Annotated in this window: 83 protein-coding genes and 1 riboswitch (1 of these 84 cut by a window edge); of the genes, 59 read left to right on the top strand and 24 right to left on the bottom strand. The window is 67.4% G+C overall.

Features of this window, described 5'->3' with window-relative positions; all coding sequences use genetic code 11:
- Window positions 1–75 precede the first annotated feature (75 nt).
- From BMY35_RS26915 to hppD, 5 genes are all read right to left on the bottom strand, one after another.
- Window positions 76–1,008 (bottom strand): MBL fold metallo-hydrolase, encoded by a 933-nt coding sequence (locus BMY35_RS26915; protein ID WP_093206023.1) that lies wholly within the window; start codon window positions 1,006–1,008, stop codon window positions 76–78.
- Between the two features lie 3 nt (window positions 1,009–1,011).
- A complete protein-coding gene (locus BMY35_RS26910) occupies window positions 1,012–2,709 on the bottom strand; it encodes an AMP-binding protein (RefSeq protein WP_093206021.1) in 1,698 nt (565 codons plus the stop codon).
- A gap of 137 nt (window positions 2,710–2,846) precedes the next feature.
- On the bottom strand, window positions 2,847–3,719 hold the full coding sequence (gene phhA / locus BMY35_RS26905; RefSeq protein ID WP_093206020.1) for a phenylalanine 4-monooxygenase: 873 nt from the start codon (window positions 3,717–3,719) through the stop codon (window positions 2,847–2,849).
- A gap of 28 nt (window positions 3,720–3,747) precedes the next feature.
- A complete protein-coding gene (locus BMY35_RS26900; RefSeq protein WP_093206018.1) occupies window positions 3,748–4,554 on the bottom strand; it encodes a transporter substrate-binding domain-containing protein in 807 nt (268 codons plus the stop codon).
- Window positions 4,555–4,591: 37 nt separating this feature from the next.
- Window positions 4,592–5,719, bottom strand: a complete 1,128-nt coding sequence (gene hppD / locus BMY35_RS26895; RefSeq protein WP_093206016.1) for a 4-hydroxyphenylpyruvate dioxygenase — start codon at window positions 5,717–5,719, stop codon at window positions 4,592–4,594.
- 154 nt (window positions 5,720–5,873) lie between these two features.
- Between hppD and BMY35_RS26890 the strand changes: the two genes are divergently transcribed.
- From BMY35_RS26890 to lnt, 4 genes are all read left to right on the top strand, one after another.
- Window positions 5,874–6,347 carry an Lrp/AsnC family transcriptional regulator gene (locus BMY35_RS26890; RefSeq protein ID WP_093206014.1) on the top strand — a complete coding sequence of 158 codons (474 nt, stop codon included), beginning with the start codon at window positions 5,874–5,876 and terminating at the stop codon, window positions 6,345–6,347.
- Between the two features lie 120 nt (window positions 6,348–6,467).
- Window positions 6,468–7,196 (top strand): GNAT family N-acetyltransferase, encoded by a 729-nt coding sequence (locus BMY35_RS26885; RefSeq protein WP_093206012.1) that lies wholly within the window; start codon window positions 6,468–6,470, stop codon window positions 7,194–7,196.
- Between the two features lie 120 nt (window positions 7,197–7,316).
- Complete coding sequence (locus BMY35_RS26880; protein WP_093206010.1) at window positions 7,317–8,195, top strand: HlyC/CorC family transporter; 879 nt, start codon at window positions 7,317–7,319, stop codon at window positions 8,193–8,195.
- The gene (gene lnt / locus BMY35_RS26875; RefSeq protein WP_093206008.1) at window positions 8,195–9,763 is read left to right on the top strand and encodes an apolipoprotein N-acyltransferase; all 1,569 of its coding nucleotides are present in this window, start codon (window positions 8,195–8,197) and stop codon (window positions 9,761–9,763) included. The genes BMY35_RS26880 and lnt overlap by 1 nt, the downstream gene beginning before the upstream one ends.
- Window positions 9,764–9,766: 3 nt before the next feature.
- Here lnt and BMY35_RS26870 read toward each other — a convergent pair whose 3' ends face one another.
- From BMY35_RS26870 to BMY35_RS26840, 7 genes are all read right to left on the bottom strand, one after another.
- On the bottom strand, window positions 9,767–11,149 hold the full coding sequence (locus BMY35_RS26870) for an FAD-binding oxidoreductase (protein WP_093206006.1): 1,383 nt from the start codon (window positions 11,147–11,149) through the stop codon (window positions 9,767–9,769).
- Window positions 11,150–11,158: 9 nt separating this feature from the next.
- Entirely contained in the window at window positions 11,159–11,968 is an 810-nt protein-coding gene (locus BMY35_RS26865; RefSeq protein WP_093206004.1) for an ABC transporter permease, read from the bottom strand.
- Window positions 11,965–12,801 (bottom strand): ABC transporter ATP-binding protein, encoded by an 837-nt coding sequence (locus BMY35_RS26860; RefSeq protein ID WP_093206002.1) that lies wholly within the window; start codon window positions 12,799–12,801, stop codon window positions 11,965–11,967. The genes BMY35_RS26865 and BMY35_RS26860 overlap by 4 nt, the downstream gene beginning before the upstream one ends.
- A 64-nt stretch (window positions 12,802–12,865) precedes the next feature.
- On the bottom strand, window positions 12,866–13,849 hold the full coding sequence (locus BMY35_RS26855; RefSeq protein WP_093206000.1) for an ABC transporter substrate-binding protein: 984 nt from the start codon (window positions 13,847–13,849) through the stop codon (window positions 12,866–12,868).
- An 82-nt stretch (window positions 13,850–13,931) separates the two neighbouring features.
- Entirely contained in the window at window positions 13,932–14,795 is an 864-nt protein-coding gene (locus tag BMY35_RS26850) for a creatininase family protein (protein WP_093205998.1), read from the bottom strand.
- Between the two features lie 17 nt (window positions 14,796–14,812).
- Window positions 14,813–16,087 carry an amidohydrolase family protein gene (locus tag BMY35_RS26845; RefSeq protein WP_093205996.1) on the bottom strand — a complete coding sequence of 425 codons (1,275 nt, stop codon included), beginning with the start codon at window positions 16,085–16,087 and terminating at the stop codon, window positions 14,813–14,815.
- Window positions 16,084–16,671, bottom strand: coding sequence for an NAD(P)H-dependent oxidoreductase (locus BMY35_RS26840; RefSeq protein WP_093205994.1), 588 nt, complete (start codon window positions 16,669–16,671; stop codon window positions 16,084–16,086). The genes BMY35_RS26845 and BMY35_RS26840 overlap by 4 nt, the downstream gene beginning before the upstream one ends.
- Window positions 16,672–16,990: 319 nt before the next feature.
- On the opposite strand from BMY35_RS26840, the gene BMY35_RS26835 reads away from it, so the two are divergent.
- The 6 genes from BMY35_RS26835 to BMY35_RS26810 all read left to right on the top strand — a co-directional run bounded on the left by BMY35_RS26835 (window position 16,991) and on the right by BMY35_RS26810 (window position 22,708).
- Window positions 16,991–17,491, top strand: a complete 501-nt coding sequence (locus tag BMY35_RS26835) for a Csu type fimbrial protein (protein WP_093205992.1) — start codon at window positions 16,991–16,993, stop codon at window positions 17,489–17,491.
- Between the two features lie 20 nt (window positions 17,492–17,511).
- On the top strand, window positions 17,512–18,243 hold the full coding sequence (locus BMY35_RS26830; RefSeq protein WP_093205990.1) for a fimbrial biogenesis chaperone: 732 nt from the start codon (window positions 17,512–17,514) through the stop codon (window positions 18,241–18,243).
- A gap of 4 nt (window positions 18,244–18,247) precedes the next feature.
- Window positions 18,248–20,605 carry a fimbria/pilus outer membrane usher protein gene (locus BMY35_RS26825; RefSeq protein WP_256229710.1) on the top strand — a complete coding sequence of 786 codons (2,358 nt, stop codon included), beginning with the start codon at window positions 18,248–18,250 and terminating at the stop codon, window positions 20,603–20,605.
- Complete coding sequence (locus tag BMY35_RS26820) at window positions 20,602–21,618, top strand: Csu type fimbrial protein (RefSeq protein WP_093205988.1); 1,017 nt, start codon at window positions 20,602–20,604, stop codon at window positions 21,616–21,618. Before BMY35_RS26825 ends, BMY35_RS26820 begins: the two co-directional genes overlap by 4 nt.
- 251 nt (window positions 21,619–21,869) lie before the next feature.
- Window positions 21,870–22,265: a hypothetical protein gene (locus BMY35_RS26815; RefSeq protein WP_256229708.1), complete on the top strand. Its 396-nt coding sequence runs from the start codon at window positions 21,870–21,872 to the stop codon at window positions 22,263–22,265.
- Between the two features lie 131 nt (window positions 22,266–22,396).
- Window positions 22,397–22,708 carry a hypothetical protein gene (locus BMY35_RS26810; protein WP_093205984.1) on the top strand — a complete coding sequence of 104 codons (312 nt, stop codon included), beginning with the start codon at window positions 22,397–22,399 and terminating at the stop codon, window positions 22,706–22,708.
- A gap of 46 nt (window positions 22,709–22,754) precedes the next feature.
- Here BMY35_RS26810 and BMY35_RS26805 read toward each other — a convergent pair whose 3' ends face one another.
- A complete protein-coding gene (locus BMY35_RS26805; protein WP_143080735.1) occupies window positions 22,755–23,885 on the bottom strand; it encodes a hypothetical protein in 1,131 nt (376 codons plus the stop codon).
- 184 nt (window positions 23,886–24,069) lie between these two features.
- Entirely contained in the window at window positions 24,070–24,747 is a 678-nt protein-coding gene (locus tag BMY35_RS26800; protein WP_176947546.1) for a TetR/AcrR family transcriptional regulator, read from the bottom strand.
- Between the two features lie 173 nt (window positions 24,748–24,920).
- Between BMY35_RS26800 and BMY35_RS26795 the strand changes: the two genes are divergently transcribed.
- Window positions 24,921–25,991: an asparaginase gene (locus BMY35_RS26795; protein WP_093206052.1), complete on the top strand. Its 1,071-nt coding sequence runs from the start codon at window positions 24,921–24,923 to the stop codon at window positions 25,989–25,991.
- Window positions 25,992–26,072: 81 nt separating this feature from the next.
- On the opposite strand, the gene BMY35_RS26790 is transcribed toward BMY35_RS26795, so the two are convergent.
- Window positions 26,073–26,891 carry a phosphatase PAP2 family protein gene (locus BMY35_RS26790; protein WP_093205978.1) on the bottom strand — a complete coding sequence of 273 codons (819 nt, stop codon included), beginning with the start codon at window positions 26,889–26,891 and terminating at the stop codon, window positions 26,073–26,075.
- A gap of 149 nt (window positions 26,892–27,040) precedes the next feature.
- Here BMY35_RS26790 and glyQ point away from each other — a divergent pair, with 149 nt between their 5' ends.
- The 6 genes from glyQ to BMY35_RS26760 all read left to right on the top strand — a co-directional run bounded on the left by glyQ (window position 27,041) and on the right by BMY35_RS26760 (window position 33,162).
- Window positions 27,041–27,949, top strand: a complete 909-nt coding sequence (gene glyQ / locus BMY35_RS26785; RefSeq protein ID WP_093205976.1) for a glycine--tRNA ligase subunit alpha — start codon at window positions 27,041–27,043, stop codon at window positions 27,947–27,949.
- 15 nt (window positions 27,950–27,964) lie between these two features.
- Window positions 27,965–28,516 carry a metal-dependent hydrolase gene (locus BMY35_RS26780; RefSeq protein WP_093205974.1) on the top strand — a complete coding sequence of 184 codons (552 nt, stop codon included), beginning with the start codon at window positions 27,965–27,967 and terminating at the stop codon, window positions 28,514–28,516.
- A gap of 98 nt (window positions 28,517–28,614) precedes the next feature.
- Window positions 28,615–30,780 (top strand): glycine--tRNA ligase subunit beta, encoded by a 2,166-nt coding sequence (gene glyS / locus BMY35_RS26775; RefSeq protein WP_093205972.1) that lies wholly within the window; start codon window positions 28,615–28,617, stop codon window positions 30,778–30,780.
- A 40-nt stretch (window positions 30,781–30,820) separates the two neighbouring features.
- Window positions 30,821–31,399: a D-glycero-beta-D-manno-heptose 1,7-bisphosphate 7-phosphatase gene (gene gmhB / locus BMY35_RS26770; RefSeq protein ID WP_093205970.1), complete on the top strand. Its 579-nt coding sequence runs from the start codon at window positions 30,821–30,823 to the stop codon at window positions 31,397–31,399.
- Window positions 31,399–32,172: a lysophospholipid acyltransferase family protein gene (locus tag BMY35_RS26765; RefSeq protein WP_093205968.1), complete on the top strand. Its 774-nt coding sequence runs from the start codon at window positions 31,399–31,401 to the stop codon at window positions 32,170–32,172. The genes gmhB and BMY35_RS26765 overlap by 1 nt, the downstream gene beginning before the upstream one ends.
- 24 nt (window positions 32,173–32,196) lie before the next feature.
- The gene (locus BMY35_RS26760) at window positions 32,197–33,162 is read left to right on the top strand and encodes a M48 family metallopeptidase (RefSeq protein ID WP_256229701.1); all 966 of its coding nucleotides are present in this window, start codon (window positions 32,197–32,199) and stop codon (window positions 33,160–33,162) included.
- 692 nt (window positions 33,163–33,854) lie between these two features.
- Here the strand turns inward: BMY35_RS26760 and BMY35_RS26750 are convergent.
- The 4 genes from BMY35_RS26750 to BMY35_RS26735 form a co-directional block, all read right to left on the bottom strand.
- Window positions 33,855–34,625, bottom strand: a complete 771-nt coding sequence (locus BMY35_RS26750; RefSeq protein WP_093205966.1) for an SDR family oxidoreductase — start codon at window positions 34,623–34,625, stop codon at window positions 33,855–33,857.
- Window positions 34,626–34,702: 77 nt separating this feature from the next.
- A complete protein-coding gene (locus BMY35_RS26745) occupies window positions 34,703–35,623 on the bottom strand; it encodes a pseudouridine synthase (protein WP_093205964.1) in 921 nt (306 codons plus the stop codon).
- Window positions 35,620–36,930, bottom strand: coding sequence for a leucine-rich repeat-containing protein kinase family protein (locus BMY35_RS26740; protein ID WP_093205962.1), 1,311 nt, complete (start codon window positions 36,928–36,930; stop codon window positions 35,620–35,622). The genes BMY35_RS26745 and BMY35_RS26740 overlap by 4 nt, the downstream gene beginning before the upstream one ends.
- A gap of 9 nt (window positions 36,931–36,939) precedes the next feature.
- Window positions 36,940–38,019, bottom strand: a complete 1,080-nt coding sequence (locus BMY35_RS26735) for an MBL fold metallo-hydrolase (protein WP_093205960.1) — start codon at window positions 38,017–38,019, stop codon at window positions 36,940–36,942.
- Between the two features lie 127 nt (window positions 38,020–38,146).
- Here BMY35_RS26735 and BMY35_RS26730 point away from each other — a divergent pair, with 127 nt between their 5' ends.
- The 10 genes from BMY35_RS26730 to iaaH all read left to right on the top strand — a co-directional run bounded on the left by BMY35_RS26730 (window position 38,147) and on the right by iaaH (window position 49,083).
- Window positions 38,147–38,566 (top strand): MerR family transcriptional regulator, encoded by a 420-nt coding sequence (locus BMY35_RS26730; RefSeq protein WP_093205958.1) that lies wholly within the window; start codon window positions 38,147–38,149, stop codon window positions 38,564–38,566.
- A 27-nt stretch (window positions 38,567–38,593) separates the two neighbouring features.
- A complete protein-coding gene (gene can, locus BMY35_RS26725) occupies window positions 38,594–39,334 on the top strand; it encodes a carbonate dehydratase (protein ID WP_093205956.1) in 741 nt (246 codons plus the stop codon).
- Between the two features lie 48 nt (window positions 39,335–39,382).
- Window positions 39,383–41,203, top strand: a complete 1,821-nt coding sequence (gene aceK, locus BMY35_RS26720) for a bifunctional isocitrate dehydrogenase kinase/phosphatase (RefSeq protein WP_093205954.1) — start codon at window positions 39,383–39,385, stop codon at window positions 41,201–41,203.
- Between the two features lie 78 nt (window positions 41,204–41,281).
- Window positions 41,282–42,466, top strand: coding sequence for an acetyl-CoA C-acyltransferase (locus tag BMY35_RS26715; protein ID WP_093205952.1), 1,185 nt, complete (start codon window positions 41,282–41,284; stop codon window positions 42,464–42,466).
- A gap of 163 nt (window positions 42,467–42,629) precedes the next feature.
- Complete coding sequence (locus tag BMY35_RS37870) at window positions 42,630–43,253, top strand: hypothetical protein (RefSeq protein ID WP_143080734.1); 624 nt, start codon at window positions 42,630–42,632, stop codon at window positions 43,251–43,253.
- The gene (locus BMY35_RS26710; RefSeq protein WP_093205950.1) at window positions 43,254–44,135 is read left to right on the top strand and encodes a hypothetical protein; all 882 of its coding nucleotides are present in this window, start codon (window positions 43,254–43,256) and stop codon (window positions 44,133–44,135) included.
- Window positions 44,136–44,208: 73 nt separating this feature from the next.
- Window positions 44,209–45,456, top strand: a complete 1,248-nt coding sequence (locus BMY35_RS26705) for a glutamate carboxypeptidase (RefSeq protein ID WP_093205948.1) — start codon at window positions 44,209–44,211, stop codon at window positions 45,454–45,456.
- A gap of 47 nt (window positions 45,457–45,503) precedes the next feature.
- On the top strand, window positions 45,504–46,634 hold the full coding sequence (locus BMY35_RS26700; RefSeq protein ID WP_093205946.1) for an acyl-CoA dehydrogenase family protein: 1,131 nt from the start codon (window positions 45,504–45,506) through the stop codon (window positions 46,632–46,634).
- The gene (locus BMY35_RS26695; protein WP_093205944.1) at window positions 46,631–47,464 is read left to right on the top strand and encodes a metallophosphoesterase; all 834 of its coding nucleotides are present in this window, start codon (window positions 46,631–46,633) and stop codon (window positions 47,462–47,464) included. The genes BMY35_RS26700 and BMY35_RS26695 overlap by 4 nt, the downstream gene beginning before the upstream one ends.
- 98 nt (window positions 47,465–47,562) lie before the next feature.
- Complete coding sequence (gene iaaH, locus BMY35_RS26690; protein ID WP_093205942.1) at window positions 47,563–49,083, top strand: indoleacetamide hydrolase; 1,521 nt, start codon at window positions 47,563–47,565, stop codon at window positions 49,081–49,083.
- 30 nt (window positions 49,084–49,113) lie between these two features.
- Here the strand turns inward: iaaH and BMY35_RS26685 are convergent, their stop codons facing one another.
- Window positions 49,114–49,872 (bottom strand): helix-turn-helix transcriptional regulator, encoded by a 759-nt coding sequence (locus BMY35_RS26685; protein WP_093205940.1) that lies wholly within the window; start codon window positions 49,870–49,872, stop codon window positions 49,114–49,116.
- Window positions 49,873–50,000: 128 nt separating this feature from the next.
- Between BMY35_RS26685 and BMY35_RS26680 the strand changes: the two genes are divergently transcribed.
- The 6 genes from BMY35_RS26680 to BMY35_RS26645 all read left to right on the top strand — a co-directional run bounded on the left by BMY35_RS26680 (window position 50,001) and on the right by BMY35_RS26645 (window position 56,713).
- The gene (locus BMY35_RS26680) at window positions 50,001–51,824 is read left to right on the top strand and encodes a hybrid sensor histidine kinase/response regulator (protein WP_093205938.1); all 1,824 of its coding nucleotides are present in this window, start codon (window positions 50,001–50,003) and stop codon (window positions 51,822–51,824) included.
- Window positions 51,825–51,880: 56 nt separating this feature from the next.
- Window positions 51,881–52,300 (top strand): YchJ family protein, encoded by a 420-nt coding sequence (locus tag BMY35_RS26675; protein WP_093205936.1) that lies wholly within the window; start codon window positions 51,881–51,883, stop codon window positions 52,298–52,300.
- A gap of 40 nt (window positions 52,301–52,340) precedes the next feature.
- A riboswitch (TPP riboswitch) is annotated at window positions 52,341–52,446 on the top strand.
- 91 nt (window positions 52,447–52,537) lie between these two features.
- Window positions 52,538–54,421, top strand: a complete 1,884-nt coding sequence (thiC, locus tag BMY35_RS26670; RefSeq protein WP_093205934.1) for a phosphomethylpyrimidine synthase ThiC — start codon at window positions 52,538–52,540, stop codon at window positions 54,419–54,421.
- Between the two features lie 705 nt (window positions 54,422–55,126).
- Entirely contained in the window at window positions 55,127–55,819 is a 693-nt protein-coding gene (locus BMY35_RS26655) for an HAD family hydrolase (RefSeq protein WP_093205932.1), read from the top strand.
- Between the two features lie 61 nt (window positions 55,820–55,880).
- Window positions 55,881–56,207, top strand: coding sequence for a thioredoxin family protein (locus BMY35_RS26650; protein WP_093205930.1), 327 nt, complete (start codon window positions 55,881–55,883; stop codon window positions 56,205–56,207).
- Between the two features lie 44 nt (window positions 56,208–56,251).
- Window positions 56,252–56,713: a hypothetical protein gene (locus tag BMY35_RS26645; protein ID WP_093205928.1), complete on the top strand. Its 462-nt coding sequence runs from the start codon at window positions 56,252–56,254 to the stop codon at window positions 56,711–56,713.
- A 5-nt stretch (window positions 56,714–56,718) separates the two neighbouring features.
- Here BMY35_RS26645 and BMY35_RS26640 read toward each other — a convergent pair whose 3' ends face one another.
- The gene (locus tag BMY35_RS26640) at window positions 56,719–57,747 is read right to left on the bottom strand and encodes an AraC family transcriptional regulator (RefSeq protein WP_093205926.1); all 1,029 of its coding nucleotides are present in this window, start codon (window positions 57,745–57,747) and stop codon (window positions 56,719–56,721) included.
- A gap of 143 nt (window positions 57,748–57,890) precedes the next feature.
- Here BMY35_RS26640 and BMY35_RS26635 point away from each other — a divergent pair, with 143 nt between their 5' ends.
- The 11 genes from BMY35_RS26635 (at window position 57,891) to BMY35_RS26585 (ending at window position 69,723) form a co-directional block, all read left to right on the top strand.
- Window positions 57,891–59,063, top strand: coding sequence for an isovaleryl-CoA dehydrogenase (locus tag BMY35_RS26635; RefSeq protein ID WP_093205924.1), 1,173 nt, complete (start codon window positions 57,891–57,893; stop codon window positions 59,061–59,063).
- A 75-nt stretch (window positions 59,064–59,138) separates the two neighbouring features.
- A complete protein-coding gene (locus BMY35_RS26630; RefSeq protein WP_093205922.1) occupies window positions 59,139–60,821 on the top strand; it encodes an AMP-binding protein in 1,683 nt (560 codons plus the stop codon).
- Complete coding sequence (locus BMY35_RS26625; protein ID WP_093205920.1) at window positions 60,818–62,440, top strand: carboxyl transferase domain-containing protein; 1,623 nt, start codon at window positions 60,818–60,820, stop codon at window positions 62,438–62,440. The genes BMY35_RS26630 and BMY35_RS26625 overlap by 4 nt, the downstream gene beginning before the upstream one ends.
- Window positions 62,441–62,462: 22 nt before the next feature.
- Window positions 62,463–63,326 carry an alpha/beta hydrolase family protein gene (locus BMY35_RS26620; RefSeq protein ID WP_177213704.1) on the top strand — a complete coding sequence of 288 codons (864 nt, stop codon included), beginning with the start codon at window positions 62,463–62,465 and terminating at the stop codon, window positions 63,324–63,326.
- Between the two features lie 16 nt (window positions 63,327–63,342).
- Window positions 63,343–64,143: an enoyl-CoA hydratase/isomerase family protein gene (locus BMY35_RS26615; RefSeq protein ID WP_093205916.1), complete on the top strand. Its 801-nt coding sequence runs from the start codon at window positions 63,343–63,345 to the stop codon at window positions 64,141–64,143.
- 5 nt (window positions 64,144–64,148) lie between these two features.
- Complete coding sequence (locus BMY35_RS26610) at window positions 64,149–64,655, top strand: SMI1/KNR4 family protein (protein WP_093205914.1); 507 nt, start codon at window positions 64,149–64,151, stop codon at window positions 64,653–64,655.
- Window positions 64,656–64,673: 18 nt separating this feature from the next.
- A complete protein-coding gene (locus BMY35_RS26605; RefSeq protein WP_093205912.1) occupies window positions 64,674–65,348 on the top strand; it encodes a DUF4126 domain-containing protein in 675 nt (224 codons plus the stop codon).
- A complete protein-coding gene (locus BMY35_RS26600) occupies window positions 65,341–67,347 on the top strand; it encodes an acetyl-CoA carboxylase biotin carboxylase subunit (protein WP_093205910.1) in 2,007 nt (668 codons plus the stop codon). The genes BMY35_RS26605 and BMY35_RS26600 overlap by 8 nt, the downstream gene beginning before the upstream one ends.
- Window positions 67,348–67,421: 74 nt before the next feature.
- On the top strand, window positions 67,422–68,393 hold the full coding sequence (locus BMY35_RS26595; RefSeq protein WP_093205908.1) for a DUF4349 domain-containing protein: 972 nt from the start codon (window positions 67,422–67,424) through the stop codon (window positions 68,391–68,393).
- Between the two features lie 71 nt (window positions 68,394–68,464).
- On the top strand, window positions 68,465–69,097 hold the full coding sequence (gene yfcF / locus BMY35_RS26590; RefSeq protein WP_093205906.1) for a glutathione transferase: 633 nt from the start codon (window positions 68,465–68,467) through the stop codon (window positions 69,095–69,097).
- Between the two features lie 5 nt (window positions 69,098–69,102).
- Window positions 69,103–69,723 carry a hypothetical protein gene (locus BMY35_RS26585; RefSeq protein ID WP_093205904.1) on the top strand — a complete coding sequence of 207 codons (621 nt, stop codon included), beginning with the start codon at window positions 69,103–69,105 and terminating at the stop codon, window positions 69,721–69,723.
- A 6-nt stretch (window positions 69,724–69,729) separates the two neighbouring features.
- Here BMY35_RS26585 and BMY35_RS26580 read toward each other — a convergent pair whose 3' ends face one another.
- A complete protein-coding gene (locus BMY35_RS26580) occupies window positions 69,730–70,044 on the bottom strand; it encodes an EthD family reductase (RefSeq protein ID WP_093205902.1) in 315 nt (104 codons plus the stop codon).
- A 118-nt stretch (window positions 70,045–70,162) separates the two neighbouring features.
- Here BMY35_RS26580 and BMY35_RS26575 point away from each other — a divergent pair, with 118 nt between their 5' ends.
- The 14 genes from BMY35_RS26575 (at window position 70,163) to BMY35_RS38370 (ending at window position 81,557) form a co-directional block, all read left to right on the top strand.
- Window positions 70,163–71,083 (top strand): 2-hydroxyacid dehydrogenase, encoded by a 921-nt coding sequence (locus BMY35_RS26575; RefSeq protein ID WP_093205900.1) that lies wholly within the window; start codon window positions 70,163–70,165, stop codon window positions 71,081–71,083.
- Between the two features lie 93 nt (window positions 71,084–71,176).
- Entirely contained in the window at window positions 71,177–71,926 is a 750-nt protein-coding gene (locus tag BMY35_RS26570; protein ID WP_093205898.1) for an IclR family transcriptional regulator, read from the top strand.
- Window positions 71,923–72,321 (top strand): cupin domain-containing protein, encoded by a 399-nt coding sequence (locus BMY35_RS26565; protein WP_093205896.1) that lies wholly within the window; start codon window positions 71,923–71,925, stop codon window positions 72,319–72,321. Before BMY35_RS26570 ends, BMY35_RS26565 begins: the two co-directional genes overlap by 4 nt.
- Window positions 72,322–72,352: 31 nt before the next feature.
- Complete coding sequence (locus BMY35_RS26560) at window positions 72,353–73,369, top strand: Bug family tripartite tricarboxylate transporter substrate binding protein (RefSeq protein ID WP_093205894.1); 1,017 nt, start codon at window positions 72,353–72,355, stop codon at window positions 73,367–73,369.
- 130 nt (window positions 73,370–73,499) lie between these two features.
- Window positions 73,500–74,717: a CaiB/BaiF CoA transferase family protein gene (locus BMY35_RS26555; RefSeq protein ID WP_093205892.1), complete on the top strand. Its 1,218-nt coding sequence runs from the start codon at window positions 73,500–73,502 to the stop codon at window positions 74,715–74,717.
- Window position 74,718: 1 nt separating this feature from the next.
- Window positions 74,719–75,888, top strand: coding sequence for an acyl-CoA dehydrogenase family protein (locus BMY35_RS26550; protein ID WP_093205890.1), 1,170 nt, complete (start codon window positions 74,719–74,721; stop codon window positions 75,886–75,888).
- 17 nt (window positions 75,889–75,905) lie between these two features.
- Complete coding sequence (locus BMY35_RS26545; protein WP_093205888.1) at window positions 75,906–76,202, top strand: acylphosphatase; 297 nt, start codon at window positions 75,906–75,908, stop codon at window positions 76,200–76,202.
- Between the two features lie 158 nt (window positions 76,203–76,360).
- Window positions 76,361–77,281 (top strand): hydroxymethylglutaryl-CoA lyase, encoded by a 921-nt coding sequence (locus BMY35_RS26540; protein WP_093205886.1) that lies wholly within the window; start codon window positions 76,361–76,363, stop codon window positions 77,279–77,281.
- 40 nt (window positions 77,282–77,321) lie between these two features.
- Window positions 77,322–77,960: a homoserine/homoserine lactone efflux protein gene (rhtB, locus tag BMY35_RS26535; RefSeq protein ID WP_093205884.1), complete on the top strand. Its 639-nt coding sequence runs from the start codon at window positions 77,322–77,324 to the stop codon at window positions 77,958–77,960.
- Between the two features lie 57 nt (window positions 77,961–78,017).
- Window positions 78,018–78,506 carry a YbaK/EbsC family protein gene (locus BMY35_RS26530; protein WP_093205882.1) on the top strand — a complete coding sequence of 163 codons (489 nt, stop codon included), beginning with the start codon at window positions 78,018–78,020 and terminating at the stop codon, window positions 78,504–78,506.
- A complete protein-coding gene (locus BMY35_RS26525; RefSeq protein ID WP_093205880.1) occupies window positions 78,503–78,778 on the top strand; it encodes a DUF1289 domain-containing protein in 276 nt (91 codons plus the stop codon). Before BMY35_RS26530 ends, BMY35_RS26525 begins: the two co-directional genes overlap by 4 nt.
- Window positions 78,775–79,422 carry a 2-hydroxychromene-2-carboxylate isomerase gene (locus BMY35_RS26520; RefSeq protein ID WP_093205878.1) on the top strand — a complete coding sequence of 216 codons (648 nt, stop codon included), beginning with the start codon at window positions 78,775–78,777 and terminating at the stop codon, window positions 79,420–79,422. Before BMY35_RS26525 ends, BMY35_RS26520 begins: the two co-directional genes overlap by 4 nt.
- Before the next feature lie 176 nt (window positions 79,423–79,598).
- Window positions 79,599–81,293, top strand: a complete 1,695-nt coding sequence (locus BMY35_RS26515; RefSeq protein WP_093205876.1) for an MFS transporter — start codon at window positions 79,599–79,601, stop codon at window positions 81,291–81,293.
- A gap of 114 nt (window positions 81,294–81,407) precedes the next feature.
- Window positions 81,408–81,557 (top strand): hypothetical protein, encoded by a 150-nt coding sequence (locus tag BMY35_RS38370; protein WP_019656389.1) that lies wholly within the window; start codon window positions 81,408–81,410, stop codon window positions 81,555–81,557.
- A gap of 111 nt (window positions 81,558–81,668) precedes the next feature.
- On the opposite strand, the gene BMY35_RS26510 is transcribed toward BMY35_RS38370, so the two are convergent.
- Together BMY35_RS26510 and BMY35_RS26505 are read right to left on the bottom strand one after the other, a co-directional pair.
- Window positions 81,669–82,781 (bottom strand): ABC transporter substrate-binding protein, encoded by a 1,113-nt coding sequence (locus BMY35_RS26510; protein ID WP_093205874.1) that lies wholly within the window; start codon window positions 82,779–82,781, stop codon window positions 81,669–81,671.
- Between the two features lie 175 nt (window positions 82,782–82,956).
- A complete protein-coding gene (locus BMY35_RS26505; protein ID WP_093205873.1) occupies window positions 82,957–84,069 on the bottom strand; it encodes an ABC transporter substrate-binding protein in 1,113 nt (370 codons plus the stop codon).
- Between the two features lie 187 nt (window positions 84,070–84,256).
- Between BMY35_RS26505 and uvrA the strand changes: the two genes are divergently transcribed.
- Window positions 84,257–85,634: the 5' end (the start) of an excinuclease ABC subunit UvrA gene (gene uvrA / locus BMY35_RS26500; protein ID WP_093205871.1), read on the top strand. It continues 4,373 nt past the right edge of the window; 1,378 of the gene's 5,751 nt are visible here — the first part of the coding sequence; its start codon is at window positions 84,257–84,259; the stop codon falls past the right edge of the window.

Raw genomic sequence — 85,634 nt, 5'->3', positions numbered from 1 at the left:
CCAGAAACCCCCAGTCGAATATCGGCTGGGGGTTTTTGCTTTGCAGTCGCGGAAACGGAAAATACCGAGAAGCAGCTAGAGATTGTGCAAGCCTGAGCTATTCATCTCGGCTCCGCCTGCGGCTATCAATTCCGCCAAGATGTCTCCGGTCAGCCGATCCAATTCGATCTCGCCGAAAAAACGCGACCGAATTGCATCCAGATAGGCCGTGCCTCGCAGCCAGGCCTCCCAATCCGCAACAGAGATCGACTGCACCTCCAGCAGCTTGAACTTCATCAGTACCTTGATGGCGTGCCGCGCATGTTTGATCGGATCGCGCCGCAGGCCGTCAAGCCGCCGACGCGCAACAGACAGCGCCGCATCGACGTTATCGAACACGGCGCCGTGCCCCGGAATCACCCGCCGCGGTGCAAGCTCCGCGATCAGATCCAAAGTGGCCCCCACGTCGTCGAACGAAGGCTCTCCGGCCAGCTCGGGAAACGCAATGCCGAAGCCGTTTTCCCACAGAGCGTCCGCAGAAATCAGCGTCCGCGTCTCAGGCTCGAACAGAATGACCGAGTGAGGATCGTGCCCCGGTGCGGCATGCACCTGCCACGGCCTGTCCCCAAGCCTGCACTCGGTCCCCGGCGACAGTAGCCCGGTGAAGCCGAATCGCGGACATGTCTGCCCCGTCGCCAGGAAACTCAAGCCTTGCTGATCCCAGCTTTCGACGAACGCAGCTTCGCCTGGCGGGATATCCGTACGAACTGACGGGTAGCGTGCCTGCAATGCCGCGTTCCCACCGCAGTGGTCGCTGTGCAGATGCGTATTCAGGATGCGATCGAGCGGCCTGTCGTCAAGCACCGACTCGACGAGGGCGACCGTCTGCTCCGCATGCGTCGCATACCCCGTATCGACAACGGCCGTCTCTTCGCCGCCCACGAACAGCACATTGTTCGACGAGAGCCAGCCTCGCTCGAAAACGACGACATTCGCCGGCAGCCCGGCGCTCGCCGACGAATGGCTCATCGTTCAGGCGCTCGCGCTGACGCGAAGTTCGCGGCGCAGGATCTTCCCGACATTGGTCTTCGGCAATGATTCCCTGAATTCGATGTGCTTGGGCCGCTTGTACCCGGTGAGCTGAGAGTGGCAGTACTGCAGCACCGCATCCTCGGTCAGCGTCGGATCCCTGCGGACCACGAAAACCTTGATGGCTTCGCCCTGCTTCTCGTCGGGCACGCCCACCGCAGCGCATTCCACGACACCCGGGCACAGCGAGATCACGTTCTCGAGCTCGTTCGGGAACACGTTGAAGCCACTGACCAGGATCATGTCCTTCTTGCGGTCGACGATGCGGCTGTAGCCGTCTTCCTGCATCACCGCGATGTCGCCGGTACGCATGAAGCCGTCGGGCGTGAACGCAGCGGCGGTTTCCACCGGCTGGTTGTAGTAGCCCGTCATCACGTTCGGCCCCTTGATGCAGAGTTCCCCGGGCTGGCCGTCCGGCAGCGAATTCCCCTCGTCGTCCTTGATCGCGATCTCAATGCTGGGCAGCGGCAGGCCGATCGTCCCGGTGAACTTCGTGTTCGACACGGGGTTGTTCGTGCCGATCGCACAGGTCTCGCTCATGCCCCAGCCTTCGATCATCGGACAGCCGGTGGCCTCGAACCACTTGCGCGCCGTGCCTTCGGAGGCCGCCATGCCGCCTGCCTGCGAGACGAACAGCGTCGAGAAGTCGATCGACTTGAAGTCCGGATGCATCAGCAATGCATTGAACAAGGTGTTCACCGCGGGCAGCATGTGGAAGGGCCGCTTCTTCAGCACCGCGATGAACTTGTTGAAGTCGCGCGGGTTCGGAATCAGCGTCATGTGCGAGCCCTGGCGGATCACCAGCAGGCACAGCGTCAGCGCGAAGATGTGATACAGCGGCAGCGCCGCGATGCTGTTGACCTTCGCCAGATCGCCGGCACGCGACAGCGCCGGCGTGAACCATGCCTCAGCCTGCAGGGTGGCCGCGACGATGTTGCGGTGGGTCAGCACCGCGCCCTTCGACAAGCCGGTCGTACCGCCCGTGTACTGCAGGAAGGCAATGGAGTCGAGGGTGCTTTGATCCGGGCCCAGCGTGCGGCCGCGTCCCTCCGAAATGGCCTGATTGAAGGGTGTCACGCTGCGCCCGTCGCTCAGCGGCAGCTTGTAGGCAGGCACCAGCTTCGCGAGGTGCCGCACGGCCACCGTGATCCATGCGCCGTACAAGCCGCCGAGCAGATCGCCCATCGAGGTCATGACCACGTGCTTCACCGGCGTGCGCTCGATCACCTTCTCGAGCGTGGCCGCGAAGTTCTCGAGGATGACGATGGCCGTCGCGCCGGAGTCCTTCAGCTGGTGCTCGAGTTCGCGCGCCGTGTACAGGGGGTTGACGTTGACGCAGGTGTACCCCGCGCGCAGCACGCCGCACATGGTGACCGCGAACTGCGGAATGTTGGGCAGCATGATCGCCACTCGTGCACCGGGTTCGAGTCCGCGCGACTGCAGCCAGGCGCCCAGCGCCTTCGACAGGGTGTCGAGCTCGCCGTAGGACATCCAGCGCTCCATGCAGACCGAGAAAGGCCGGTCGGCATAACGGGCGAAAGCCTCGTCGAACATCTGGGGCAACGAACGGTACTGCTCCGGATGAATCTCGTGCGGCACGCCGGCCGGATAGTTCTGTCGCGCGGAAGATGTGGTCTGCATGCAAGCTCCTTTGGCGCGGATTGTGGAAGGCACTTTGCCTCCGCGACCAGCGGGCTTGTCCTAGGGCAAGGGCGCGTGCTGTCGCGCGCGCGATAGCTGCGCGCAGCGAAGAGGGCGCAGAGCAACCCTTCGGAAATTCAGGCCTTGCCCGATTCGCCCGACAGCAGCACCCCGGCCTCGATGTCGGTCGCGACCTCCAGCGACTCGTACAGCGGCGTGAAGTCGGGCTCCGTGAGGTCGAACAGCTGCTTGAAACTGTCGATCACGAAGTAGTTAGCCTGGTAGGTGTCGATCTTGTAGCGCGTGCGCATGGTGCGCAGCAGATCGAGCGGCAGCCGCCGCGGCTCGTTGCTGAGCACCGCGTGCTTCAGCTCGCCCACCGAGCTAAGGATGCCGGCGCCATAGGCGCGCAGGCCGTCCGGCTGGCGGATCAGCCCGAACTCCACCGTGTACCAGTAGAGCCGCGCCAGCTTCTCGCCGGCACCAAGATCGTGCGCCTTGATGCCACCTTGTCCATAGCGCTGCACGTAGTCGGCGAAGGTCGGGTCGAACAGCATCGGCACGTGACCGAACAGGTCGTGGAACACGTCGGGCTCGACGATGTAGTCGAACTCCTCGGGCTTGCGGATCCAGTCCGTCACCGGAAACTTGCGGTTCGCGAGCAGCGTGAAGAACGGCAGCTCCGGAATCAGCCCGGGCACCGCCACGATCTCCCAGCCCGTCGCGCGGTGCAGTCGCTCGTTGAGCTCGTCGAAGCGCGGGATGCGGTCCTTCACGCCCAGCGAGGGCAGCGCCTTGATGAAGGCGTCGCAGGCCAGCCCCGGCAGTTGTGCCACCTGGCGCTCGTAGAGCCGGCGGTAGGTGTCGTGATCGGCCGGCGTGTAGCTGGCCCAATCCTGCGGGCAGGTGTAGTCGGCCAGCACCGCGCCGCCGCGCGAATAGTCGCCGCGGGGCGGGCGGTCCGAGGCACCGTAGACGGCGGGAGTGACGACAGCTGCAGGGGTTTCCATCGAGATCGGTCTTGAGTTGCTTCGTTGCTTACTTGAGCCAGCGGTCCATCGTCCGCTGGAAGTCGCCGCCGGCCTGCTGCAGGTGCAGCCACTGGTCGACGTAAGACTTGAAGGCCACGTCGTCGCGCGGCAGCATCCAGGCCATTTCGCCGTACTGCAGCGGCTTGTCGGGGTTGACCGCGCACAGGCCCGGCTTGAGCTTCTGCTGCGTGATGGCCTCGGCCGCCTCGGTGACGAACACGTCGGCGCGGTTGGCGAGGATCTCGTCGAAGATCGTCACGTTCTCGCCGTGCAGCGTGAGCTTGGCCTGCTTGAAGTTGGCGCGGGCGAAGCGCTCGTTGCTGCCGCCCGGGTTGAAGATGACGCGCACCGACGGCTTGTCGATGGCCGCCACGCTCTGGTACCTGGCCACGTCGGCGCAGCGCGCGATGGGCGTCTTGCCGTTGACCATGTAGGGCGCGCTGAAGAAGGCGCGCTTCTGCCGATCGGTGGTGACCGACACGCCGCCCACGGCGATGTCGCACTTGCCGGCGGTCAGGTCGGGCAGCAGGTTGGCCCAGGTGGTCTTGACCCACTCGGGCTTCGCGCCGAGGCTGGCGCTGAAGCCCGCCATCAGGTCGACGTCGATGCCCTCGAAGCTGCCGTCGGTCTTCTGGAAGCTGAAGGGCTTGTAGTCGCCCGGCGTGCAGATGCGCAGCACCGCCGCCTTCTGCACCGTGTCCAGGTGCGAGGCGCCGGCCGCCGGCGCGGCCGCGGGCGCCATCGCGCAACCCGAAAGAACGGCGGCAGCCGCCGCAATGAAGGTCAGACCGATCGAAGGCGTACAGCTGCGCATGCGTGCTCCAGAAGCAGGTAAATAAGGGAAGGGGCCCTTATTTTGCGGCGCTCAGCACGCCGCGGCGCATCTGGTCGAGCTCGATGCTCTCGAACAGCGCCTTGAAGTTGCCGTTGCCGAAGCCGTCGTCGCCCTTGCGCTGGATGAACTCGAAGAAGATCGGGCCGAGCTGGTTCTCGCTGAAGATCTGCAGCAGCAGGGCGTCCTTCTTGCCGTCGATCAGGATCTTGCGCTTGTGCAGCGCTTCAACGCTTTCGCCGTGGCCCGGGATGCGCTTGTCGACCAGTTCGTAGTAGGTGTCGATGGTGTCCAGCAGCGTCACGCCGTTGGCGCGCAGCGCATCGACGGTCGCGTACAGGTCGTCAGAGCCCATGGCGATGTGCTGGATGCCTTCGCCCTTGTACATGTCCAGATATTCCTGGATCTGGCCGGCCTGCTCCTTGCCTTCCTCGTTGATCGGGATGCGGATCTTGCCGCAGGGGCTGGTCATGGCCTTGCTCTTCACGCCCGTAACCTGGCCTTCGATGTCGAAGTACTTGATCTCGCGGAAGTTGAAGAGCTTCTCGTAGAAGCCGGCCCAGACGTTCATCCGGCCGCGGTACACGTTGTGCGTCAGGTGGTCGATGTAGGTCAGGCCGTTGCCGAACGGCGAAAGCGCCTGTTCCGGGGGCACGCCGGGCAGAGCCTCGAAGTCGACGTCGTAGAAGCCGATGTTGCCGATGTCACCGGGCTTCGCTCCGTTCTTGCCAGGCCAGCGGTCCACCAGGTAGATCAGGCTGTCGCCGATGCCCTTGATGGCGGGAATGTTCAGCTCGCCGGGGCCGGCCTTGTCGGCGAAGCCCCATGCGCCCAGCGCCGTGGCGCGTTCATAGGCCTGCTTGGCATCCTGCACGCGGAAGGCAATGGCGCACACGCTCGGGCCATGCTCGCGGGCGAATTTCTGCGCGAACGAGTCGGGCTCCGCATTCAGGATGAAATTGATCGTGCCCTGGCGATAAAGCAGCACGTTCTTGTGGCGGTGCTTGGCCACGGCCTTGAAGCCCATGCGCTCGAATACCTTGCCCATGGCAACCGGATCGGGTGCCGCGTATTCGATGAATTCGAAGCCGTCGGTGCCCATGGGGTTCTCCCAGGGCGTGAAGGCGGGTGCGTCGGCTTGGCTCATGTGCGGTCTCCGGTAGAGGTGGGGATTGATTGGATTGAATGAACAAGGCGCGAAATCGGCCGGTCATGCAATGTAGGGTGGATGCCTCTCAGGTTTTCTGCGTTTCCACGCGCCCATGGTGGTCATCACGCAGTAAAACTGCAAGAATGACGAAATGGAAGCACTGGACAAGATTGATAGGCTGATTTTGCGCACGCTGCAAGCAGACGGCCGCGCAACCTACGACCAGATCGCCGAGCAGGTGAGCCTGTCGCCCAGCGCCGTGCTGCGGCGCGTCAAGCGGCTCGAGGAACACCGCGTGATCGACCGCTACGTGGCGCTGGTCCAGCCCGAAGCCATCGGCCTGGGCCTGACCGCCTACCTCAACGTGCGGCTCGAAAAGCACACCGAGACCCACAAGCGCAACCCCATGGACCTGTTCCGGGCCAGCGTGCAGACCTGGCCCGAGGTCGTCGAGTGCGCCGCCCTGACCGGCGACATGGACTACCTGCTGCGCGTGGTGGTGGCCGACATGGCTCACTACAGCCGCTTCATCATGGACACCCTGCTCAAGCACCCCAGCGTGGAAGACTGCAAGACCAGCTTCGTGCTCGACCGTGTCAAAGCCACAACAGCTGTGCCCGTTTAGCTACATTTCGGTTGCGCGAGAGCCACAGGGTCTGGTCGCGGTCTGGCACTGGGTCACAAATGTGTCCCGTGATTGACCTTGCGAACTTGTTGTTTAAGGGGAAACCCTTATATTTGAGCCATGCTTACCGCCAAGACCCTTCTCAAAGCGTCTCTCGGCATTGGCTCTTTCCTGAAAGCGCCGATGGTTGAGGCGCAACCACGCGCCGTCAGCGCGCCTCAACCGGTGATGGTGCCGATCCGCTCGATCGGCCCGCGCGAACGCGAGCGCATCGCCCGCCACCTGCTCGACCTCACCCCGCACGATCGCTACCTGCGCTTCGGCTACGCGGCGGCCGACGAGCAGATCCAGCGCTACGTCGACAGCCTCGACTTCGAACGCGACGAGCTCTTCGGCATCTACAACCGCCGCCTCGACCTGATCGCGATGGCGCACCTGGCCTTCGCTCCCGGCGACCAGCACAGCGACTGCGCCGAGTTCGGCGTGTCGGTCTCGGCCCATGCCCGCGGCCGCGGCTACGGCGCCCGCCTGTTCGAGCGCGCAGTGGTCGTGGCGCGCAACGAAGGCGTGGGCATGCTCTTCATCCATGCGCTGAGCGAGAACGCCGCCATGCTGAAGATCGCCCGCAACGCAGGCGCCACCGTGGTGCGCAGCGGCGCCGAAGCCGAAGCCCACCTCGAACTGCCCAGCGCCACCTTCGACAGCCGCATGAGCGAGATCGCACTGGAGCACTACGCCGCCGTCGACTACGCGCTCAAGACCCGCGCCAAGCAGTTCTGGGCCTTCCTGGCCAGCCTGCAGGAAGTGCGCAGCGGCATGCGCGACGCGCGCAAGAAGTCGGCCCAGTAAGCCGCCGGCACGCGGGGCGCCCGGGCGGCGCCTGCGTGCTTACCCTCGCCGGAATTGCCCGGTAGAGCGTGTCACACGCAATCCGGTATCCTTGTTCCTCCTCAACTCCGCCCTCCCGCAGTGGCCGACCCTCACCCTGAACGCGCTCCCGTCGAACGGGAAGACAAGCGCAGCTTTCTCCAGAAACTCGCCGAATTCATCCACCCCGGCCCTGACTCGCGCGACGAACTGATCGAAACCCTGGCTGACGCCGAGGACAACGAGGTGATCGGCGCGGAGTCGCGCGTGATGCTCGAGGGCGTGCTGCGCATGGCCGACATGACCGCCGGCGACGTGATGGTCGCCGCGCCGCGCATGGACCTGGTGAACATCGACGCGCCCTTCGACGCGCTGCTGCACCTCGTCATCGACACCGCGCACTCGCGCTTCCCGGTGTACGAGGGCGAGAAGGAAAACATCATCGGCATCCTGCTCGCGAAGGACCTGCTCAAGCTGCAGCGCGCGCCGGGCCTGAACATCCGCGCGCTGCTGCGCCCGGCCACCTTCGTTCCCGAGAGCAAGGGCCTGAACGACCTGCTGCGCGAGTTCCGCGGCAACCGCAACCACCTGGCCATCGTCATCGACGAGTTCGGCCGCGTCGCGGGCCTCATCACCATCGAGGACGTGCTCGAGCAGATCGTGGGCGAGATCGAGGACGAGTTCGACATCGCGGAGGACGAGGGCGACATCTTCGGCCTCGCCGACCACACCTACCGCGTCTCGGGCGACACGCCCATCGAGCGCGTCGCCGAGGCCTTCGGCATCGTGTTCGACGAAGAGCAGCTCAGCGAAGACTTCGACACCATCGGCGGCCTGATCGCGCACGAGATGGGCCATGTGCCCAAGCGCGGCGAGCACCACGCGATCGGCGGTTTCGACTTCGTCGTGCTGCACACCAAGGGCGGCGCCGTGCGCTGGTTCAAGGTGTCCCCGGCACGCGGCGGCGACGCGGCCGACTGATGGCTCGCGCGCCGGCTTTCTCCCTCGCTTCCCTGTTTCGCCCGCTCGGCTTCGTCGCCGCCGGGCTCGCCCAGGCGCTGTCGATGGCTTCGCCCGCGGGCGGCAAGCCGCTGTGGTGGCTGCAGCTGCTGTCGCTCGGCGCCTTCGTCTGGCTGCTCGACGGCCTGCGCGCGCAGGGTGCCGGCTGGCGTCGCGCCGGCCTGCATGGCTGGCTGTTCTCCACCGCCTGGCTCACCGGCAGCTTCTGGTGGCTCTTCATCTCGATGCACACCTATGGCGGCCTGCCTGCGCCGCTTGCGGCCATCGCCGTGCTCGCGCTGGCGGCCGCGCTGGGGCTCTACTACGCCGTCGCAGCGGCATGGTTCGTCGTGCGCGGACCCGAGGGACGCGTGACAGGCGCAGTGGTCTTCGCCGCGCTCTGGACGCTCGCGGAGCTGGTGCGCGGCAGCTGGTTCACGGGCTTCCCATGGGGCGCGGGCGGCTATGCGCATGTCGAAGGACCACTCGCGGCGCTCGCGCCATGGGTGGGCGTGTACGGCATCGGCGCGGCTGCTGCGCTGGTCGTCGCGCTGATCGTGCTGCACCATCGCCCGCTTCGCATTGCCGAAGCCGTGCAGGTCGTGGTGCTGGTCGCGCTGGTGTTCGCAGTGCCGAATCTCGTGCCCGCGCTTCGCGAAGACGTGCAGGGTGCGAAGGGCACCACCGGCAGCCTGAACGTCGCTCTCCTGCAGGGCAACATCCCGCAGGACGAGAAGTTCATTCCCGGCGGCGGCATCGAGACCGCGCTTCGCTGGTACGGCGAACAGCTGCGCGATGCCAAGGCCTCGCTCGTCGTCACGCCCGAGACCGCATTGCCGCTGCTGCCCGTGCAACTGCCGGCCGGCTATCTCGACGCGATCCGGGCGCGCTACAGCCAGGGCTCGCAGGCGGCCATCGTCGGCCTGCCCCTTGGCGGACAGGGCACCTACAGCAACTCCGTGCTCGGCTTCCGCCCCGGCGACGCGCAGCCCTACGTCTACAGCAAGCACCACCTGGTGCCTTTCGGCGAATTCATCCCGCCGGGCTTCCGCTGGTTCATCCAGATGATGAACATCCCGCTGGGCGACTTCGCGCGCGGCGGCCTCGCGCAGGCGCCCTTCGTGTGGCAGGGCCAGCGCATCGCGCCGAACATCTGCTATGAGGATTTGTTCGGCGACGAGATCGGCGCGAACTTCCGCGACGAGGCCACGGCGCCCACCATCCTGCTCAATGTGAGCAACATCGCGTGGTTCGGCGACACCGTCGCCATCGACGAACACCTGTCGATCTCGCGCATGCGCGCGCTCGAATTCGCGCGGCCGATGGTGCGCTCCACCAACACCGGCGCAACTGTGGTGATCGACGCCCAGGGCCGCGTGACGCACGAGTTGCCGCGCCTCACGCGCGGCGTGCTCGAAGCGAGCGTGGAAGGCCGGCGCGGCCTCACGCCCTTCGCGCGCTGGGTGGCGCCCTTCGGCCTCTGGCCTTTGTGGCTGCTGGCCATGGCCATCGTGGCGGTGGCCTGGGTGCAGGGCCGCCGCCGTCAATGAGCCTCAAGCCGCTGCGAGCAGAGCCTTCACCGGCCAGTCGCGCAGCTTGCCCGGGTTCAGCAGGCCCAGCGGGTCGAAGCGCTTCTTCACCTCGATGACTTCCGGCGGCAGCGGCCCGCCGGCCTTGCCGTCTTCGACGATGTTCACGTGCGGGTTGTTGATGTGCACGTTGTGCTCGCGATGGATGCGCATGATCTCCTGCAGCCGCTCCTCGGTGCTGAAGCGCACCAGCTGCAACCCGCTGCAGGTCATGAGGCCGGCCACGTTGCGCAGGAACTCGATGTGCATCATCACCTCGCCGTTCTCTCCGCCCAGCAGCTTCTCCATCTCGATGACCTGTTCGACGTGCCTGCCGGGAATGAAGCCGCTCTGCAGGTAGGTCAGGTTCGGGTCGATCTTCAGCGCGTGCAGCGTCGTGTGGTTCCAGGTGAACTCCATCAGCGTGCGGTTGCTCTTCTGCACTTCGGCGGCGGTCTTGCGATAGCTCACGGTGCCGCCGTGCGCTTCCACCAGCTGCAGCATCGCTGGCTCGCACGATTCGGCCACCAGCGACAGCACCGTGTGGCAGCCCTTCGGCAGGTGCGCGGCCAGTTGCGCCAGATGGTCGGAGATTGGCGCCGCGAAGAAGGTGACGCCGCGCTTCACGATGCCTGGCGCGTGCGCGAGCTTGTCGGCGAAGTTCAGCGCGCTCTCGAAGTCGCCGAAGGTCACCAGCGTCTCGAGCCACGGATGCGCGGGCGCCAGCGCGATCTCCAGCTCCAGCACGAGGCCGTTGGTGCCCCACAGGTGGTGCATGCGCATTGCCTCCGCGCCGCGCAACTCGACCACCTGCGGCTCGGCCTCGATGGTCATCGCGCGGATGCCGATCACGTTGCCCGGTGCGCCCAGCGGCCCGTAGTTGATGGAGCCCACGCCGCCGAAGCCGCCGCCGAACAGGCCGCCCAGCGTCGCGCTGCGGTAGGTGGAGGGCACGCAGCGCAGTTCCTGCCCCGTGGGCTTCGTCTGCTTCTCGAGCTCGCCGAGCCGGATGCCGGCCTGCGCGCGCGCCGCGCCCGGGCGCACCCATAGGCAGGTGTTGTAGCCCGTCATGTCGAGCACCACGCCGCCGGCCAGCGGCGTGGTCTGGCCGTAGTTGCCGGTGCCGCTGCCGCGGATGGTGATCGGCACGCAGCGGCGCGCGCAGGCGCCGACCACCGCGCGGATCTCTTCCTCGGTGCGTGGGCGCACGACGACGTCGGCGCGCTTGTCCTTCAGCTGGCGCACGAGCACCGGGCTGAACCACGAGAAGTCGGAGGACAGCCGCGTGACGCGGCTTTCGTCGGTGATCCAGTCGAGGTCTGGCAGTTCGAGCAACAGCTGCTCGATGGCGGAAACAGGAGCATTCATGGTCAAGGTTCAATCCTGGGAAAGTTCGCTCGCATGCCATGAGCCCAGCGCCAGCTTCGTGAGCCAGGCCATCAGCACGAAGAGCGCGACACCGGTGAGGGAGATGAGCAGCAGGGCCGCGAACATGCGCGGAATGTTCAGCTGGAAGCCCGCCTGCAGGATCTGGTAGGCCAGCCCCGCGCCGGAGCCACCCGTGCCCGCGACGAACTCCGCCACCACCGCGCCGATGAGCGCGAGGCCGCTGGAGATGCGCAGCCCGCCGAAGAAGTAAGGCAGCGCGCTCGGAATGCGCAGCCGCACCAGCTGCTGCCAGCGCGTGGCACGGTTGAGCTTGAAGTAGCTCTGCAGGTCGGGGTCGATGCTGCGCAGGCCCAGCGTGGTGTTGCTGATGATCGGGAACAGCGCCACCAGCGCCGCGCACACCGTCATCGCCGCCACCGGGTTCTTCACCCAGATGATGATGAGCGGCGCCACCGCCACGATCGGCGTCACCTGCAGCAGCACCGCGTACGGGAAGAGCGCGGTCTCGATGCGCTTGCTCTGTACGAACAGGAAGGAGATCAGCACGCCCGCCACCGTGGCCAGCAGGAACGACAGCACCGTGATCTTCAGCGTGACCAGCAGCGCATTGCCCAGCGGCGCCCAGTCGGTCACCAGCGTCTGCACCATCAGGTACGGAGAGGGCACGAGGTAGGGCGGCAGCTCCATGGCCACCACCATCCATTGCCACAGCGCGACCAGCACCACGCCGATCAGCACGGGGTAGAGCGCGCGCTGCACGCGCGGCTGGCCCAGCAGGGGAACGGCCTTGGCGGTCATCGTGCGGCCTCCTCGTCGGTGCTGCTGGCGCGCAGCAGGCTGTCCTGCAGCCGCTTGGCGTGGCGCGCGAACTCTGGCGTGACCATGAAGTCCGCGCTGCGCGGATAGGGCTCGTCGATGCGGAATTCCTCCACCACGCGGCCCGGTCGCGCAGCCATCATCACCACGCGGCTCGACAGGAACACCGCCTCGTGGATCGAGTGCGTCACGAAGATCACCGTGAGCTTCTTCTTGCGCCACAGCTCCAGCAGGTCGGCGTCGAGCTTGTGGCGCGTGATCTCGTCGAGCGCGCCGAAGGGCTCGTCCATCAGCAGCAGGTCGGGCTGCGTGACGAGGCCGCGCGCGATCGACACGCGCATCTGCATGCCGCCCGAGAGTGCGCGCGGCAGCGCGTCGGCGAACTTCTCGAGCCCCACGAGCGCGAGCGATTCCATCACCCGCGCATCGGCCTCCTTGCGCGGCACGCCGGCCAGGTCCAGCGGCAGCCGCACGTTGGTGCGAACGCTGGCCCAGGGCATCAGCGTGGGGGACTGGAACACGAAGGACATCTTGTGCGGGCAGTCGTGCAGCTGCGCCACCGGCCTGCGCCACACCAGCAGGCGGCCGTCGCTGGGCTCGAGCATGCCCGCCACCATCTTCAGCAGCGTGCTCTTGCCGCAGCCCGAGGGGCCGAGCAGGGTGACGAACTCGCCCTCGGCGATGGACAGGTCCACCGGCAGCAGCGCCTGCGTGCCGTTGGGGTACGTCTTCTCGGCCGAGAGCACTTCCACTGCCGGCACGGCGGGCGCGAGTTCAGGCGGGGGCGCCAGCGTGTGGGGGTCGATGCGATTCATTCGTGAGGCCTTTCGAGAACGGCCGCATTGCGCGGCCGCCTGGTTTCAGGGCAATGCCGGTGCGTCAGGGCAGGACCTTCGCGTCCTTGACGAACTCGGTGCTGTAGGTCTTCGCCAGCTCAACCTTCGACGGGTCGAGCAGCTTCGCGCTCACCAGGAAGTCGTAGCTCGCCTTGGCACGCGCATCCGTCATCACGCCGATGCCGAGCTTGGCCGCGTCGCCGCCGGTGATCATTCCCATCTCCTTGAGCTTGGCCACGCTGTAGGCCAGCTGGTCGTCGGTCATGTTGGGGTTGTCCTTCTTGATGAGGGCATTGGCGGGCGCCGGGTCGGCGAGGTAGCTCTTCCAGCCCTCGGCCGAGGCCTTCACGAAGGCGGCGACCTGCTTGCTGCGGTCCTTCACGGTCTTCTCCATGCACGACACCGTGGTCGCGTAGGCCGGGAAGCCGTGGTCGCTGAACATCAGCACGGTGCTCTTCACGCCGGCTTTCTGGATGGCGTAGGGCTCGGAGGTCAGGTAGCCCTGCTGCGCGGTGTTCTTGTCGGCAACGAAGGGCTGGATGTTGAAGGTGTAGGGCCGCGTCTGCTCGTCGGTGAAGCCGAACTTCGCCTTAAGCCAGGGCCAGTAGCCGCGCTGCGCCTGGGCGCCGATCAGCAGCGTCTTGCCCTTGAGGTCCTCGAACTTCTTCACGTCCTCGTGCGCGATCAGCACCTGCGGGTCCTTCTGGAAGAAGGCCGCCACGTTGACCACCGGCACGCCGCCTTCGCGTACCTGCATCATCTGGATGTCGCTCGAACCCATGATGCAGTCGGCCTGGCCGGCGGCCATCATCTGCGTGATGTTGACCTGCGGGCCGCCCATCTTGATGGTGACGTCGAGGCCGTACTTCTTGTAGATGCCCTGTGCCACGGCTTGGTAGAAGCCGCCGTGCTCGGCCTGCGCGTACCAGTTGGTCATGTAGGTGAACTTGTCCTCGGCCTGCGCGGGCGCGGCGACGAGGAATGCGATGGCGGCGGCGCCGGCGATGGACAGTGCGAAGGAGCGCATGGAGTGGACCTCTCGTGGCAGGGGAGTTGAAGAAGAAGGAAAAGGAGAAGCGGCCGTTGCAAGAAGCGGGCTCGGGCCGGGCTCAGGCCGGCTGGAAGCTCTGCTGCACGAAGCCCTGCTGGTGCCCGCGCTCCCAGGTGGCTTCTTCGCGCACCACCCAGCGCAGCGCGTGCAGCTCGGTCAGTGCCTGCACCCAGCTGTCGGAGAGCGTGTCGAGGATGGCTTCGCCCTGTTCGCGCGTGGCGGTGGTCGGGTCGCCGATCACGCCGCTCGGGCCGAAGTCGCGCGAGGTCCAGGCGCAGGCCGGACGGCCGTCGGCCGACAGCAGCTTGATCGGGAATGGCGGCGGAAAGTTGGCGACCGCGTGCTCCATGTGCACCGTCTCGGGCGCCAGCGCGAGCATCAGCGCCGTCTCGGAATGGCCTGCGTGCATCGCGAGCTTCTTTTCCTGCTCGCTCACCTGCTTGCTCGCCGCGCTCGGCAGGCGCGACACGCCGTGCGGCACCACCACGAAGTCGCCGTGGCGCAGGCGCAGTTCGCGCGCCGCCATCTCGAGCACCTGCGGCTGGCCGCCGTGGCCGTTGGCGAAGAGCAGCTTGCGAAAGCCCGAGCGGTAGACCGACTCGCCGATTTCGATCACGGTCGACAGCAGCGTGGTGCCCGTCAGCGTCATGGTGCCGGGGAAGTGCAGGTGCTCTTCCGACTTGCCGTAGGTGATGGTCGGCAGTGCGAAGGCGCGCACCTCTGCGGGCAGCTTCTCGAGCGCCTTGCCCATCACGCCCGAGCAGATCACGCTGTCGACCGAGCACGGCAGGTGCGGGCCGTGCTGCTCGATGGCGCCGCAGGGCAGCACGATGACTGTGTTCTCGCGATCGGGCAGCGCGGCGATCTCGGTCCAGCTCAGGTAGGGCAGGAAGCGGTGGGGCGGGATGTAGCCGTGGAGCATGGGAAGTCCTTGTTCTCTTACTTGGGGAAGAAAGGCGTTGCGTCGCCGTGCGTGACGCGGCCGTCGCGCAGCACCACGCGGGTGGCGGTGCGAGAAGGCCAGCCGTGGCGGTCGGCCTGCGTGAACAGCACCAGGTCGGCGGAACGGCCGACCAGCGAAGGCGCGGCCGACGCAGGTGCGCGCTGCAGCCAGTCGCTGCGACACAGCGCCTGCGACCAGGTGTCGAAGGGCTCGTCGAGCTGGGCCACCAGCGCGGCGGTGCCAAGCGCTTCCACGGGGTCGAAGCTGCCCAGGCGGCAGAAGGGGTCCTGCACGTTGTCACTCGCGAAGAGCAGCGGAATGCCGCGGTCGCGCGCCTCCTTCACCAGGGTGATGCCGCGCAGGCGCGGCGTGCGGCCGGTGACTGCGTCCTGCAGCAGCAGGTTGGTGGCGGGCAGCGAAACGACAGTGATCGGCGCGCGCGCCACCGCGTCGAGCGTGGCGAAGGCCTGCGCCTCGGGCTGGGCCGCGAGCGCGCAGATGTGGCCGCAGACCACGCGGCCTTCGTAGCCGATCTCGCGCAGGATGCGGGCGGTGGTCTGCAGGCCGACGGCCGAGGCGTTGAGTTCCTCGTCGACGTGCAGGTCGATGTCGAGGTCGCAGGCCTGTGCCGACAGCAGCAGGTTGCGCAGCGCGTTCTCGCTCCAGTTGGTCGAATGCACGAAGCCGCCGAGCAGCGCATGCGGCCCGGTCGCCTTCACCTGCCTGGCAAGGCGCATGGCCTGCGCGGCGTCTTCGAAGAGCGGCAGCTTGATGAGGCTCACCTGCTCCAGCCGCACCCTGCCGGCCCATTCCTGTGCGAGCTCGGCCATCACCGGCCATGCCATGGGCACCGCATCGGGTTCCCACCAGTCGACGTGCGTGCGCAGGTGCACGGTGCCGCATTCCCAGGCCCATTGCAGGCCGCGCGAGGCGCGCTCGCGCACGTCGGCGGGCGTCCAGTGCACGCGGTCGGCCAGCATCGCGTCGATGGCGCCGAGCAGGCCGGGCTCCACCTGCTTCATGCGCGGCAGGGTGAAGGCCTTGTCGAGATGCGTGTGGACGTCGACGAACCCAGGCAGGGCCAGCGTCCCGGCGAGGTCCCAGGCGGAAGGCGGCGGCTCGGACGCGGCGGGCTGCACCGACTGCACGCGGCCCGCATCGATCGCGATGCGCGCGAGCGCCGGCACGCCGTCGTGCCGCGGCCAGCCGCCGGGCAGCAGCCAGCGCGGCAGCCGCACGTTGTCGAGCAGGGCGGGGGCGGGCGCGTTCATGCGAAGCGCGCCATCGCCTGGCCCACGCGTGCCATGAAGCGCTTGAGCTGGGGCTCGGTCGCGACGTTCATGTGGTAGTGGGCGTGGTAGTCCACCTTCGCGCGCTGGCCGGTCAGCCGCTTCATGTAGCGCGTGACGATCTTGCGCGGCGGATCGCCCATGTAGATGGCCATCCAGCGCGGCCGGCCGTAGGTGACGACGGCGCTGATGCGCTTGATGTGCGTGAGCATCGGCTTCACGTTGGCCGGGTCGCTGATGTCGAAGGCCACGCCCGGCATGAAGAGCCGGTCGAAGTAGCCCTTGAGCATCGCCGGCAGGCCGAAGCACCACGTCGGAAAGCAGAACACGATGCCCTCGGCCCACTGCAGCCGCTCCACATAAGGCTTCAGCGGCAGCTGGTTGGAGGGCACGTCGTGGTAGCCCAGCCGCTCCTCGCGCGAGAGCACCGGGTTGAAGCCCTCGGCGTAGAGATCGCAGTCGTCCACCTCGTGCCCGGCGGCGCGCAGGTTCTTCAGCACCTCCTGGTGCAGGGCGGCGTGGAAGCTGGTTTCGACCGGATGGCAGTAGACGACGAGCACGCGCATGGTGTGTTTGACCGCTTAATCAGAGCAAGCGGTCAGGTTATGCAAGCGACGTGCCAGTGGTGGTGCACTGGTTTGGGGCGGCGTGGTAGCCGTGCGACGGAATCGTCGGGAGGCTGACTGACGAGTGGCCTAATTTCGTAACAAAAGTCACGCTGGCCTGGAAAAACGCGGCTGTCGGGAAAGAGTTTTGGTTGTTTCTGTAACAGTAACTCACCCTTTCTGCCAATTGTTAACTAAAATTCACAGTCCCAAATTTGTGAACTTTGGGCCTCATTTCTCTCTTCATCAACGCGTTCGATAACCGAGAGTCCTGCTTCTCATGAAAAAACCTACCCTCATCGTTGCCGCCGTCCTGGCCGCTCTGGCCACCAGCGCGGCGATCGCCGACACGGCCAGCTCCACGTTCAAGGTCCTCATCACCGTGACCAAGGCCTGCTCGGTCACGGCGGGTACGGCCTCGAACATCGACTTCGGCTCGGTCACCTCCACCGCGACCGCCCTGTCGGCCAGCAGCAACATCAGCGTGACCTGCTCCAAGTCGACGCCCTACAACATCGGCCTGCTGCCCTCGAACAACAGCACCACCGGCGCCGGCGTGATGAGCAATACTGGCCCTGACACCATCGCCTACCAGTTGCGCTCGGCGAGCGCCGCCGGTCCGATCTGGGGCAACACCGCCACGCCCACCGACGTCGGCAACGGCGTGGCCGGCACCGGCACCGGCGCGGCCCAGTCGATCCCCGTGTGGGCCACGGTCGCGAGCGTCAATGTGACGCCTGGGGCCTACCTCGACACCGTGACCGTCCAGGTCAACTACTGATCGACCAGCCGGGACCCGCCGTGCACCGCCTGCTGCGCCACACCCTTGCCCTCGCGTTCGCCTTGCTGGCGCACGCGGCCGCCTCGGCGAGCGGGCTGCAGGTCTCTCCGGTCACGCTGACGCTGCAGGCCACGCAGAACGCGGATGGCCTCTGGCTCAGCAACACCGGCGACGACGTGGTGCATGCCCAGGTGCGGGTCTATCAGTGGGCGCAGGAGAACGGAGCCGAAAAGCTGACGCCCTCGCGCGAACTCCTCGTGAGCCCGCCGATGGTTCAGCTGGCCCCGTCCGAGCGGCAGCTGATCCGCGTCATCCGCACCGGCATTCCCGCCGGCGCGGTCGAGAACTCGTACCGGGTCATCATCGATGAGCTGCCGGTCGAGATGAAGGAAAAGAAGGGCCTGCAGCTCGTGCTGCGCTATTCGGTGCCCATCTTCATCGCAGCCGCTGGGGCACAGCCGACCACGCCCCAGCTCACGTGGTCGCTGCGCCGCGAAGGCGGCCAGGCGTTGCTCGAAGTCGCCAACGGCGGCGGCATGCACGCCCAGCTTGCCGATCTGGATTTTGTCGATGCAGCCGGCCGCCGCACCGCGGTGCACGGCGGCCTGATGGGCTACGTCCTGCCGGGCGCGAGCATGCGTTGGCCCTTGAAGACTCCCGTGGAAGCCTTTGCTTCCGGCGGCGTCCTGGAAACGAAGATCAATGGCAACGCGACGCAGGAAAAGATTCCGCCACTTCCACGCGTCCGCTGAGCGCTTGCTCCCACTGCTGCTTCTGTCGGGTCTGGCGCCATTCAACGCCCAGGCCGAGAAGACTGCAGCCGGACCGGGTTCATGGCTGGTCGCATCCGCCGCGGAAGGCGACCTCACCGGCCCGACCGGCAACGACCTCTATCTCGAGCTGAGCCTCAACGGCAATCCCCAGGGGCTGGTGCATTTCGGCTTGCGCGACCGGGAACTCTGGGCGAGCGCCGCGACGCTGCGGCAACTGGGTTTTATCCTGCCGGCGGGCGTGTCCGATCCCGTGAGGCTCAAGAGCCTTCCCGGCGTCAAGGTCGCGTACGACGCAGCAACGCAGAGCGTTGCAATCAACGCCTCCGCCGACGTGTTGCGGCTGCCCACGACCGTGGTGAACACATCGACGGTCCTCACGCCGAAGGCCAGCGCATCGCCCGGCCTGCTGCTCAACTACGACCTCTATGGCACGCAGGGCCGGGGCAACAGCTCCAGCCTCAACGCGCTTGCCGAAGTGCGCGCCTTCAGCGGAAGCAGCGTGTTCACCAGCACGATGATGTCGCGCGCCTACCGCTCCGGCAACGAGGACTGGACGCACGACTCGGTGCGACTCGACACCACCTGGAGCCAGTCGTTTCCCGATGACATGCTCACGCTTCGCGTGGGCGACACCACCACCGCGTCGCTGCCGTGGTCGCGTTCGACCCGGATCGGCGGCATCCAGCTCTCGCGCAACTTTTCGCTGCAACCCTATCGCACCACCACCCCGCTGCCGGCCTTCCTTGGGTCGGCCACGCTGCCCTCGCAGGTGGAGCTCTACATCAACGGCCTGCGCCAGTACACGGGCCAGGTCCCTGCGGGGCCCTTCCAGCTGAACACGGTTCCGAGCATCAACGGCGCGGGCAACGCCCAGGTGGTTCTCACCGACGCCTTCGGCCGTGCCACGACGCTCGACTTCTCGCTGTACGACACCCAGCGGCTATTGCAGGAAGGCCTGTCCGACTGGTCCGTCGATCTCGGCGTGGTGCGCAAGAACTACGGCCTGCGCTCGAACGACTACGGTAATGACCCCGCCGCCACCGGTACCTGGCGCTACGGCGTGAGCAACGGCTTCACGCTGGAGGCGCACGGCGAGGCCACCAAGGGGCTGGTCAAGGGGGGCGTCGGCGGTGCATGGCTGCTCGGGCAGAGCGGCGTGTTCACGGGCGCCGTGGCGCACAGCAGCTATCGCGGCGAGCAGGGCTCGTTGCTCAACCTGGGCTACAGCTGGCGCGACAACCAGTTCAATTTCGCGGTCGAGGGCACGCGCACGCGCGGCGAATACCGCGACGTCGCCTCCCTGTACGGCAGCGCGCCGCCGCGCGGCTCGGGCCGGGCGTCGATCGGCTACACCACCAAGGACTTCGGCAGCTTCGGCCTCAGCTACCTCTACCTGCGCTACCCGGCGCAGGAGGCGACGCGCATGGCGAGCGTCTACTGGTTCAGGGCGATCGGAAGCCGCGCCTCGATGAACGTGAGCCTCAACCAGAACCTGGACAACCGCCGGGAGCGCAGCCTCTTCGTCGGCTTCACCTGGGCGCTGGACGGCAACATCACGGCCAGCGCCGGCGTCCAGCGCGACAACGGCCAGACCGTCTACACCGCCGATGCGCAGAGCTCCATGCCGGGCGACGGCGGCATCGGCTGGCGCGCCGGCCTGCGCCAGGGCGGGGGCCAGAACGGCGGACAGGCCGAGATCGACTACCTGGGCCGTTACGGACGCGCCATGGCCGGCATCAGCGTGCTCGGCGACAGCCGCTTCGCCTATGCCGGCGCCACCGGCTCGATCGCGGTCATGGGCGGGCAGCCCTTCGCGGCCCGGCGCATCGACGACGCCTTCGCGGTGGTCTCCACCGATGGCATCGCCGGCGTGCCCGTGAGACTGGAGAACCGGGACATCGGCACTACGGACGACAAGGGCATGCTGCTGGTGGCCCCGCTGCGCTCCTACCAGAACAACCAGCTGTCCATCGACCCGATGCAGCTGCCCGCCGACGTGAAGATCGAACGCGTGAAGACGGTCGCCACGCCGAGCGACCGCGCCGGCACGATGGTGCGCTTCGGCATCACGCCGGTCAGCGCGGCCGCGCTGCTGCTGGTGGACGAGGCGGGCAAGCCCCTGCCGCTGGGCAGCCGTGTGCGCGTCAACGGGCAGGGCGGCGAGCCGGCCCTGGTCGGCTTCGACGGCGCGGTGTATCTCGAATCGCTCCAGGCCCACAACACGCTCGACGTGCAGACGCCCGGTGGCGCCTGCCGGACCAGCTTCGACTATCGCAAGGACGGCGCCGCAATCCCGCAGATCGGGCCGCTGCGCTGCGCCAGGGAGGCCAAGACCCCATGAGTCTTCTGATCCGCACGCTGCAGGCCCTGCGCCTGCCCCTGTTCTGCGCGCTGCTGTGGCTGCTGTCGGTGGGCAGCGCCCAGGCATCGATCAATTGCACCGCGTCGATGACGGCCGTGGCTTTCGGGCCGGTCGACCTGGTCGCCGGCACGGCTACGCCCGTCAACGCCACGTTGAGCTACACCTGCACCAAGACCGGCAATAACAACACCACCGAGTACGCCAGGGTCTGCTTCAACATCGGCGACGGCAACGAAGGTCTCACGAACTTCAATCCTCGCGTCATGAAGAGCAGCGCAGGCAACTCCTTGAAGTTCCAGCTCTACCAGGGGACGAGCAGCACGATCTGGGGCTCGAACGGCAACGCCGCGGTCCCGAATCCGTTCACCATCAACATCAGCATTCCCGCGCGGTCCACCACGTCCTCGGGGACCGCCACGATGCGCGGGGAGCTGCTCTCGGGCCAGAGCACGGTGCCTCCGGGCTCGTACCAGGACAACTTCGCCGGAATCCATACCTCGATCACGCTGACCTCGAGCACGAGCGCTCCGCCGACCACTTGCGGCACGACGCTGGCGGACCAGTTCGCCTTCATCGTCAGCGCGACCGTTTCCAAGAGCTGCCTGGTCACGGCCGACCCGCTGAACTTCGGGTCCGTCGCAGGTCTCCCGGGCGGGGCCAACATCGACCAGATCAGCACGATCAACGTCACCTGCACGACGCCGACTTCCTACACGGTCGCGCTGACGCCTTCCAACAACGTGACCTCCGGTGCAGGGGTGATGACGCCGACGGGAGGCGTGCCCGGCAACACGGACACGGTGGCCTACCAGCTCTATCGCAACGCCGGCCGCACAAATGCCTGGGGCAGTGTCACGGGAACCAACACCGTCGCGGGCACCGGCAGCGGCCAGGTTCAGGCGCTGCCGCTGTACGGCCGCGTTCTGGGGGCCAGCGCCAACGTGCGGCCCGACAGCTACATGGACGTCGTGACGGTCACCGTGACCTACTAGCCTGGGCCGCAGCGGCGCCTGCGGCCGCCCCGGTACGGAATGCCCGCTGGCAAATTCCAGGCAATGCGCCAAGAATAGCGCCCGGACAGCCTTCATTTTTCCGCGACTCTGCCGATAAGCCTGACTGGGCATCGATCCGATGCCTCCCCCAGGTTGCGACGAGAGGAGTTCCCATGCCCGGAAACAGGCGCGCTGCAAGGACGACCGCGCTGCGGTCGCCGCAAACGGTACCCCCGCTGGCTGCCGTCGGCATGCTGTTGCTCCTGCTGCCGCTGCCTCTGCAGCTCAGCTCCGCGGAGCCGATGCGCGGCACGAGCAGCGCCATGGGCCGCTTCAACCTGACGATCAACGTTCTGCCGACCTTCAAGGTGCTCGAGGTCACGCCCGTGAAAGGTGGGCATGAATACCGCGTCTGGACCAACATGGCGTTGGTAGTCATCAAGGGGCGGGAGTACAGGTTCGACAAGGTTGGCGAAACGACCTTCACGGTGCCCGGAACCGATGCCGACGGCCGCGACAGCCTCGGCTTCGCCTGGCACGGCGCGATCGGTGCGATGGCCGCGACCACGGGCGGCGCGTCGCCGCAGGCCGCAACCGCCCCGGTCGGCGATGGCAGCAACGCAACCCGGGTGACCGTGACCTACTAGGCCGCAGGCGGGGCGCCGATCCCGCCCGGGCGGGCCCTGCATTTCTTCTCGTTCCTGCCGATATCCGGAGATCGGGCGCATGTGTCGCGCCCGCACCTCATGTTCTTGCCATGGACAACGGATCGGGCCTTATGACGGGAAGTCGGCTGCAATCGGCGCGCGCCACCCTGGGTGCGCTGATGCTTGCGCCGATGCTGTGCGCGGCGGAGAGCAGCCTGGGCGCCGGTTCAGCAACGGCGAGGGTGCGCCTCGTGGTGGTCGTGCCGCCGGTGTTCCAGGTGCTGCAGTCCACGCAGACCGCCGAGGGACATGACTATCTGGTCTGGACCAACATGAAGTCGATCATGATCGGCGGCCGTGAGTACCGCTTTGCCCGGCCCGGCGAGAACACCGTGCACGTACCCGCGCCGCCTGCCGGTGCCTGGGTCGTGCACGGCCTGTAGGCCGCCTGCGCAACCCAGAAGAGCCCGCTCGCTGCGGGCTTGCCGCTCAGTTCCGGTCGCTGGTCTCGGTCCGGTCCGGCGACAGGCACAGCGGTCCCGTGCAGGCCGACGACCGGAAGAAGATCGGCGAGTCGGGTACGCCGAAGTAGCGGAGGCCGTTGGCCGTCTGCGCGTTCGCCTGTGCTGCATTGGCCTCCTGCAGGCCGAACACGGGGTCCGGGTTGTCGAGGAACTCGTATTCGAAGCTGCTCGACTGCGTCGTGTCCTTCACGTAGTAGATGTAGTCCTTCGATTCGCCGTTCGCGTCTTTCAGGAAGCGGTCCTTCAGCAGCCGGTAGCCTTGCGCACCCTGTTCCCGGATCTGTGCCTTGACGTCCTTCACTTCGCCGCCCACCACGCTCAGCGGGCTGATCACGGCCTTGAAGTGGTAGCGCGATGCGCTGCTCAGGTCTTTCAGGAAGAACTGGTAGCCGCCCTGGTTGACCAGGAAGGGCGTGGCCCACGGCCGGTAGCCGTTCGCGCCCTGCGCGTTCGCACGGCTCACGTAGTCGGCGACTTTCTCGGCATACAACTCGGCCGTCACGTCGTAGGTGGCCGACGAGCCGAGATCCTTGCGGTAGAGCACGGCGAATTCGGGGTCGAGGTTGCTGTTGAGATCGATGGGCGCCAGGATCTTGAGCAGCACCATGCCCTTGGCTCCCTGTTCCTTCGCCTGCTGCAGCAGCGCCTGCAGCGCGGTGGTCTGCAGGATGTCGTAGGTCAGCCGCTTGTACTCGTAGCTGTAGGTGCTCTCCGTGTCCTTGACCAGCATGAAGCTGTCCTGCAGGCGCACGATGGTGCCCCCGGCCTCTCCCTCGAGGTAGCGGTAGCCGGCGGCGCCCTCCCGGTTGAGCAGCGCGATGTAGTCGTTGAAGCGCTTCTCGGCCGATTCGGTGTCCGGATCGCGGTTCTGCTCGAATTTCAGGAACTTGTAGCTCGCGGCAATGGGCGTGGGCGTCGGGGTCGGGTTGGGGTTCGGCTCCGGGTTGGGTTCGGGGCTCGGGCCCGCGCCCGGCCCCGGTGACGGAGGCACCCAGCCGACTGGCAGGCTCCCGAAGTTGCCGCCGCCTCCTCCACCACCGCCGCAGGCTACCAGTGCCGCCGTCGCGAGCGCCGCAAAGAACAATCTCGTTTTCATGATCCTCTACTCCTGTTTGTTCGTGATTCGCCGCCGCAAGAAAAAAGAGGGCGGGCGGCGAAGCGAGCGAAGGTAGGCGCGCGGGCACGCCCAACACAGTGCAGAAAGTCACTGCGTTGCAGGAAGCGCGAGGAATACGGGAGGGAGTTAAGACGAAAGGATTGGCCCCGGGGCAGGCCCGCGCTCAGGCCTTGATGCCGCAGCCGTTGAGCACGAAGGCCACGAGCTCGCGCGCGATGGGCTCGCGGTCGATGGGCGCGTCGGGCGGCAAGCCGAGCATCACGCGCGTCTGGATCGCGTAGTCGGCATAGCTCTGGGTCATGGCCCAGATGTGCATCAGCAGGATGCGCGCGTCGAGCGGACGCATCTGGCCGCGCGCGATCCAGCCGTTGATCACGTCGATCTTGTTCTGCGTCCAGGCCCGCGCGTTGGGCCAGTAGCGGTCGAGGTTGCGCCCGCCGTCGAGGATCTCGCGCGTGAAGAGGCGCGACATCTCGGGGCTGTCGATGGCGTGGTCGAGCTTCTTGCGGATGTAGTTGCCCAGCACCGTGGCAGGGTCGCTCGCGTCCTCGAAGGAGAACACCACCTTCCATGCGTGCAGCACCTGCATCAGAAGCTCTTCGTAGAGCTCTTCCTTGCCGGCGATGTAGTAGTGCAGCTGTGGCTTGGTGAGGCCCGCGCGCGCTGCGATGGCCTGCGTGGAGGTGCCCTTCAGGCCGTGCAGGCTGAACTCCGTGACGGCCGCGGTGCGGATCGCCGCCATGATGCGCTCGCGCCCCGGCCGTGCGCGCGACAGGGGCCCGTCTGGCGCGGGCATTTCCCGGGCGGGTGAAACGGGGAGGGCGGCGGGATCGGCGTTCATGGTGGCGGATGGGCGGTGCGGCGGTGCGCCCGGTCGATGGTAATACCACCGGCTCCACCGGCATCCCGCGCATGACCGCATGCCATGCCGGCATGGGCGCGAAGGGCATGCAGGCATGGTTCATGTATCGTCCTCGCCGCCTCGAAAGAATCCACTCAACACAGGAGTTCTACATGTACCTCTCTCCCCGTTTCCGTGCCTTCGCGGCCGGCGCCGCGCTGCTGGCCGCCAGCGCGCTCGCGCAGGCGCAACAGGCGCTGCCCAACGTGGTGATCCTCGCCACCGGCGGCACCATCGCCGGTGCCGGCGCCTCGGCCGTCAACAGCGCCACCTACGCGGCCGCCAAGGTCGGCGTCGAGAAGCTCATCGCCGGCCTGCCGGAGCTCTCGAAGGTTGCCAACGTGCGCGGCGAGCAGGTGTTCCAGGTCGCATCGGAAAGCCTGACCAACGACAACCTGCTGACGCTGGCCAAGCGCGTGTCGGCGCTGTCGAAGCAGTCGGACGTGGATGGCATCGTCATCACCCACGGCACCGATACGCTGGAAGAAACCGCCTACTTCCTCACGCTGACCGTGCACACGAACAAGCCGATCGTGGTGGTCGGCTCGATGCGCCCGGGCACCGCGCTGTCGGCCGACGGCGCACTGAACCTGTACAACGCCGTGAACGTGGCGGGCAGCAAGGACGCAATGGGCAAGGGCGTGCTCGTGACGATGAACGACAACATCGACACCGGCCGCGACGTGAGCAAGAACGTCAACATCAAGACCAGCGCCTTCTCCAGCCAGTGGGGCCCGCTGGGCATGATCGTCGAGGGCCGCAACTACTGGTTCCGCGCGCCGGTCAAGCGCCACACCATGAACTCGGAATTCGACATCGACAGCATCACCACGCTGCCGCCGGTGGAGATCGCCATGGGCTACGAGGGCGTGAGCTCGGTGGCCATCGACGCCATCGCCAAGAGCGGCGCCAAGGCGCTTATCCATGGCGGCACCGGCAACGGCTCGGTGGCCGATCGCATCGTGCCGAACCTGCAGAAGGCCCGCTCCGACGGCGTGATCGTGATCCGCAGCGCGCGCGTGCCCGACGGCTTCGTGATCCGCAACGCCGAGCAGCCCGACGACAAGTACGACTGGGTGGTGGCGCACGACCTGCGCCCGCAGAAGGCGCGCATCCTGGCGATGGTCGCCCTGACCAAGACCAACAACACCAAGGAACTGCAGCGCATCTTCTGGGAGTACTGATCTCCCTTGGGGCGTCTTCGGCGCCCCGTGCGTGCCAGGCCGCAGCGGTGAAAGCCGCCGCGGCCTTTTCTTTTTTCCTGCCTATCGGCGGCCCGTTCCGCGATGGTGCCGGGCGTACTCGATGCTCGCGATGCAGATCGCCAGCCATGCGGTGCCCGAGCACAGCCCCGCGAGCACGTCGCTCGGGAAATGGGCCCGCACGAAGATGCGGCTGCAGGCCACGGTGACGATCACGGCGGTCGCGGCCATCACCGAAGGCACCCGCCAGCGCGCCGGCAGCATGCGCAGCCCCAGGTAGCCCAGCATGCCGTAGAGCACCATCGAACCCGAGCTGTGGCCGCTCGGAAAGGAATAGCCCGACACCTGCGCGAAGCCGAAGTCGTGCACCGGCCGCGCGCGCTCGAAGATGTGCTTGAGCATGTGGTTCAGCACCGCATTGCCGACCGTGGCCGCGACCCAGCCGGCCGCGAAGCCGCGATGCCCGCGCAGCCACAGCGCCACCGCCACGCCTGTGCACAGCAGCACCACGGTGATCGGGTCGGCCAGGTGGGTGAGCCAAGAGAACACCTCGCGCACGGCCGGCGGGGTATGGACGCCGACCGAATGGCTGATCGTCTCGTCCAGCAGGCCCATCGGCCGGCCGTCGCCCAGGCCTTCGGCCACTTCGGCGAACCCCCAGGCCAGCGCCAGCACGGCCGCGGCGCCGATGGCCAGCCCGCCGAACAGCAGCCCGGTGCCCGGCTCGGGCTGCGCCGCGCGGCGGCGCCGCAGGTGCTCGAAGCTCCAGGCGGCGATGCCGGCGACCAGGGTCAGCAGGGCGAGAAGAACCAGGAATCCGGGCCAAGCCTGGGCGCCGACGCGTTCTCCCAGGGCGATCAAAGCGGCATGGTCAACGGGCATGGAAGACAGAGGGGGTTTCGGGGCGAGGGCGGGTGGGCAAAGGGCGAGAGCATAGCGGCCCGCTCCTGACTGCCCGCTGCCTCGTAAAATAGCCGGCTCGTTGCGCCGCGGGTTCTTCTCCCGCCGGGCGGCCGCCTTCACGCAGATCCATGCTGACCTTCCAACAAATCATTCTCAAACTGCAGTCGTACTGGGCCGACAAGGGCTGCGCGCTGCTGCAACCGTACGACATGGAAGTGGGCGCGGGCACCTCGCACACCGCCACCTTCCTGCGAGCCCTGGGCCCGGAACCCTGGAAAGCCGCCTACGTGCAGCCCAGCCGCCGACCCAAGGACGGCCGCTACGGCGAGAACCCCAACCGCCTGCAGCACTATTACCAGTACCAGGTCGTGCTGAAGCCGGCGCCCTCGAACATCCTCGAGCTCTACCTCGGCAGCCTCGAAGCCCTGGGCTTCGACCTGAAGAAGAACGACATCCGCTTCGTGGAAGACGACTGGGAGAACCCCACGCTCGGCGCCTGGGGCCTGGGCTGGGAGGTCTGGCTCAACGGCATGGAAGTGACGCAGTTCACCTACTTCCAGCAGGTCGGCGGCATCGACTGCAAGCCCATCACCGGCGAGATCACCTACGGCCTGGAGCGCCTGGCCATGTACCTGCAGGGCGTGGACAACGTCTACAACCTGACCTGGACCGACGGCCTGAGCTACGGCGACGTCTACAAGCAGAACGAGGTCGAGCAGTCGACCTACAACTTCGAGCACAGCGACGCCGAGTTCCTGTTCACCGCCTTCAATGCGCACGAGAAGCAGGCCAAGCACCTCATGGAAGCCCAGCTCGCGCTGCCCGCCTACGAGCAGGTGCTGAAGGCCGCGCACAGCTTCAACCTGCTCGACGCGCGCGGCGCGATCAGCGTGACCGAGCGCGCGGCCTACATCGGCCGCATCCGCAACCTCGCGCGCAGCGTGGCGCAGAGCTACTACGACAGCCGCGAGCGCCTGGGCTTCCCGATGGCGCCGCGCGAATGGGTCGCGCAGATCCCTCCGAAGAAGGCTGCCTGAAGCAGCTGTCGTCCCATGCCCACCGTCTTCACCCACGTCGCCGTCCCGGTCTGCGCAACCATTGCGCTGGGCACGCGGCGCGTGCCGGTCGCGGCGCTGCTGGCGGGCATGCTCGCTTCCATCGTGCCCGACTTCGACGGCCTGGCCTTCAAGCTCGGCATCGCCTACGGCGGCATGTCGGGGCACCGCGGCTTCACGCACACGCTGGTGTTCGCGCTGCTGCTGGGGCTCGCCGGCTGGTGGCTCGCTCCCCGCTGGGGCATGCGCCGGGCGGCGGGATGGGCGTGGATCTCGCTGTGCACCGTGTCGCATCCGCTGCTGGACATGCTGACCAACGGCGGCATCGGCATCGCCTTCTTCTGGCCGTTCAGCGACGCGCGCTACTTCAGCCCGTGGCGGCCCATCGAGGTGTCGCCGATCGCGCTGAAGAAGTTCTTCTCGCCGCGCGGCGCGCAGGTGCTGTTCAACGAGATGCTCACCGTGTGGGCGCCGTTGCTGGTGGCTTCGGTGGCCGTGCTCGTCGCACGCCGCAATGTGGAGCGGCGCACCGGCGCCGTCGCCGCATGAATCCGGTTCTTCCTCTTTCTTTCCCTTCCACGGCGCTGCCCAGTCGCGTGCCCGTGGCCGGTGCCGCTCGCGGCCCATTTCCTCCTACTCTCTGAGCCATGTCGTCTGCCAGCCTTCTTGTCGAACTGTTTGTCGAGGAATTGCCGCCCAAGGCGCTGAAGAAGCTCGGTGACGCCTTTGGCAGTGCCATTGAGGTGTCCCTCGTAGCGCAGGACCTGATTGATCAGAAGGCGCGCGGCTTCGTCCCGCACGACCCGACAATCCGCGCATTGCAATACTTTGCTTCGCCTCGCCGTCTTGCGGTGCTACTCAGGGGGGTGCTGAGCCAGGCTGCCGACAAACCTGTGTCGCAAAAGCTCATGCCGGTGTCGGTCGGCCTCGATGCCTCGGGCCAGCCCACGCCCGCGCTGCTCAAGCGCCTGGGCGCGCTCGGCGCCGATGCCTCCGCCGTGCCCGGCCTCAAGCGCGCCATGGACGGCAAGGCCGAAGCGCTGTTCTACGAAAGCACCGCCAAAGGCGCCACGCTGGCCGAAGGCCTGCAGAAGGCGCTGGCCGAAGCCATCGCCAAGCTGCCGATTCCCAAGGTCATGAGCTACCAGCTCGAAAGCGGCTGCGAGCTGCCGGGCTGGAGCAGCGTGAGCTTCGTGCGCCCCGCGCACGGCCTCGTGGCGCTGTACGGCGACGCCGTGGTGCCGGTCGAGGCGCTGGGCCTGAAGGCCGGCCGCGAAACGCACGGCCACCGCTTCGAGGCGGCGGTCGACCCGGTCGTGCTGCGCGATGCCAACAGCTACGCGCTGCAGCTGCAGGAAGAAGGCGCGGTCATCGCGAGCTTCGAGGCACGCCGCGCCGAGATCGCGCGCCAGCTCGCGGCGGCCGCGGTGAAGGTCGGCGGCGGCTCGGTGCCCATCGAGGACGAAGCCCTGCTCGATGAAGTCACCGCCCTGGTCGAGCGCCCGAACGTGCTGGTCTGCAGCTTCGAGCGCGAGTTCCTCGAAGTGCCGCAGGAATGCCTCATCCTCACGATGAAGGCCAACCAGAAGTACTTTCCGCTGCTCGACGCGTCGGGCAAGCTCACCAACAGGTTCCTCGTCGTCAGCAACATCAGCCCCGACGACGCGAGCGCGGTCATCGGCGGCAACGAGCGCGTGGTGCGCCCGCGCCTGGCCGACGCCAAGTTCTTCTTCGACCAGGACCGCAAGAAGTCGCTGGCCTCGCGCGTCGAGTCGCTGGGCAAGGTGGTCTATCACAACAAGCTGGGCACGCAGGGCGAGCGCGTGGAGCGCGTGATGCGCATCGCGCGCGGCATTGCGGAGAAGCTCGGCGACGCGACGCTCGCCGCGCACGCCACGCAGGCCGCCCAGCTGGCCAAGGCCGACCTCGTGACCGACATGGTCGGCGAGTTCCCCGAGCTGCAGGGCATCATGGGCCGCTACTACGCGCAGCACGACGGTCTCGACGCCTCGGTGGCCGACGCCATCGAGGATCACTACAAGCCGCGCTTCGCCGGCGACGAGCTGCCGCGCAACACCGTGGGCCTCGTGGTGGCGCTGGCCGACAAGCTCGAGACGCTGGTCGGCATGTTCGGCATCGGCAACCTGCCCACCGGCGACCGTGACCCGTTCGCCCTGCGCCGCCACGCGCTGGGCGTGATCCGCATGCTGATCGAGAAGGACCTGCCGCTGGGGCTCGACGCATTGCTGCAAGACACCGCCGCGCAGTTCAGCGGCATCGCCGGTTTCGAGAGCAGCCGCGCCACCGGCGAACTGCAGGACTTCATCCTCGACCGCCTCGCCGGCTCCCTGCGCGAGCAGGGCGCCAGCGCCCAGGAGGTCGAAGCCGTGCTGGCTCCGCGCCCGCAGCGCCTGGGCGAAGTGCCCAAGCTGCTGGCCGCCGTGCGCGCCTTCGCGGCCCTGCCCGCCGCTGCCGCGCTGGCCGCTGCGAACAAGCGCATCGGCAACATCCTCAAGAAGGCCCCCGAGGCCGACGCGCACGTCAGCGAACTGCTGCTGCAGGAGCCCGCCGAGAAGGCGCTGCACGCAGCCATGGCGCAGGTCGTGCCCGCCGCCAACGCGCAGTTCGAGGCTGGCGACTACACCGCCTCGCTGCAGACGCTGGCCGCGCTGCGCGAGCCGGTCGACGCCTTCTTCGACGGCGTGATGGTCAATGCCGAGCAGGCCGACCTGCGCCTGAACCGCCTGGGCCTGCTGATGTCGCTGCACGCCGCGATGAACCGCGTGGCGCAGCTCGAACGGCTGGCCGTCTGACCCCGACCACGACGCCTCCACTACCAGGAGCGGCACCGCCATGAAACTCGTCATCCTCGACCGCAACGGCACGATCAACGTGCACCGCGAAGACTTCGTGAAGAGCGACATCGAGTGGACGCCGCTGCCCGGTGCGCTGGAGGCGGTTGCGCGCCTCAACCATGCGGGCTGGCACGTGGTGATTGCGTCCAACCAGTCGGGCCTGGGCCGCGGCCTGTTCGACATGGCCTCGCTCAACGCCATGCACGCCAAGATGCACAAGATGCTCGCGGCCGTGGGTGGCAAGGTCGACGCGGTGTTCTACTGCCCGCACAGCCCCGATGAGGACTGCGACTGCCGCAAGCCCAAGCCGGGTTTGTTCCTGCAGATCGGCGACCGCTACGGCATTGACCTCGAAGGCGTGCCGACCTGCGGCGACAGCCTGCGCGACCTGCAGGCCGGCGCGGCCGCCGGCTGCGAGCCGCACCTGCTGCTCACGGGCATGGGCGCGGCCTGCCGTGGCGTCGATCCGCTTCCTTCCGAATACCCGGCGAACACGATGGTCCACGACGATCTCGCCGCCTTTGTCGATTTTCTGCTCGCGCGCGAAGCGCGGGACGCACTGCAGGTAGCTCTCTGATGGCGTTGTTCCGTTCCGTTCTCCACGCACTGTGGATGCTCGTCACCGTGGTGCCCTGGGGCATCATCATGTGCGTCAGCTCGCTCTGGAAGCGCGGCGTGCCGCTCTACTGGATGGCCGTGCGCTGGCTCGGCTGGGCCATCGGCGGCGCGCGCGTGCTGCTGGGTATCAAGACCCGCGTGAGCGGCATGGAGAACCTGCCGACCGACAAGCTCGCCGGCGCGATCCTGCTGGTGAAGCACCAGTCCACGCTCGAGACCTTCCTGATGCCCACGCTGATGCCGCACCCGCTGGCCTATGTGTTCAAGAAGGAGCTGATCTACATCCCCTTCTTCGGCTGGGCGATGGCGCGGCTGGACATGATCCACATCGATCGCAGCCAGCGCGCGCAGGCCTTCAACAAGGTCGTGAACCAGGGCCGCAAGCTGCTCGCGCAGGGCATCTGGATCATCATGTTCCCCGAGGGCACGCGCATTCCGCGCGGGCAGAAGGGCACCTACAAGAGCGGCGGCACGCGCCTGGCCTGCGAGACCGGCGTGCCTGTGATCCCCATCGCCGTGACCTCGGCCAAGGTGTGGCCGCGCAAGGCCTTCATCAAGCGTCCGGGCGTGGTCGACGTGTCCATCGGCCCGGCCATTCCCAGCGTGGGCCGCAAGCCCGACGAGCTGATGCGCGAGGTCGAGGAATGGATCGAGGCCGAAATGCGCCGCCTCGACCCCGAAGCCTACGTCGACAGCTCCCCGCAGCCCGCGCAGCAGGAAGCGGTGAGCTGAGGAAGAAGAGAGAGAAAGCCCGCCATGGGGGGACTGCTCCGGTTCACGATGGACCTCTTCGAGGGGCTGGGCAGCGAATTCGCGCCACCGGCTCCCGCGCCGGCACGGCCGCGCCGGACCAGGAAGAAACCGGAGCCTCCGGTTGCTCCGCCGGCCGTCGTGGCGCCGGTCGAAGAACCGCCCGACCCGCACGCGCCGCCGGCGGTGCCGCTGGCCGACACGCTGACGCTCGCGAACTTCGTGCATCCCCAGGCCACGCGCGAGGTGGTGCTCGGCTCAGCGCGCGTGGCTTACGAATTCAAGCGCGGCAAGCGCAAGACGATCGGCTTCCTGGTCGGGGCCGAAGGGCTGTCGGTGCGGGCTCCGCGATGGGTGGCGCTGCGCGACGTCGACGCGGCCATTCGCGAGAAGTCCGACTGGATCCTGCGCAAGCTGACGGAGACGCAGCAGCGCCATGCACGCGTAGAGGCTACGCGCATCGAATGGAAGGACGGCGCGGGGTTTCCCTTCCTGGGCGAGCAGATCGTGATGCGGCTCGATCCGAAGCACGGCTTTGCCGGCGTTGGGGGCACGCTCGATCCGGCCGAGGGCGACGGGCCCCGGGTCCTGAGGCTGGCCGTGTCGCAGAACGCCGAGCCTTCGCAGATCCGCGATGCCGCGCAGGCCTGGCTCATGCGGCAGGCGCGCAAGCTGTTCATCGAGCGGCTGGATCACTTCGCGCCGCTGCTTGGAGTGCGGTGGGAGAAGCTGTCGCTTTCCAATGCCGCCACGCGGTGGGGGAGTGCGAGTGCGGATGGGTCGATTCGGCTCAACTGGCGGTTGATTCACTTTCGGTTGGAGGTGATTGACTATGTCGTTGCGCATGAGCTTGCCCATTTGAGGGTCATGGATCACTCGCATCGGTTCTGGGAGACTGTGGAGAGTGTTTTGCCGGACTATGGGGTGTTGAGGCAGCAGCTTAAGGATGAGGCTGTTCCTCGTTGGAACTGATTGCTCTTAGGTGGTTGTTTCCCGGGGCCGGGACTCGCCCCGGCGGGCGACCTACTTTCTTTTGCTTCGCCAAAAGAAAGTAGGCAAAGAAAAGGCGACCCCGCTGTCTGCGTCCCTCCGCTTCGCTGCGGGCAACCTGCGGTGCTCGCGTTTCGCGGGGTCTCGCAGAACTCGCTTCGCTCAAACAGCTGCGATCCCTGATCCGCGAAACGCTGCGCTCCTCGGCGCAGCCAGAGGGGAGGGGAGATGTGCGGGCCATCGCGTTGCTCGGCCACCAAGGCACAGCAGGCGCTTCGCGCCTGCTGTGCTTGGAATGAGTCGTTGGTCTTGTTGGGGGCGCTGGAACCAAATATGTGGCCAAGCGAAGCGAAGGCCAGTCCAGGCTGTTCAGAAGGCCGAGCGCAGCGATGGCCTGTTTGGCCTCCAACTCCCTTCTGGCTGCGCCGAGGAGCGCAGACGTAGGAGGGACAAGGGCCGCAGCTGTCTGAGCGAAGCGAGTTCTGCGGACCCCCTCCTACGTCGAGCACCGCAGGTTGCCCGCAGCGAAGCGAAGGGACGCAGACAGTAGGGTCGCCTTTCTTTTGCCTACTTTTCTTTGGCGAAGCAAAGAAAAGTAGGTCGGCCGCCGGGCCGAGACCCGGCCCCGAAAAGCAACCCCCCAGGCAAACATCAGCACAGTGAACTGCAGCAGCTCACCGAGCATGCGTAACCCCCCCATCCACCACCAACGTAGACCCCATCACATAGTCCCCAGCCCGCGACGCAAGGTAGATGGCCGCCCCCGCCATATCCTCCGGCACCCCGATCCGCCCAGCCGGAATCCTCCCCTTGATCTCATCCCCATGATCCCGGGCCACCTTGTTCATGTCCGAAGCAAACGCCCCAGGCGCAATCGCACTCACCACGATGCGATCCTGCGCCAGCCGCAACGCCATGCGGCGCGTGAGCTGGATCAGCCCGGCCTTGCTCGCCGCATACGAATACGTCTCCTGCGGATTGATCGAGATCCCGTCGATCGAAGCGATGTTGATCACCTTCGCCAGGTGATCCGTCGCGGCCTTCTTCAGCATCGGCGTCAGCGCCTTGGTCAGGAAGAAGGGCGTCTTCAGGTTCAGGTCCACCACCTTGTCCCAGCCGCTCTCTGGAAACTCTTCATAAGGCGCACCCCAGGCCGCGCCTGCGTTGTTCACCAGGATGTCCAGCGAGCCTTCGTGCTTCGCATAGGCATCGACCAGCGCCTGTGCGCCCTCGACGGTCGACACGTCCGCCGGCAGCGACACGCAGTGCCCGAAGGCCGACAGCTCCTTCGCCGTCTCGTCGCAGGCCGCGGCCTTGCGCGCAGAGATGTACACGCGCGCGCCCTGGGCCAGGAAGCCCTCGGCGATCATGCGGCCGATGCCGCGCGAGCCGCCGGTGATCAGCGCGGTGCGGCCCTTCAGCGAGAAGAGTTGGGTGGTGTCCATGGTGCGGGTGTCTCCTGAATGAGTGATCGTGATCGGATTCAGGAAACGAGCTTAGTGCGCGCCGCGCCGCGCGCGCGTCACCTCGGTGTCAGCAGCAGGCTGCGGGGGCTGGTGAAGCTGCGGGGAGCGCCGGTCAGCGGATCGGAGAAGTCGAGCGACCGGGCCAGCAGCTGCATGGGTTTTTCGAAGTCGTCGGCACCCTCGGGCAGCAGCACGGGGTAGATCGGGTCGTTCACGATCGGCATGCCCAGCGCCATGCAGTGCACGCGCAGCTGGTGCTTGCGGCCCGTGATCGGCGACAGCCGCAGCAGCGCCTGGCCTTCGTGCACCCGCAGCACCTCGATGCGGGTCTCGGAGTTGGGCTCGCCGGGCTCCTCGCGCACGCGCATGAAGTGATCGTCGTCGACCAGCCGGCTGCGATAGACCTCGGGCACCGACGACACGCCCTCGCGCCAAGGCACCACGGCCTCGTAGTGCTTGGTGATGCGCCGCTCGGGAAACAGCGACTGGTAGGCGCCGCGCGTGGCGGGCCGCACGGAGAACAGCACCAGCCCCGAGGTGCTGCGGTCGATGCGGTGCAGCGGCACGAGGTCGTCGAGCTTCAGCTTGCGCTTGAGGCGCACCAGCAGGCTTTCCTTCAGGTACTTGCCCTTGGGCGTGACGGGCACGAAAGGGGGCTTGTCGACCACCAGCAGCTCGTCGTCCTGGAGCACGACCTGCTCCTCGAAGGGAATGGCCGTCTCGCCGTCGAGCGTGCGGTAGTAGTACACGCGCAGAGGCGACTGGTAGCGGCGCGTCAGGGTCACGGGCACGCCGTGCTCATCGACCACGTCTCCCGCCTCGATGCGCTCCAGCCAGGCTTCGCGCGTGATGACGGGAAAGCGCTCGATCAGGAACTCGGCGATCGTCGGCCAGGGGCCGTACGGCAGGCCGATGCAGCTCGGGCCGACGCCGTCGCGCGTGGGCAGCGGCAGCTGGGGTGGCCGGCGCCGGGTCATGGCGCGGAAGATGCCTGCTGCAGCAGCGACAGGGCCTCGGCGAACGTCGGGCGCGTGGCGGGGGCGGGATGCAGGCAGCGGTCTTTCAGCACGGCCACCGATGCGGGTGCTGCATCGGTGCAGCGCTCGAGCAGTTCCTCGAGCAGGCAGCCGAAGGCGCGCACCTCCAGCGCCTGGAAGGCTCGCACCTGTGCCGCGTCGAGCGAACCCGTGAGCCAGGCGGCGCCGAAGTCGCCCAGCCGTCCGCCGCCCTGGGCGTGCCAGAGGATGTTGTGTGCGTAGAGGTCGCCGTGAAGAATCCCGTGCGCGTGAAGGTGTCGCATGGCCGATGCGATGTCGCGGGCGATGCGCAGTGCCGCGCCCGATGTCCAGCGCGCCTCGTCGGCATAGACGTCGCGCGTGCACGATGCGAGGCTCGGCGGCCCTGCGAGCGTGGCGAACGCGGGATCGACCAGCGCCATCACCAGGCCTTCAGTGCCTTCGGGGTGGCCGTCGATGCGGCTCTGCGCGGCGATCAGCGTGGGGTGTGCGCCGGCCGCGATGCTGGCCGCCATTTCGCTGTGCGGCCAGCCGTCGCTTGTCACCGCGCCCTTGAAGAGCTTGACCGCCACGGGCTGAGCGGCAGCGCCGAGCGTGGCCCCGTGGATCACGCCCGAGGCGCCTTCGCCGAGCTTCTCGCCCAGTGTCAGTTCGCTCCAGTCGACATGCGGTACCGACTGGGCGACGATGGCCGCATCCTCGGCTTGCGTGTCGAAGGGATTGCCCGCGCAGGCGAGCCACGACAGGCGCGGCAGCGAGGGCAGCCATTCGGGCAGGGCCTCGAAGCGATTGGCGGAGATGCGCAGCAGCTCCAGCTGCCTGAGCGCGGCCATCGACGCGGGCAGCGCACGCAGGCGGTTGCCTGCCAGCATCAGCTTCTGCATCCGCGTGCATGCGCCAAGCGAGTCGGGCAGTTCCTCGATTTCGTTGTCGGTGAGGATCAGCCAGCGCAGCGAGGGCGGCAGCGCCGCGGCCGGAACGCTGCTGATGCGGTTGGCCTTGAAGCCGACGATGTCGAGGCCATGGCAGCGGCCTATCGATTCGGGCAGCGTGGTGAAGCGGTTGTCCGAGCAGAAGAGCACGCGCAGCCTGCGCAGGCGATGCAGGTCGTCGGGCAGGGCGTCGAGCGCATTGCCCGACAGGTTCAGCACCTCGAGCGAATCGGCAAGGTCGAAGACCTCGCGCGGGAACTCGGTGAGTCCGCACGAGAGGTCGATGCGTGTTGCGCCTGCCAGCCGGCCCGCGCGCAGCTGAGCCAGCGTGTCCATCCGCCGAGTCTAAGCCGTCGCGGCTGTCGTGGCCTTGGGGCCGAAGCGATAGATGCCGTCCTTGCCCAGCTCGCGCCGCACCTGGCCCGCGAACCACAGCAGGTGAAGGTGCGCCACGGTTTCGCCCATCGCGAAGGTCATCTGGTGCAGGTCGAGTTCGCGCTTGAACAGGATCGGCAGGCCCTCGGCGGCCGTCAGTGCGCGCGCGGTGCAGGCCTCGAGCAGTTCGGCGAGCCGGTCGCGGTGGTGCTCCTGCAGCTGCTCGACGCGGCGATGGATGCCCCGGAAGGGCTTGCCGTGCGAGGGCAGGCCCAGCGTGTCGGCCGGCAGCGACTTGAACCTCTCGATGCTGTCGAGGAAGAGGCGCAGCGAGTTCGCCTCGGGCTCGCCCGCGTGAACGCTCACGTTGGTGGAGATGCGCGGCAGCATCATGTCGCCGCCCAGCAGCAGCTTGAGCTCGTCGCAGTACAGCGAGATGTGCTCGGGCGCATGGCCATAGCCGCTGATGCAGCGCCAGGCGTGGCCGCCGATGTTCACTATGTCGCCGTCGAGCATGCGCACGAAGCTGTCGGGCACCGAGGGCACCATGTTCGCGTAGTAGTTGGTGCGCGCACGGATCTTCGCGACGGACTCGGGATCGGTCAGGCCGTGAGAGGCGAAGAAGCGAGCGGCCTGCTCGCCGCCCGCCAGGGTGTCGCCGGCGGTGCTGAGCACGCGGGCCACGTGGTAGTCGGTCGAGCTGATCCACAGGGGGGCGTTCCAGCGCTTGCACAGCCAGTCGGCCAGGCCGATGTGGTCGGGGTGCATGTGCGTGACGATGACGCGCAGGATCGGCATGCCCTGCAGCTGCGTCTCGAACACCTGTTCCCACTGGGCGCGTGCCTCGTCGCGGGCGATGCAGCAGTCGACCACCGTCCAGCCCTCGACGCCGTCGATGCTGTCGCGCAGCAGCCAGAGGTTGATGTGGTCGAGCGCGAAGGGCAGTCGCATGCGGATCCAGCGCACGCCGGGTGCCACTTCCAGAGTCTGGCCGGGCTCGGGGAGCGTGTCGCCGAGGGGGTAGTGGAGTTCGCGTTCGAGGAGGTTCATGTAAGATTGACGTTTACGTAAACGTCATGAGTCAAGGGCACCATTGTAGGGATCGCGGCGCAAACCTGCTGTCGCGCCCGTAACGCCCCCAGCCAAGGCCCTTTTCCCGCCAGCCGCCATCGTCGTCATGCCCGCGCAGACCTTCACCATCAGCCAGCTCGCGAAGGAGTTCGACCTCACGACGCGGGCCATCCGCTTCTACGAGGACATGGGCCTGCTGGCCCCCGAGCGCGCCGGCCTGCAGCGCATCTACAGCACGCGCGACCGCGCCCGGCTCACGCTCACGCTGCGCGCCAAGCGCCTCGGCCTGAGCCTGACGGAGGCAAAAGATATCCTCGACATGTACGACAGCCCGCGCGACACCGTCGCGCAGCTGGAGAAGTTTCTCGGCGTGCTGGGTACCCACAGGGCCCAGCTCGAGGCGCAGCTGGCCGAATTGCAGGCCAACCTCGCGGAAGTGAAGGAGCACGAGAAGAAGGGGCGGGCGACGCTCGCCAAGGCGCAGAAGGCCGGCAAGGCCCCCAGACCGGCCGAAGCCAAGGCCTGATACACGACTCATCGACAATAGCCGACTATGTCCGACAAATCCGATACCCTCGACGACCTCTTCGCCCACAACCGCGCCTGGTCCGCCCAGATGGAGCGCGACCGGCCCGGCTTCTTCACCAGCCTGGTGAAGCAGCAGACGCCGCGCTACATGTGGATCGGCTGTTCCGACAGCCGAGTGCCCGCCAACCAGATCACCGGCCTGGAGCCGGGCGAAGTGTTCGTGCACCGCAACGTCGCCAACATCGTGGTGCACTCCGACCTCAACGCGCTCTCGGCGATCCAGTTCGCGGTCGAGCACCTGAAGGTCGAGCACATCATGGTGGTGGGCCACTACGGCTGCGCGGGCGTGAAGGCCGCGCTCAGCGGCAAGCGCATCGGCCTGGCCGACAACTGGATCCGCCACATCCAGGACGTGCGCGACCGCCACCACGTGATGCTCGAGAGCCTGCCCGACGAGGACGCGCGCGTCGACGCACTGTGCGAGCTCAACGTCGCAGAGCAGGTGGTGAACGTGGCCGTCAGCACCGTGATGGTCGATGCCTGGGCGCGCGGCCAGAAGGTCAAGATCCACGGCTGGACCTTCGGCGTGCACGACGGCCTGCTGCAGGACCTGGGCCTGAGCGTGGACGGCACCCAGCCGCTCGACGCCGCCTACAAGGCCACGGTGCAGCGCATCCGCCACAAGTGGAGCAAGCCGGGCGAGGTGGTGCGGTCGGTCGGGGCGCAGGGCACGCAGCCCAAGGCCGAAGGCACCGACCAGGCCTGACACCGAGCGGCCCGCCGCCTTCCCGTCCAGCCGCGCCTTCGCCCCGTCATGTTCCCGCAGCGCCTCGATTCGCCGCTGGCCTACGACATCGCGAAGGCGATGATGGACGGCTTCAACCGGCACTACCGGTTGTTCAGGGCCGAGTCGGCGCGCGCCAAGCACCGCTTCGAAACCGCCGACTGGCACGGCCAGCAGCGCGCGCAGCGCGAGCGCATCGAGTTCTACGACCTGCGCGTGAGCGAGGCCGTGGCCCGGCTCGAGAAGGAGTTCAAGGCCGGCGAGCAGCCCATGGACGTGTGGCACCAGATCAAGCTGCACTACATCGGCCTGCTGGTGGACCACCACCAGCCCGAGCTGGCCGAGAGCTTCTTCAACTCGGTCACCACGAAGATCCTGCACCGCGCGTACTTCCAGAACGACTTCATCTTCGTGCGCCCGGCCATCAGCACCGAGTACATCGAGCCGCGCGGCGCACCCACCTACCGCCCCTACTACCCCGCGCCCGACACGCTGGCCGACACCATCGAGCAGATGCTCGACGACTTCGCCCTGCTCGGCAGCTTCGCCAACAAGCGCCGCGACGCGGAGCGCGTGGCTCACGTCATCCTGAACCGCTTCCACCAGGTCAAGCTGCGCGCCAACTTCCAGCTGCAGGTGCTGTCGGGCCTGTTCTTCCGCAACAAGGGCGCGTACGTGGTCGGCAAGATCATGAACGGCTTCACCGAGCTGCCGTTCTCGCTGCCCATACTGCACGACAGCCACGGCCGGTTCTACATCGACGCGGCGCTCTTCGGCGAAGACGACCTGCAGATGCTCTTCAGCTTCGCGCGCGCGTACTTCATGGTCGACATGGAAGTGCCCTCGGCCTGGGTGCAGTTCCTGCGCTCGCTCATGCCGCGCAAGCCGCGCGCCGAGATCTACAACGCGCTGGGCCTGGCCAAGCAGGGCAAGACGCTCTTCTACCGCGACTTCCTCTCGCACCTGAACTACTCGAGCGACCGCTTCCGCATCGCGCCCGGCATCAAGGGCATGGTCATGCTGGTGTTCGACCTGCCGTCGTTCCCGTTCGTGTTCAAGGTCATCAAGGACTTCTATCCGCCGCAGAAGGACACCACGCGCGAGCAGATCAAGGGCAAGTACATGCTCGTGAAGCAGCACGACCGCGTGGGCCGCATGGCCGATACGCTGGAGTACAGCGACGTGGGCTTCCCGCTCGACCGCTTCGAGCCCGAGCTGATCGAGGAGATCCGCAAGTTCGCGCCCAGCCAGCTCGAGATCGGCGACCGCGACGGCAACGGGGAAATGGAAGTCGTGGTCAAGCACGTCTACATCGAGCGGCGCATGATCCCGCTCAACATCTACCTGCAGGAAGCCTTCGACGCACTGGCCAACCCCGAGAGCCCGGCGCACGCCAAGCGCGCGAAGGAGCAGTTGGAGCGCGCGGTCATCGAGTACGGCAATGCCATCAAGGACATGGTGGCCGCCAACATCTTCCCCGGCGACATGCTGTGGAAGAACTTCGGCGTCACGCGCGGCGGCAAGGTCGTGTTCTACGACTACGACGAGATCGAATACGTCACTGACTGCAAGTTCCGCAAGGTGCCCGCGCCGCGCAACGAGGAAGACGAGATGAGCGGTGAGGTCTGGTACTCGGTGGGCCCGAAGGACGTGTTTCCCGAGACCTTCGAACCCTTCCTGCTCGGCAACAAGGACGTGCGCGAGGCCTTCATGGCGCACCACGCCGACCTGCTCGACGCCGCCTTCTGGCAGCACCACAAGGAGCGCATCCAGGCCGGCCAGATGCTGGATGTGTTCCCTTACGAAGAGTCGCAGCGCTTCCAGCACGAGGGGCACGCGACGCACTTCTGACCGATCGTTCCCTATTCCGCTTTCGTGATCTCGCTTTCGTGATTCCGCTTTCGCATTACTGAACTGAAGGAGACCTCCATGTCCGAATCCATCGTCATCGTCGGCGCCGCACGCACCCCCATGGGCGGCTTCCAGGGCGACTTCGCCTCCCTCTCCGCGCACGACCTCGGCGGCGCGGCCATCAAGGCCGCCGTCGAGCGCTCCGGCATCGCGCCCGACAGCGTGGGCGAGGTGCTCTTCGGCAACTGCCTGATGGCCGGCCAGGGCCAGGCGCCGGCACGCCAGGCCGCCTACAAGGGCGGCCTGCCCGACAGCGCGGGTGCGGTCACGCTCAGCAAGATGTGCGGCTCGGCAATGAAGGCCGCGATGCTCGCGCACGACCTGCTGCTGGCCGGCACGCACGAGGTGATGGTGGCCGGCGGCATGGAGAGCATGACCAACGCGCCCTACCTCATGCTCAAGGGCCGCGGCGGCTACCGCATGGGCCACGACCGCATCTTCGACCACATGATGCTCGACGGCCTGGAAGACGCCTACCAGCCCGGCCGCTCGATGGGCACCTTCGGCGAGGACTGCGCCGCCAAGTACAAGTTCACCCGCGAGCAGCAGGACGCCTTCGCCATCGCCAGCGTCGAGCGCGCCAAGAAGGCCACCGACACTGGCCTCTTCAAGGACGAGATCGTGCCCGTCACGGTCAAGGGCCGCGGCGGCGACACCGTGATCTCGGTCGACGAAGGCCCGGGCAAGGTCAAGCTCGACAAGATCCCCACGCTCAAGCCCGCATTCAAGAAGGAGAACGGCACCATCACCGCCGCATCGAGCTCGTCGATCAACGACGGCGCCGCCGCGCTGGTGATGATGACCGAGTCGCACGCGAAGAAGATCGGCGCGAAGCCCATCGCCCGCATCGTCGGCCATGCCACGCACGCGCAGCAGCCCGAGTGGTTCTCCACCGCACCGGTCGGTGCGGTGCAGAAGCTCTTCGCCAAGACCGGCTGGAAGGCGCGCGACGTCGACCTGTGGGAAGTGAACGAAGCCTTCGCCGTGGTGCCGATGGCGCTGATGCACGAGCTCGACGTGTCGCACGACATCGTCAACGTGCATGGCGGCGCCTGCGCGCTGGGCCACCCGATCGGCGCCAGCGGCGCGCGCATCATGGTCACGCTGATCCACGCGCTGAAGGCGCGCGGCAAGACGCGCGGCGTGGCCACGCTGTGCATCGGTGGGGGTGAAGGTACGGCCGTGGCACTCGAACTGATTTAATTTATTTGTCGTTAACGATTTATATATTTCGTCATTTTTGGTCATTAATGACGTCATTGAAAAAATAATGTAAATCGGCATTTAATTTTCTGCTTCTCTGATACCATCCGCGCGCCAAAGATCGCCAAGGCGTGGCGACAAGGCGCGTGGAATGGAATTCATAATGAACGAGAAGAGAGGGATGGGGCTCGTATTGGCTGCAGGCCATCCGGCGATTTGTGGGCAATTTCCGCGGTCATTGCTCGATGCCCTGAAATTGCCAGCATTGGTATCAATCGGGGCGATTTTTCTAGCACTCCTTGCCTTGCGGGAGCCGTCTGCCAGTCTCGTTTTTGCCGAAGCCGATGAAATACTTTTGAGGCTGACGGCATTGGGTCGGGAAGGCGCCGCCGTATTGTGCGATCCTCAAAGCATCGAGCGGCGACTCTCCGTTCGAATTGACGGAAATTACCTGAATAAAGGCTCTGCCAGCAATTTTTCGAATTTCACGGAAATGCCGGGGCAGGCTGTTTTGGGCAGCTATTCGAAATTCCAGTCAGATGGCAGCACCATCTGCAGGCTCCAGCTGCGGGTTTCGGGCCATCGTTTTTGCGACACCGATTCTGCGCGCGCGCAGCGCCTAATCGGCCGTCGTCTCCAGCCTCGGCTGGCCACGCTGGACGAGTCGGGCATCTACGATCATGGCTATGAGCTTGTGCGCGACGCACGCACAAGAACAGTCATCGGATGGCGGGAGCCAGGTCGCTCGTGTCCCGCCGATGTGGAAATCGTTGCGGCCAGCCGTTGAATGGCCGCGCAGAATCGTCGACCGCTGCCTTGGCTGGCGGCATCCGCGGGGGTGCTCTTTTTCGCCGCCTGCGCCATGCTGCTGTTCGAGTCGACTCGCGAGCATTTCCCTCGCAGGGACCTGCCCGCTTTCGACTTGCGACACGCCGCCCGGCTGAGCTTCGAGCAGCGGACCATTCACGAGCGGGAGCTCTTCAGCGAGTTGTCCCAATGGAATCGACCCAGCCGCCGCTACGCGACAAAGGAGGGCCTCATTCAGCGCGAGAGGCGTTGGAGGCAACTGGCGGCCGAAGGCTTCGAGCTGGCGCACCTCGCGCTGCAGGTGCTGCAGCCGGATGGAGGCTTCGTGTATCCGCTCGAACGGCCAATGAGTCGATTGGAGGAAATGGCGAAGGGCGGTGACGCTGCAGCGATGTGCCTGATGACGGGCCTTGTGAGCCAGGTCAAGCGCGGACGGCTGTCCTCCGGGCATGCCGACATCGCCAGGCATTGGCTGCTCCGGGGCGCTGAACGCGGACATCCGGAGTGCCGTCTGCAGCTGGGGCGCCGCCTGCTTCTGGGCATCGATGGCATGACCAAGGATGCGGCGCGTGGCCTGGAGCTGGAGTTCGCAGCGCGCCGGGCCGGATACGCGCACGATACGGATGGGCTGGTCGCGTATTTCCAGCAGCGATGGTCGACCGACCCCATAGATCTCACGAGACTTTATTGCTGGCTCTCGATCGATGCGCAGTCGCGGCTCACAGACGCACAGCTGCACATGCTGAAGCTTCTGCGTGCCGATGCGCATCGCCTCGGATCGGAGCGGCTGCAGGGCCTTGCGAATCAGCTCGGGGGAACCGCCTTTTCACTGCAGCAGTGCGTCGAACTCGGGGCTCGCTGAGAGCGTTTTCTCCCTAGAGCGGTGCCTAGAATGGCAGCTTCGCCTATCTATTTGTCACCAGGAGACTTCGCTCATGTATTCGGCCATTCCCCGTCACACCGTCGCCGCATTGGCCGCCCTGATTTTCCTGGCGCCGGCTGCCTGGGCCCAGAAGCGCGACAACGTGCTGTTCCAGGCCGCCACCGACGAGCAGCCGGCCGTGATCAAGACGCTGGAAAAGCTGGTCAACATCGAAACCGGCACCGGAGACGCCGAGGGCATCGCCGCCGCCGGCAACTACCTCGAGGGCGAACTCAAGAACCTGGGCTTCACCGTCACGCGCAGCAAGTCGGCCGGCCTCGTGGTGGGCGACAACATCGTGGGCAAGATCAAGGGCCGCGGCGGCAAGAACCTGCTGCTGATGTCGCACATGGACACGGTCTACCTGAAGGGCATCCTCGCGAAGGCGCCGTTCCGCGTGGAAGGCGACAAGGCCTACGGCCCCGGCATCGCCGACGACAAGGGCGGCAACGCGGTCATCCTGCACACGCTCAAGCTGCTGAAGGACTACGGCGTACGCGACTACGGCACCATCACCGTGCTGTTCAACACCGACGAAGAGAAAGGCTCCTTCGGCTCGCGCGACCTGATCCAGGAAGAAGCCAAGCTGGCCGACTACGTGCTCTCCTTCGAGCCCACCAGCGCCGGCGACGAGAAGCTCTCGCTGGGCACCTCGGGCATCGCCTACGTGCAGGTCAACATCACCGGCAAGGCCTCGCACGCAGGCGCGGCGCCCGAGCTGGGCGTGAATGCGCTGGTCGAGGCCTCCGACCTGGTGCTGCGCACGATGAACATCGACGACAAGTCGAAGAACCTGCGCTTCAACTGGACCATCGCCAAGGCCGGCAACGTCTCGAACATCATCCCCGCGAGCGCCACGCTGAACGCCGACGTTCGCTACGCGCGCAACGAGGACTTCGACGCCGCCATGAAGACGCTGGAAGAGCGCGCACAGCAGAAGAAGCTGCCCGAGGCCGACGTGAAGGTGATCGTCACGCGCGGCCGTCCGGCCTTCAATGCCGGCGAAGGCGGCAAGAAGCTGGTTGACAAGGCCGTGGCCTACTACAAGGAAGCCGGCGGCACGCTGGGCGTGGAAGAACGCACCGGCGGCGGCACCGACGCGGCCTATGCAGCTCTCTCGGGCAAGCCCGTGATCGAGAGCCTGGGCCTGCCGGGCTTCGGCTATCACAGCGACAAGGCCGAGTACGTGGACATCAGCTCCATTCCGCGTCGCCTGTACATGGCCGCCCGCCTGATCATGGACCTGGGCGCCGGCAAGTAAGCAGAAGCAAGAAGCACGAACGAGAAAGAAAGACAGGAGACAACGCCATGCTGCTCAGCGCCGACCAGGAAGCCATCCGCGACGCGGTACGCGATTTCTCGCAAGCCGAACTCTGGCCCAACGCGCCGAAGTGGGACCGCGAGCACAGCTTTCCGAAGGAAGCCCACCAGGGCCTCGCGGCGCTGGGCGCCTACGGCATCTGCGTGCCCGAGGAGCATGGCGGCGCCGGCCTCGACTACCTCACGCTCGCGCTGGTGCTGGAGGAAATCGCGGCCGGCGACGGCGGCACCAGCACCGCCATCAGCGTGACCAACTGCCCGGTCAACGCCATCCTCATGCGCTACGGCAACGCGCAGCAGAAGAAGCAATGGCTGGAGCCGCTGGCGCAGGGGCAGATGCTCGGCGCCTTCTGCCTCACCGAGCCGCAGGCCGGCAGCGATGCATCGAGCCTGCGCACCACGGCGCGCAAGGACGGCGACGGCTACGTGATCGACGGCGTGAAGCAGTTCATCACCAGCGGCAAGAACGGACAGGTGGCCATCGTGATCGCCGTGACCGACAAGGGCGCAGGCAAGCGCGGCATGAGCGCGTTCATCGTGCCCACCGACACGCCCGGCTACGCCGTGGCGCGCCTGGAAGACAAGCTGGGCCAGCACAGCAGCGACACCGCGCAGATCAACTTCGACGGCTGCCGCATCCCGCGCGAGAACCTGATCGGTGCTGAGGGCGAGGGCTACAAGATCGCGCTCGGCGCGCTGGAAGGCGGGCGCATCGGCATCGCCGCGCAGAGCGTGGGCATGGCGCGCAGCGCCTTCGACGTGGCGCTGGCCTATGCCAAGGAGCGCCAGGCCTTCGGCGGCTCGATCTTCGACCAGCAGGCCGTGGGCTTCCGCCTTGCCGAATGCGCGACGCAGCTCGAGGCTGCGCGCCAGCTCATCTGGCATGCGGCCAGCCTGCGCGATGCCGGCCTGCCCTGCCTGAAGGAGGCCGCCATGGCCAAGCTGTTCGCCAGCGAGATGGCCGAGCGCGTGTGCAGCGCGGCCATCCAGACGCTGGGCGGCTACGGCTACGTCAACGACTTCCCGCTCGAGCGCATCTACCGCGACGTGCGCGTGTGCCAGATCTACGAAGGCACTTCGGACATCCAGAAGCTGCTGATCCAACGCGCGCTGGCGTGAAAGAACGCCGCGGTCGCCGCTGGAGCCGCATCGCCGCGGCGCTCCTGCTGGCGGCGCCGGCAATCTGGGGCTTCGTCATCGAGCCGCGCTGGGTGGCGGCGCGTGTCGAGCCCTTGAGCTCGACGGAGTGGACCGCGCCGGCAGGCCTCAAGGTGGCGGTGGCGGGCGACTGGCACCTCACCACGCGTTCCGCGTGGCGCATCACGAGCGTGGAGCGGGCCGCGCGCCTCGTCGACGAGATCAATGCCGCGCAGCCCGACGTGGTGCTGCTGCCCGGCGACTTCCTCGCCGGCTCGGGCGACGACGAGGCGCTCTCCATCGAGGAGATGGCCGCCGTGCTGGGCCGGCTCGCGGCGCCGCAGGGTGTGTACGCGGTGCTCGGCAATCACGACTGGTGGCATGACGGGCCGCGCACCGCCCAGGCACTGGCCGCGCATGGCATCCGCGTGCTGGAGAACGCCTCGGTGCGGCTGCCCGGCCACGACGTCTGGGTGGTTGGCATCGGTGACCACTCGACCGGCCATTCGGAGCCCATGCGGGCGCTGGCCGGCGTGCCGCCCGGCGCGGCGACGCTGGTCATGATGCACGACCCCTTCAGCTTCGCGACCATGCCGCGCACGCGGGGGCTGGTGGTGGCTTCGCACACGCATGGCGGACAGGTCAGCCTGCCGGGGCTCGGGGCGCTGATCGTGCCGGGAGCGGCCCCGCGCGAGTGGGCCTACGGCTGGATCGCCCACAAGGGCCGGCGCATGTACGTGACCAGCGGGCTCGGCGTGAGCATCCTGCCGGTGCGCTTCAACATGCGGCCCGAGTGGGTGATGTTCAGGTAGGGCGGCGGCGACCCGTTCCTGCCTGTCATCGGTTTGGATGACAGACAGGCGCCGCGCGCCGGCGCACCATGGCCGCCTCTTTCCCGGAGGCCCTTGCCATGACCGTTCAGAAACCCATTCCCCTTGCCGCGCGGCTGGCGATCCTGCCGTTCGCCGTCGCGCTCGCCTTTTCCGCCCGGGCCCAGCCGGCGGCACCCGACATCGCAACGCTGACAGCGACGGAGGCCATGCGGCAGCTGTGCGCGGGCACGGTCACCAGCGAGCAGCTGACTGAGGCCTACATCGCGCAGGCCAAGGCGAAGGCGAACCTCAACGCATTCATCACCCTCGACGAGGCCGGCGCGCTGAAGCAGGCGCGCGCGGCCGACGCACTGCGCAAGCGCGGCGGCGCATGCAAGCCGCTGGCGGGGCTGCCGGTGGCCATCAAGGACAACATCCAGGTGCAGGGCCTGCCCGCGACGGCTGGCTCGCCCGCGCTCAAGGGCTTCGTGCCCGCGGCCGACGCGCCGGTGGTGGCGAAGCTGCGCGCCGCCGGCGCCGTCATCCTCGGCAAGACGAACATGCACGAGCTGGCCTTCGGCGTCACCGGCTACAACCCCGGCTTCCACAGCGGGCCCGACGTGGGCGTGCGCAATGCCTACGACGCGACCCGCATCGCCGGCGGCTCGTCCTCGGGCAACGGCACGGCGCTAGGCGCGCGCATGGTGCCGGCCGCGCTGGGCACCGACACGGGCGGCTCGGTGCGCATTCCCTGCGCGTTCAACGGCTGCGCGTCGCTGCGTCCGACGGTGGGGCGCTACCCGCAGCAGGGCATCGCGCCGATCTCGCACACGCGCGACACCGCCGGGCCGATGGCCCAGTCGATGGCCGACGTCGCGCTGCTCGACAGCGTCATCGCCGGCGGCAAGCCCTCCAGGCCTGCCGACCTGAAGCGCGTGCGCCTCGGCGTGGTGCCGGCCTTTCTCGCCAACCTCGATGCCGACACGCGCGCCGCCACCGACGCCGCGCTCGCCAAGCTGCGCGCGGCCGGCGTCACGCTGGTGGATGTGGAGATGCCGAAGCTGATGGAGCTCAACGGGGCGGTCGGCTTTCCGCTGGCGCTCTACGAGGCGAACGACGACATGGTGGCCTATCTCGCGAAGTACCGCACCGGCATCGACATCGCGCAGCTCACGGCCGGCATCGCCAGCCCCGACGTCAAGGGCACCTTCGAGGCCTTCGTCATCCCGCGCAAGCTGCCGGCGCCGAACGGCGTGGTCGATGCGAAGCCGGTCTACGACAACGCGATGCGCGTCGCGCGCCCCGCGCTGCAGAAGCTCTACCGCGACACCTTCACGAAGAACAGGCTCGACGCGCTGGTGTTCCCGACTGTGCCGCGCGTGGCGCTGGCAGCCGCGCCCGAGGCCAGCAGTCCCGAGAACTTCGGCGCGCTGATCCAGAACACCGACCCCGGCAGCAACGCCGGCATTCCGGGCGTGCAGCTGCCCTCGGGCCTCGGCGCGACGACGGGCCTGCCGGTGGGGCTGGAGCTCGACGGACCGACCGGCAGCGACCGCAGGCTGCTGGCCCTGGGGCTCGCGGTGGAGCAGGTGCTGGGCCGCCTGCCGGCGCCGAAGTGATGACGGCCGGCCGATAGGCGGGCGCCGTCGTCAGCGCGCGGTCGGCATGGTCCGGCCCGCCAGCGCCGAGCGGCGCTCGATGCCCAGCTTGTCGAAGATGCGACGCAGGTAGGTGCGCACCGTGGGCACGCTCACCGCCATGCGCCGCGCGATCTCCTTGTCGGTGAGCCCTTCGCGCACGCAGCGCGCCACTTCCTGCTCGCGTGCGCTCAGCAAGGCCCAGGCGGCGTCCTGCGCGCCGGACGGCGAGGGCGATGCAGTCGCCGCCACGCGCTGCGCCCGCTGCAGGGCCCCGATGAATGCCGGCTCGATCAGGTCCAGCAGCGCCTTCTCGTGATCGCCGAAATCGCCGCGCCCCTTGCGGCGCCAGATTCGCAGATCGCCCAGCGCACGATTGCCCTCGAAGGCATGAAGGTTCATGCCCCAGTGCAGCCCGTCGCGCGCGAGGAAGTCGTTGAAGAAGGGCGTGCGCATAAGCTCGCGCTGCGGCATCACCTCGGTCACGCGCGTGGCGCGGCGGCGCGACTGCAGCACGAAGGTGATCGGGTCGTGGTGCTGGTGCCACCGCGCGTAGCTGTCGAGGTTGGCAGGGTCCATGTGCAGCGCCACGCGCGAGCCGAAGCTGCCGCTTGCGGCGTCCCACACGAACGAGGCGAACTGGTCCGCATGCAGCAGGTCGAGCAGCGCCCGGCCCAGGCGCTCGCGGATCTCGCGTTCGTCGCGGTCGTCTTCGGCCAGCAGCGCGAAAACGCCGCGCAGGGCCTGCTGTTCAGGAGCTGTGAGGTACATCGCGTGCTTTCTCGAAGGCGTTGTAACGCTAACGTTTAGCAAGCGCCGCGCCAAGAGTGGATGCCCGCGGGGCCCGCGCGAACGCCCTGCAAAGCGCGCAAAATCGGGCGCCGGTTACCTGTCCCTCCATGCAGCCGTCCTCCCCCAGCTCCCCCCGCGCGCCCTTTCCGGCGCCGCTGCTGCGGCGCCTGCGCGACTACTGGGTCGAGGCGCCAAACCCCAATCCGCTGGTCGACCAGAGCCTCGCACGGGCCTACCTGGACGACACCTACGACACGCCGCTCATGGCGGCCAGCGTCGCCGCCATCTTCTGGATCACCTTTCTCGTGCTCACGCACAACCTGGGCGCGCTGGCGTGGGGGCTGCTGGTGCACACCTCGCAGTGGCAACGGCATCGCTACCTGCGCCGCTTCGATCCCGCCGGCATCGACGCGGGCAACGCGGTAAGCATGCGCCGCCGGCTCGAAGTGCGCATGCTGGTGCCGGGGCTGATCTGGGGGCTGGCGCCGTGGCTCTTCTTTCCGCACGACAACCTCACGCTGATCCTGCTGATGTATTTCTTCATCAGCGGCGTCTCCGGCGTCGTCATCGCGGCGCTCGCGCAATGGTGGCTGGCCGCGCTGTGCTTCAGCGTGCCGATGTTCCTCGGCATGGCGCTGCGGCTGGTGGTGGAGCCGGGCAGCGTGACCATCCTCATGGGCTGCCTGGTGGTGTCGCAGATGTTCGCGGCGCTCTACTACGCGCGCAAGCAGAACCGGCTGATCGTGCGCTCCATCGAGCACGGCTTCGAGAACGCGCGGCTGGCCGATGCGCTCGCGCGCCAGCTCGACCACGTGGCCCAGCTCGCGGCGCAGCGCGCGCGTATCTTCGCGGCCGCCAACCACGACCTGCGCCAGCCGATGCATGCGCTGGCGATCTTCGTCGATGCGCTCAACACCCGCGACGCGCCGAACGCCGACAACCTGCGCTTCATGCGCGACAGCGTCGATGCGCTGCGCGGTTCGGTCGATGCCCTGCTCGACATCGCGCAGCTCGACGGCGGCGTGGCCCCGGTGCGGCTGGAGGCCGTGCAGCTCGATCCCGTCTTCGAGGCGCTGAACGGCCGCTTCGCCGCGCTGGCAGATGCCAAGGGCCTCGCGCTGCGCATCCGCCCGACCGAGTCCGTGGTGCGCGCCGACGCGCGCATGCTGGCGCGGCTTTTGGGCAACCTCGTGGACAACGCCATCAAGTACACGCCCGGGGGCACGGTCTTCGTCTTCGCGCGCCGGCTGCATCGTTCTGCCGATGGCCTGCCCGCATGGCGCATCGAGGTGCGCGACTCCGGCGTGGGCATCGAGGCGCGGCACCAGGCGCATGTGTTCGAGGAGTTCTTCCAGGTCGACAACCCGGGGCGCGACCGCAGCCGGGGCCTCGGGTTGGGCCTGTCGCTGGTGGCGAGCATGGCCCAGGCCATGGGCTCGCGCATCCAGGTACGTACCGCGCCGGGGCGCGGCAGCACCTTCTCGCTGGTGCTGGAGGAAGCGGCCGCGTCCGCCGGCGCGGCGGCGCAGCAGGACGGCGAAGCGGCGGCCGTACCCGTTGCGGGAGCGGCCCTGGCGCCGATCCGCATCCTCGTGCTCGATGACGAGGAGCCTGTGCGCGAAGCCATGCGCTCGCTGCTGACCGACTGGGGCCACGAGGTCGCGCTGGCCTCGAATCCGCGCGAGGCGCTGCAGCACGGCGGCGTGTTCGACCTGATGCTGAGCGACCTGCGGCTGGGCAGCGGCCTCTCGGGCCTGGCGGCGGCGCAGGCCCTGCAGGCCGTCGGCAAGGCGCGCAACGTGGTCATCCTCACCGGCGAGACCGCGCATGCGACGCGGACCGAGGTCGAGCGCGCGGGCTATGCGCTGATCTACAAGCCGGCCGACGCGCAGGCGCTGCAGGAGGCCATCTCCGCGAGCCGGTCTTCATAGCCTCGGGGCTTGCCCTGTCGGCAGCAGGTCCGCAAGGTGTTCCAATAGCGGTCTTCATGAGTTCCATCGATCCCCCTACCGGGCCTTGCCCCTGCGGCCGAACCGACCGCCGCGACAAGCCCGTGGCCTACGCCATGTGCTGCGGCCGCTATCTCGACGATTTCTCGAACACGCCCGCGCCGGATGCCGAATCGCTGATGCGTTCGCGCTATTCGGCCTTCGTGCTGGAGCGAGGCGAGTACCTGCTCGCCACCTGGCACGCGTCGAAACGTCCGGCTTCCATCGAGTTCGAGCCGGGCGTCAAGTGGCTGGGGCTCGACGTCCGCTCGCGCTCCGTGCTCGACGCGGACCATGCCGAAGTCGAGTTCGTCGCGCGCCAGCGCGGCCCTTCCGGCGCCGCCACGCGTCTGCACGAGCGCAGCCGCTTCGTGCGCGAGGACGGGCGCTGGTTCTACGTCGACGGCGACCTGCAGTAACAACCCCGGGTTGACGCGCCGGGCCGGGGCTCGCACAATCGGCCCCGCTCCGGGGTGCACGCATGTGGCGTGCTGAGATGGCAAAGCTGCCGACCCGCGAACTTGATCCGGGTCATACCGGCGTAAGAAGAGCTGCACTCCCTGACTCCGGTCCGTCACCCCCCCTTCCGTGACGGGCATCCCGAAGTCCACCGAGCGATTGCGGAGCACCCTTTCCCTCAACAAGGAGTGCCTCCGATGAATGCCCCCGACAAGTTCACCTCGCTGCTTTCGCTGACGCGCGAGCCCTTTCCCGCGTCGCACAAGTGCGTGATTCCGGGCAGCCGGCCCGATCTGTTCGTGCCCGTGCGAGACGTGCAGCTGACCAACGGCGAGACCGTGTCGCTCTATGACACCTCGGGCCCGTACACCGATCCGAAGGTCGAGATCGACGTGCGCCGCGGCCTGCCGGACGTGCGCGGCGCGTGGATCGCGGAGCGCAACGACACCGAGAGCTACGAGGGCCGCATGCACCATGCGCTGGACGACGGCGCGAAGAACGAAGACCGCGACGCCCAGCGCCTGGCCGAACTGCGCGCCGGTGCCTCGGCGCTGCAGCGCACGCCGCGCCGCGCGAAGTCGGGTGCCAACGTCACGCAGATGCACTACGCGCGCCGCGGCATCGTCACGCCCGAGATGGAATACGTGGCCCTGCGCGAGAACGGCAAGCGCGAGTGGATGGCCGAATACCTCGCCAACGAAGAGCGCGCGAAGCGCGTGGCGGGCAACCCGATGGGCGCGAGCATTCCGCGCATCATCACGCCCGAGTTCGTGCGCGACGAAGTGGCGCGCGGCCGCGCGATCATTCCGGCCAACATCAACCACCCCGAAGTCGAGCCGATGGCCATCGGTCGCAACTTCAAGGTGAAGATCAACGCCAACATCGGCAACTCGGCAGTCACCTCGAGCATCGAGGAAGAGGTCGAGAAGCTGGTGTGGGCCATCCGCTGGGGCGCGGACAACGTGATGGATCTTTCCACCGGCAAGAACATCCACACCACGCGCGACTGGATCGTGCGCAACAGCCCCGTGCCGATCGGCACCGTGCCCATCTATCAGGCGCTCGAGAAGGTGGGGGGCGTGGCCGAGGACCTCACCTGGGAGATCTACCGCGACACGCTCATCGAGCAGGCTGAGCAGGGCGTCGACTACTTCACCATCCACGCCGGCCTGCGCCTGCCGTTCATCCACCTCACGGCCGACCGCATGACGGGCATCGTGTCGCGCGGCGGCTCGATCATGGCCAAGTGGTGCATCGCGCACCACAAGGAGAGCTTCCTCTACACGCACTTCGAGGACATCTGCGACATCATGAAGGCCTACGACGTGAGCTTCTCGCTCGGCGACGGCCTGCGCCCCGGCTCGGGCGCCGATGCCAACGACGAAGCCCAGTTCGCCGAACTGCGCACGCTGGGCGAACTCACGCAGATCGCATGGAAGCACGACGTGCAGACCATGATCGAAGGGCCGGGCCATGTGCCGATGCACATGATCCAGTCGAACATGGACGAGCAGCTCAAGCACTGCCACGAGGCGCCGTTCTACACGCTCGGGCCGCTGACCATCGACATCGCGCCGGGCTACGACCACATCGCCAGTGCGATCGGCGCGGCGATGATCGGTTGGGCGGGGACTGCGATGCTCTGCTACGTGACGCCGAAGGAGCACCTGGGGCTGCCTGATCGGGACGATGTGAAGCAGGGGATCATTGCGTACAAGATCGCGGCGCATGCTGCGGATGTGGCGAAGGGGCATCCGGGGGCTCGGTCGCGGGATGATGCGCTGAGCAAGGCGCGGTTCGAGTTTCGTTGGCAGGACCAGTTCAACCTGGGGCTTGACCCCGACACTGCGCGGGAATTCCACGATGAGACCTTGCCAAAGGATTCGAGCAAGGTGGCGCACTTCTGTTCGATGTGCGGGCCCAAGTTCTGCTCGATGAAGATTACTCAGGAAGTGCGGGAGTACGCGGCGAAGAAGGGCGTGGCCGAGACTGCCGCCGTGGCGGAGGGCATGGAAGAGAAATCGAAGGAGTTCATGGCGGGCGGGGGCGAGATGTATATCCCCATCCGGGCCGTGTCTTGAGATTGCTTTTCGGGGCCGGGACTCGCCCCGGCGGGCGACCTACTTTTCTTTGCTTCGCCAAAGAAAAGTAGGCAAAAGAAAGGCGACCCCACTGTCTGCGACCCCTTCGCTGTGCGAAGGGGCAACCTGCGGTGCTCGCGTTTCGCGGGGTCTCGCAGAACTCGCTTCGCTCAAACAGCTGCGATCCCTGATCCGCGAAACGCTGCGCTCCTCGGCGCAGCCAGAGGGGAGGGGAGATGTGCGGGCCTTTGCTTCGCTCGGCCCCCAAGGCACAGCAAACGCTTCGCGCTTGCTGTGCTTGGAACGAGGCATTGGGGTGAGTGAAGTTGTCGCGATTGGCTTGAGATTCCGGGCCAAGCGAAGCGAAGGCCAATCCAGGCTGTTCAGAAGGCCGAGCGCAGCGATGGCCTGCTCGGTCTCCAACTCCCTTCTGGCTGCGCCGAGGAGCGCAGACGTAGGAGGGACAAGGGCCGCAGCTGTTTGAGCGAAGCGAGTTCTGCGGACCCCCTCCTACGTCGAGCACCGCAGGTTGCCCGTAGCGAAGCGAAGGGACGCAGACAGTAGGGTCGCCTTTCTTTTGCCTACTTTTCTTTGGCGAAGCAAAGAAAAGTAGGTCGGCCGCCGGGCCGAGACCCGGCCCCGGACCAGCAATTCCAAAGCCGGTTGCTACCATCAAGGCAATCCGAAAGTCAGGCCCCAATCCCAATGACCCCCTTCCCCTTCTCCGCAGTCCTCTTCGACTGCGACGGCGTCCTGGTCGACTCCGAACCCATCACCAACCGAGTCCTCGCCGAAATGCTCGGCGAACTAGGCTGGCAAATCACCACGGAAGAATCCATGAACACCTTCACAGGCAAAGCCGTGAAGGACGAAGCCGCCCTGATCGAATCGAAGACAGGCTTCAAGATCACCGACGACTGGCTCAAGACCTTCCGTGCCCGCCGCAACGAGGCACTGGAGCGCGACCTCACGGCCATCCCCCATGCCCCTGCCGCGATCCGCGAGATCCACTCCAGGCTCAAGGGCCGCATCGCCTGCGCATCGGGTGCCGATCGCCACAAGGTCGAGCTGCAGCTCGCCAAGGTCGGCCTGCTCGACTGTTTCCGGGGCCGCATCTTCAGCGGCCACGAGATGCCGCGCTCCAAGCCGCATCCCGACGTGTACCTCGCCGCAGCCGAAGCGCTGGGCGTCGACCCCAGGCGCTGCGCCATCGTGGAAGACACGGTCACCGGCGCGATGGCCGGCGTGGCCGCGGGCGCGACGGTGTTCGGCTACAGCACGGGCGAGTCGGGCCACAGCGGCACCGGCCCGTTGCTGAGCGTGGGCGCGGTGAAGGTGTTCAGCGACATGGCCGAACTCCCGGCGCTGCTTTCGGGCTACGGGCTGCAGGCGGCCTGAGTTTCTGTTGGAATGCGAGGGAGCACAGCCCACTCCCCAGCCGCAGGAAGCAAGCACCCCCATGACCTCCGAATACAAAACCGAGCAACCCGAGCGCAGCGAGATCGACGCGCTCTCCGGTCCCGCCGTCGTCGAGTTCGGCACCAACTGGTGCGGCATCTGCAAGGCCGCGCAGCCGAACATCACCGAGGCCTTCGCGAAGTATCCGAACGTGCGCCGAATCAAGGTGGAAGACGGCAGCGGCCGTCCACTGGGTCGCTCGTTCAACGTGCGGCTCTGGCCCACATTGGTGTTCATGCGCGACGGCAAGCAGGTCGCGAAGCTGGTGCGGCCCGAAGACAGTCAGTCGATCGCCGACGCGTTGGCACTGATCGACGCACCTGCCTGAGGCACAGCAGGCGATGCTCTATCCACCGAGAAAGGGCGCCTGACATGAATACGGAACTCCAGCGGCTCGCCAGGACCGCAGATCTCGATGCGGAGGCCCATGCCCCGTTGCGGTTTCGCTTCGGCTTCATGTGCGCACAGCGCGTGAGGCACCTGCTGGAGTCACCCGAAGCGGTGAGCGGCCTCGACACGCTCGGAGCCTTTGTCGATGGCCATGCCGATGCTGCCACGCTGGCATCGGCGCAACAGCGCATGGCGGTGGTGGCGGGCAGCCATCCGGGCTCGCGCTCCATCGACGGAACGGCCCATGCAGCGGTGTCCGCGACCTATGCCGTCTACCAGGCGGTGGCCGGCCGCGCGCTGCAGGCGGCGGAGTACGCGGCCTACGCCATGGTCTACGCCTATGGCGCCTACGCGATCACCGATCCCGACGCCTTCGCAGAAGAGTTCACGTGGCAGGTCTCCGCATTCGAGGGCCTGCTGCGGGATCGCGAACAGACCGCCTGATCTGTTCACTTGCCCTGCTGCCGGAAGTCGCGCGGCGCCTGCCCCGTCCATTGCAGGAAGGCGCGCGAAAAGCTCTTCTCGTTGCGAAAGCCCACCGCCAGCGCCACCTGCTTGATCGGCCGCGTGGTGCGGCGCAGCTGGTCGACGGCCATCTCGTGACGCACCTCGTTCTTCAGCATCTGCAGCGAAGTGCCTTCCTCGTGCAGCTGCCGGTGCAGCGTGCGGCCCGACACGTTGAGCAGGGCGGCCAGCGCCTCGGCGGTGGTGGCCTCGCTGGCGCGCGAGCGCAGCAGTTCGCGTACGCGCTGGCCCAGCAGGCGGTCGCGCCGGTACTGCAGGATGGTGAGCGGCAGCGCGCGCTTGAGCATGGTGCGCAGCGCGCGCTCGTCGCGCTGCAGCGGCAGGGCGAGATAGCGCTCGTCGAAGGCGATGCCGGCCTGCGGCGCGCCGAAGCGCACGTCGGGCGTGAACATCAGCGGGTAGGCGTCGCTGTGCGGCGGCGCGGCGAACGGAAAGCTCGCATGGCGCAGCGAGATGCGCGAGTCGATGGCCCAGCACATGTAGCCGTGCACGAAGCGCAGCGTGGTCACCAGGCAGAACTCGCGGAAGGTGTCGTCGAGCGGGCGGTTCTCGGCGATGCGCAGCGTGGCCACGCCGCCGGCCACGTCGAGCGAGAGGCCGATGTCTTCGGTCAGCAGCCGGTGGTGGCGGCACCATCGCTTGAGGGCCACGCCCAGGTCGGGCGATGTCAGCGAGGCGCGGCACAGCATGCCGTAGCTGCCCCAGGGCAGGCGCCGCGTGAACCAGCCCAGGGTTTCGTCGTCGAGTTCCTGCATGGCGTGGCCGGACAGAGCCTCGAACTGCGCGGCCGTCACGCGCGCGCCCGGCCGGGCCAGTTCGCGCGGCGTGATCTGTGCCGCCTTCAGGGCCTCGGCGGGGTCCATGCCGTAGCGTTCGTAGGCCTGCACGATGGCTCTCACGAAGGCCATGGGCGTGACGGCGCGGGCGGGTCGGAGGAACGAGGGAGGCGACATGGTTCGGCGATTCGGTCGTGGCGCGATTTGCAACCATTGTGGCGCCAATTGAGGCACCGTGAAGCGTAAGCTGCGGTCTTTCAAGCAAGCGCCATCCCGCGCGGGTAGCCCTGCGCGCCGACCCCTCAGAGGAGACAAACCCCATGCACGATCCCGGCCTGAACTTCGACCTGGGCGAGACCATCGACTCGCTGCGCAGCGCGATCCAGGACTTCGCCGCGAACGAGATCGCTCCCCGAGCCGCCGACATCGACCGCGAGAACCTGTTCCCGCACGACCTCTGGAAGAAGCTCGGCGACCTCGGACTGCACGGCATGACGGTGAAGGAAGAGTACGGCGGCACCGAGCTGGGCTACCTGGCCCACATCGTGGCCATGGAGGAGGTTTCGCGCGCATCGGCCTCGGTGGGCCTGTCGTACGGCGCGCACTCCAACCTGTGCGTGAACCAGATCCACCGCAACGGCAGCGAGGCGCAGAAGAAGAAATACCTGCCCAAGCTGGTGAGCGGCGAGCACGTGGGCGCGCTGGCCATGAGCGAGCCCAACGCCGGCTCCGACGTGGTGAGCATGAAGCTCAAGGCCCAGAAGAAGGACGGCTACTACGTGCTCAACGGCGGCAAGATGTGGATCACCAACGGCGGCGACGCCGACACGCTGGTGATCTACGCCAAGACCGAGCCCGAGATGGGCGCGCGCGGCATGACGGCCTTCATCGTGGAAAAGAATTTCAAAGGCTTTTCGGCCGGCACCAAGCTCGACAAGCTCGGCATGCGCGGCTCCAACACCTTCCCGCTGTTCTTCGACAACTGCGAAGTGCCCGAAGAGAACGTGCTCGGCGGTGAAGGCATGGGCGCCAAGGTGCTGATGAGCGGCCTCGACTACGAGCGCGCCGTGCTCTCGGGCGGCCCGCTGGGCATCATGGCCGCGTGCATGGACGCGGTGCTGCCCTTCATCCACGAGCGCAAGCAGTTCGGCCAGAGCATCGGCGAGTTCCAGCTCATGCAGGGCAAGCTGGCCGACATGTATTCCACCTGGCAGGCCACGCGCGCCTACGTGTACGCCGTGGGCAAGGCCTGCGACCGCAACGACCATGCGCGCACCTTCCGCAAGGACGCGGCCGGCGCCATTCTTTACTCGGCCGAGAAGGCGACGTGGATGGCCGGCGAGGCGATCCAGACGCTGGGCGGCGTGGGCTACACCAAGGAGTTTCCGGTCGAGCGCCTGTGGCGCGACGCGAAGCTGTACGAGATCGGCGCGGGCACCAGCGAGATCCGCCGCATGCTGATCGGCCGCGAGCTTTTCGCAGAGACGGCATAGGATGTTCTCTCCCTGCCCCGGCACGAACCGGGCAGGGAAGAAAAGCGAAGAGAGCGAACGGAGACAAGGAAGGAAATGAGCATGACTGCTTCGTTGACCGAGAGCTACGGCAAGGGCGCCACCGACGTCCCCCTCATCGAACAACCCATCGGCGACTTCTTCGACGACATGGTCGCGAAGCAGCCGGACCGCGAGGCGCTCGTCAGCCGCCATGAAGGCAGGCGCTACACCTACCGCGAGCTGCAGGCCGAATCGAACCGCCTCGCCAGCGCGCTGCTGAAGCTGGGCCTCGTGCCCGGCGACCGCGTGGGCATCTGGTCGCACAACAACGTGCCGTGGGTGCTGATGCAGATCGCCACCGCGAAGGTCGGCCTGATCCTCGTCAACATCAACCCGGCGTATCGCACCTCCGAGCTCGAATACGCGCTCAACAAGGTCGGCTGCAAGGCGCTGGTGACGATGGCGCAGTTCAAGACCAGCGACTACCTCGGCATGCTGCGCGAGCTGGGCCCGAAGCGCCTGCCGCAGCTGGCCCACACCTTCTGGATCGATGCGAAGCCGGGCGAGGGCGCCGAGCAGCCCGGCATACAGCGCTTCTCGCAGCTTCTTGCGAGCGGCGATGCCAACGACCCGCGCGTCGCGCAGGTGCAGAAGACGCTGAAGGCCACCGACCCGATCAACATCCAGTTCACCAGCGGCACCACGGGTTTTCCCAAGGGCGCGACGCTCACGCACCGCAACATCCTGAACAACGGCTTCTTCATCGGCGAGTGCATGAAGCTCTCGCCGGTCGACAGGCTGTGCATTCCGGTGCCTCTGTACCACTGCTTCGGCATGGTGCTGGGCAACCTGGCCTGCCTCACGCACGGCTCGGCCATCGTGTACCCGAACGACGGCTTCGATCCGCTCACCGTGCTGGAGACGGTGCAGGCCGAGAAGTGCACCGGGCTGCACGGCGTGCCGACGATGTTCATCGCCGAGCTCGACCATCCGCGCTTCAGGGAGTTCGACCTGTCGACGCTGCGCACCGGCATCATGGCCGGCTCGCCGTGCCCCATCGAGGTGATGAAGCGCGTGGTCAGCGAGATGCACCTGAGCGAGATCACCATCGCCTACGGCATGACCGAGACCAGCCCCGTGAGCTGCCAGAGCAGCACCGACACGCCGCTCGACCGCCGCGTGTCGACCGTGGGCACGGTGCAGCCGCACCTGGAGGTGAAGATCGTCGACCCCGAGACCGGCGCCGTGATGCCGCCGGGCAAGTCGGGCGAGCTGTGCACGCGCGGCTACTCGGTGATGCACGGCTACTGGGACGACGAAGCCAAGACCCGCGAGGCCATCGACGCCGAGCACTGGATGCACACCGGCGACCTCGCCACCATGGACGCCGAGGGCTACGTCAACATCGTCGGGCGCATCAAGGACATGGTGATCCGCGGCGGCGAGAACATCTACCCGCGCGAGATCGAGGAGTTCCTGTACCGCCATCCGAAGGTGCAGGACGTGCAGGTCGTCGGCCTGCCCGACCGCAAGTACGGCGAGGAACTGTGCGCCTGGATCATCGTCAAGCCGGGACAGAGCGCCACCGAGGAAGACATCCGCGAGTTCTGCAAGGGCCAGATCGCGCACTACAAGGTGCCGAAGTACATCCGCTTCGTGAGCGAGTTTCCGATGACGGTGACCGGCAAGATCCAGAAATTCAAGATCCGCGACGCGATGACCGAGCAGCTCGGCCTGAGCCAGGAAAAGACAGCATGAGCCAACTCGAGACCAAACTGAACGCCCGCTCGGCGGACTTCCAGGCCAACGCCGCAGCCATGCGTGCGCTGGTCGACGACCTTCGCACGCAGTTCGCGAAAGTGGAGCAGGGCGGCGGCGAGGCCGCGCGCGCCAAGCACACGGCGCGCGGCAAGCTGCTGCCGCGCGACCGCGTGGCCGAGCTGCTCGACCCGGGCACGCCATTCCTCGAGATCGCGCCGCTGGCCGCGCATGCGATGTACCTCGACGGCAAGGGCGCCGAGTCGGCGCCGGGCGCCGGCATCATCGCGGGCATCGGCCGCGTCAACGGCGTGGACTGCATGATCGTGTGCAACGACGCCACGGTGAAGGGCGGCACCTACTACCCGATGACGGTGAAGAAGCACCTGCGCGCGCAGGAGATCGCCGAGCAGAACCGCCTGCCGTGCATCTACCTCGTCGACTCGGGCGGCGCGAACCTGCCGAACCAGGACGAGGTATTTCCCGATCGCGAGCACTTCGGCCGCATCTTCTACAACCAGGCCAACATGAGCGCCCAGGGCATCCCGCAGATCGCGGTGGTGATGGGCTCTTGCACGGCCGGCGGCGCATACGTGCCTGCGATGAGCGACGAATCGATCATCGTGAAGAACCAGGGCACCATCTTCCTGGGCGGCCCGCCGCTGGTGAAGGCGGCCACCGGCGAGGTGGTGACGGCCGAGGATCTGGGCGGCGGCGACGTGCACACGCGCCTGTCGGGCGTGGTCGACCACCTCGCGCAGAACGACCTGCACGCGCTGGCGCTCGCGCGCTCGGCGGTGGCGAACCTCAACGCCAAGGCGGCCGAGGCCCCGGCGAAAGCCGCGGTGCGCGAGCCAGCATTCCCGCGCGAAGAGCTCTACGGCGTGATTCCCACCGACACGCGCAAGCCATTCGACGTGCGCGAGATCATCGCGCGCATCGTCGACGGCAGCGAGTTCCACGAGTTCAAGGCGCGCTTCGGCGCCACGCTGGTGTGCGGCTTCGCCGAGATCGAGGGCATGCCGGTGGGCATCGTGGCCAACAACGGCATCCTGTTTTCCGAATCGGCGCAGAAGGGCGCGCACTTCATCGAGCTGTGCTGCCAGCGCAAGATCCCGCTGGTGTTTTTGCAGAACATCACCGGCTTCATGGTGGGCCGCAAGTACGAGAACGAAGGCATCGCGCGTCACGGCGCCAAGATGGTGACGGCGGTGGCCACCGCCAACGTGCCCAAGTTCACGATCATCATCGGTGGCAGCTTCGGTGCCGGCAACTACGGCATGTGCGGTCGCGCGTACAGCCCGCGCTTCCTCTGGATGTGGCCCAACGCGCGCATCAGCGTGATGGGCGGCGAGCAGGCCGCGAGCGTGCTGGCCACCGTGAAGCGCGACGGCATCGAGCTCAAGGGCGGCAGCTGGAGCAAGGAAGAGGAAGAGGCTTTCAAGGCGCCGATCCGCCAGCAGTACGAAGACCAGGGCCACCCCTACTACGCCACCGCGCGGCTGTGGGACGACGGCATCATCGATCCGGCCGACACGCGCCGCGTGCTGGCGCTGGGGCTTGCGGCTGCGCGCAATGCGCCGGTGCCGGAGCCGAAGTTCGGCATCTTCCGGATGTAGGGCGAGGGACGGAGTCGCTCTCATGACGCTGCGCCGGCTCACGCTCATCGCCGCCTTGCTCTGCGCGGCGCTGGGCGCGCACGCGCAGAGTGTGGCGCGCCGCGACATAGAAATTCCGATGACGGTCAGGGGCTTCTTCGGCGAGTCGCACATCAAGCTGGCCGCCACCGAATACAGGCCCGAGGGCGACGGGCCGTTCCCGGTGCTGGTGATCAACCACGGCACGCCGCGTTCGTCCGCCGACATTCCGAAGATGCAGGACCGCTACGCGCGGCAGGCCGAGATGTTCGCGAAGCACGGCTTCCTGGTCCTCAACCCGCTGCGGCGCGGCTACGGCAAGTCCGACGGGCCGTGGGCCGAGAACTACTTCAGCTGTGCCAACCCCGACTACGTGCAGGCCGGCCTCGAAAGCGCGAAGGACATCAGCGCCGCGCTCGATTACGCGCGCACGCTGCCGTATGCGGACGCGCAGCACATGGTGCTGCTCGGCAAGTCTGCAGGTGGCTTCGGTGTGCTGGCGTTGTCGAGCCTGAACCCCGAGGGCGTGGTCGGCACCATCAACTTTGCGGGCGGCCGCGGCTCGCGCGGGCCGGACGACGTGTGCAACGAAGCGAAGCTGGTCGATGCCTTCGGCCGCTACGCATCGACCACCAGGGTGCCGATGCTGTGGGTCTATTCGGAGAACGACCATTTCTTCGGCCCCGCACTGGCGAGCCGGCTGCTGGAGGCCTACAAGGCCAAGGGCGTGGACGTGCGTTTCGAGCGCGTGCCGCCCTACGGCAACGACGGTCACGCCTTCTTCGAGGGCCGCGACAACGCCGCGATCTGGGTACCCATGGTGGACCAGTTCCTCGCGAAGCTGGGCTTGCCCCGGCACCCGCAATGACGACAAGACAACCGACATGAGCGAATACACCAAACTCCAGCTGAGCTTCGACGGCGCGATCGCCCGCATCTGGCTCGACCAGCCCGACGCGCGCAATGCCTTCGACGACATCGTCATCGCCGAACTGACGCGGGCCTTCACCGAAGCCGGCGCCGCGCCGCAGGTCAAGGCCATCGTGCTCGGCGCGAACGGCCCGGCCTTCTGCGCGGGCGCAAACCTCAACTGGATGCGCCGCATGGCCGACTACACGCGCGACGAGAACATCGCCGACGCGGGCAAGCTGGCCGCCATGCTGCGCACCATCGCCGAGTGCCCCAGGCCCACCATCGCGCGCGTGCAGGGCGACGTGTACGCAGGCGGCATGGGGCTGGTGGCGGCCTGCGACATGGCCGTGAGCGTGGACAGTGCCTGGTACTGCCTGAGCGAAGTGAAGATCGGCCTCGTGCCCGCGACCATCAGCCCCTACGTGCTGCGCGCGATGGGCACGCGCGCCTCGCAGCGCTACTTCCTGACGGCCGAGCGCTTCACGGCGGCCGAGGCGCACCGCATCGGCTTCGTGCACGAGGTGGTGGCCGCCGATGCGCTCGATGCCAAGGTCGACGAGCTGGTGAAGGCGCTGACCGGCGCGAGCCCAGCCGCGGTGCGCGCCTGCAAGCAGTTGATCGCCGACGTGGCCGGCCGCGAGATCGACGATGCGCTGATCGCGAAGACGGTCGAGGGCATTGCCGACATCCGCGCGAGCGACGAAGGCCGCGAGGGCGTGCAGGCCTTCCTGCAGAAGCGCAAGCCCTCGTGGCTGGAAGCGAACAAGGCCTGAGCGACATGGCGCAGCATCGCGAACTCATCGGGCGCATGGACGCGTGGCTGGCCGTCCGTCGACCGGACTACCACGCGTTGCTGCAGCCCGGCGTGGACGACGGTGCGCTCGACGCCTTCGAGGCGAAGTTCTCGCTGAAGCTGCCCGAGGCCTTCCGCGCGCTCTACCGCTGGCGCAATGGCCAGCCGAACAGCAGCTTCGACAGCCTGCAGGGCAACCGCATGTTCAGCGCGCTCGAGGACATCGCCGACACCAAGGAGATGCTCGACGACATGATCGGCTTCGACTTCGAAGACCCGGCCACGTGGCGTCGCGGCTGGGTGCCATTCCTGTCGAATGGCGGCGGCAGCCATCTGTGCTTGGACATCGATGCGCAAGGCGGCGGCCGGCCGGGGCAGCTCCTCGGCTTCTGGAAGGCCGATGAAGACCGTCCCGTCGAGCATGCGTCGGTCGAGGCATGGCTCGCCGAACTCGTGGCTTCCATGGAAGCCGGCACCGTCGAATTCGACTGAAGAGAGAAGGGGCCCGCCATGAACACCAGCCTCGACATGCCGCAGCTGCTCGCGCTGGCCGCCGCCATCGGCTGGGCCAGCGGCGTGCGGCTCTACCTGGTCGTGCTGCTGACGGGCCTGGCTGGCTACTTCGGATGGGTGCCGCTGCCGGGCGGGCTGCAGATGCTGGCGCATCCGGTGGTGATCGCGGCCAGCGGCTTCATGGTGTTCATCGAGTTCTTCGCCGACAAGATTCCCGGCCTCGATTCGCTGTGGGACGTGGTGCACACCGCCATCCGCATTCCGGCCGGCGCGGCGCTCGCGGCCAGCGTTTTCGGCGTCGACCATGGCGTGATGGCGATCGTCGCGGCGCTGCTCGGCGGCAGCTTCGCGGCCACAGCGCACGCGGCCAAGGCCACGACGCGCGCGGCCATCAACACATCGCCCGAGCCGTTCTCGAACGTCGGCGCCTCGCTGGCGGAAGACGCCATGGTGCCCACGGGGCTATGGCTCGCGGTGGCGCATCCGTTCGTCTTCCTCGTGCTGTTCGTGCTGGTGCTTGTGGCGAGCGTGTGGCTCATCCGCAAGAGCTGGCGTTTCCTCAAGGCGCTGTTCGCCCGCGTGGCCCGCATCTTCAGCGGCCGGCCCGATCCGGGCGTGGTGCCCGCGTTTCAACTGAAAAAGAATCCTCCGGGAGACACTCCGAATGTTTAAGAAGATCCTCATTGCGAACCGTGGCGAGATTGCTTGCCGAGTTGCCGCGACTGCCCGCCGCATGGCGATCCGCACCGTCGCCGTGTATTCCGATGCCGATGCGCACGCCAATCACGTGCGCGCCTGCGACGAGTCGGTACACCTCGGCGGCAGCGCGCCGAAGGACAGCTACCTGCGCTGGGAAAAGATCCTCGAAGCCGCCAAGGCCACGGGCGCAGAGGCGGTTCATCCGGGCTACGGCTTCCTGAGCGAGAACGAGGAGTTCGCGCAGGCCTGCGCCGACGCGGGCCTGGTCTTCATCGGCCCGCCGCCCTCGGCCATCAAGGCGATGGGCCTGAAGGCCGAGTCGAAGCAGCTGATGGAAAAGGCCGGCGTGCCGCTGGTGCCCGGCTACCACGGCCACGACCAGAACCCGCAGCTGCTGCAGCGCGAGGCCGACCGCATCGGCTACCCGGTGCTCATCAAGGCCAGCGCCGGCGGCGGCGGCAAAGGCATGCGCGCGGTGGACAAGGCGGAAGACTTCGCCGCCGCGCTCGCCTCGTGCCAGCGCGAGGCCATCAACAGCTTCGGCGACGATGCGGTGCTGATCGAGAAGTACGTGCAGCGCCCGCGCCACATCGAGATCCAGGTGTTCGGCGATACGCACGGCAACTACGTCTACCTGTTCGAGCGCGATTGCTCGGTGCAGCGGCGCCACCAGAAGGTTCTTGAAGAAGCCCCCGCGCCCGGCATGACCGAGGCCATGCGCAAGCAGATGGGCGAGGCCGCCGTGGCCGCCGCGCGCGCGGTGAACTACGTGGGCGCGGGCACGGTCGAGTTCATCGTCGAGCAGCGCGAGGGCGGCGAGATGAACTTCTTCTTCATGGAGATGAACACGCGGCTGCAGGTGGAACACCCCGTGACCGAGGCCATCACGGGGCAGGACCTCGTCGAATGGCAGCTGCGCGTGGCTTCGGGCGAGACGCTGCCCGCGAAGCAGTCGGAGCTGCAGATCCACGGCCATGCCATCGAGGCGCGCATCTGCGCCGAGAACCCCGACAACAACTTCCTGCCCGCCACCGGCACGCTGCGCGTATACCGCAAGCCGCAGGCCACCGCCTTCCAGCGCAGCCGCGTGCGCATCGACGACGGTGTGCGCGAGGGCGGCGAGATCTCGCCGTTCTACGACTCGATGATCGCCAAGCTGATCGTGCACGGCTCCACGCGCGAAGAGGCGCTGGCCCGGCTCGATGCGGCGCTGGCGCAGGTACAGATCGTGGGCGTGGCCACCAACGTGCAGTTCCTGCGCGGCATCCTGGCGACGCAGTCGTTCTCGAAGGCCAACCTCGACACCGCGCTGATCGAGCGCGAGCGAGCCGTGCTGTTCGACCGCGAGCCGCTGGGCCTGCCGCTGGCGGCTGCCGCGGCCATCACGCGCACGCTGATCACCGAATGGCCCGCGAAGATGCCCGATCCGTTCGCGCGCCGCGACGGCTGGCGCTCGCTGGGCGAGTACCGGCGCCACTTCGACTTCGAGTTCCGCGGCGCGGAGCAGACTGCCGTGCTGACCTACAAGCGCGACGGCAGCCTGTGGCTCGAGGCCGGCGGCGCAGCAGGGCCGCTGGTGATCGGCCAGTTCCCGACCGGCGAGTTCGAGGTGGAGTTCGCCGGCACGCGCCAGACGCTCGACGTGCACCTCGACGGAGCCACCGAGCACGTCTTCGCATCGAAGGGCGCCACGAAGATCACCGCCATCGATCGCCTGGCCCACGCCGGCGACACCCATGCCGAAGGCGGCCGGCTCACCGCGCCGATGCCGGGCAAGGTCGTGTCCTTCGCGGTCAAGGCCGGCGACAAGGTCAGCCGCGGCCAGCCGCTGGCGGTGATGGAGGCCATGAAGATGGAGCACACCATCGCCGCGCCGGCCGACGGCACGGTGGAGGAGCTGATGTTCGCGCCGGGCGAGCAGGTGGCAGAGGGCGACGAACTGCTTCGGATGAGCGCGGCGGTGGCGGCTTGACCAAAAAAAGTTAACCCCGTTGCGGGCGCTCGCCCGTATGAGCTGCGGTAGTCATCACTCGAGGGAATCGTTCCATGACCTATCGCCTGCCCCGTTTGCCCCTTTTGTCCCGTCTCTCTGCCCGTCGCCATGCGGGCATCGCCCTGCTGGCCCTGGCGGCCGCGCTGTCGCTGGCCGGCTGCAACCGCAACAGCGGCGAAGCCGACGTGCTCGCCGAATCGGCTCCGCCGCCCGCGCCGGTGCAGGCAGCGGCCGGCTACGGCGGCGGCATGGCCATGAAGGAGCAGCGCATGCGCTCGGCGGAGCCGGCCTCCGCGCCTTCCGCCACCGACTCGCAGCAGGACGGCACGCCCCTGCAGCGCTTCCTGGCCGTGCGGCAGGACCTGAACGTCGAGGTGCCGGCCGAGCAGCTGGCCGATGCCTGGGGCAAGGTGCGCGACCTGTGCGGCACGCTGAAGTGCGAGCTGTTGTCGTCCTCCCTGCTGCGCGAGACGCCGCAGCAGCCCGGCAACGCCATGCTCGAGATGCGCGTGGAGCCCGCCGACGTCGACAAGCTGCTCGGCGGCCTGGCTGGCGTGGCGAACGTGGTCTCGCACACCACCACCAGCGAGGACAAGACCGCCGAGGTGATCGACGTCGAGGCCCGCATCAAGAACCGCACCGAGTTCCGCGACAGCCTGCGCACGATGCTGCGCGACACTGTCACCAAGCGCACCATGACCGACCTGCTGGCCATCCAGCGCACGCTGTCGGACACGCAGGCCGAGCTCGACGCCATCACCACGCAGCGCAAGGTGCTGGCCCAGCAGACCAGCAAGCAGCACATCCAGATCCAGTTCTCGGCCAAGCGCGCGCTGGTGAGCAGCGGCGACGGCTACAGCCCGATGCGGCATGCGCTGCGCAACGCCGGCTCGGTGCTGGCGGAAAGCGTGGGCTCGCTCATCACCTTCATCGCGGCGGTGCTGCCGTGGCTGGTGCTGGTGGTGCTGCCGGTGGGCTGGCTGGTGCGCGTGCTGTGGCGCCGCCGCCGCGCCGCAACCAAATGACGCGGCCGAGTAAGTAAGATCGGGGAGGGCTCTGTTCTAGGCCCTTTTTCTTACCCCAGGAGCCTTTTCCGATGCCGGATCCGCTGCGTCTCTACGTGGATGCCCAGTACGCCAGTCCCTATGCCATGTCGGTGTTCGTGGCGCTGCACGAGAAGCAGCTCGGCTTCGACATGTCGCCCGTCGACCTGGGCGCGCTGGAGCACCGGGCGGCCGGCTTCTCGCAGTTGTCGCTCACGCAGCGCGTGCCGACGCTGGTGCACGGCGACTTCGCCCTGTCGGAGTCTTCCGCCATCACCGAGTACATCGACGAGACCTTCACGGAAGGGCCGGCGCTGTATCCCGCCGAGCCGCGCAACCGGGCCCGGGCGCGCCAGCTGCAGGCCTGGCTGCGCAGCGATCTGATGCCGATCAGGCAGGAGCGCCCCACCGAGGTGATCTTCTACGGCCCGGCCGGCGTGCCGCTCTCGGCCGTTGCCCACCGGGCGGCGAAGACGCTCTTCCAGGTGGCGCAGGCGCTGCTCGCGGACGACGCCGAGAACCTGTTCGGCGAATGGTCCATCGCCGACGTCGACCTGGCACTGATGCTCAACCGCCTGGTCATGAACGGCGATGCCGTGCCGCAGCGGCTGGCCTCCTACGCCGACCGCCAGTGGCAGCGGCCCTCGGTGCAGCGCTGGGTGGCGCTGGAGCGGCCGCCGCGCTGAGACTCATGTTGTCTGCGCATGTGCTGAACCGGCGTGCCGCATTGGCGGCACTGGCGGGTGCGCTTGTGCCGACATTGGCGTTCAGCGGCGAGCCGATGCGGCCGGTCGAACGCGAAGCCATTGCCGCCTATCTGAACACGCTTGACCCGGGCGTGATGTCGCCGAAGAAATTGATCATCGAGGAAGTCACGGCGGACACCGGCTTCGCGTTCGTCGGAGTGGACGGGGCTGAGCGTGAAACTCTCAGGAAAGAGATGCCGCAAGCGACAGAACGAGTGATAGACGATTTTCTTCGCGTGCTTGCCAAAGCATCTCCGCTGCAGATTCCCTCGCACTTGGTGCGCCGGAATGTCCGTTTCCAGATGGTCCAGGTGGAAGATATCGACCGTCTTTTCGACGCGACAAAAAACCTCGGCCTGTCTTGGGAGAGCTTCTACAAGGCGTACCCCGACGCTGCGGGTCTTGTTCGTATCTCGCGCGCAGGCATCGACGAGGCCGCTTCGCAGGCACTCTTCTTCATGTCGCTCAGCTATGGTGGCCTGCGCGGCACGGGCTATTTTGTGCTGCTGCATCGGCCTCTCGGCGTGTGGCGTGTACTTGCCACCGAGCAAGCCTGGATCAGCTGAAGCCCGTCAGCCCACCACCACTTCGCTGATCTGCGTCGCCGGCACGATGTCGGTGTAGTTCTTCACGTCGTCCCTGATCTCCTTCGCGTGCGGGCCGAAGGCCTTCTGGAAGGATTCGACGGATTCGGCGAACACGTGGCACATGGCTACGTAGGTGGGCGCGGAGCCCGGCGCGCCGCCGCCCAGGCCCTTGTCGATGGTGTAGGAGAGGCATGCGTCGCCCATGCGGGCCGCGAGCAGGGGCATGTGCTTGTCGCGGTAGTAGTCGTGATCGAACCGTGCGCCGGGGGTGTGGGGGTACATCACGCTGAACTTGATCATTGAAGGTGGCTCCTGAGGTGAGCGTTCGAGGATAGGAGATGGCCAGTGCCCGCACAAGCCGAGGGCGAGCCGGGCGCGACTCTGCGTGTCGCGCGGGCGGCCCCTAAGATGCGTGCCCATGCGAATCACCGTCTACCTCACCGACAACCGCCCGGAACCCTGGATCGAAGGCCTGAAGGCCGAACTCCCCGATGCCGTCATCGAAGCCTGGAAGCCCGGCGCTCCCCAGGCCGACCATGCCGTGGTCTGGGCACCGCCGCAGGAGTTCCTCGACGAGCAGCCCAAGCTGCGCGGCATCTTCAACATCGGCGCGGGCGTCGATGCACTGCTCAAGCTGAAGGTGCCGGCGCACACGCGCATCGTGCGGCTCGACGACGCGGGCATGTCGGTGCAGATGGCCGAGTACGTCTGCCACACGCTCATCCGCCACTTCCGCGAGTTCGACGCCTACGAGGCCGATGCGCGCGAGGGCAAGTGGAGCTATCGCAAGCCGAAGCTGCGGCGCGACTTCCCCGTCGGCATCATGGGCCTGGGCGTGCTCGGCGAGCGCGTGGCGAAGGCCGTGGCGCAGTTCGAGTTCCCGGTGCTGGGCTGGAGCCGCTCGCCGAAGGAGATCGAAGGCGTGCGCGTGTTCAGCGGCGAGGCGCAGTTCGACGAGTTCCTGTCGTCCACGCGCGTGCTGGTCAACCTGCTGCCGTTGACCGAGGCGACGCGCGGCATCCTCAACCGCGACACGCTCGGCAAGCTGAAGCCCGAGGGCTATCTCATCAGCATCGCGCGCGGCGGCCACTTGGTTGAAGACGACCTGATCCCGCTGCTCGACGCCGGCCGACTCGCGGGCGCGACGCTCGACGTGTTCCAGGTCGAGCCGCTGCCTTCCGACCACGCCTTCTGGCGCCATCCGAAGATCACCGTGACGCCGCACGGCTCGGCGCGCACGCTGCGCGAGGAGTCCATCGCCCAGATCGCCGGGAAGATCCGCGCGATGGAGAAGGGGCTGCCGATCGCCGGCGTGGTCGATCCGGCACGCGGCTACTGACGGGAGCGCGTCCTCCTTCCGGTCCCGCCGGAATGCATCGCGGGCAGGGGAAACCCTGAAACACATGTTTTTCACAAGTATGAAAATCTTTTCATGACTGTGAAAACTGCGTTTCGGGTGATCGAGATCGTCGAGCTCTTCGCCCGGGAGAAGCAGCCGCTGGCTCTTTCCGAGATGGCGCGGCTGCTTGACATGCCGGTGTCGAGCTGCCTGGGCCTGATCCGCACGCTCGAAGAGCAGGGCTACATGTACGAGACCGGCCGCCGCCAGGGCTACTACCCGACGGGCAGGCTGCTTGCGATGGCACAGGTCATCGCCGCCCACGACCCGGTGCTCGACCGGGTGAAGGCCACGCTCGAAGAATTGCGCGACGCGGCGCGCGAGACGGTGGTCTTCGGCAAGTTCCGCGACGCGGGGCAGGTGGTGTACCTGGAGGTGCTGAGCGCGCCGCAGAGCATCCGCTACACCGCCGAGTCGGGCGAGACGCGCCCGGCCTACGCCAACTCCATCGGCCGCGCGCTGCTGTCCACGCTGGCCCCCGACGAGCGCCGCAAGCTGCTCGAAGGCGCCACGCTCGCGCCGCTGACCGACGCCACGCTCACCACCGCCGACGCCATCGAGGCCGAGCTGCAGCGCTCCGCCACGCGTGGCTGGTACGGCAACCTCGGCGAGAGCATTCCCGACCTGATCGGCCTGGCCTGGCCGCTGCGCATCGGCGGCGAGGCCTATGCCATCTCCGTCGCCGGCCCGCGCTACCGCATGGAGGCGCGCATCGAGGAGATCGCCGCGATGCTGCGCTCCGCCTGCCTCGCCATCGAACCCAAGAACGAAAGCCCCAGATGACAACGACGACCGCCGCAGCCCCCCGCTATTTCGTCCGCGAGGCCGAGATCGCCGGCTACCACCCCGCGAACCACACCGGCACGCTGAACAAGCGCCTGATCGGCCCCGAGACCGTGGGCGCGAAGCAGCTCGAGGTGCTGGTCGGCCACATCCAGAAGGGCAAGGGCGCGCTGCCTCACGCCCACCCGGGCATCGAGCAGGTCTGCTACATGCTCGAGGGCCGCGCGGTCGCCGAGGTGGGCGGCCAGCGGCAGGAGCTGCACCCGGGCGACAGCTGCTTCTTTCCCGTCGACGCGATGCACACCTTCACCGTGGTGAGCGACGAGCCGGTGCGCGTGCTGGTGATCTACAGCCCGCCGTACGAGGAATCGCCGGAGCGCGTGATCCGGCCCTGAGAACCGACAGCACAACAACCGGAGACAAACCATGCAGACAACGAAGAACGCGACCGGGCAACCGGCCGCGATGGCGAACCGTCGCCGTTTCATTTCCATCGGCGCGGCCGCGGGCCTCGCGGGCGCCATGCCCTGGGCCTTCGCGCAGGACGGCTACCCGAAGCAGCCGATACGCATCGTCGTGCCCTTCGCCGCCGGCAGCGGCACCGACGCGGTGGCGCGCATCACCGGGCAGATGCTGGGCGAGGCGCTCAAGGCCTCGGTGATCATCGACAACCGGGCGGGCGCCAACGGCGTGATCGCGGCCGAGTACGTCGCCAAGGCGGCGCCGGACGGCTACACGCTGTTCATGACGACCAACACCACGCATTCGGCCAATCCGAGCCTGATGAAGTCGCTGCCCTACGACCCCGTGAAAGACTTCGCGCCGGTGAGCCGCATGGGCAACCTGCCCTTCATGCTGGTGGTGAACAACGACCTGCCGGTGAAGAGCGTGGCCGAGCTGCTCGCCTGGGGCCGCGCCCACCCGGGCAAGCTCACCTATGCGAGCGGCAACAGCACCGGCATCGTGAGCGGCGCCACGCTCTCGCGCATGAGCGGCGTGCCGATGCTGCACGTGCCCTACAAGAGCACGCCGCCGGCCATTGCCGACCTGATCGGCGGGCAGGTGTCGATGATGGTGGTCGACCTCGCGGCGGGCCTCGCCACGGTGAAGGCCGGCAAGATGCGCGCGATCGCCGTCACCACGCAGGAGCGCACCAAGCTCTTTCCCGAATTGCCGCCACTGGCCGACACGCCGGAGCTCAAGGGCTTCGACATCACCTCGTGGAACGGCGTGTTCGCGCCGGCCGGCACGCCGCGCGACATCGTGCTGAAGCTCAACAAGGCGCTCGCCGAGATGGCGAACGGCCCGGTCTTCCGCGAGCGCGTGGCGAAGCTGGGCTTCGACGCCTTCGGCAGCACGCCGGAAGAGCTGGGCGCATTCACCGTGTCGGAACTGGCGAAGTGGAAGAAGCTGATCCAGGCCGCGGGGATCCAGCCCGAATGAGCGCTGCCTTGAATCTGCATTTCTCCCTCCCCCGTTGGGGGAGGGCAGGGGTGGGGGCATGCGGCGTCTCCATCGGGCGCCCTGCCTGCCCCCATCCCAGCCTTCCCCCAGAGGGGGAAGGAGCGAAGACATGAATACTCCTGGACCTCTCGAAGGCATCCGCATCCTCGACCTCACGGCCGTGGTGATGGGGCCGTATGCGACGCAGACGCTGGGCGACCTCGGCGCCGACGTCATCAAGGTCGAGCCGCCCGGCGGCGACAACCTGCGTGCCGTCGGCCCGATGCGCAACCCGGGCATGGGCGCGATGGCGATGCACCTCAACCGCAACAAGCGCTCGATCGTGCTCGACCTCAAGCAGCCCGAGGGCCGCGAAGCCTGCCTGCGGCTGGCGGCGGGCAGCGATGCGCTCATCTACAACACGCGGCCGCAGGCGATGGCGCGGCTCGGGCTCGGCTACGAGGCGGTGTCGGCGGCGAACCCGAAGATCGTCTACCTCGGCGCCTTCGGCTACGGCGAGCAAGGGCCCTATGCGGGCAAGCCGGCGTACGACGACCTGATTCAGGGCGCGGCCGGCGTCGCCTCGCTGTTCGCGCAGCAAAGCGGCGGCGCGCCGCGCTACGCGCCCGTCACGCTGGCCGACCGCGCGGTGGGGCTGCAGGCCGCCATCGCGCTGCTGGCCGCCGTGCTGCATGCCCAGCGCACCGGCAAGGGGCAGGCCGTCGAGGTGCCGATGTTCGAGGCGCTGTCGCAGTTCGTCATGGGCGACCATCTCGGCGGGCACAGCTTCGAGCCGCCGCTCGGCCCCACCGGCTATGCGCGCCTGCTCGCGCCGCATCGCAAGCCGTACGCCACGGCCGACGGCTACCTCAGCGTGCTCATCTACAACGACAAGCACTGGCAGGCCTTCTTCGACGTGATCGGCCGGCCGGAGCTGCGCAGCTCGCCGATGTTCGGCACGCACACGGCGCGCGCCGCGAACATCGGCGCGGTCTACGCGTTCGTGGCCGAGGTGATGGCCACGCGCGGCAGCGACGAGTGGTTCGCCGCGCTGTCTGCCGCCGACATCCCGGTCGCGCGCCTGCACAGCACCGAATCCCTGCTCGACGACCCGCACCTGCGCGCCGTCGGTTTCTATCCCGAGCTCGACCACCCGAGCGAGGGCCGCATCCGCACCCTCGCGCCGGTCGGCCGCTACAGCGCCACGCCGGCCGCCATTCGCCGCCCGGCGCCGCGCATCGGCGAGCAGAGCGTGGAGCTGCTGCGCGAGGCGGGCTACAGCGACGAGGCCATCGAGCGCATGCTCGAACGCGGCGTGACGCTGCAACCCGACACAGCCAAGGACTGAAATGGACTTTTCCCTGAACGAAGACCAGCGCTCGCTGGTCGCCGCCATCGAACGCCTCTGCGAGGACTTTCCCATCGACTACTGGCGCGACCACGACGACCGCGCCGTGTTCCCGCACGAGTTCCACCGCGCCGTGGCCGAGAGCGGCTGGCTCGGCATCGCAATGCCCGAGGCGCAGGGCGGCGCGGGGCTGGGCATCACCGAGGCGGCGCTGATGATGCGCGCCATCAGCGCGTCGGGCGCGGGCATGTCGGGCGCGTCGTCGGTGCACATGAACATCTTCGGGCTCAACCCGGTGGTGGTGTTCGGCAGCGAAGAGCAGCGCCAGCGCTTCCTGCCGCCGTTGATCGCCGGCACCGAGAAGGCCTGCTTCGCCGTGACCGAGCCCGATGCGGGGCTCGACACCACCAGCCTGAAGACGCAGGCCGTGCGCCAGCCCGATGGCGGTTATCGGCTGCACGGCCGCAAGATCTGGATCTCGACCGCGCAGGTGGCCGACCGCATGCTGATCCTCACGCGCACCACGCCGCTCGACCAGGTGAAGAAGCCCACGCAGGGCCTCACGCTGTTCTACACGCCGCTGGACCGCAGCAAGGTCGAGGTGCGCGAGATCCACAAGCTCGGCCGCGCGGCGGTGGACTCCAACATGCTCTTCATCGACGGGCTCCACGTGCCGGAGGAAGACCGCATCGGCGAGGAAGGGCGCGGCTTCGAGTACATCCTGCACGGGCTCAACCCCGAGCGCATATTGATCGCGGCGGAAGCCATCGGCATCGGCCGTGCGGCGCTGCGCATCGCCTCGCAGTACGCGCAGGAGCGCGTCGTGTTCGGCCGGCCCATCGGCCAGAACCAGGGCGTGGCGCATCCGCTGGCGCGTGCCTGGGCCAATCTGGAAGCGGCGGACCTGATGATGCTCAAGGCCGCCACGCTCTACGACGCGGGCGAGCCTTGCGGCATCGAGGCCAACGCCGCCAAGTACCTCGCGGCCGAGGCGGCGCACGATGCCTGCCAGAACGCGGTGCTCACGCTCGGCGGCATGGGCTATGCGAAGGAATACCATGTGGAGCGGCTGCTGCGCGAGAGCTACATCCCGCGCATCGCGCCGGTAAGCCCGCAGATGATCCTGAACTTCATCGCCGAGAAGGCGCTGGGGCTGCCCAAGTCGTACTGATCTCTTCCTCTCGAGCCATGAACACCGTCACCCGCCATCTCGTGATCCGCGGCCTCGTGCAGGGCGTGGGCTACCGCTGGTCGATGGTGCAGGCCGCGCGGCGGCTCGGCGTGCGCGGCTGGGTGCGCAACCGGCGCGACGGCAGCGTGGAGGCGCTTGCCGCAGGCGAGGCCGGCGCAGTGGAGGCTTTGGTGCGCTGGGCGCATCAGGGGCCGGACGGTGCGCGCGTCGATGCCGTGGACCTGGGCGACATGGTCGGCGCCAGGCCGGCGGACGACCTGCCCGAAGGCTTCGAGCAGCGCGAAACCGTTTAGCCGGCTCTTCCAGCCGCCGGTGCCGCGCGGCTGGCACCATTTGCAACGCCACAGGCACGCATTGCTACCTTCCGCCGCTTGTGTACCAGGCAGGGTATTTCCATGTGGCCGACAATCGGAGGCGGTCTTCCATCCTCCTGCGATACAAGAGACATCCCATGAAACTCCCCACCAAAGTCAGCCTCGTCGACGTCGGCCCGCGCGACGGCCTGCAGAACGAAAAGCAGCCCGTCTCCGCCGAAGTGAAGATCGGCCTCGTGCACCGCCTGCAGGACGCGGGCCTCAAGGAGATCGAGGTCACCAGCTTCGTGAGTCCCAAGTGGGTGCCGCAGATGGCCGACAACGCCGAGGTGATGCACGGCATCCGGCGCAAGCCCGGCGTGCGCTACTCGGTGCTCACGCCCAACATGAAGGGCTTCGAGGCGGCCATCGCCGCACCGCGCGAGGAATGGCCCGACGAGATCGTGGTGTTCGGCGCCGCGAGCGAGGCCTTCAGCCAGAAGAACATCAACTGCTCCATCGCCGAGAGCATCGAGCGCTTCGCGCCCGTGGTGGCCGCGGCGCTCGAGAAGGGCATCCAGGTGCGCGGCGCCATGTCGTGCACGGTCGGCTGCCCTTATGAGGGCGAGATCGCGCCGGCCAAGGTCGGCTACCTCGCGCAGCTGATGAAGGGCATCGGCGTGCAGCGCGTGGACGTGGCCGACACCATCGGCGTGGGCACGCCGCGCAAGGTGCAGGCGGCCATGGAGGCCACGCTGGCGCACTTCGATGTCGACGCCATCTCCGGCCACTTCCACGACACCTACGGGCAGGCGCTGGCCAACACGCTGGCGGCGCTCGAGCTGGGCGTGTGGAACTTCCAGTCGTCCTCGGCCGGCCTGGGCGGCTGCCCCTACGCCAAGGGCGCGACGGGCAACGTGGCGACGGAAGACGTGGTCTACATGCTGCACGGCATGGGCATCGAGACCGGCATCGACCTCGACAGGCTGATCGACGCGGGCGTCTACATCAGCGAGGCACTGGGCCGCGAGCCGAACTCGCGCGCCTCGAAGGCCATCCGCACCAAGCGCGCCGGCTGAAGCGCATCGCAAACCAAAGGAAGAAAGAAGAGGAACAAGCGTGGACCTGCATGTCTGGCTCGCATTCCTGGTGGCGAGCTGCGTCATCGCCGTGTCGCCCGGCTCGGGCGCCGTGCTCAGCATGAGCCATGGCCTCAGCTACGGTGTGCGCCGCACCACGGCGACCATCGTCGGGCTCCAGCTGGGGCTCGCCGTGATCCTGCTGGTGGCCGGCCTCGGCGTGGGCGCGGTGCTCACCGCCTCGGCCACGGCCTTCACGGTCATCAAGGTGGTCGGCGCGTGCTACCTGCTGTGGCTGGGCTGGCGCCAGTGGCGCGCGCCCGTCGCGAAGGCTGAAGGCAATGCGCAGGAGGCGTCGGCCGAGCCCGACCTCACGGCCTCGCAGCGCGTGCTGCGCGGCTTCCTGACCAACGTGACCAACCCCAAGGGCATCGTCTTCATGGCGGCCGTGCTGCCGCAGTTCATCCAGCCGACGCGGCCCCTGTGGCTGCAACTGCTGGTGCTGCTGGCCACGACGGTGATGGTCGACGTGACCGTGATGCACGGCTATGCCTGGCTGGCGGCGCGGCTGCAGGGCATGCTTCGCAGCGTGCGCGCACGGCGCGCGCAGAACCGCGTCTTCGGCGGCGTGCTGATGGCGATGGGCGCGTTCCTGTTCATGTTCAAGCGCAGCGCCTGAGCGGCGCTCGACGACGCTCTACCGCCAGTCTGGCGACAGCCTGATAGATTCGAATCCATGTGCGGTTCTGAACTCCAATCCCTCCCCGAAGGCGTCCGGCGCGTTTCCCGCGCGCTGCAGGATGCCGGCCATCCCCATTCCCCACGCATGCTCGACGACGCCTGCCGCACCGCGCAGCAGGCGGCCGACGCGCTCGGCATCTCGGTCGGCCAGATCGCCAAGAGCATCATCTTCCGGCGCAAGAGCGATGAAGTGGCGGTGCTCGTCATCACCTCGGGCGACAAGCGCGTGGACGAGAAGAAGGTCGACGCGCTGGTCGGCAAGACCGGCCGCGCCGACGCCGACTTCGTGAAGGCGCGCACCGGCTTCACCATCGGCGGCGTGTCGCCCGTGGGTCATGTGACGCCGCCCGTGGTGCTGATCGACCGCGAGCTGTTCCGCTTCGAGGAAATCTGGGCCGCGGCCGGCCATCCGCATGCGGTGTTCCAGCTTCGCCCGCACGACCTCGAGAAGCTCACCGGCGCGCCGGTGGCCGACGTGGTGTGAATTTCGCGGAAGCCGAGACGCTTGCCGAACGCGCCGTGGCCGTGCAGGCCATGGTGGAAGACGTGCCCTCGCCGTGCTCGTCGGTCTGTCGCATGGACCGCCTGAGCGGCTTCTGCGAAGGCTGCCTGCGCACCATTCCCGAGATCGTGGGCTGGAGCAGGATGGAAGACGAAACCCGGCGCCACGTGTGGCGCGCGATAGAGTTGCGGGCCAAGGCCGGCATCTGGCGGGCTCCAGACGGCACAAGCGACACAGGAGACAGGCACGCATGAAGCACATCGACTTCCATCTGGACTTCATCTCGCCCTACGCGCACCTCGCCTTCGAGCACCTGCCCGAGGCGCTGGAAGGCCTGAGCTACAGCGTGGCCTACAAGCCGGTGCTGCTGGGCGCGCTGCTCAAGCAGCACGGCCAGCTCGGCCCGGCCGAGATCCCGTCGAAGCGCAGCTGGACCTACCGCCACGTGCTCTGGCTGGGCCACACGCACGGCATCGAGATCCAGATGCCGGCCTCGCATCCCTACAACCCGCTGCCGCACCTGCGGCTCGCGGTGTCCACGGGCGACGACGGCAGCATCAGCCGCCTCGCGGCCGAGACCATCTTCCGCCACGTGTGGCGCGGCGGCGAGGATGCGGGCGATGCCGCGCGCCTTGCCGCGCTCGCCGCACAGCTCAAGCCGAAGCGCGACGCGAACAGCGACGAGAGCAAGGCCCTGCTCAAGCGCAACACCGACGAAGCGCTGCAGCAGGGCGTGTTCGGCACGCCTTCCTACGTGGTCGACGGCCGCCTGTTCTGGGGCTTCGACGGCCTGCAGATGCTGCGCGCATACCTGAAGGGCGATGCCTGGTTCGACGGTCCGCAATGGGCCTCGGCGGACCAGCGCCCGGCCTTGCTGCGCGGCAGCAAACCGGCCTGAGTACAAACCCGCGCAAGGGTCCGATTTCTTACAAGCTGAAACGCGCCCCGCGGGTTTCACCCTAATCCGTAAGCACCGGTTCAGTTTCGCGAAAGGCTCGGGTCAGTCGCGCCTCCAAGAATGCCTCACGGTCCCGAATGCCGGGAACGAATGTACGCATACACAGGAGACGACCAATGGCAGCCACACTAGATTCGAGGGGAGTGCCGCATCCGGCCCCCCGGCCCATGTCCTCGGAGGAGAAGAAAGTCATCTTCGCCTCCTCGCTCGGCACCGTGTTCGAGTGGTACGACTTCTATCTCTACGGCTCGCTGGCCGCGATCATCGCGAAGCAGTTCTTCAGCGGCCTGGATGCCGGCGCCGCCTTCATCTTCGCGCTGCTGGCCTTCGCCGCCGGCTTCCTGGTGCGTCCGTTCGGCGCCATCGTGTTCGGCCGCCTGGGCGACATGATCGGGCGCAAGTACACCTTCCTGGTGACGATCCTGATCATGGGCCTGTCGACCTTCATCGTCGGCCTGCTGCCGAGCTACGCGACCATCGGCGTCGCGGCACCGGTGATCCTGATCGCGCTGCGCATGCTGCAGGGCCTCGCGCTCGGCGGCGAGTACGGCGGTGCCGCCACCTACGTGGCCGAGCACTCGCCGCACGGCAAGCGCGGCGCCTACACCTCGTGGATCCAGACCACCGCCACGCTCGGCCTGTTCCTGAGCCTGCTGGTGATCCTGGGCGTGCGCGAGTTCATGGGTGAAGCGGCATTCAACGACTGGGGCTGGCGCATTCCGTTCCTGGTGTCGATCCTGCTGCTGGGCATCTCGGTGTGGATCCGCCTGACGCTGTCGGAGTCGCCCGCCTTCCAGAAGATGAAGGCAGAGGGCAAGACCTCGAAGGCGCCGCTGTCCGAGTCCTTCGGCCAGTGGAAGAACCTGAAGATCGTGATCCTGGCGCTGGTGGGCCTGACGGCCGGCCAGGCGGTGGTCTGGTATTCGGGCCAGTTCTACGCGCTGTTCTTCCTGACGGCACAGCTGAAGGTCGACGCGACCACGGCCAACCTGATGATCGCCGCGGCACTGCTGCTGGGCACGCCCTTCTTCGTGGTGTTCGGCACGCTGTCGGACAAGATCGGCCGCAAGCCCATCATCATGGCCGGCTGCCTGCTGGCCGTGGTCACCTACTTCCCGGTCTTCAAGATGCTGACCGAAGCCGCCAACCCCGACCTCGCCCGCGCACAGGCCACGGCCGGCGTGACGGTGACGGCCGACCCGGCGACCTGCTCGTTCCAGGGCAACCCGGTGGCCCGCGAGATCGACTTCCGCAGCTCGTGCGACATCGCCAAGCGCTACCTCGTGCAGAACTCGGTGAGCTATGAGAACGTGGCCGGTGCGCCGGGCTCGAAGGCCGTCGTGAAGATCGGCGACAAGACGGTCGAGGCGCCCGTGGGTACTGTCGTGAACTCCAAGTTCGACGAGAACTCCGTCAAGGAGATCGCCGCGTTCAAGAAGGGCGTTGCCGAAGACCTGAAGGTCGCGGGCTATCCGGCCAAGGCCGACCCCGCCAAGATCAACAAGGTGCTGACCATCGTGCTGCTGTTCTGGCTGGTGCTGCTGGTGACCATGGTCTACGGCCCGATCGCCGCAATGCTGGTCGAGCTGTTCCCCACGCGCATCCGCTACACCTCGATGAGCCTGCCGTACCACATCGGCAACGGCTGGTTCGGCGGCCTGCTGCCGACCACCGCCTTCGCCATCGTTGCCTCCACCGGCAACATGTTCAACGGCCTGTGGTATCCGATCATCATCGCCGGCATCACGCTGGTGGTGGGCACGCTCTTCATCCGCGAAACCAAGGACGTGGACATCTACGCGAACGACTGATCGTCGCGAACAAGAGCAGAGAAAAGAGGAGGGCGCCGCGCCCTCCGTTCAACAAAGAGGCTTCATGCCGACCGCATGAGGCCTTTTTCTTGAACCATCCAGGAGACAAAACCCATGTGGAAACTCGTCGTCGGCTTCGTCATCTTCGCCGCCATTGCCCTGTACGTGATCTCGAAGGCCGGTGACAAGGTCGACATGTCGGGCGAGAAGCACGGTGGCGACACCACCACGCACGAGCCGGCGCCCGCCGCCGCGCCGAAGTAATCCCGAAGATTCATGCGGAACACCGCGGAACCGGCTTTGCCGGGCCGCAGGTGTTGCCCCCGGCAGAGGGTCGGCGAAGCGCACGAGGTGCGCGCAGCCTGAGGGCGAGCCCTACCTCTTGAAGCGGCCGTCGCTCACGATCGACAGGTCGACGTAGTCGATGCCTGTGTGGTCGGTCGGCGAGTAGCTGATGTCGAGTCCGCCTCCCACGTCGTACTGGAAGGCGTTCAGCGTGGCGATGAGCTTCGCGCGCGTGGGCTTCGGGCCGGTGCGGCGCAGCGCCTCCACCATCACCTTGGTGGCGACGAAGCCTTCGAGCAGCGCGGGCGACAGCTCGTTCTGGCCCTTGGCCTTGGCCAGCGCCAGCGCTTCCTTGATGAGCGGATGGCCGAACGAGCGCTCGTAGGGCAGCACCTGCGTGACGATCACGCCCGCGCTCGCCGAGCCCAGCTCCTTGATGAAGCCCGAGGCCGCGTTGTTCGACAGCGTGATGATCTGCGCCGCCGAGCCCGCGGCGCGCAGCGCCTTCACGCCGTCGGTGACGGCCGTGCCCGAGCCGATCCACAGCACCGCCTGCGCGTTCGCCTTGGTGAGCTGCGGCACGATGGTCGCGTAGTCGGGCTTGTTGCGGTCGGCCAGCGCCACCACGGCCGGCTTCAGGTTGGCCTTCTCGAAGCCCTTGTTCGCGCCTTCCATCGCGTCCTTGCCGAAGGAGTCGTCGGCCTGCACGACGGCGATGCGCTGGATGCCCGTGGTCTGCAGGTGCTGCACCGCCTTCTCGGCCTCGCGCTGGTAGGTCGAGCGCACGTTGAAGATGTTCTTCTGCAGCGGCTTGTGCAGCGCCATCGCGCCCGTCGAGGGGCCGACCAGCGCCACGCCGTACTTGTCGAGCAGCGGGATCACCGCGAGCGTGTTGGGCGTGCCGCGGTTGAGCAGCAGCGCGAGCACCTTCTTGTCCTCGATGAGCACGCGCGTGTTCTCCAGCGAGCGCTTGGCGTCGAGGCCGTCGTCCATGCGGATCATCTCGATCTGCTCGCCGTTGATGCCGCCCTGGGCGTTGACCTGGTCGATGACCAGCTGCGAGCCCATGATGGTTTCCTTGACGCTGGCCGCCACCGGGCCCGAGAGGTCGGCGGACTGGCCGATCAGGATCTGGGCCGAAGCCCCCGGCGCCGCCATGGCCAGGAGCAGCGCAACGGCGCAGGACGTGAACGTCTTCTTCATCGAGCAAAGCCTTTCCACGAAGCGGGGTGCTTCTGTCAACAGGTGTGTAATGTGTTGCTGAACGTCACAGATCGCTAGCTCGCGCAAACCCTGTCAGACCAAGGTTTTCAGGCGAAAAAAAAGCCCGCCGGTTCGCACCGGCGGGCCTGTGGAAACGCCCTCTGGGGGCGGGGACTCAACGCTTGAAGCGCCCGTCGCTGATGATCGACAGGTCCGCGAAATCGATGCCGCTGTGGTCGGTCGGCGAATAGCTCACCTCCAGCCCGCCGCCCAGGTCGTAGCCGCGCAGGCTTTCGAGCGCCGCCACCATCCTTGCGCGCGTGGGCTTGGGGCCGGCGCGGCGCAGGGCCTCCACCAGCACCTTGGCCGAGGCGAAGCCCTCGAGCGCGGCCGGCGACAGCTCGGCCTGGCCCTTGGCCTGCGCGAGAGCCAGGGCTTCCTTCACCATCGGCTGGCCGAGCGAACGCTCGTTGGGAAACACCTGCGTCACGATCACGCCCTTGCTCGCGTCGCCCAGCTGCTTGATGAAGCCCGACGAGGCGTTGTTCGACAGCGTGACCACCTGCGCTGCCGAACCCGCCGCACGCAGCGCCTTGATGCCGTCGACCACCGCCACGCCGGAGCCGATCCACACCACGGCTTGCGCATTGGCATCCTTGATGGCCGGCACGATGGCCTTGTAGTCGGGCTTGTCGCGGTCGGCCGGGATGGTCACGGTCGGCTTCGCGTTGCCCTTGGCGAAGCCGGTCATCGCGCCTTCGAGGGCGTCGGAGCCGAAGGAGTCGGTCACGTACACCACCGCGATGCGCGTGAGGCCGATGGTCAGCAGGTGCTGCACCGCCTTCTCGGCCTCGCGCTGGTAGGTGGCGCGAACGTTGAACACGTGCTTCTGCAGCGGCTTGTGCAGCGCCATCGCGCCGGTGGAGGGGCCGATGAGCGCCACGTCGTACTTGTCGAGCCAGGGGATGATCGCCTGCGAGTGCGGCGTGCCGCGGCTCATGAAGAGCGCCAGCACCTTCTTGTCCTCGATCAGCACGCGTGCGTTCTCGCTGGCGCGCTTCACGTCGAAGCCGTCGTCCATGCGCAGCACCTCGATCTTCTCGCCGTGGATGCCGCCCTGGGCGTTGGCCGCGTCGATCACCAGCTGCGCGCCGCCGATGGTCTCGTTCACGCTCGCCGCCACCGAGCCGGTCATGCCGGCGGTCTGCCCGATCAGGATCTGGGCCGACGCGCCGAGCGCGCTGAAGGCCAGCAGTGCGGTGGCGCAGAGCATGCGCGTTTTCGTCATGGAAACCTTTCGAGGCAATGCGGGTGCCCGGTTCGGGCTGCCATGAAAACAAATGTGGTATTTGTTTCTGAAAGTGTCGTGAATTCCATCAGGACAAACCCCTGCGCAACCCCCGACCTTGTGACCTAGTGCGCAAACCCGTCACGGAGCACTCCCTAGAATGTTTGCCCCACCCCCCAAGGCACTCATGACACAGGGCTCCATCCGGATTCGCGGCGCGCGCCAGCACAACCTCCAGAACCTCGATCTCGACATCCGCACCGGCGAAATGACGGTGGTCACCGGGCCCAGCGGCTCGGGCAAGTCGAGCCTCGTTTTCGACACCCTCTATGCCGAAGGCCAGCGGCGCTACGTGGAGACCTTCTCCGCCTATGCGCGCCAGTTCCTGGACCGCATGGACAAGCCGGCCGTCGACAAGGTGGAAGGAGTGCCGCCCGCCATCGCCATCGACCAGACCAACCCGGTGCGCTCATCGCGCTCCACGGTCGGCACGATGACCGAGCTGAACGACCACCTGAAGCTGCTCTTCGCGCGCGCGGCCAACCTGTTCGACCGCGAGACCGCGCTGCCGGTGCGCCACGACTCGCCCGACAGCATCTACGCGCAGATCGTCGAGCGCGCGGCCGCGGCGGGCGATCCGCGCCTCGTGGTCACCTTCCCGGTCGAGCTGCCGGCGAGCACCACGGCCGAGGAGGTCACGCAATGGCTGTCGGCCAGCGGCTTCACGCGCGTGCAGGCCGAGCGCGAGGTGGCCACGCCCACCGGGCCGCGCAAGGTGCTCGACGTGGTGGCCGACCGCTTCCGCGCATCGAGCGCCGAGCGCTCGCGCGTGGTGGAAGCCATCGAGGTTGCGCTCAAGCGGGGCAGCGGGCGCGTCACGGTGCATGCCACGGGTTCCGAGGAAAACGCGTCCACCGACGTGTGGAAGTTCTCGACCGGCCTGCACTGCCCCGAGAGCGACATCCGCTACGCCGACCCCATTCCGTCGATGTTCTCGTTCAACTCCGCCGTCGGCGCCTGCGAGACCTGCCGCGGCTTCGGCCGCGTGATCGGCGTCGACCTGGGGCTGGTGATCCCGAACGACAAGCTCACGCTGCGCGCCGGCGCCATCAAGACCATCCAGACGCCCGCCTGGAAGGAAGCGCAGGACGACCTCATGCGTCACGCCGAGGCGGCCGGCATTCCGCGCGACACGCCCTGGAACAAGCTCACCGAGGAGCAGAAGCACTGGGTGATCGAGGGCACGCCCAACTACAAGGAAGGCAACTGGAACAAGCAGTGGTACGGCGTGCGCCGCTTCTTCGGCTACCTGGAGAGCAAGGCGTACAAGATGCACATCCGCGTGCTCTTGTCCAAGTACCGCAGCTACACGCCGTGCCCCACCTGCAGCGGCGCGCGCCTGAAGCTCGACAGCCTGCTGTGGCGCATCGGCAGCAAGGAAGACGCCGACGCGGTGCTGCCGCCCGAAAAGCGCTTCATGCCCACCGGCGCCAGGTGGACGCGCGCGCAGCTCGAGGCGCTGCCCGGCCTGTGCCTGCACGACCTGATGCTGCTGCCCATCGAGC

Origin of the sequence: Variovorax sp. YR750 (genome assembly GCF_900109805.1) — a bacterium.
In the GTDB taxonomy this organism is placed as follows: Bacteria; Pseudomonadota; Gammaproteobacteria; order Burkholderiales; family Burkholderiaceae_C; genus Variovorax; species Variovorax gossypii.
This window is presented reverse-complemented; position numbering and strand designations above follow the sequence as displayed.

Excerpts from the sequence above, each read along its gene's own strand:
- BMY35_RS37870 (WP_143080734.1), top strand. The coding sequence starts at position 42,630 with ATGAACGAGAAGAGAGGGATGGGGCTCGTATTGGCTGCAGGCCATCCG.
- BMY35_RS26575 (WP_093205900.1), top strand. The coding sequence starts at position 70,163 with ATGCGAATCACCGTCTACCTCACCGACAACCGCCCGGAACCCTGGATC.
- BMY35_RS26640 (WP_093205926.1), bottom strand. The coding sequence starts at position 57,747 with ATGTCGCCTCCCTCGTTCCTCCGACCCGCCCGCGCCGTCACGCCCATG.
- BMY35_RS26600 (WP_093205910.1), top strand. The coding sequence starts at position 65,341 with ATGTTTAAGAAGATCCTCATTGCGAACCGTGGCGAGATTGCTTGCCGA.
- BMY35_RS26750 (WP_093205966.1), bottom strand. The coding sequence starts at position 34,625 with ATGGACACCACCCAACTCTTCTCGCTGAAGGGCCGCACCGCGCTGATC.
- BMY35_RS26630 (WP_093205922.1), top strand. The coding sequence starts at position 59,139 with ATGAGCATGACTGCTTCGTTGACCGAGAGCTACGGCAAGGGCGCCACC.
- BMY35_RS26795 (WP_093206052.1), top strand. The coding sequence starts at position 24,921 with ATGTACCTCTCTCCCCGTTTCCGTGCCTTCGCGGCCGGCGCCGCGCTG.
- BMY35_RS26810 (WP_093205984.1), top strand. The coding sequence starts at position 22,397 with ATGACGGGAAGTCGGCTGCAATCGGCGCGCGCCACCCTGGGTGCGCTG.
- thiC (WP_093205934.1), top strand. The coding sequence starts at position 52,538 with ATGAATGCCCCCGACAAGTTCACCTCGCTGCTTTCGCTGACGCGCGAG.
- BMY35_RS26505 (WP_093205873.1), bottom strand. The coding sequence starts at position 84,069 with ATGACGAAAACGCGCATGCTCTGCGCCACCGCACTGCTGGCCTTCAGC.
- lnt (WP_093206008.1), top strand. The coding sequence starts at position 8,195 with ATGGCTCGCGCGCCGGCTTTCTCCCTCGCTTCCCTGTTTCGCCCGCTC.
- BMY35_RS26870 (WP_093206006.1), bottom strand. The coding sequence starts at position 11,149 with ATGAATGCTCCTGTTTCCGCCATCGAGCAGCTGTTGCTCGAACTGCCA.
- BMY35_RS26555 (WP_093205892.1), top strand. The coding sequence starts at position 73,500 with ATGAATACTCCTGGACCTCTCGAAGGCATCCGCATCCTCGACCTCACG.
- hppD (WP_093206016.1), bottom strand. The coding sequence starts at position 5,719 with ATGAGCCAAGCCGACGCACCCGCCTTCACGCCCTGGGAGAACCCCATG.
- BMY35_RS26845 (WP_093205996.1), bottom strand. The coding sequence starts at position 16,087 with ATGAACGCGCCCGCCCCCGCCCTGCTCGACAACGTGCGGCTGCCGCGC.
- BMY35_RS26780 (WP_093205974.1), top strand. The coding sequence starts at position 27,965 with ATGCCCACCGTCTTCACCCACGTCGCCGTCCCGGTCTGCGCAACCATT.
- BMY35_RS26650 (WP_093205930.1), top strand. The coding sequence starts at position 55,881 with ATGACCTCCGAATACAAAACCGAGCAACCCGAGCGCAGCGAGATCGAC.
- phhA (WP_093206020.1), bottom strand. The coding sequence starts at position 3,719 with ATGGAAACCCCTGCAGCTGTCGTCACTCCCGCCGTCTACGGTGCCTCG.
- BMY35_RS26800 (WP_176947546.1), bottom strand. The coding sequence starts at position 24,747 with ATGAACGCCGATCCCGCCGCCCTCCCCGTTTCACCCGCCCGGGAAATG.
- BMY35_RS26635 (WP_093205924.1), top strand. The coding sequence starts at position 57,891 with ATGCACGATCCCGGCCTGAACTTCGACCTGGGCGAGACCATCGACTCG.
- aceK (WP_093205954.1), top strand. The coding sequence starts at position 39,383 with ATGTTCCCGCAGCGCCTCGATTCGCCGCTGGCCTACGACATCGCGAAG.
- BMY35_RS26565 (WP_093205896.1), top strand. The coding sequence starts at position 71,923 with ATGACAACGACGACCGCCGCAGCCCCCCGCTATTTCGTCCGCGAGGCC.
- iaaH (WP_093205942.1), top strand. The coding sequence starts at position 47,563 with ATGACCGTTCAGAAACCCATTCCCCTTGCCGCGCGGCTGGCGATCCTG.
- BMY35_RS26595 (WP_093205908.1), top strand. The coding sequence starts at position 67,422 with ATGACCTATCGCCTGCCCCGTTTGCCCCTTTTGTCCCGTCTCTCTGCC.
- BMY35_RS26620 (WP_177213704.1), top strand. The coding sequence starts at position 62,463 with ATGACGCTGCGCCGGCTCACGCTCATCGCCGCCTTGCTCTGCGCGGCG.
- yfcF (WP_093205906.1), top strand. The coding sequence starts at position 68,465 with ATGCCGGATCCGCTGCGTCTCTACGTGGATGCCCAGTACGCCAGTCCC.
- BMY35_RS26700 (WP_093205946.1), top strand. The coding sequence starts at position 45,504 with ATGCTGCTCAGCGCCGACCAGGAAGCCATCCGCGACGCGGTACGCGAT.
- BMY35_RS26860 (WP_093206002.1), bottom strand. The coding sequence starts at position 12,801 with ATGAATCGCATCGACCCCCACACGCTGGCGCCCCCGCCTGAACTCGCG.
- BMY35_RS26585 (WP_093205904.1), top strand. The coding sequence starts at position 69,103 with ATGTTGTCTGCGCATGTGCTGAACCGGCGTGCCGCATTGGCGGCACTG.
- BMY35_RS26685 (WP_093205940.1), bottom strand. The coding sequence starts at position 49,872 with ATGTACCTCACAGCTCCTGAACAGCAGGCCCTGCGCGGCGTTTTCGCG.
- BMY35_RS26605 (WP_093205912.1), top strand. The coding sequence starts at position 64,674 with ATGAACACCAGCCTCGACATGCCGCAGCTGCTCGCGCTGGCCGCCGCC.
- BMY35_RS26570 (WP_093205898.1), top strand. The coding sequence starts at position 71,177 with ATGACTGTGAAAACTGCGTTTCGGGTGATCGAGATCGTCGAGCTCTTC.
- BMY35_RS26855 (WP_093206000.1), bottom strand. The coding sequence starts at position 13,849 with ATGCGCTCCTTCGCACTGTCCATCGCCGGCGCCGCCGCCATCGCATTC.
- glyS (WP_093205972.1), top strand. The coding sequence starts at position 28,615 with ATGTCGTCTGCCAGCCTTCTTGTCGAACTGTTTGTCGAGGAATTGCCG.
- BMY35_RS26735 (WP_093205960.1), bottom strand. The coding sequence starts at position 38,019 with ATGAACCTCCTCGAACGCGAACTCCACTACCCCCTCGGCGACACGCTC.
- BMY35_RS26765 (WP_093205968.1), top strand. The coding sequence starts at position 31,399 with ATGGCGTTGTTCCGTTCCGTTCTCCACGCACTGTGGATGCTCGTCACC.
- BMY35_RS26530 (WP_093205882.1), top strand. The coding sequence starts at position 78,018 with ATGTGCGGTTCTGAACTCCAATCCCTCCCCGAAGGCGTCCGGCGCGTT.
- BMY35_RS26710 (WP_093205950.1), top strand. The coding sequence starts at position 43,254 with ATGGCCGCGCAGAATCGTCGACCGCTGCCTTGGCTGGCGGCATCCGCG.
- BMY35_RS26655 (WP_093205932.1), top strand. The coding sequence starts at position 55,127 with ATGACCCCCTTCCCCTTCTCCGCAGTCCTCTTCGACTGCGACGGCGTC.
- BMY35_RS26815 (WP_256229708.1), top strand. The coding sequence starts at position 21,870 with ATGCTGTTGCTCCTGCTGCCGCTGCCTCTGCAGCTCAGCTCCGCGGAG.
- BMY35_RS26615 (WP_093205916.1), top strand. The coding sequence starts at position 63,343 with ATGAGCGAATACACCAAACTCCAGCTGAGCTTCGACGGCGCGATCGCC.
- BMY35_RS26715 (WP_093205952.1), top strand. The coding sequence starts at position 41,282 with ATGTCCGAATCCATCGTCATCGTCGGCGCCGCACGCACCCCCATGGGC.
- BMY35_RS26625 (WP_093205920.1), top strand. The coding sequence starts at position 60,818 with ATGAGCCAACTCGAGACCAAACTGAACGCCCGCTCGGCGGACTTCCAG.
- BMY35_RS26730 (WP_093205958.1), top strand. The coding sequence starts at position 38,147 with ATGCCCGCGCAGACCTTCACCATCAGCCAGCTCGCGAAGGAGTTCGAC.
- BMY35_RS26545 (WP_093205888.1), top strand. The coding sequence starts at position 75,906 with ATGAACACCGTCACCCGCCATCTCGTGATCCGCGGCCTCGTGCAGGGC.
- gmhB (WP_093205970.1), top strand. The coding sequence starts at position 30,821 with ATGAAACTCGTCATCCTCGACCGCAACGGCACGATCAACGTGCACCGC.
- BMY35_RS26805 (WP_143080735.1), bottom strand. The coding sequence starts at position 23,885 with ATGAAAACGAGATTGTTCTTTGCGGCGCTCGCGACGGCGGCACTGGTA.
- BMY35_RS26705 (WP_093205948.1), top strand. The coding sequence starts at position 44,209 with ATGTATTCGGCCATTCCCCGTCACACCGTCGCCGCATTGGCCGCCCTG.
- BMY35_RS26910 (WP_093206021.1), bottom strand. The coding sequence starts at position 2,709 with ATGCAGACCACATCTTCCGCGCGACAGAACTATCCGGCCGGCGTGCCG.
- BMY35_RS38370 (WP_019656389.1), top strand. The coding sequence starts at position 81,408 with ATGTGGAAACTCGTCGTCGGCTTCGTCATCTTCGCCGCCATTGCCCTG.
- BMY35_RS26760 (WP_256229701.1), top strand. The coding sequence starts at position 32,197 with ATGGGGGGACTGCTCCGGTTCACGATGGACCTCTTCGAGGGGCTGGGC.
- BMY35_RS26645 (WP_093205928.1), top strand. The coding sequence starts at position 56,252 with ATGAATACGGAACTCCAGCGGCTCGCCAGGACCGCAGATCTCGATGCG.
- BMY35_RS26520 (WP_093205878.1), top strand. The coding sequence starts at position 78,775 with ATGAAGCACATCGACTTCCATCTGGACTTCATCTCGCCCTACGCGCAC.
- BMY35_RS26510 (WP_093205874.1), bottom strand. The coding sequence starts at position 82,781 with ATGAAGAAGACGTTCACGTCCTGCGCCGTTGCGCTGCTCCTGGCCATG.
- BMY35_RS26675 (WP_093205936.1), top strand. The coding sequence starts at position 51,881 with ATGAGTTCCATCGATCCCCCTACCGGGCCTTGCCCCTGCGGCCGAACC.
- BMY35_RS26820 (WP_093205988.1), top strand. The coding sequence starts at position 20,602 with ATGAGTCTTCTGATCCGCACGCTGCAGGCCCTGCGCCTGCCCCTGTTC.
- BMY35_RS26840 (WP_093205994.1), bottom strand. The coding sequence starts at position 16,671 with ATGCGCGTGCTCGTCGTCTACTGCCATCCGGTCGAAACCAGCTTCCAC.
- BMY35_RS26540 (WP_093205886.1), top strand. The coding sequence starts at position 76,361 with ATGAAACTCCCCACCAAAGTCAGCCTCGTCGACGTCGGCCCGCGCGAC.
- BMY35_RS26885 (WP_093206012.1), top strand. The coding sequence starts at position 6,468 with ATGCTTACCGCCAAGACCCTTCTCAAAGCGTCTCTCGGCATTGGCTCT.
- BMY35_RS26890 (WP_093206014.1), top strand. The coding sequence starts at position 5,874 with ATGGAAGCACTGGACAAGATTGATAGGCTGATTTTGCGCACGCTGCAA.
- BMY35_RS26915 (WP_093206023.1), bottom strand. The coding sequence starts at position 1,008 with ATGAGCCATTCGTCGGCGAGCGCCGGGCTGCCGGCGAATGTCGTCGTT.
- BMY35_RS26580 (WP_093205902.1), bottom strand. The coding sequence starts at position 70,044 with ATGATCAAGTTCAGCGTGATGTACCCCCACACCCCCGGCGCACGGTTC.
- can (WP_093205956.1), top strand. The coding sequence starts at position 38,594 with ATGTCCGACAAATCCGATACCCTCGACGACCTCTTCGCCCACAACCGC.
- BMY35_RS26515 (WP_093205876.1), top strand. The coding sequence starts at position 79,599 with ATGGCAGCCACACTAGATTCGAGGGGAGTGCCGCATCCGGCCCCCCGG.
- BMY35_RS26745 (WP_093205964.1), bottom strand. The coding sequence starts at position 35,623 with ATGACCCGGCGCCGGCCACCCCAGCTGCCGCTGCCCACGCGCGACGGC.
- BMY35_RS26900 (WP_093206018.1), bottom strand. The coding sequence starts at position 4,554 with ATGCGCAGCTGTACGCCTTCGATCGGTCTGACCTTCATTGCGGCGGCT.
- BMY35_RS26550 (WP_093205890.1), top strand. The coding sequence starts at position 74,719 with ATGGACTTTTCCCTGAACGAAGACCAGCGCTCGCTGGTCGCCGCCATC.
- BMY35_RS26610 (WP_093205914.1), top strand. The coding sequence starts at position 64,149 with ATGGCGCAGCATCGCGAACTCATCGGGCGCATGGACGCGTGGCTGGCC.
- BMY35_RS26850 (WP_093205998.1), bottom strand. The coding sequence starts at position 14,795 with ATGCTCCACGGCTACATCCCGCCCCACCGCTTCCTGCCCTACCTGAGC.
- BMY35_RS26790 (WP_093205978.1), bottom strand. The coding sequence starts at position 26,891 with ATGCCCGTTGACCATGCCGCTTTGATCGCCCTGGGAGAACGCGTCGGC.
- glyQ (WP_093205976.1), top strand. The coding sequence starts at position 27,041 with ATGCTGACCTTCCAACAAATCATTCTCAAACTGCAGTCGTACTGGGCC.
- BMY35_RS26680 (WP_093205938.1), top strand. The coding sequence starts at position 50,001 with ATGCAGCCGTCCTCCCCCAGCTCCCCCCGCGCGCCCTTTCCGGCGCCG.
- BMY35_RS26865 (WP_093206004.1), bottom strand. The coding sequence starts at position 11,968 with ATGACCGCCAAGGCCGTTCCCCTGCTGGGCCAGCCGCGCGTGCAGCGC.
- BMY35_RS26560 (WP_093205894.1), top strand. The coding sequence starts at position 72,353 with ATGCAGACAACGAAGAACGCGACCGGGCAACCGGCCGCGATGGCGAAC.
- BMY35_RS26740 (WP_093205962.1), bottom strand. The coding sequence starts at position 36,930 with ATGGACACGCTGGCTCAGCTGCGCGCGGGCCGGCTGGCAGGCGCAACA.
- BMY35_RS26835 (WP_093205992.1), top strand. The coding sequence starts at position 16,991 with ATGAAAAAACCTACCCTCATCGTTGCCGCCGTCCTGGCCGCTCTGGCC.